The 115,343-nt window shown below is 34.0% G+C and carries 85 protein-coding genes (1 of these 85 cut by a window edge); 45 read left to right on the top strand and 40 right to left on the bottom strand.

Going from position 1 to position 115,343, the window contains the following annotated elements:
• Positions 1-20 precede the first annotated feature (20 nt).
• The 5 genes from HM992_RS07495 (at position 21) to HM992_RS07475 (ending at position 3,555) form a co-directional block, all read left to right on the top strand.
• A complete protein-coding gene (locus HM992_RS07495; RefSeq protein ID WP_178984399.1) occupies positions 21-584 on the top strand; it encodes a carboxymuconolactone decarboxylase family protein in 564 nt (187 codons plus the stop codon).
• Positions 585-668: 84 nt separating this feature from the next.
• Entirely contained in the window at positions 669-1,067 is a 399-nt protein-coding gene (locus HM992_RS07490) for a DoxX family protein (RefSeq protein WP_179319244.1), read from the top strand.
• A gap of 58 nt (positions 1,068-1,125) precedes the next feature.
• A complete protein-coding gene (locus HM992_RS07485) occupies positions 1,126-1,824 on the top strand; it encodes a peroxiredoxin-like family protein (RefSeq protein WP_179319243.1) in 699 nt (232 codons plus the stop codon).
• Positions 1,825-2,048: 224 nt separating this feature from the next.
• Positions 2,049-2,705, top strand: a complete 657-nt coding sequence (locus tag HM992_RS07480; RefSeq protein WP_179319242.1) for a DsbA family oxidoreductase — start codon at positions 2,049-2,051, stop codon at positions 2,703-2,705.
• Between the two features lie 52 nt (positions 2,706-2,757).
• Complete coding sequence (locus HM992_RS07475; protein WP_179319241.1) at positions 2,758-3,555, top strand: haloacid dehalogenase type II; 798 nt, start codon at positions 2,758-2,760, stop codon at positions 3,553-3,555.
• 146 nt (positions 3,556-3,701) lie between these two features.
• Here the strand turns inward: HM992_RS07475 and HM992_RS07470 are convergent, their stop codons facing one another.
• From HM992_RS07470 to HM992_RS07460, 3 genes are all read right to left on the bottom strand, one after another.
• Complete coding sequence (locus tag HM992_RS07470) at positions 3,702-5,054, bottom strand: TlpA family protein disulfide reductase (RefSeq protein WP_179319240.1); 1,353 nt, start codon at positions 5,052-5,054, stop codon at positions 3,702-3,704.
• Positions 5,055-5,088: 34 nt separating this feature from the next.
• Positions 5,089-6,441 (bottom strand): UDP-N-acetylmuramate--L-alanine ligase, encoded by a 1,353-nt coding sequence (locus tag HM992_RS07465; RefSeq protein ID WP_179319239.1) that lies wholly within the window; start codon positions 6,439-6,441, stop codon positions 5,089-5,091.
• 222 nt (positions 6,442-6,663) lie between these two features.
• Positions 6,664-7,608, bottom strand: a complete 945-nt coding sequence (locus HM992_RS07460; protein ID WP_179319238.1) for a tetratricopeptide repeat protein — start codon at positions 7,606-7,608, stop codon at positions 6,664-6,666.
• A 211-nt stretch (positions 7,609-7,819) separates the two neighbouring features.
• Here HM992_RS07460 and HM992_RS07455 point away from each other — a divergent pair, with 211 nt between their 5' ends.
• Positions 7,820-13,933, top strand: coding sequence for an alpha-2-macroglobulin family protein (locus HM992_RS07455; RefSeq protein ID WP_179319237.1), 6,114 nt, complete (start codon positions 7,820-7,822; stop codon positions 13,931-13,933).
• Here HM992_RS07455 and HM992_RS07450 read toward each other — a convergent pair.
• From HM992_RS07450 to HM992_RS07435, 4 genes are all read right to left on the bottom strand, one after another.
• The gene (locus HM992_RS07450; protein WP_179319236.1) at positions 13,930-14,658 is read right to left on the bottom strand and encodes a LytR/AlgR family response regulator transcription factor; all 729 of its coding nucleotides are present in this window, start codon (positions 14,656-14,658) and stop codon (positions 13,930-13,932) included. The genes HM992_RS07455 and HM992_RS07450 overlap by 4 nt on opposite strands.
• A complete protein-coding gene (locus HM992_RS07445; protein ID WP_179319235.1) occupies positions 14,655-15,713 on the bottom strand; it encodes a sensor histidine kinase in 1,059 nt (352 codons plus the stop codon). Before HM992_RS07445 ends, HM992_RS07450 begins: the two co-directional genes overlap by 4 nt.
• 56 nt (positions 15,714-15,769) lie before the next feature.
• Positions 15,770-16,279, bottom strand: a complete 510-nt coding sequence (locus HM992_RS07440; RefSeq protein WP_179319234.1) for a hypothetical protein — start codon at positions 16,277-16,279, stop codon at positions 15,770-15,772.
• A 332-nt stretch (positions 16,280-16,611) separates the two neighbouring features.
• Complete coding sequence (locus HM992_RS07435; protein ID WP_179319233.1) at positions 16,612-18,891, bottom strand: S9 family peptidase; 2,280 nt, start codon at positions 18,889-18,891, stop codon at positions 16,612-16,614.
• 333 nt (positions 18,892-19,224) lie between these two features.
• On the opposite strand from HM992_RS07435, the gene HM992_RS07430 reads away from it, so the two are divergent.
• Both HM992_RS07430 and HM992_RS07425 read left to right on the top strand, forming a co-directional pair.
• Positions 19,225-19,665, top strand: a complete 441-nt coding sequence (locus tag HM992_RS07430) for a hypothetical protein (RefSeq protein ID WP_179319232.1) — start codon at positions 19,225-19,227, stop codon at positions 19,663-19,665.
• A 2-nt stretch (positions 19,666-19,667) separates the two neighbouring features.
• Positions 19,668-21,053, top strand: coding sequence for a T9SS type A sorting domain-containing protein (locus HM992_RS07425; protein ID WP_179319231.1), 1,386 nt, complete (start codon positions 19,668-19,670; stop codon positions 21,051-21,053).
• 13 nt (positions 21,054-21,066) lie between these two features.
• On the opposite strand, the gene HM992_RS07420 is transcribed toward HM992_RS07425, so the two are convergent.
• The 5 genes from HM992_RS07420 to HM992_RS07400 all read right to left on the bottom strand — a co-directional run bounded on the left by HM992_RS07420 (position 21,067) and on the right by HM992_RS07400 (position 24,919).
• Entirely contained in the window at positions 21,067-21,588 is a 522-nt protein-coding gene (locus HM992_RS07420) for a DUF4136 domain-containing protein (protein WP_178984385.1), read from the bottom strand.
• Between the two features lie 50 nt (positions 21,589-21,638).
• Positions 21,639-22,358 (bottom strand): ion transporter, encoded by a 720-nt coding sequence (locus tag HM992_RS07415; protein WP_178984384.1) that lies wholly within the window; start codon positions 22,356-22,358, stop codon positions 21,639-21,641.
• 15 nt (positions 22,359-22,373) lie between these two features.
• The gene (obgE, locus tag HM992_RS07410) at positions 22,374-23,372 is read right to left on the bottom strand and encodes a GTPase ObgE (RefSeq protein WP_178984383.1); all 999 of its coding nucleotides are present in this window, start codon (positions 23,370-23,372) and stop codon (positions 22,374-22,376) included.
• A 165-nt stretch (positions 23,373-23,537) separates the two neighbouring features.
• A complete protein-coding gene (locus tag HM992_RS19835) occupies positions 23,538-23,759 on the bottom strand; it encodes a four helix bundle protein (protein ID WP_229720465.1) in 222 nt (73 codons plus the stop codon).
• Positions 23,760-23,809: 50 nt separating this feature from the next.
• On the bottom strand, positions 23,810-24,919 hold the full coding sequence (locus tag HM992_RS07400) for an adenylate kinase (protein ID WP_178984381.1): 1,110 nt from the start codon (positions 24,917-24,919) through the stop codon (positions 23,810-23,812).
• 167 nt (positions 24,920-25,086) lie between these two features.
• Between HM992_RS07400 and HM992_RS07395 the strand changes: the two genes are divergently transcribed.
• The 10 genes from HM992_RS07395 to HM992_RS07350 all read left to right on the top strand — a co-directional run bounded on the left by HM992_RS07395 (position 25,087) and on the right by HM992_RS07350 (position 33,034).
• Positions 25,087-26,241 carry a 5-(carboxyamino)imidazole ribonucleotide synthase gene (locus HM992_RS07395; RefSeq protein ID WP_179319230.1) on the top strand — a complete coding sequence of 385 codons (1,155 nt, stop codon included), beginning with the start codon at positions 25,087-25,089 and terminating at the stop codon, positions 26,239-26,241.
• 2 nt (positions 26,242-26,243) lie between these two features.
• Positions 26,244-26,723 (top strand): 5-(carboxyamino)imidazole ribonucleotide mutase, encoded by a 480-nt coding sequence (purE, locus tag HM992_RS07390; protein WP_178984379.1) that lies wholly within the window; start codon positions 26,244-26,246, stop codon positions 26,721-26,723.
• Positions 26,724-26,889: 166 nt separating this feature from the next.
• Entirely contained in the window at positions 26,890-28,920 is a 2,031-nt protein-coding gene (locus HM992_RS07385) for a M3 family metallopeptidase (protein WP_179319229.1), read from the top strand.
• A 27-nt stretch (positions 28,921-28,947) separates the two neighbouring features.
• Positions 28,948-29,730: a hypothetical protein gene (locus HM992_RS07380; RefSeq protein ID WP_179319228.1), complete on the top strand. Its 783-nt coding sequence runs from the start codon at positions 28,948-28,950 to the stop codon at positions 29,728-29,730.
• A gap of 47 nt (positions 29,731-29,777) precedes the next feature.
• Positions 29,778-30,281, top strand: coding sequence for a GbsR/MarR family transcriptional regulator (locus HM992_RS07375; protein ID WP_179319227.1), 504 nt, complete (start codon positions 29,778-29,780; stop codon positions 30,279-30,281).
• 150 nt (positions 30,282-30,431) lie between these two features.
• Positions 30,432-30,764, top strand: a complete 333-nt coding sequence (locus tag HM992_RS07370; protein WP_179319226.1) for a hypothetical protein — start codon at positions 30,432-30,434, stop codon at positions 30,762-30,764.
• Complete coding sequence (locus HM992_RS07365) at positions 30,761-31,195, top strand: hypothetical protein (protein WP_179319225.1); 435 nt, start codon at positions 30,761-30,763, stop codon at positions 31,193-31,195. The genes HM992_RS07370 and HM992_RS07365 overlap by 4 nt, the downstream gene beginning before the upstream one ends.
• Positions 31,196-31,203: 8 nt before the next feature.
• Positions 31,204-32,088 (top strand): methyltransferase domain-containing protein, encoded by an 885-nt coding sequence (locus HM992_RS07360; RefSeq protein ID WP_179319224.1) that lies wholly within the window; start codon positions 31,204-31,206, stop codon positions 32,086-32,088.
• A 91-nt stretch (positions 32,089-32,179) separates the two neighbouring features.
• On the top strand, positions 32,180-32,737 hold the full coding sequence (locus HM992_RS07355) for a sigma-70 family RNA polymerase sigma factor (protein ID WP_178984373.1): 558 nt from the start codon (positions 32,180-32,182) through the stop codon (positions 32,735-32,737).
• Between the two features lie 33 nt (positions 32,738-32,770).
• A complete protein-coding gene (locus tag HM992_RS07350; RefSeq protein ID WP_178984372.1) occupies positions 32,771-33,034 on the top strand; it encodes a hypothetical protein in 264 nt (87 codons plus the stop codon).
• On the opposite strand, the gene HM992_RS07345 is transcribed toward HM992_RS07350, so the two are convergent.
• Positions 33,011-33,847: a UbiA prenyltransferase family protein gene (locus HM992_RS07345; RefSeq protein WP_178984371.1), complete on the bottom strand. Its 837-nt coding sequence runs from the start codon at positions 33,845-33,847 to the stop codon at positions 33,011-33,013. The genes HM992_RS07350 and HM992_RS07345 overlap by 24 nt on opposite strands.
• Positions 33,848-33,968: 121 nt before the next feature.
• Here HM992_RS07345 and gcvP point away from each other — a divergent pair, with 121 nt between their 5' ends.
• The 4 genes from gcvP to HM992_RS07325 all read left to right on the top strand — a co-directional run bounded on the left by gcvP (position 33,969) and on the right by HM992_RS07325 (position 39,535).
• A complete protein-coding gene (gene gcvP / locus HM992_RS07340; RefSeq protein ID WP_179319223.1) occupies positions 33,969-36,818 on the top strand; it encodes an aminomethyl-transferring glycine dehydrogenase in 2,850 nt (949 codons plus the stop codon).
• Positions 36,819-36,987: 169 nt separating this feature from the next.
• Positions 36,988-38,046, top strand: a complete 1,059-nt coding sequence (locus tag HM992_RS07335; RefSeq protein WP_179319222.1) for a 3-oxoacyl-ACP synthase III family protein — start codon at positions 36,988-36,990, stop codon at positions 38,044-38,046.
• A 31-nt stretch (positions 38,047-38,077) separates the two neighbouring features.
• Positions 38,078-38,614: a class I SAM-dependent methyltransferase gene (locus HM992_RS07330; protein ID WP_179319221.1), complete on the top strand. Its 537-nt coding sequence runs from the start codon at positions 38,078-38,080 to the stop codon at positions 38,612-38,614.
• Between the two features lie 72 nt (positions 38,615-38,686).
• Complete coding sequence (locus tag HM992_RS07325) at positions 38,687-39,535, top strand: glycosyltransferase (RefSeq protein ID WP_179319220.1); 849 nt, start codon at positions 38,687-38,689, stop codon at positions 39,533-39,535.
• Here HM992_RS07325 and HM992_RS07320 read toward each other — a convergent pair.
• Together HM992_RS07320 and pafA are read right to left on the bottom strand one after the other, a co-directional pair.
• The gene (locus tag HM992_RS07320) at positions 39,532-40,338 is read right to left on the bottom strand and encodes a DNA/RNA non-specific endonuclease (RefSeq protein WP_179319219.1); all 807 of its coding nucleotides are present in this window, start codon (positions 40,336-40,338) and stop codon (positions 39,532-39,534) included. The two genes, HM992_RS07325 and HM992_RS07320, sit on opposite strands and share 4 nt — an antisense overlap.
• 9 nt (positions 40,339-40,347) lie before the next feature.
• A complete protein-coding gene (pafA, locus tag HM992_RS07315; protein ID WP_179319218.1) occupies positions 40,348-42,015 on the bottom strand; it encodes an alkaline phosphatase PafA in 1,668 nt (555 codons plus the stop codon).
• 111 nt (positions 42,016-42,126) lie between these two features.
• Here pafA and HM992_RS07310 point away from each other — a divergent pair, with 111 nt between their 5' ends.
• Positions 42,127-42,864 carry an MlaE family ABC transporter permease gene (locus HM992_RS07310; protein ID WP_178984364.1) on the top strand — a complete coding sequence of 246 codons (738 nt, stop codon included), beginning with the start codon at positions 42,127-42,129 and terminating at the stop codon, positions 42,862-42,864.
• 2 nt (positions 42,865-42,866) lie between these two features.
• Positions 42,867-43,634, top strand: a complete 768-nt coding sequence (locus HM992_RS07305; RefSeq protein WP_178984363.1) for an ABC transporter ATP-binding protein — start codon at positions 42,867-42,869, stop codon at positions 43,632-43,634.
• Positions 43,635-43,637: 3 nt separating this feature from the next.
• On the opposite strand, the gene HM992_RS07300 is transcribed toward HM992_RS07305, so the two are convergent.
• The 4 genes from HM992_RS07300 to HM992_RS07285 form a co-directional block, all read right to left on the bottom strand.
• Positions 43,638-45,131, bottom strand: a complete 1,494-nt coding sequence (locus HM992_RS07300; RefSeq protein WP_179319217.1) for a DUF389 domain-containing protein — start codon at positions 45,129-45,131, stop codon at positions 43,638-43,640.
• Positions 45,132-45,226: 95 nt separating this feature from the next.
• Positions 45,227-46,309 (bottom strand): mannose-1-phosphate guanylyltransferase, encoded by a 1,083-nt coding sequence (locus HM992_RS07295; RefSeq protein ID WP_178984361.1) that lies wholly within the window; start codon positions 46,307-46,309, stop codon positions 45,227-45,229.
• Positions 46,306-46,905 (bottom strand): SprT-like domain-containing protein, encoded by a 600-nt coding sequence (locus tag HM992_RS07290; protein ID WP_178984360.1) that lies wholly within the window; start codon positions 46,903-46,905, stop codon positions 46,306-46,308. The genes HM992_RS07295 and HM992_RS07290 overlap by 4 nt, the downstream gene beginning before the upstream one ends.
• A gap of 25 nt (positions 46,906-46,930) precedes the next feature.
• Entirely contained in the window at positions 46,931-47,770 is an 840-nt protein-coding gene (locus tag HM992_RS07285) for a DUF4349 domain-containing protein (RefSeq protein ID WP_179319216.1), read from the bottom strand.
• A gap of 127 nt (positions 47,771-47,897) precedes the next feature.
• On the opposite strand from HM992_RS07285, the gene HM992_RS07280 reads away from it, so the two are divergent.
• Positions 47,898-48,788: a hypothetical protein gene (locus HM992_RS07280; RefSeq protein WP_179319215.1), complete on the top strand. Its 891-nt coding sequence runs from the start codon at positions 47,898-47,900 to the stop codon at positions 48,786-48,788.
• Positions 48,785-49,276 (top strand): hypothetical protein, encoded by a 492-nt coding sequence (locus HM992_RS07275; protein ID WP_179319214.1) that lies wholly within the window; start codon positions 48,785-48,787, stop codon positions 49,274-49,276. Before HM992_RS07280 ends, HM992_RS07275 begins: the two co-directional genes overlap by 4 nt.
• A gap of 2 nt (positions 49,277-49,278) precedes the next feature.
• Here the strand turns inward: HM992_RS07275 and HM992_RS07270 are convergent, their stop codons facing one another.
• Complete coding sequence (locus HM992_RS07270; RefSeq protein ID WP_179319213.1) at positions 49,279-53,319, bottom strand: FG-GAP-like repeat-containing protein; 4,041 nt, start codon at positions 53,317-53,319, stop codon at positions 49,279-49,281.
• A 198-nt stretch (positions 53,320-53,517) separates the two neighbouring features.
• On the opposite strand from HM992_RS07270, the gene HM992_RS07265 reads away from it, so the two are divergent.
• Complete coding sequence (locus tag HM992_RS07265; protein WP_179319212.1) at positions 53,518-54,417, top strand: DnaJ C-terminal domain-containing protein; 900 nt, start codon at positions 53,518-53,520, stop codon at positions 54,415-54,417.
• A gap of 2 nt (positions 54,418-54,419) precedes the next feature.
• Entirely contained in the window at positions 54,420-54,716 is a 297-nt protein-coding gene (locus HM992_RS07260; protein ID WP_178984354.1) for a chaperone modulator CbpM, read from the top strand.
• A gap of 6 nt (positions 54,717-54,722) precedes the next feature.
• Here the strand turns inward: HM992_RS07260 and HM992_RS07255 are convergent, their stop codons facing one another.
• From HM992_RS07255 to porU, 7 genes are all read right to left on the bottom strand, one after another.
• On the bottom strand, positions 54,723-55,406 hold the full coding sequence (locus HM992_RS07255) for an SDR family NAD(P)-dependent oxidoreductase (RefSeq protein WP_179319211.1): 684 nt from the start codon (positions 55,404-55,406) through the stop codon (positions 54,723-54,725).
• Complete coding sequence (locus HM992_RS07250) at positions 55,399-56,385, bottom strand: M28 family metallopeptidase (protein ID WP_229720464.1); 987 nt, start codon at positions 56,383-56,385, stop codon at positions 55,399-55,401. The genes HM992_RS07255 and HM992_RS07250 overlap by 8 nt, the downstream gene beginning before the upstream one ends.
• Positions 56,386-56,488: 103 nt before the next feature.
• Positions 56,489-58,117 carry a pyruvate dehydrogenase complex dihydrolipoamide acetyltransferase gene (locus tag HM992_RS07245; protein WP_179319210.1) on the bottom strand — a complete coding sequence of 543 codons (1,629 nt, stop codon included), beginning with the start codon at positions 58,115-58,117 and terminating at the stop codon, positions 56,489-56,491.
• A 3-nt stretch (positions 58,118-58,120) separates the two neighbouring features.
• Complete coding sequence (gene pdhA / locus HM992_RS07240; protein WP_178984351.1) at positions 58,121-59,122, bottom strand: pyruvate dehydrogenase (acetyl-transferring) E1 component subunit alpha; 1,002 nt, start codon at positions 59,120-59,122, stop codon at positions 58,121-58,123.
• Positions 59,123-59,233: 111 nt separating this feature from the next.
• A complete protein-coding gene (gene cdd, locus HM992_RS07235) occupies positions 59,234-59,716 on the bottom strand; it encodes a cytidine deaminase (protein WP_178984350.1) in 483 nt (160 codons plus the stop codon).
• Between the two features lie 81 nt (positions 59,717-59,797).
• Positions 59,798-61,042: a type IX secretion system outer membrane channel protein PorV gene (gene porV / locus HM992_RS07230; protein ID WP_179319209.1), complete on the bottom strand. Its 1,245-nt coding sequence runs from the start codon at positions 61,040-61,042 to the stop codon at positions 59,798-59,800.
• A gap of 65 nt (positions 61,043-61,107) precedes the next feature.
• Positions 61,108-64,974, bottom strand: coding sequence for a type IX secretion system sortase PorU (porU, locus tag HM992_RS07225; protein ID WP_179319208.1), 3,867 nt, complete (start codon positions 64,972-64,974; stop codon positions 61,108-61,110).
• Positions 64,975-65,298: 324 nt separating this feature from the next.
• Here porU and gldJ point away from each other — a divergent pair, with 324 nt between their 5' ends.
• The 3 genes from gldJ to HM992_RS07210 all read left to right on the top strand — a co-directional run bounded on the left by gldJ (position 65,299) and on the right by HM992_RS07210 (position 69,286).
• Positions 65,299-66,978 (top strand): gliding motility lipoprotein GldJ, encoded by a 1,680-nt coding sequence (gene gldJ / locus HM992_RS07220; RefSeq protein ID WP_178984347.1) that lies wholly within the window; start codon positions 65,299-65,301, stop codon positions 66,976-66,978.
• A 147-nt stretch (positions 66,979-67,125) separates the two neighbouring features.
• The gene (locus tag HM992_RS07215) at positions 67,126-68,406 is read left to right on the top strand and encodes a UDP-N-acetylmuramoyl-tripeptide--D-alanyl-D-alanine ligase (RefSeq protein WP_179319207.1); all 1,281 of its coding nucleotides are present in this window, start codon (positions 67,126-67,128) and stop codon (positions 68,404-68,406) included.
• Positions 68,407-68,557: 151 nt separating this feature from the next.
• A complete protein-coding gene (locus HM992_RS07210) occupies positions 68,558-69,286 on the top strand; it encodes a phosphatase PAP2 family protein (RefSeq protein ID WP_179319206.1) in 729 nt (242 codons plus the stop codon).
• Positions 69,287-69,364: 78 nt separating this feature from the next.
• Here the strand turns inward: HM992_RS07210 and HM992_RS07205 are convergent, their stop codons facing one another.
• A complete protein-coding gene (locus HM992_RS07205) occupies positions 69,365-69,763 on the bottom strand; it encodes a VOC family protein (RefSeq protein WP_179319205.1) in 399 nt (132 codons plus the stop codon).
• A 287-nt stretch (positions 69,764-70,050) separates the two neighbouring features.
• On the opposite strand from HM992_RS07205, the gene HM992_RS07200 reads away from it, so the two are divergent.
• The gene (locus HM992_RS07200) at positions 70,051-72,711 is read left to right on the top strand and encodes a T9SS type A sorting domain-containing protein (RefSeq protein WP_179319204.1); all 2,661 of its coding nucleotides are present in this window, start codon (positions 70,051-70,053) and stop codon (positions 72,709-72,711) included.
• 262 nt (positions 72,712-72,973) lie between these two features.
• A complete protein-coding gene (locus tag HM992_RS07195) occupies positions 72,974-74,089 on the top strand; it encodes a formylglycine-generating enzyme family protein (RefSeq protein ID WP_179319203.1) in 1,116 nt (371 codons plus the stop codon).
• 154 nt (positions 74,090-74,243) lie between these two features.
• On the opposite strand, the gene HM992_RS07190 is transcribed toward HM992_RS07195, so the two are convergent.
• From HM992_RS07190 to HM992_RS07160, 7 genes are all read right to left on the bottom strand, one after another.
• Positions 74,244-75,431 (bottom strand): carboxypeptidase-like regulatory domain-containing protein, encoded by a 1,188-nt coding sequence (locus HM992_RS07190; RefSeq protein WP_179319202.1) that lies wholly within the window; start codon positions 75,429-75,431, stop codon positions 74,244-74,246.
• A gap of 80 nt (positions 75,432-75,511) precedes the next feature.
• The gene (locus tag HM992_RS07185) at positions 75,512-77,350 is read right to left on the bottom strand and encodes an arylsulfatase (RefSeq protein ID WP_179319201.1); all 1,839 of its coding nucleotides are present in this window, start codon (positions 77,348-77,350) and stop codon (positions 75,512-75,514) included.
• 59 nt (positions 77,351-77,409) lie between these two features.
• Positions 77,410-78,813, bottom strand: a complete 1,404-nt coding sequence (locus HM992_RS07180) for a sulfatase family protein (protein WP_179319200.1) — start codon at positions 78,811-78,813, stop codon at positions 77,410-77,412.
• Positions 78,814-78,820: 7 nt separating this feature from the next.
• Entirely contained in the window at positions 78,821-80,371 is a 1,551-nt protein-coding gene (locus tag HM992_RS07175) for a sulfatase family protein (protein ID WP_229720463.1), read from the bottom strand.
• A 4-nt stretch (positions 80,372-80,375) separates the two neighbouring features.
• Complete coding sequence (locus HM992_RS07170) at positions 80,376-81,530, bottom strand: putative glycoside hydrolase (protein ID WP_179319199.1); 1,155 nt, start codon at positions 81,528-81,530, stop codon at positions 80,376-80,378.
• 10 nt (positions 81,531-81,540) lie between these two features.
• Positions 81,541-83,277 (bottom strand): alpha-L-fucosidase, encoded by a 1,737-nt coding sequence (locus HM992_RS07165; RefSeq protein WP_229720462.1) that lies wholly within the window; start codon positions 83,275-83,277, stop codon positions 81,541-81,543.
• A gap of 176 nt (positions 83,278-83,453) precedes the next feature.
• Positions 83,454-86,585, bottom strand: a complete 3,132-nt coding sequence (locus HM992_RS07160; RefSeq protein ID WP_179319198.1) for a TonB-dependent receptor — start codon at positions 86,583-86,585, stop codon at positions 83,454-83,456.
• A gap of 216 nt (positions 86,586-86,801) precedes the next feature.
• On the opposite strand from HM992_RS07160, the gene HM992_RS07155 reads away from it, so the two are divergent.
• The 11 genes from HM992_RS07155 to HM992_RS07105 all read left to right on the top strand — a co-directional run bounded on the left by HM992_RS07155 (position 86,802) and on the right by HM992_RS07105 (position 104,045).
• The gene (locus tag HM992_RS07155; RefSeq protein ID WP_179319197.1) at positions 86,802-88,325 is read left to right on the top strand and encodes an alpha-L-fucosidase; all 1,524 of its coding nucleotides are present in this window, start codon (positions 86,802-86,804) and stop codon (positions 88,323-88,325) included.
• A gap of 33 nt (positions 88,326-88,358) precedes the next feature.
• Positions 88,359-89,543: a putative glycoside hydrolase gene (locus HM992_RS07150; RefSeq protein WP_179319196.1), complete on the top strand. Its 1,185-nt coding sequence runs from the start codon at positions 88,359-88,361 to the stop codon at positions 89,541-89,543.
• Positions 89,544-89,572: 29 nt separating this feature from the next.
• Complete coding sequence (locus HM992_RS07145) at positions 89,573-91,465, top strand: sulfatase (RefSeq protein WP_179319195.1); 1,893 nt, start codon at positions 89,573-89,575, stop codon at positions 91,463-91,465.
• Between the two features lie 22 nt (positions 91,466-91,487).
• A complete protein-coding gene (locus tag HM992_RS07140) occupies positions 91,488-93,371 on the top strand; it encodes a sulfatase (RefSeq protein ID WP_179319194.1) in 1,884 nt (627 codons plus the stop codon).
• Between the two features lie 28 nt (positions 93,372-93,399).
• Positions 93,400-94,893, top strand: a complete 1,494-nt coding sequence (locus HM992_RS07135) for an arylsulfatase (RefSeq protein ID WP_179319193.1) — start codon at positions 93,400-93,402, stop codon at positions 94,891-94,893.
• Positions 94,894-95,051: 158 nt separating this feature from the next.
• Entirely contained in the window at positions 95,052-96,269 is a 1,218-nt protein-coding gene (locus tag HM992_RS07130) for a DUF6786 family protein (RefSeq protein WP_229720461.1), read from the top strand.
• Positions 96,270-96,271: 2 nt separating this feature from the next.
• On the top strand, positions 96,272-98,140 hold the full coding sequence (locus tag HM992_RS07125; RefSeq protein WP_179319192.1) for an alpha-L-fucosidase: 1,869 nt from the start codon (positions 96,272-96,274) through the stop codon (positions 98,138-98,140).
• Between the two features lie 7 nt (positions 98,141-98,147).
• Positions 98,148-99,755, top strand: coding sequence for a sulfatase family protein (locus HM992_RS07120; protein ID WP_229720460.1), 1,608 nt, complete (start codon positions 98,148-98,150; stop codon positions 99,753-99,755).
• A 32-nt stretch (positions 99,756-99,787) separates the two neighbouring features.
• Positions 99,788-101,284, top strand: coding sequence for a sulfatase family protein (locus HM992_RS07115; RefSeq protein ID WP_179319191.1), 1,497 nt, complete (start codon positions 99,788-99,790; stop codon positions 101,282-101,284).
• Positions 101,285-101,299: 15 nt separating this feature from the next.
• The gene (locus HM992_RS07110) at positions 101,300-102,448 is read left to right on the top strand and encodes an alpha/beta hydrolase fold domain-containing protein (protein ID WP_179319190.1); all 1,149 of its coding nucleotides are present in this window, start codon (positions 101,300-101,302) and stop codon (positions 102,446-102,448) included.
• A 64-nt stretch (positions 102,449-102,512) separates the two neighbouring features.
• The gene (locus HM992_RS07105) at positions 102,513-104,045 is read left to right on the top strand and encodes a sulfatase family protein (protein ID WP_178984328.1); all 1,533 of its coding nucleotides are present in this window, start codon (positions 102,513-102,515) and stop codon (positions 104,043-104,045) included.
• A 128-nt stretch (positions 104,046-104,173) separates the two neighbouring features.
• On the opposite strand, the gene HM992_RS07100 is transcribed toward HM992_RS07105, so the two are convergent.
• From HM992_RS07100 to HM992_RS07080, 5 genes are read right to left on the bottom strand one after another with little or no spacing between them, the layout of a single operon-like run.
• Positions 104,174-106,990: a chitobiase/beta-hexosaminidase C-terminal domain-containing protein gene (locus tag HM992_RS07100; RefSeq protein ID WP_179319189.1), complete on the bottom strand. Its 2,817-nt coding sequence runs from the start codon at positions 106,988-106,990 to the stop codon at positions 104,174-104,176.
• A gap of 30 nt (positions 106,991-107,020) precedes the next feature.
• On the bottom strand, positions 107,021-108,613 hold the full coding sequence (locus HM992_RS07095; RefSeq protein ID WP_229720459.1) for a glycoside hydrolase family protein: 1,593 nt from the start codon (positions 108,611-108,613) through the stop codon (positions 107,021-107,023).
• 25 nt (positions 108,614-108,638) lie between these two features.
• On the bottom strand, positions 108,639-111,191 hold the full coding sequence (locus HM992_RS07090; RefSeq protein WP_179319188.1) for a PDZ domain-containing protein: 2,553 nt from the start codon (positions 111,189-111,191) through the stop codon (positions 108,639-108,641).
• A gap of 37 nt (positions 111,192-111,228) precedes the next feature.
• Positions 111,229-112,755 (bottom strand): sulfatase family protein, encoded by a 1,527-nt coding sequence (locus tag HM992_RS07085; protein WP_179319187.1) that lies wholly within the window; start codon positions 112,753-112,755, stop codon positions 111,229-111,231.
• Entirely contained in the window at positions 112,748-112,948 is a 201-nt protein-coding gene (locus HM992_RS07080; RefSeq protein ID WP_179319186.1) for a hypothetical protein, read from the bottom strand. The genes HM992_RS07085 and HM992_RS07080 overlap by 8 nt, the downstream gene beginning before the upstream one ends.
• A 132-nt stretch (positions 112,949-113,080) precedes the next feature.
• Between HM992_RS07080 and HM992_RS07075 the strand changes: the two genes are divergently transcribed.
• On the top strand, positions 113,081-115,343 hold the 5' portion of the coding sequence (locus HM992_RS07075; protein ID WP_179319185.1) for a glycosyl hydrolase family 95 catalytic domain-containing protein. 122 nt of this gene lie beyond the right edge of the window; the window shows 2,263 of its 2,385 coding nt (coding positions 1-2,263); its start codon is at positions 113,081-113,083; its stop codon lies beyond the right edge, outside the window.

Below are 115,343 nucleotides of genomic sequence, written 5' to 3'. Positions count from 1 at the left end.
TACACTAAAAAAGAAAAATTATGACAACTTTAAAAGTTCACAATATTGAAAGCGCACCAGAAGGTAGTAAAGCCTTATTAGAAAACTCTCAAAAATCATTTGGTATGATACCTGGATTACATGGAGTTTTAGCTGGAGCACCAAAAATATTAGAGGCGTACCAAACTTTACATCAATTATTTGTTGACTCGTCATTTAACGAAGACGAATTAACAGTGGTATGGCAAACTATCAACGTAGAACACGCGTGTCATTATTGCGTACCTGCACATACAGGCATCGCAAAAATGATGAATGTTGATGATGCAATTACAGAGGCATTACGTAATGAAACACCGTTAGAAAGCTCAAAATTGGAAGCGTTGCGTACTATGACATTAACTATTGTTAGAAATCGTGGTAATGTAACACAAGATGATCTTGATGCATTTTATGCTGCTGGCTATGGTGAAGCGCAAGTCTTAGAAATCATCTTAGGCTTATCTCAAAAAACAATAAGTAACTATGTCAACCATATTGCACATACGCCTGTTGACGCGCCATTCCAAAAGTTTGAATGGTCTAAAGAGAATGTGGTTAAATAATCCCTATAAACCAAACCACAGGTTGATTGATAGCTATAAACCTTCCGTTAATTCGGGAGGTTTATTATCATCAAAATTATTACGATGAAAAAAACTAAAATTTTACAAACAGCAAGCAATATAGTAGCTGCAGCACTTATGGTATTCTTTGCAATACCAAAATTATTAGGTGCAGAAAAAAGCGTACAAGGATTTGAACAATTTAAATCTTTAGTACCATTAGACCCAAATGTATTTAGAGTATTTACAGGTATCGTAGAACTTTTTATTGCAATATTGATCCTCTTATTTATCATAAAGAAAAATATTAACCTTGGAAAAATTGCCTACTTTTTATTATTAGCAACAATGATTGGTGGCTTAATAATGGAATTCTTTGCAAGACCAAAACCTGCTATGATGCTTGTTATAATAGCTCTACTACTTTCTATACTATCAATATTTAAACTTAAAACATTATCTACAAAGCAGCAATCTAACTAGATATTAAAACACAATAAAAAGGCTGTTTTTTTTAATGACTTAACACAAACGATAAAACATGAGCACATTACAAAAGAACAAAGGTGAATTAAAGACAATGTTAGACGCACAACGTCAAGCAGGTATCGCTAAATTCACGAAAGAAAAAAATCAAACTTATGCTGATGGTATTAAAAGCGTCGTCGATTCTGGCATATTAGATAAAGCTTTAAATGTTGGTCACAAAGCTCCAAATTTCACATTAAATAACGCTGTAAACAAGCCAGTTTCGTTATATGATGAATTAGAAAATGGACCTGTTGTCTTAACATGGTATAGAGGTGGTTGGTGTCCTTATTGTAATATCACCTTGCATTATTTGCAAGAGAAATTACCTGAATTTAAAAATTTAGGCGCAACACTCCTTGCCTTAACTCCTGAGTTGCCAGATAATGCTTTGAATACTAAAGAAAAAAATAATTTAGAATTTAGCGTCTTAAGTGATATAGGAAATAGCGTTGCAAAATCATACGGAGTTGTTTTCACCTTAACAAATGAAGTGGCTTCTATCTATAACGCTGGTTTTGGTCTGAACGAAAAAAATGGTGACACTAGCAATGAATTACCATTAGCTGCAACATATGTTATTGATAAAGATGGAATCATTCAATATGCTTTTTTAGATGCTGATTACAGAGAAAGAGCAGAACCGACAGCTATACTAAATACTTTATCTGAGCTAAAATCCAATAATAATAATAATAATAATAATAATTAACAAAAGTAGAATTCTAGGCTAAATGCGTACAATAGGTACTGATACAGAGTTAGTGTGAGGAAACATATTAGAAAACAAAAGATGACTATTTAAACCATCACCAGTACGCTTATTGACGATGCTACGTTTCAATATCCATTTGGTCCTCACACGGCAACTTTTACCGCTGTTGTAAAAAATTAAAGTAGTGAAAAGTTAGAACTTCAAATTAATACAATTTTAATATGAAAGAGAAATTAAAAATAGATATCGTATCAGATGTGGTGTGCCCTTGGTGTACCATTGGTTACAAACGTTTAGAAAAAGCGATTTCCGACTTAGGAATAGAAGATCAAATCGATATAGAATGGCAACCGTTTGAGCTCAACCCAAATATGCCAGCCGAAGGTCAGAATGTGATAGAACACATTACTGAAAAATACGGCTCTACATTAGATCAACAGAGAGCCTCGCAACAACATATGGCTGATGCTGGTAACGAACTGGGTTTTAAATTCGACTATTTTGATGAGATGCGCATGGTGAATACTTTTGATGCACACGTATTATTAGAATATGCTAAAGATTTTGGAAAGCAAACGGAACTAAAAATGGCATTAACAAAAGCCTTTTTTAGTGACCGTAAGGACGTCTCTAAAAAAGCCGTTTTAAAAGAAGCGCTTATAGAAGTGGGCTTAAATGCAGACGACGCTTTAGCTAAATTAGACAATGAAGAAGCACGTTTAGACATCAGAAATAAACAGAATTATTGGAAAGAATTGGGAGTGAATTCTGTGCCAACGATTGTGTTTAATCGCAAAAGTGCTGTCACAGGAGCACAACCTGTAGACACCTTTAAACAAGTGCTTTCTGAATTAATTACTGAACAGCCAGCACTATAATTCCGCAATCAGCAACACACCACTTATTTTATAACCACTCTAAAGCTTAATAATGAAAAACAAAAGAAGGAATTTTATTAAAAATCTAGGTTTAATGGGAACAACAGGAATGTTGATGCCAAATTTAGTATTAGGAAACACACAAGAAAACAACACTATTATGACAAACACAACACGACCTAAAGTATTATTTTTTGATGTTAACGAAACGCTTTTAGACCTCACACAAATGAAAAAGCAAGTTGGTGAGGCTCTAAATGGTAGAGAAGATTTATTATCGCTTTGGTTTACTACAATGTTACAGTATTCATTAGTAACTACAGCAAGTGGACAATACGAACACTTTGGTAATATTGGTGCAGCAGCATTACAAATGGTGGCCGCAAATAATGACATTTCAATTTCTGAAAAAGAAGCTCGAAACGTCATCGTAAATTCTTTAAGAGGATTACCAGCGCATCCAGATGTAAAAGCAGCCTTAACACAACTAAAAGCAGACGGTTATAAATTAGTGTCCTTCACAAATTCATCTAATGCAGGTGTAAAAAAGCAATTTGAAAGTGCCGGTTTAACCGACTATTTTGATGAACGTTTAAGTGTAGAAGATATAGGGAAATTTAAACCATTTACAGATGCCTACACTTGGGCAGCACGTAAAATGGGCATAAAACCTGAAGAATGTATGCTAATCGCAGCACATGGTTGGGATGTTGCCGGAGCCGTTTGGGCTGGTTGGAGAGCTGCGTTTATCAGCAGACCTGGTCAACAGTTATTTCCATTAGCACCAAAAACAGAAATTGTAGAATCGGATTTACAAAAAGTGGCTGATATTTTGGTGACTTATAAATAAAGCATGAATTGAAAAAGAAAATGTTTTACTAAATGACAAAGGAGCTTCAATAAAGCTCCTTTGTTGCTTTAAAATCTTAAGCTTTGTAATTACAAGCACTCATTCAAAACGTTCACTATTCCGTAGTAAGAATAATAACCAACAAATCATTTCAATAACTCATCTAACAGAACTTTGGTTTTATCAAAAGAAGGTCTTGGAGCTTCTAGATTTACAATCTTACCTTCAGGATTAATTAAAATAAAACGTGGAATAGAATTGACAGCATAAGCATTCATAAAATCACTATCAAATGACTTATCTGCAAAAAGCTGAACTCCGCCAAGTTCCTTGTCCACTATCATTTGTTTCCACTTTTCTTTAACATTTTCCTTATCGACAGATATACTTACAAAAACAATGTTTCTATCGTGATAACGCTCTTCTAAATGTTTAAGATAAGGCACCTGTTTAATACAAGGCCCACACCAAGTTGCCCAAATATCAATATAGACATATTTTCCTTTTAAATCACTTAGGCTAATTGTTTTGCCATCCACACTTTCATAACTAAATGTAGGAGAATCATCACCTTCATTAAGACCTTTAGAATTAGTTACTTCTTGGTATTGTTTTTCGGCAGCATCAATGAAAGGTTGATGTGTTGTCAATCGTTTAATAAGATCTAAATAATCTTTTGAGCGCTCTTTATTAGAAGATATTTTAGAATAAAAACCATTTAATAGCGTAATAGCCAAATCTTGAGAAGGTATTTTACGAAAAACTTTGAGCATACCATCTACATCTGAAGCGGCTTCAATACGTTTATTCCAAGCCGAATTTACCAAATAACGAAAATAAGGCTGCGCCTTATAATCACTTACATCAGTTTCGTCTATGACTTCTAAAGGTTTGTAAAAATCATCTGAAGGCGAAATATCATCACCTAAATAAAATTTATAACTCGTCTTAAAATTCTGTATACTCAGAAGACGCTCATACTCTAAGGACTTTGTTTCTGCGCTTGTAAAAAAGGGCTCTACATTATACTTAGATAATAAGGCTAGATGAGTCATTTTAACATCGTCAATATTTTTAAGATAAGTAGCTTCATCTACCTTATAAAAGGCTTCTAAATCCTCAGTGAGCTCAGCATCTACTATTGATTTTTTGACTAGATAATTATTTCGCTCTGAACCTTGCCCTTCAAAAACCATCGAAGTTTCAAAATTTTTAGCATCAAAAACTAAATTGAGTTTATCCTTTGGATAAAGATAAATGTAAGCTGTGTTACGACCGTACTTAAGAAAGTAAAAACCGCTCTCTAATTTAGTGTACATTTCAAATTTCCCATCAGCATCAAGTTCTGCAGAGACCAGTTCTCTATTGTTAAGATGCGTAATCATTATGGTAGTTCCTAAGTGATTTTCTATTTGTCCGATAAGAACAATTTTTCCAGATTTAGCAAAGAGAGATATGCTAATAATTAACGTGAAAAATGTAATGATACTCTTGTTCATATTTAAGTATTATAATAAACCGTATTTGTTTTATCTAAAAAAGTGCTTTCACCTCATCAAAATCCAAACCACCATAATTCCCAGAACTCATTAATAATAACGACTTGTTATCAAACTTCTGAGAGAACAAGAAGTTTTTAAAATCTTCTGGATTGGTATAGATAATTAAATCATCGCGCTCAAAAGCATTAGCAATTTGTGCTTCTGTAACTTCCTCTAACTTCTTAATTTCAACAGCATGTGGAGAATAAAACACAACAGCAACATCTGCAGCATCTAAAGCACCTTTATACTCTTTAAGGAATTCGGCATTTAAGCTACTGTAGGTATGTAATTCTAAACACGCGACTAATGTCCTATCACTATATTGTTCTTTAACCGCTTTTGTCGTCGCTTCTACTTTACTAGGTGAATGTGCAAAATCTTTATAAGCTACACTACTTTTAGATTCAGCAATTTTCTCTAAACGTTTGCTGGCTCCTTTAAAGGTTGAAATGGCTTCGTAGAAATCATCTTCATCAATGCCCATATGTTGGCAAATCCATTTGGCACCAGCTAAATTATTTAAGTTGTGCGCACCAAAGACTTCAATTGGCATTGGCCCTTCTGGAGTTTCTAATAATGTTTCACCATCTTCAACGGTGTATTCTGGAGTTTTATAGGCTATTTTTCGAATTTGATTTTCGGAAGCTTCCACTACACGCTTTACTTCCGGATCTTCTTCGTTATAATTAATACTTCCTCCTCTAACTATAGAATCTACAAAAATGCTAAACTGTTCTACATAATTTTCATAGGTAGGAAACACATTAATATGATCCCAAGCAATGCCACTTAACAAGGCGATATTAGGTTTGTACAAATGAAATTTTGGTCGCAAATCAATTGGTGAACTCAAATATTCATCACCTTCTAACACCATAAAATCATTCTCTTCGGTGAGTTTTACCATCACATCAAAACCTTCTAATTGTGCTCCAACCATATAATCAACATCACGATCGTGATAATGCATCACATGTAAAATCATTGATGTAATCGTCGTTTTACCGTGGCTTCCGCCAATAACCACACGCGTTTTGTTTTTGGCTTGTTCGTATAAGAATTCAGGATAACTGTAGATTTTTAAATCGAGTTCTTGGGCTTTTAGCAATTCTGGATTATCAGCTTTGGCATGCATTCCTAAAACGATAGCGTCTAAATCTGAAGTAATCTTTTCAGGATACCAACCAAAAGCCTCAGGCAACACCCCTTTAGCATCTAGTCTCGATTTAGAAGGTTCAAAAATGGTATCATCACTTCCTGTGACTTTATATCCTTTATTGTGAAGTGCTAAGGCTAAATTGTGCATTGCGGCACCACCAATTGCTATAAAATGTACGTTCATTGTATCCGAAAAATAAGTAACGTAAAAATACTATAAGTTTTTTAAAACGAGAATTTATAAACAAGGTTCTCGATACGATTTTTAAAAGAAAAAACCACTCAAACTGACGCAAATACTAATCAAAAACATTATTTATAAATCAAATCATCTACGTCAGTTCGAGTGTTTGTTTATTTATAGTGCAATGGAAAATGAAGAAATGTATCGAGAACAGAAATTAATCTATAGCGTCGCTTTAAATTCATGAAACACATCAATATCTGGCAATCCTGCAATCGCCTTATCAATCCAAACTAACGCTTCTTTAGAATTATTCCGATGCCTATAAATTTGCGCCAAACGATAATATGCCCATTCTTTGGGAACCCCATCTTGAGCAGAATGATTCTCTATGTAAACTTTCAACATGGCTTCGCCTTTATCTAACTGAATATTATAATCGGCACAAACTTTACCTATCTGATAATGCATCGCATTACGCTGGTGTTTATCCTTAGCTTCTTCAATATTTCCTATCGCTTTTTCGGGCTGTTCTTGTCCTTCGTAAAATTCCGTTAACTTATCGTAGCAGGTTACAGAACCTCCAATTTTTATTGCTAATCGGTAATACTTTTCAGCCAGTTCTGGTTCGTCATCATACTCGTAAACATAGCCTTTTGCTAAATAGCCATCTACTTTAGATAATTCTTCTAATTGCTCGGCATAGTTTAAAGCCTTAGAAAAACTACCACCCACAATACCTGGAAGCGACACATACAATTCTACCAAAGCCCAACGTGCATCAATATGATTGGAATCTAACTGTGCTGCTTTATGAAATGAATCTTTTACATCTCCAATAATGGTAAGTGCTCTAATTTTACTAATACTCAACGCTTTCATTCCTAAAGCACCACCATATTTGTAATGGTAATTAGCGTTTTGTGGTCGTTTTTGTTTTAAAACCTGATATTGCTCTATAGCTTCATCCCATTTTTTCTGATGTCCATAGGCATCACCTAAAAGTTCGATAGCTTTTAAATCATTGGGATTAGACCTTAAAAATGCTGTCATCTCGGATTGTGCTTTCACAAATTCCTTTTTAGCAATAAATGCTTCAGCATTATCTATTGAGGTTTGAGAAAAACAGAATGATGATAGTAACAAAATAAACAAAAATCTATTCATACAATGTGGGTGCTTTAGGCAAAAATACAATTATTAAACGCTCAGGTTCCTCAACAAATTGTTAACTTCACTCATCGAAATGAGTCGTTTACTCATTATGCCATTTTTGGAATACATTTTGAATGTAATTTGGTAAAACTAACAGAATGTGTTTATATCTAAATGAGATAGACAGATTCGTCAAACTATTATCGCTTTTGCGGCAAAAACTATGAAAAACTATATCTCTATACTCATGATTATCTGCTTCGCTTCTTTTTCTAATGCTCAAAATGATTTTGAAGACCAGTGGAAAGAAGTCACCAAACTCGAAAACGAAGGCCTTACAAAAAGTGCTTCGGATGTCGTCGAAACCATTTACAAAAATGCGACTAAAGCTAAAAACACAGAGCAACGCATCAAAGCCTTATTACATATTAGCAAGTATTTACTGATTCTTGAAGAAGAGGCACAACTCACTATTGTAAATCGATTTAAAACTGAAATTAAAACCTCTTCAGACCTAGTAACCAAACACCTTTTAGAGAATATGTTGGCAACGATGTACTGGCAATATTTTCAACAAAGTCGTTATCAATTTTATAACCGAACTAAGACTTCAGAAAAAGTAAGTGACGATTTTAGAACTTGGGATTTAGAGACTATTTTTAATGAAATTCACACCTATTATCAACGTTCTCTTGAAGATGGCTCTTTACTGCAGCAAGAATCATTGAGTAACTATACAATACTTTTAAAAGAACAAGAAAACTCAAAAGACTTTCGTCCTACATTGTATGACTTACTAAGTCATAATGCTTTAGAATTTTATAAGACAGACGAAAACAGCATCACACAACCCTCTTATAAATTTACCATTGAGAATCCTGATTTAATTGCAGATAGTGACATTTTTACCACGATAGACTTAACATCAAAAGACACGTTGTCATTGCAGCGAAATGCTTTAAAGATCTATCAAAATTTATTGAAATTTCATCACACAGACCTAGCTACAAAAGCTTTTGTAGCTATTGATATTGAACGCTTAAATTTTGTAGCACAACATGGCACATATCCAGATAAAGATAATCTTCATATTAATACATTACAGTCAAAATCAAACAAATTAAAAGCTTCTAGTTTATCTACTTTATATGATCATGAAATTGCTAAGATGTATGAAAAACAAGGTAATTCATTCAACAGCAAACTTAACGATAACGAGCTTAACACTATAAATCGCTGGAAATTAAAAGAAGCGACAACCATATGCAATGCTGCAATTTCTAGATTTCCAAATAGCATTGGAGCTCAAAAATGTGACGTTTTAATTAGGCAAATTCACAAGCCCAATTTACAGCTTCAAACTGAAGAATTTATTGGAATTAATTCTCCTTCAAAAATATTAGTCACTTATAAAAATTTAGAAAACTTAAATTTTGAATTTTATAAAGTTTCACAAAAACAATTAGAACATTTTAATGGTATTTATAGAGATGATCATAAAGCCGCATTTTTTAAAAAACTGAATCCGGTTGAAATATTTTCAAGTGAATTAAAAACCGAAGGCGATTACCAGAATCACAGCACTGAAATTGTATTACCAAATTTAGCCAATGGCTTATACATCATTAAAGCGAATACCAATTCTGAACATAACGTTTTTGCCACAGCACACATTCAGGTTACAGATATGGCATTAATTGAAAGTTTTGAAAATGATGTGCAGATGTATCAGGTCATCAACAGACATCATGGTCAACCGATCACAAACGCCAAAGTAGAATTAACCTATTCCAATAACAATAATAAACAGTTTACTAGAACTTATACAAGCGATCGTTTTGGAAAATTCGAGTTTCAAAAAGACAAAACCTATTACAATGACGTTGAAATAAAAATCAGTTCTAAAAACGACATTGGGTATTTTGGGGACTATTACATCTACCAAACTTACAACCAAAATACAGACAAAGACACCCGGTACAAAAACTTTCTATTTACAGATCGGAGCATTTACAGACCAGGACAGACTGTCTATTTTAAAGGCATTGCCACCAAATCTAAAGACGGAAAAACAACCGTTTCTGAGAATGCAGTTGCTAAACTGCGGTTAAAAAATGTTAATGGTGAAGTTATTAGTGAACTATCATTAGTAACTAATGAATTTGGTTCTGTACATGGCGAATTTATCTTACCAAACGATGGTTTAACTGGTAATTTCAACATTGATATGTTTTCTGAAACTTATGGTTATACCAATTTTTCGGTTGAAGAATACAAGCGACCAAAATTTAAATCCGATTTTCAACCCGTTACAGAAACCTATAAAGTGAACGACAGCATAACTGTAAACGGAACGGCAATCGCTTTTGCTAGCAGTAATATTACAGATGCAAAAGTGGTATATCGTGTAAAAAGACATATTAATTTTCCAAGTTGGTTTTATTGGAGACGCCCCTATTTTAATATGGAAGCCCAAGAAATCACCTTTGGAGAGACTAAAACCAATGCTAAAGGAGAATTTGAAATTACGTTTAAAGCGCTTCCAGACGACAGTGTATCAAAGGACAACCTTCCCGTTTTTAATTATGAAATTACAGCAGACGTTACCGATATTAATGGAGAAACACGGTCGACATCGACCAATGTATATATAGGCTATCATGCCCTGACACTTCATATTGATGCTCCTCAGATTATTGATAAAACACAAAAAGAGATAGAATTCAGTTTAGCTTCGTTAAACCTTAATGGGCAATTTGCACCTGCTAAAGGAGAATTAAAAATCTATAAATTAAAGGCACCAGACCGCGTTTTAAGAACCAGACCTTGGCAAGCACCAGATCACCAAATGCTTTCTAAAGATGAATTTAAAAATCTATTTCCACATGAAGCCTATGATAACGAAGGTCAACTAATCAATTGGACAAAAGGTGACGAAGTTTTTAGCACCGAATTTGATACTGAAAAAGAAAAAACAATCATCCTAAAGCGTCTTCACAAATGGGATTCTGGTCAGTACATTATTGTTGCAGAAAGCAAAGATAAGTTTGGACAAACAGTAACCGACCAGATTTTTACATCACTTTTTAGTGATAGCGATAAAACCATTGCTGATAACCAATTATATAAAGCGCAATTAGATAAAGACAGTTATGACATTAATTCCATGGCAAAATTAACTTTAGGTTCTGCTGCAGAAAACATAACGGTGACTGTTGAAATTGAAAAAGATAACAAGATTATAATGACGCAATTAGTTGCGCTTAATAATTCTAAAAAAACAATTACAATTCCCGTTTTAGCAAGTGATTTAGGTGGTTTTGCAATTCATACATCATTTGCCGCTTTCAATGCGTTTACATCTCAAAGTTTTACAGTGAATGTTCCTTATCCTAAGACGGATTTAGAAATTGAAACCACCACCTTCCGAGACAAATTACAGCCAGGACAAGATGAAACTTGGAGTTTTAAAATAAAAGGGCCTAAAGGAGATAAAGTCTCAGCGGAATTATTGGCTAGTATGTATGATGCATCTTTAGATGAGTTTAGAGCGCATAACTGGAATTTTAGTCCGATAAACACCCCGTTTTATTATGGAGATATCAATAAAAACTCTAGACAAAGTTTTGGGACGACTAGTTTTAGATTGATTAATCGTTTTGAAAATGTTTTAGGGTTTTATACTCAAAACTATGATCAATTGAATTGGTTTGGATTTTATTTTGGGCATAATTATAGAGAGAAAAAGTTTAGAAGCACAGCGATGTTTACCACTGCTCCCGAAACAGACATGATGATTTCTGATTCTGCAGAGTTAGAAGAAGTTGTCGTTGTTGGTTATGGGACAGAAACCAAAGAAGCTTATACGGGTTCTGCAATAAAAATTGAAAATGATGAAAAATGGAATACAAGAAATTCTGATTCTGTATATAACAATGCTCAAGGGCGTTTCACAAAAGCTGAAGACTTAAACACAGGTAACATCCAAATAAGAACAAACCTCAACGAAACCGCCTTCTTCTTCCCACAATTACAAACCGATGCGGAAGGCAACGTCAGTTTTAACTTTAATGCACCCGAAGCCTTAACCAAATGGAAATTGCAATTATTAGCGCACACAAAAACTTTAGAAAGTGCCATAAGCCGATTAGAAACTGTGACGCAAAAAGAATTAATGGTTCTACCAAATGCACCACGTTTTTTGAGGGAAGGCGATGACATTACCATTAGCACTAAAATTGCTAATCTTACAGAAAAAGAATTATCTGGAATGGCTCAGTTGATATTAACTGATGCTGTAACCGGTAAGTCCATTGATTCAGAACTTTCAAATTCTAGTAACACCTCTCCTTTTGTAGTTGATGCCAAAGGCAATACACAAGTCTCATGGCAATTAAAAATCCCTCAAGATTTACAAGCTGTACAATATAAAATCATTGCAAAAGCTGGTGACTTTAGCGATGGTGAACAAAACGCTTTACCTGTTTTACGCAATAGAATGCTAGTAACAGAAACGCTTCCGATGTGGATTCGTTCTAACGAAACTAAAACATTCACCTTGGATAAGTTGAAAGATAATACCTCGACAACGCTTACCAATCATAAGTTAACTTTAGAGATGACGTCTAATCCGGCTTGGTATGCGGTACAAGCTTTACCTTATTTAATGGAATATCCTTATGATTGTAACGAGCAAACATTTTCACGTTATTATGCAAATGCTTTGGCACAACATATTGTAAAATCGAATACAAGAATTGAAGCCGTTTTCAATCAATGGAAATCGACTGACGCTTTATTGTCTAACTTAGAGAAAAATCAAGAATTAAAATCCTTACTAATTCAAGAAACACCTTGGTTGCGTGATGCAGAATCTGAAACCGAGCAGAAAAAACGTATTGCCTTATTATTCGACTTGAATAAAATGACCAATGAATTGCAATCGGCTGTCCGTAAACTAAAGACTAATCAGCACGCTTCTGGTGCTTGGCCTTGGTTTAATGGTGGTCGAGATAATCGATTTATTACCCAACATATTATTGCTGGTTTTGGGCATTTAAAACAGCTATCTGTCTCTTCGAGCGCAGTAGAAGACGTAATGATAAAAAAAGCTATCGCTTATTTGGACGCTGAATTTATTCAAGAATACAAAGACATTAGAAAGTACAACAAAGATGCCGATTTAAGTAAAGATCACTTATCACACACGCAATTGCACTATTTATATACCAGAAGTTTTTATCCTGACAATACACCTTCAAAAGAGGTTCAAAACATAATGGATTATTACCAAGGTCAGATTCAGAAATATTGGTTATCGCGTTCCTTATATGCTAAAGGCTTAATGGCATTAACTATGCAGAGAACAGGTGATGCAAAAACAGCTGGTAAAATTGTAAAGTCCTTAAAAGAAAACAGCATCACATCTGAAGAATTAGGTATGTATTGGAAAACCAATACCAACTCGTGGCATTGGTACCAAGCACCAGTTGAAACTCAAGCCTTAATGGTGGAAGTATTTTCTGAAGTTGGTACGAGTATACAAAGCGAAGAAAAGAATCTTAAAGACATAGACAACCTCAAAATCTGGTTACTTAAAAACAAGCAAACCAACCGCTGGAAAACCACTAAAGCGACGACAGAAGCTGTATATGCTTTACTGCTTCAAGGCAGCGATTGGTTGAGCGTTACAGATCAGGTAGAGGTCAAAGTTGGAAACGAAACGATTTCACCTTCAACATTAGACAACGTAAAAGTAGAGGCTGGTACGGGTTATTACAAAACCTCATGGAGTGGTTCGGAAATCTCATCAGAACAAGCCGATGTAACGCTTACAAAGAAAGGAGAAGGCATTGCTTGGGGTGCGTTGTATTGGCAATACTTTGAGGATTTAGATAAAATAACCTCAGCTGAAACTCCTTTAAAACTAAGTAAAAAGCTATTCTTAAAATCGAATACAGACAAAGGGGAAGAAATCACTGAAATCACTTCAAATACAACATTAAAAGTTGGTGATTTAATACGCGTTAGAATTGAATTAAGAACCGATCGAACTATGGAATTTGTGCACCTTAAAGATATGCGTGCCGCTGGTTTGGAACCTATAAACGTTCTGTCTGAATACAAATGGCAAGATGGTTTAGGCTATTATGAAAGCACGAAAGATGCTGCCACCAATTTCTTTATGGACTATTTACCAAAAGGAGTTTATGTGTTTGAATATGATTTACGTGTTAATAATGCTGGTGATATGAGTAATGGCATTAGTACTATTCAATCGATGTATGCACCAGAATTTAGCAGTCATAGTGAAGGTGTACGAATTACAGTGGACTAAAAACTCAATTGATCTTTAAAAATATAGGATTGTCTTCTGGAGATTTCAACTTCTTCTCCAGAATTCATTTCTATTTTTAGCTTTCCGTTAAACCAAGACACCACTTTGTTCACATGATTTATATTTATAATCTGCTGTCTGTTGGCTCTAAAGAACACATCAGAAGGTAACTTTTCTTCAATTTGCGCGAGTGATTTATAGATTAAAGGTTTGTTAGCATCAAAAAAGACTCTTGTATAGTTGCCTACAATTTCAAACAATGAAATATCTTTAATTTTAACCAACCAGCATTTTTCTCCATCTTTTATAAAAATTTGCTTGTCTAAGCTTAGTCCTTCTTGTTTTTCATTTATGACGGGAACAGCATTTTCTTTTTCAAGAACTTTAGATATGGAACTAGAAAAACGTTTTTGACTTATGGGTTTCAATAAATAGTCAAAAGCATTGTATTCAAAAGACTTAATCGCAAACTCATCAAAAGCCGTTGTAAAAATAGTTATAGGTACCTCATCGAGCATTTCTAAGAGCTCAAACCCATCTTTTTCAGGCATATTGATATCTAAAAAAAGTAGGTCAGGTTGTGTTTTAGTAATGAGCTCAAAACCGTCATCTACATTTTCAGCCTCACCGATAAGTTCAATTTCCTTATGTGCTTTTAAGAGTTCTTTTAACTCATTTCGAGCTAAACGGGAATCTTCTACAATTACAGCCTTTAATGTTTTCATACGATAGGTATTTTAATAGTGGCCACCACCTCATTTTCAATTTCTATCAAAGTAAACGTTGCATTTTGACCGTAAAGTAATTCTAATCGTTTCTTAATATTCTTCACCCCTAACTGCGTCGAATTTTTACTTTGTTGTAATGTTCCTGAATTGGCAACTTTAATTTGTAATAGGTTATTAGTAACAAGTGTTGACAAACTTACTTTCCCTCCTCTTTTTAAATTTGAAATACCATGTTTTAATGAGTTTTCAATTAGCATTTGAATAATCATTGGTGGAATTTGTAAATTCAAAGATTTCTGATCAATTTCTGTTTCAAATTGAAGACGGTCCTCAAATTGAATTTTTGAAATTTCTACATAGTTTTCAACCATTTCTAATTCATCTTCTAATGAAATAGAATTCAACTCACTTTTAGTTAGTGAATAACGCAACGTTTCAGATAAATTGGTCAACATATTTCTTGCTACATCAGCATCTTCCAGCATTAAACCACGAATATTGTTTAAACTATTGAACATAAAATGTGGATTGATTTGCCCTTTCAATGTATTGAGCTGCGACTCTTTTAAGTTAGCTTCTAATTGCAATTGTTTTACTTTAATGGTATTAATGTAATACACTAATTTAAGTGTTAATACCACAAACAACCATACTATAAAATAGGCTAAAAAATGAGGCACATTAGTTAACTTTTGCAGTAAGGTTAGGTCAACACTCTTATTCAAAAAATAATTGGCAGGAATATTTAACATTGGCCAAAGTAAACTGTGATAAATTACCTGAGTTACCACCACTACAGCTATTAGTTTATAAACATCACGTTTAGAATAATCACCGATATTAAAATAATTTTCGATAAAATATAGAATAATAAAAGACAGAGTAAAACCTAATATGCCACATAGGACACCTTCAGATAAAAGATAATACATTCTATTAGGCGAGTCACCACCTCCATAGGTAATCTTGTCTATGGTTAGCATAAACAATGCGAATAGAATCCATCCAAAAAAGTTGATGATCCAATATTTATAACTCGGGATAAGCTTCATTTAATTTTTTTTAATAGATACTAATGCATTGCAATATATAGGATAAAACCTGTTTATTACAACTGTAGTTCATATTCCATTGTGCTTTCTAAAAACGCGATTTCTTTTTCTGTTTTTTTGTATGCTAAATAACCAAAAACACCCACAAAAGTTAAATAGGCTAACACTCCTAAAACACCAAAAACATTAGAATCAAAATGTATTGAAACTGTTGGAATTAAGCTTAAGATCCAAAAGGCTATGAAATACATTTCATATTTTTTACGATTAGCCATATAGATTTTAAATTTAGAAATACTAGCAACTAAAGTTGTTTGTGTGTATGACTTTTGTTTAATGTCTTTTAATGACAAAAATTTATCTATAAAGAAAACTATGGCTAATACTCCCATTAATAATAGCATTACATAAAGACTATTTTCTCTAGAGTGAATAACAAGCCCTATTGAGATACCTACTAAAATACATGAAGATAGTTTAGCCATTTTCGCACCAGTCAATAATTTGTTGAAGGTCTTTAGTTGATTTTGAAATGTGTCTTGTTTTTGTGGGTTTGAATTTTCCATAATTTGATTTATTTTAAATGATTGATTGATTGATTGATTGATTGATTGATTGATTAGCCGACATTGATGATTACAACTTCAACTATAAATTCTACTATAATTTTTACTAAACTGATCATAACACTGTTGTTTTTTGATTGATGAATACTGTTCGTTTTCTTAATTGATAGTATAAAGATAGGACAGCAAATGCGTTTTAAAATTGAAATTATGACGAGTGGTTAATAGCATATGGCGAATGGAAATTAGGTTACTTCTTACAATAAAAAAAACCTCTTAAGACACTACTCTTAAAAGGTTTTTTCACTAACAATATTGATTAATTGATTCTACTATTTTAAATGTTGTGCAAAGAAACCGAGCATGGCTTTATACAATTCTACTTTATTTTCTTCATGAGAAAAACCATGTCCTTCATCGTATTTTACCATATAAGGCACTTCTATATTTCTTGCTCTCATACTTTTTACAACTTGGTCAGACTCATCTATATTTACTCTAGGATCATTAGCACCTTGAATTACAAATAATGGTTTTGTAATCTTATCTACATGCAATGCTGGTGACACTGCAGTCATAATTTTTTGATCTGCTTCGTCTTCAGAATTATACCATTGCTCATTAAATTGAGCCATATAAGGTTTCCAGTATTCTGGAAAAGACTCAAAGAATGTAAATAAGTTACTGACACCAACATAATCAATACCACAAGTATATAAATCTGGTGTTTTAACCAAACTGCCTAAAGTGGCTAAACCTCCGTAACTAGCTCCATAAATAGCTACCTTTTCATTATCGATAAAATCTAAAGTTTTAGCATATGCTACAGCATCTTCTAAATCATTAAGCATTTTTCGGCCTATTTGCTTATTTCCTGCCAAAAAGAAATCTTTTCCGTAACCTCCTGAACCTCTATAATTAACTTGTAAAGTTGCATACCCTCTACTTGCAAACAATTGTGTTTCTGGATTAAAACCCCAATAATCTCTCACTCCATAAGGTCCTCCATGTGGATTAACTATTAACGGCACACGTTCTCCTTTTTTAATATTATTCGGGATTGTGATATAACCGTAAACTTTTAACCCATCTCTAGTTGTGAAGTTTATAGATCTCATCTCTGCCATATCCTCTTCATGTAACTGAGGCATTAAATCTAATATCTTAGTAAACTCATCTTTTTTTACATCATACGTATAATACGTTCCATAGAGCTTGTCTGTTTGTAAAATGATTAAGTATTTATCTTCATCATCTGTTTTGTCAACAATAGAATACACTTTATCTCCAAATTCCTTTTTAAACTTTTTGTCTAGCTTTTTATAGTATCTACTCACTGGAACTACGTGTGTCTTCTCACCTGTATAGTAGTAATAATCAACCTCATAATTTCGCTTTTTAGATCTGCTTAAGCCACCAACATCAAAGGTGTCGTTGCTATAAATCTTTTCTATAATTTGCTTTTTTGCTAAATCGTAAAGCACCAACTCGCTAGTATCACTCTCTAAATTAGTTAATACATAAGCATCATGTTTGTATGGTGTATTGTAATTAAATGCTACTAATGAAAATGAATCTTTCCAATTTGTAGTTACTATTTCATTAAATGGTTGCTCTAAACCTGTTCTGTAATACAATACATATTCTACACCATTCTGTTGTTTTGTGTATCCTCTAAGTTCTCCATCTTTATCAAACTCATAACCTGCTATTGGAGAAGAAGCGTCTTTGTTCTCAAACAACTTTTCCATATCTCCTGTTACAATATTTAATTTATAAGGCTCAAATATTTGTTTGTTATCCTTGTTCATCATTATAATAACGTGATCTGGTTGATCTTCTAAAAGATTAGAAAAATTAACTTTTACGTCGTCAAAAGGAGTTAATGCTTTTGGATTACTTCCGTCTATATTGGCTGCAAAAAGCTGATAGTTTTCATTACCACCATTATCTTTTATGTATATCAACCTATTATCGTTTGCCCAGCCGTAACCCCTAATTAATTCTTCACCTTCTTCTATGGCTAGGGTTACCTTTTCTGTTTTAGTATCTTTTACATAAACATGGTTTTTACCATTTTCATCCTTCTCTCTAAATGAAAAATAGTTGCCTTTAGGTGAAAACTGAAATGAACTTTTGGTGGGATCGGCAAAATAATCTTCAGCAGAATATTTATAAGACGCATTATCAAAAGCAGCTAATTTATCTAATGCTTCTTTTGATGAAGGCAACGACACATCACCTGGTTTTGTTTTAACTGTTTTAGTTAGGTTTAATGGTAATTCCATTCCGCCTTGAAAAAACGTACCATTTATGGTTTCTTTTTCTAAAACACCAACATATTGGATGCCTCCTTGGGTAAACGCAATAGTTAATTTATTGGCTTCGAAACTAGTTTTGTCCATAGGGATGCCTGTTGCGCCTTGACTTGGGCTATCCATAGTGGAAGACAAAACACCGTTGTCATTTTTAATATTAAATAGTAACGGTAATTCTTGCCCTTGAACATTTAAAACACCTTTCCAAGATCCTAAAATATCTTGGGCAAAAGTGCTTATTGAAAATACTAAAGCGATGATGCTTAGAACTAAATTTGATTTTGTTTTTTTCATGATGATTATTTAAATAATTAATTGATTTACAGTTAAAATTATATTGATAAGTAACTGATTTTATACAAACGTTACATTTCTTTCTGTAAATATATTATTGGAATAACCTTTGTAATCTAAAAATATGACGAGTGGTTATTTGATAATGTTAAGCGGAAACACCTTCAATTCGAAGTTACATAACTTTCAAGTTATCCAGAATGTCTTCATTAAAATAATCGGTCCTTGGCAAACAACCACTTTATTGATTAACTTTGACCATCAAAAAAAACCAATGTTTAGCAGATGAAAATTTCTAACATCATAAAGTGCGTTTTCTCATTATTTCTTGTCATGACATTACTGTCTTGCATTGGTAAAAAATCTATAATTGCTGAAGAAAAGCAAATAGAAACACAACCAAAACTTCTGTTCTTAAATTATAAAATTGAAAAATTAGAGGAAAAAAAAACCATCTCACTAATTAATCAAATTAAAACAGATGGTAAATTAAAAGAGACGGTCCTAAGTAGAAACAACACAACTATCGCTGATTTAGAATGTATTATTTTAGATGAAGATCTTATTGTATTAGATACATATTCTATAAAAAATCCCTTAAAGAAAACGGTAGAATTCATAAACGATTCCGGAGAATTCGAAAAAAAAATATTAGATTTAGACAACGTTCAATTTTCGTTAAAATTGCAATTACGACCTAAGTCAAAATATGTTGTTATTAATGAAATTACAGACAGCGAAATCATAAAACACATCACCACAAAAATTGAATAAGCATGAAGAAAATTCTACTATTATTATGTTTTGCTCTTAATTTTCAACTTGTTTTTTCACAGACTTTTGATGTCTTAACTATCAAAAATTCTGGTGATGATGAGAAGCGTATTAATCTCGTCATTTTAAGTGAAGGGTATCAAGCTAGTGAAATGGATCAATTTGAAACAGATGCTACTAACTTTATGAATGATATGTTTACGCAAGAGCCATTTTCAAATTACGAAAACTACTTTAATGTATATATTATAAATGTTCCATCAAATGAAAGTGGCGCAACGCACCCAGGAACAGCACCAGATGAACCAACTCCAATAGTGCCTACGATAACTGTTGATAATTATTTTGGAACAGCTTATGACAGTTATAATGTACATAGGTTGTTATACACGGAAAACACAGCTTTAATCTCTACGGTTTTAGCTAATAATTTTCCTCTATATGACCAAGCTCTTATATTAGTTAACTCACCGTACTACGGAGGTAGTGGTGGTATGTTTCCAATCACCTCTACAGGAGAAGATGCTAACGAAATCGCCATTCATGAATTGGGTCATTCTTTTGTGGATTTAAAAGACGAATACTATCCAGGAGATATTTTGGCTGCTGAAGCTATAAATATGACGCAAGAAACAGATCCTACACTAGTAAGATGGAAAAATTGGGTTGGAACAAACAATGTTGGCATTTTCCCATACGCAACTTCGGGAACAGCTTCAACTTGGAACAGACCTCATCAAACCTGTAAAATGCGTTATCTTGGATATGATTTTTGTTCGGTTTGTAAAGAAGGAATTATTGAACGCATTCACGATTTAATTTCACCAATCGATTCTTATTCTCCAACTGAAGTCACTATTACCGAACCTAGTTTCCCCTTGGATTTTCAATTGAATACTATACAAACGCTTCCTGTGAACACCTTAGAAAGCACTTGGACACTGAATAGTACTGCTATTGCCACCAATGAAGATACGGTTACAATTGAGGAAAGTGATTTAACTACAGGTACAAATACTTTAACGGTTGTAGTTAGCGATGCTACGACCTTAATTGATGTTGATAACCACGATACAATTCATGTTTCAACCGTGACTTGGACAATAGATAATACTCTAGGCATACAAGATGTTATCGAAAATAATTTCAGCTTAACGATGTTTCCCAATCCAGCTAATACGAATTTAAATATTGCTTTAGAGAATGTGTTAAATGATGTCATATCGGTAGACATTGTAAGTCTTGATGGAAAACGAGTAAAATCAGCAACGCTTAATAACAACCAAAATATAACACTAGATATTAGCAAATTAAGTAATGGATTATATATTACTAACTTCTATGCTAATGGTGTTTTAATTGCGAGTAAAAAACTGATCAAGAATTAGAATGAAAAGATAACTATTCAGATTTTGGAGGATACGTTGAAAATATCTTTTCTACGACTTTATGAAACCTTTCTTCGCGTTTTTCTGGAGTATCATTTGGATTATAATTGCTTTCGCTAATTGCTTGCCAAAACATCCCTGTTTTACTATCGTCAACGAACTCAATTACTAATTCTCTTGTGTTTTTATTACCACCAATGGGTAAGCCTACAGAAATTCCACCACCAACATTACCTCCACCTCCACCAAGGCCTACTCCAACATTGCTATTGTTTCTACTTTGGATCTCTTGACTTTGGATATCGATATAAAAATCAGGATTATCGGACCGTATCAATCCCATCGTTTCAAGCTTTGCATCCATGGATCTCATTAAGCGTTTAGTGTCTAATTCAGACAAGCCTGTTTCCATTTCATCAAAATAATTATAGCTTTGGTACGCGTTAAAATCAGTTGATTTTTCGTAATCGTAGTGGACTTTGGTTCCGCAAGACGTTAGGATTAACGCAATAAGTAAGAATTTTAAATTTTTCATCTTTTTATTTTAAAGGTATTAAAAATTTAAAACTGTGACTCCTATTTTAACTATTCCTCTTTAACTTCATCCTGAGGCTCTACTGCTTTTGTTAAAGACGAAGAAATAATCCCTGTCGGAATAGCAACCACTCCCAAACCAATTAACAACATAAAAAATGTAAAGATTCGACCACCAACTGTAATTGGATAGACATCACCATAACCAACCGTTGTTAAGGTAACTATAGACCACCAAAGACTAGAAAATATAGACGAAAAATGTTCGGGTTGTGCTTCGTTTTCAAAATAGTAAATACCGACTGCTGTAAAGTAAATGAGCATCAAAGTAATCATCATAAAAAGAATAATCTGCTCTTTTGCTAGCTTCATCGCATTGGCAAAATGACGCATCGCTTTATTGTAACGGACTAATTTGAAGAGTCTAAATAATCGAAACATACGTAATAAACGTAAGGTCCTTAAGTCGATTCCGAATGAGAGATAAAACGGCAGAATGGCTAAAAAATCTACAATTCCGAAAAAACTAAAAATGAATTTAGGTTTACTATCTGCGACGTAAATACGTGCTAAATATTCAAAGGTAAAAACGACAACGCAAAATGCTTCAATGGCTTTTAAAACAACTTTGGTTTGCGGTTTTAAATCTGGTAATGTTTCTATTGAAAACGTAATAACCGAAAAAATAATTAAGAACTGAATAAAATAAGCAAACCATCTACTCTGCTTTGATTCGTTTATTTCAACTAGGTTTTTAAGATACGTTTTCATTATAATGCTAAAACATTAAGCATTCAGCAACTTCCAAAGTTTATCTTTTAATTCTGTTAACCCTTGGTGGGCAACAGAAGAAATAAACATAAAATCAGCTTTCAAATCTTTCTTTAAAATAACAGATATTTCTGATTTTAATTCGTCATCTAGCATGTCTGATTTTGAAACAACAACTAAGCGTTCCTTATCTAACATTTCTGGATTGTAACGTCTTAATTCATCTTCAAGGATTTCGTATTGCTCAACAATATCTTTAGCATCAGCAGGAATTAAAAACAATAGAATTGAATTTCGTTCAATATGCCTTAAAAAGTAATAACCTAAACCTTTTCCTTCAGCTGCTCCTTCTATAATACCAGGAATATCCGCCATTACAAACGACTGAAAATCGCGATATTCCACAATACCTAAATTCGGTTTTAAAGTGGTAAACTCATAATCTGCAATTTTAGGTTTTGCAGAAGTTAACACAGACAATAACGTTGATTTACCAGCATTAGGGAATCCAACCAATCCCACATCAGCTAATACTTTAAGTTCTAAAGTAATATCGAGTTCTTCAAGTGGAATTCCAGGTTGTGCATAACGCGGAGTTTGATTTACTGAATTTTTAAAATGCCAATTTCCACGACCGCCCATACCTCCTTTTACGACTATAATCTCCTCACCGTCCTCAGTGATTTCAAACATAATAGTATCGGTTTCAGAATCACGAACCACAGTTCCTAAAGGCACGTCAACGTAAATATCCTCACCATCGGCACCTGTACTTCTACCAGAACTACCATGAGACCCATGACCTGCTTTAAAGTGTCTTTTAAACTTTAAGTGAATAAGTGTCCAAAGATTAGAGTTCCCACGCAAAATAACATGACCTCCACGACCACCATCTCCTCCATCTGGCCCACCTTTCATTATATATTTTTCGCGATGTAAATGCGCAGAACCTTTTCCTCCGTTACCAGAAGATACGTGCATTTTTACGTAGTCAACAAAATTTCCTTCAGTCATTTAATTGTTTAAAAGTTTAATTGTTTATGCGTTTAATTGATAATTCTTCAGAGCATTAATCTGATTGGAAACTTTCAAAATTTTAGCCCTTAAGATTAAATATTTCTCTTCATTAATAAAACCTAATCTTTGGCATAAAATTATTTGACAAAGCAATTCCATTGTTCAGCTAAATGCTATTGTTGAAAAACGTGCTTTATCTTTATTCGTAATACGTGATGTTCCCTCTGCCAAGTTTGAAGAAATTGAAACCGAACATCTTTTCATTTGACTTACAAGTCCAAACTTCTCATCTTCAGGAAATGTTCCTACTGTATTGTAAATCAATTCTACTAAATCTATAGAATCTTGCCAAACGTTTAATTTTTCAAATGAATGTTGATACATAAATATTTGATTTCAATTAAACAATTCAACAGTTAAACCCTAATACAATTTTACAGTTTATCAATCACAGTACTTAAACGCACTGTAATTTCTTCAACGCTACCAACACCATCAACACCAAAATATTTATTTTGATCTGAATAGTAATCTTTTAGAATCGCTGTTTTTGTATAGTATTGCTTAATTCGGTTTCTAATAATACTTTCGTCAGCATCATCAGTTCTACCACTAGTTTCACCTCTTTTTAGTAAACGTTGTACCAATACCTCATCGTCAACTTCTAAAGCAACCATCGCATCGATTTGCGAATCCTTACCTTCCATTAAGTCATCTAATGCTTTTGCTTGTGCATTAGTTCTTGGAAAACCATCAAAAATAAAACCGTTAGCTCCGGCATTTTTTTCAACCTCTTTATTCAACATATCAATAGTAACCTGATCTGGCACTAATTCTCCTTTGTCCATAAACGACTTTGCTAACATTCCTAAAGCCGTTTCATTTTTGATATTAAATCTAAAAACGTCACCTGTAGAGATGTGTATTAAATCATATTTTTCCTTTAGAAAATTAGCTTGTGTTCCTTTACCTGCACCAGGAGGGCCAAATAGCACTATGTTTGTCATGTGTTGTGTGGTTTTTAATTGATATACATCTGGTAAATCTCTTCCTAATCCGTCGTAATCTAAACCGTAGCCTACAATGAACTTATTAGGAATTTCCATACCTACGTAATGAAGTTTAAAGTCTTTATTATAAGCTTCAGGTTTGTAAAACAGGGTGGCAATAATCAATTGTTTTACATTCTCGTTTTCAAAAATGCGATGCACTTCTTCTAACGTGTTTCCTGAATCTATAATATCTTCTAAAATAACAACGGTTCTACCTGTTAAGTCTTGGGTTAAACCAATTAAACGTTGAATATCTTCAGTAGATTTAACCCCTTCATAAGAGGCTAATTTTATAAAAGTAACTTCACATGGTTTTGGATACTTTTTTACAAAGTCGCTCACTAACATAAACGAGCCATTTAAAATCCCAATAAAAACAGGTACTTCGTCACCTAAATCCGTAGCAATACCATCTACCATCTTTTGGACAGCAGTGTCTATTTCTTTTTCAGAGATAAAAGGTTTGAAGTATAAATCGTGAAGCTTTATCACTTTCTTATTATTTTAGAATTGCAAAGATACGTATTTGATTGCTTTTTGAGGGATTTTTGATTTACGAATTTAGAAGTATCTCTCATTTTTAGCGTATTTTTGCTATTGAAAAGCAGATATTTAATCCTAAAAAGTTTCCCATGCACTTGGGAACAAAGTAAAAATTGATGAACTATTTTTCTTCCAATTTCAAACTCGGTATTCTTGGTGGTGGCCAACTTGGCAAAATGATGTTGTACGATACGCGCAAATTTGACATTTACACTTGCGTCTTGGATCCTAGCGCTGATGCACCATCACGATTGGCTTGCGACGAATTTACAATAGGCGATTTATTAGATTATGAAACGGTTGTTGATTTCGGAAAAAACGTTGATGTATTAACTTTTGAAATCGAAAATGTTAATGTCGATGCTTTAGAGACACTCGAAAAACAAGGTGTAAAAGTTTTCCCATCGTCTAAAACATTGCGAACGATTCAAAATAAAGCGACTCAAAAATTATTTTATCGGGATCATGATATTCCGACGGCAGATTTTTCGAGATTTGCTTATACGTCTGAAATAGATGAAGCTATAGATCATGGAGGTTTAAATTATCCTTTTGTATGGAAAAGTGCACGATTTGGCTATGATGGCACAGGTGTAAAGGTGGTTAGAAATATTTCTGATTTAACGGATTTACCAAATGTGGAATGTATTACGGAACAATTAATTCCGTTTAAAAATGAATTGGCAGTTATTGTTGCTAGAAATGAACACGGAGATATAAAAACTTATCCTGTCGTGGAAATGGAATTTCATCCTGAAGCCAATCAAGTGGAATATGTGATTTGTCCGGCGAGAATCCCTGATGACATTGCAAAAAAAGCAGAATTAGTTGCTTTAAAAGTGGCATCCGAATTTAAACATGTTGGCTTGTTAGCCGTTGAAATGTTTCAGACTGAAAAAGATGATATCATCGTAAACGAAGTGGCACCAAGACCACACAATTCTGGTCACTATAGCATTGAAGCAAGTTACACGTCTCAATTTGAACAGCAGATTAGATGTATCTTAGGTTTGCCTCTTGGTAATACTGAAAGTAAAGTTGCTGGAGTGATGGTCAACCTCGTAGGTGCAGAAAACCATACCGGAAATGTGGTATATAAAAACATTGAAAACATACTTGCAATGGATGGTGTAACACCTCACATTTACGGTAAAAAACAAACCAGACCATTCCGGAAAATGGGACATGTCACTATAGTGAATAAGGATATCGCTGTAGCAAGAGAAATTGCAGAACAAGTAAAACTAACGATTGAAGTAATTAGTGAATAAAAATGAGTAAAGTAGCCATCATAATGGGAAGCAAAAGCGACATGCCAGTAATGCAAGACGCTATAGATATATTAAACGAATTTGATATTGAAATTGAAGTAGATATCGTTTCGGCACATAGAACTCCGGAAAAACTATTCGATTTTAGTAAAAATGCGCACAAAAGAGGTATTAAAGTAATTATTGCGGGCGCAGGAGGTGCAGCTCATTTACCAGGAATGGTAGCCTCAATGTCTCCGCTTCCAATTATTGGAGTGCCTGTAAAAAGCAGTAATTCTATAGATGGTTGGGATTCTGTATTATCTATTTTACAAATGCCAGGAGGTGTTCCTGTTGCCACAGTTGCACTTAATGGTGCAAAGAATGCAGGTATATTAGCAGCTCAAATTTTAGCAAGCGCAGATGAAAGCATTTTAAACAAAATTATAGATTATAAAGAGGGGTTGAAAGCGAAAGTTATAGATTCTGCCAAAGACCTATAAAAAAGCCTCAACTTTCGTTAAGGCTTTCTAGCTATTAATCAATTCTACTTTTACATTATTAATATGAAAAAACAGTAATGCAAAGGTACAAAACACTATATCAAAGATTATCATAATTAAAAGTTAAAATTAAGATAATCAAATACTTAAACCAAAGTCAAAACTAATGAGTATTCTTAATAACACCTTCAATACCAAATATAATACAGCTCCTTTTTCAAGTATAAAAACAGAAGATTTTTTACCTGCTTTTAAATTAGGAATTGAAAATGCAAAAGCAGAAATCGATGCTATAACTAAAAATAATGAATCACCAACTTTTGAAAATACGATTGAAGCCTTAGATTATTCGGGTGAAGAATTAGATCGTATATCTAGTATTTTCTTCAATTTGAATTCGGCGGAAACGAATGATGACATTCAAAAAATTGCGCAAGAAGTTTCACCTTTACTTTCGGAATTCAGTAATGATATCACATTGAATGAAGAGTTATTTAAACGTGTAAAATCGGTTTATGATTCAAAAGCTGATTTAGAATTAACTACAGAACAAGAAACGCTTCTCGATAAAAAATATAAAGGTTTTTCTAGAAATGGTGCGAATCTGGCTGAAGACAAAAAAGATAAACTCAGAGCTATTGACAAAGAATTAAGTCAGCTAAAATTAAAATTCGGCGAACATATTTTAGCAGAAACGAATGCCTATGAAATGCATCTTACTGAAGAATCTGATCTTTCAGGTTTACCAGAAGGTGCTAAAGAAGCCGCTAAGCAATTGGCCGAAAGTAAAGACAAAGACGGCTGGTTAATCACTCTAGATTATCCAAGTTACATTCCGTTTATGACCTATGCAGATAATAGAGCATTACGGGAAGAACTCTCTAAAGCGTTTGGTAGAAAAGGGTTTCAGAATAATGAATTAGACAATCAAGACATTGTGCTAAAAATTGCACAACTGCGTTTTGAGCGTGCCCAACTTTTAGGCTATCAAACACATGCACATTTTGTTTTAGAAGAACGCATGGCAGAAACGCCAGAAAAAGTAACGTCTTTCTTAAATGAACTATTAGAAAAAGCAAAACCAGCCGCTAAGGACGAATTTAAAGAACTGGAAGATTTCGCAAAAGATTTAGATGGTATTGACCAACTCCAGAAATGGGATTCTGGTTATTATTCTGAAAAATTGAAACAAAAATTATTCGATTTAGATGATGAGCAATTAAAGCCTTATTTCAAATTAGAAAATGTCATCAACGGTGCTTTCACGGTTGCTAATAAATTATTCGGTTTACAATTTGAAGAAATTAATACTATTGACAAATATCACGAAGACGTATTAACTTATAAAGTAACAGATAACGATGGTGAATTAGTATCTATCTTCTATGCCGATTTTTTCCCAAGAACAGGTAAACGAAATGGTGCTTGGATGACGTCTTACAAACCACAAATGATTAAGAACGGTGTGAATGAAAGACCTCATGTATCTATTGTGTGCAATTTTACAAAGCCAACAAAAAGCAAACCGTCATTATTAACGTTTAATGAAGTGACAACATTGTTTCATGAGTTTGGTCACGCGCTTCACGGCATGTTAGCCAACACTACGTATCCGAGTTTATCAGGCACTAGTGTATACTGGGATTTTGTTGAATTACCTAGTCAGGTGTTAGAAAATTGGTGTTATGAAAAAGAAGCACTAGAACTATTCGCTACACATTATGAAACAGCAGCTGTTATTCCAATGGCCTTGATTGATAAAATTAAAGCCTCGTCAACATTTCATGAAGGCATGCAAACCTTACGTCAGTTAAGTTTTGGATTATTAGATATGTCTTGGCATGGTGTTGATCCTTCAGAAATTAAAGATGTAAAAGCTCATGAAGTTGACGCATTTGGCGACACAAGTTTATATCCAGATGTTGCAGAAAACTGTATGAGCACATCATTTTCACATATATTTCAAGGTGGCTATTCTTCGGGTTATTACAGTTACAAATGGGCCGAAGTTTTAGATGCGGATGCTTTTGAATACTTTAAAGAAGAAGGTATTTTCAACAAAGCCGTTGCTGATAAATTTAAAACTTTTGTTCTTTCACAAGGAGGAACAGAAAACCCAATGACTTTATATAAAAAGTTTAGAGGACAAGAACCAAAACCTGAAGCGTTGTTAAGACGTGCCGGTTTGTTGAAATAAAACTAGAGTTTTATACGTTCATTGTTTATGGGTTTACTTAAACTTTTTGGACATATAGTATTCATTGCAGTTTTAACAGCAATTACTCAAGTTGGAGGCATCATTTGGTTGCTTGCTGTTATTATTTCACATCAAATAAGAAAGGGAAAACGTATGGTTTTCCCTTTGCTTTATCTACTATTCAACCTCGTTATAATTCCACCAATTGCATCTCATTTTGGCAGAGAAAAACTACCATGGTTTGATACGGAATTACAACCTCGAAATTGGTTTTATCCATTAGCATTTAGAAATTATGTGAATCCAGAATTAAAACTAGAATTAGACGATTCTGCACATGTTTTATATAAATCCGGAATTACAGTCACGTATTTAGATGCCAATTTCCCGTTCTTTAATGGCTTTCCCTTATTACCACACTTAAGTCATAATGACGGAAAAAAGATAGATTTATCATTTATGTATCTAGATGAGGATGGTCAACCTACCAACAAAAAACCATCCACTTCTGGTTATGGTGCTTATGCTAATTCTGATAAAAACTACAGTTCTAAATCTTGTTTAGACAAAGGCTATTGGCAATATGATTTTACTAAGTATCTCACTTTCGGGACTCGGAACGACTTGAAGCTCGATAAAAAAAATACAGCCCACATAATTAATCAACTACTTTCAATTCCAACAGCTCAAAAGTTATTTATTGAACCTCATCTTAAACAATCCTTAGGTTTCAGTTATCAATCAAAAGTTCGATTTACAGGTTGCCAAGCGGTTAGACATGACGATCATATTCATTTTCAAATCAAATAAACTTTCAATAGTTATTGAAAGTTTAAAAATTACTATATATTTGCTATATGGAATATCAAGAAGCAAAAGAAAAGTTTATTAGTACTTGGGGCAGTTTAGGTTCACTTTGGGGAATCAATAAAGCTATGGCTCAGATACAAGCATTGCTTTTTATTTCAACTCAACCCTTATCGATGGAAGATATTATGGAGGATCTTAAAATTTCGCGTGGTAATACGAGTATGAATTTAAGACAATTGATGGATTGGGGCATTGTAACCAAAGTTTTAATATCTGGAGAACGAAAAGAATTTTTCACCACAGAAAAAGACGTTCAAGAATTAGCACGAATTATCGCCAAAGAACGTAGTAGACGAGAAATCAGACCTGTGATTAAAGTTTTAGATGACGTTTCTTCTATTAAAGATGATGGCACCGAAAAAACAAAAGAACTTATAAAACAAACGAAAGCGTTGCAAAGTCTTACGCAAGATTTAGATACCCTAATGAGTAAAATGGTAAATCAAAAACAAAATTGGTTAACAAAGTCGGTTATGAAGCTGATGAAATAGCCGTAACTAAAATTCTCAATGAAAATCAAGATTATTAAACGGATGTTCTATATGACCATTGAAAAGTATTAAACAAAACACAGACCACAGGTCTATATTTTTTTAAATCAAACTTTCAATTTTTTCTGAAAGTTTAAAAATAAAAGAAACATGAAATATTTATACAATATCAATAAATTGTTAATCATAATTACCGCACTACTCTACTTGACTTTTTGGGGAGGCATCATGGCACAGATCGTTTTAGGAGCTGTACAAATCATCATGAGTATTTCAATACTCGTTCATTTCTCGGAACAGTCAACACTCGTAAAACACTTATTCATCGCTTATATAATTACAACGATTTCAATTATTTTACTCTTTAGGATAATAACACATAATGGAAATGGAGGGTTCGAACTTATATTTCTATGGTTATTTATTACAATGGCACTTGCTTTATTCCATTTATATATCACTTATAAAATCAAATTATCATGAAAACACAAATACCAAATTGGCTGATTATCCTTGGAGGATGTGGCCAAATATTTACAGCATTAATTTACCCATATATAAGGCATAAAGTTTTTGATTGGTATAACGATGTTAAACAATTAAAACCACTAAATCAGGAAATAGCTAAAACGTATGGTAGATATATTCAAGGATTAAATTTCTCATTCGGCTTAATTGCAATCACTATTCCAAATGATTTAAAGAATGGTACAAACCTAGCAATAGCTTTAACCGGACTTATTGCCGCATATTGGGTTGGAAAAGTAGCGACTCAAATTGCCTATTATCCAATGTATCAAATTCCACAACAACTAATATTCAAAATAGGAAGTTACTTTATGAATATTCTTTTCACACTATTTGCAGTGGTTTACACTTGGTTACTCTTAATAAATCTCAGTTCAATCCTATAATTTATAATATGAAATCACAAACACTACCATTCGACACCTATTCTGAAAACAACAGAATAGAAATGATAGATTTCTATAACGAAGCGTCAGAAGACTATGAATTTTGGAGTCAAGATTTTAATATGCACTTTGGTTATTTTGTACCATTCAAAACCAATCCATTTAAGCGAGATAGTATGCTTAACCAAATGAATGCTCAGGTTATAAAGCGACTTCAAATTAAAGACACTAAACATAGACTCATAGATTTAGGTTGTGGCATGGGAGGCACTATGCGCTACGCTTTAAAACAACATAAAAATATAATCACTTATGGAGTAACGTTATCAGATTTTCAGGTCAAACAAGGTAATGACTTACTAAAAGGTCAAAATGGTATCATTCTAAAAGAAAACTATAATAACACCTCATTTCAATCCAATTCATTCGATTCAGCTGTTGCCATAGAAAGCTTTTGTCATTCTGGCCACAGTTCAAATTCTTTAAAAGAAGCACATCGTATTTTAAAACCAGGTGGAAAATTAGTGATTGCAGATGCCTTCCTAAAAAAAGACCAATCAGATTTATGTAAAGGAGCAGATTACTCTTATAAGCGTTTATGCAACCACTGGAGTCTAGAAAAATTAGAAACTCATTCTTTTATAAAACAAAAATTGCAAGACTTAGGTTTCAACAACATTAAAATTGAAGACATCTCTTACCGCGTAGCCCCTTCTGTATTACATGTTCCATTTGCAATTACAGGTTTTATACTAAAAAAAATACTGAGCTTTAAATCCATTAAAAGAGAAAGTCTTCATAATTTAAAAGGATCATTTTTTGCTTTAATGACTGGTTTGCATCTCAAGAGTTTTGGGTATTATATTATAAGCGCAACAAAAATGAATGGCTAACATAAATCCAACGTTAATTAGGTTTAATCTTTATAAGCAAATTAAATCTCAACTTTTTAACTTATTTTTGATTCCGTAATGACATCAAAAAATGCCTAAGCATCAAATCAACCCAAATAATTGGGTAAAACTATATTCAGATTACCTCTTCAATTATACGATTACTCGTGTAAACGATAGAGAGATCTCGCAAGATTTAATATCTGAAACGTTTTTAGCAGGTCTTAAATCCATGAAGAATTTTAAGGGTGAAGCAAGCGAACGGACTTGGCTAATTTCAATTTTAAAGCGTAAAATCATAGATCATTATCGTAAAATAAACTCTAACAAAGGTAAAGCTGAAGTTAGAATGAACTATATCAACGATACAGAATCAGAAGGTGATTGGCTTGAGGAACGCGTTGCAGATTCTAATGTTAAAACGGCTGAAGAAGATCTTGTCAATTCAGAATTAGGCGATGCCATCTACGATTGCTTAGCAAAACTACCAGAAAAACAAGCTGAAGTTTTTAAGATGAAAACCATATTAGGTTACGATACCGAAACAATTTGTAAAGAATTAGAGATTACTGCGTCTAACTTATGGGTAATTATCCACAGAGCACGAACTGGATTAGCAGAATGCATGGAAGATAATTGGTATAATTAAAAGTGACACCCCGTTTAAATGGAACAGATTAAAATGAAAAAAAGTTTTTTATTTATTACTTGTGATGAAGCAAAGCACATTTGCGATAAAGCACAATATGGAGAAGCGACTTCTTGGGAGAAAGCCAAATTAATGTTACGGCTATTCTATTGCCATGTTACAAAAACATATTCTAAAAAAAACACGAAGTTATCAGAAACTATTGAAACATCTAAAGTGCAATGCCTTAAAACTGAAGAACGAAATAGGCTTCAATCTGCATTAGATAAAGAGCTAACCAAGCAGCAACAAGATTAACAGCCAAACAATAGGCAAGCTTTCCACCCAAAATGCACTATAATATTTTGATTGGTTTTTGTTTGAAAAGAGCAGAAAGAATAGTGTAATAAACGTCATTAGCAACGTCGCTATTATGGATTTTTCCATTAATTCATCTTTAAAAAATTCCAACACTAAAAAAACAAATAAAAGTACAATACCAATAAGCTTAGTCTTTCTAACTCCTATTTTCTGAGGAATCGTAGCCAATTTTAAACTATCAAAGTTTAGATCTCTAATCTCAAACGGCAACATTAACACAAGCACATAACTAAAGCGTTGCACACTTGTTATCATAACATCTGAATTAATAGCTATATCATGATTCACTATTGGTAAAATCACTGTAGTAACCATCCAAATTAGTGCAATAAGATACACTTTTAAGCCACTTACTTGCCGTAAATTTTTATGATCATCAAACAAGTAATGCTTTGGAACCATGATAGGAATAGCATAGAAGAATGTAATAATTCCAAGTACTACAATCACCATCAACGTTTCAGACTCTAGCTTCAATACATAATAGCACATCGCTAAAAACGCCATAAAAGAAAAAACCTGTATTGCTTTTAACCAGCTCGCTAAACTGCGATGGTGAAACTTTACAACACCAAAATATTTTACAAAATTATAACCCGTGATTGTTGCAAAAAATACAAAACAAAGAAGGTACAAATCGTAACCTAAGTTAAGCTCAATTAGTGTTATCCATGCCAAGGCATACGCTGCAATAGCGACATGAATACTACTATTAAGATAAAAGTTAAAGACGCGTTTTAAAACTTCCATATCGCAAAAGTAAGGATTGTGTTAATAACCTTTAATATCGGTTCAAAACTTTAGTTTTCATTAACTAAAAAATTAGGCTAAATCCTTACTTTTGCAGAACCAAATAAATTATATTTTTTTAATGGACACAACTTCTTTTGCACTCAGACATATTGGCCCAAATTCAGACGAACAACAAGCCATGTTAGACACTATAGGTGTTAAAAACATTGAACAATTAATAACGGAAACTATTCCAGATAATATTCGTTTAGAAAAAGATTTAAATCTAGATGCTGCGTTGAGTGAGCAAGAATACCTTAGTCATATCAACCAATTATCGCAACACAATAAAATTTACAAAACTTATATAGGCTTAGGGTATAATCCTACTAATTTACCAGCTGTTATTCAGCGAAATATATTAGAAAACCCAGGATGGTACACGGCGTACACCCCTTATCAAGCAGAAATTGCACAAGGTCGATTAGAAGCGCTGTTAAATTTCCAAACCATGATCATAGATTTAACAGGTATGGAAATTGCTAACGCATCGCTTTTAGATGAAAGCACTGCAGCTGCTGAGGCTATGGGATTATTATTCGCCATAAGAGATCGTGGTCAAAAGAAAGCAAATGTCAATAAATTCTTTGTTTCAGATTTAGTATTACCACAAACTATTGACTTACTCGAAACCAGAGCGAATCCTATCGGAATTGAATTAATTATAGGAAACGAATCAGAATACAATTTGTCTAATGAATACTTTGGTGCCTTACTACAGTACCCAGGGAAAAACGGACAGATTACAGACATTAAATCATTTATAGAGAAAGCAAATGCAGAGAACATTAAAGTTGCAGTTGCTGCAGATATTTTAAGTTTAGTAAAACTTGAAGCTCCTGGTAAATTTGGAGCTGATGTTGTTGTTGGTACCACACAACGTTTTGGAATACCAATGGGTTATGGTGGTCCTCATGCCGCTTATTTTGCTACAAAAGACGCTTATAAGCGTGATGTTCCTGGTCGTATTATTGGAATTACAAAAGACACCAATGGAAATAGAGCTTTGCGAATGGCATTGCAAACTAGAGAGCAACATATCAAACGCGATAAAGCAACATCAAATATATGTACAGCACAAGTTCTTTTAGCTGTAATGGCAGGAATGTATGCAGTTTATCATGGTCCAAAAGGCTTAACGTTTATTGCAGACCAAGTTAAAAACTCAACTTCAACATTAGCTAAAGCTTTAGAGCGCTTAGGATTAGAACAAGTAAACTCTCACTATTTTGATACGATTCAAATTAAAGCGGATGCGGTTAAAGTAAAATACGAAGCTGAAAAAAATGAAGTTAATTTTCATTATCCAGATACCAATACAATTAATATCGCTTTAAACGAAACTACTACTGTTTCAGACTTAAATGATATTATTTCAATTTTTGAAAAGGTCACAGGACAAACTACAAATAAAATTGAATCTATTTCAGCTAACGAAACGATTCCTTCACATCTAAAACGTCTATCAGACTTTTTAACTTTCGATGTTTTTAACAGCTATCATTCTGAAACAGAATTAATGCGTTACATCAAACGTTTAGAGCGTAAAGATTTAGCATTAAATCACTCTATGATTTCATTAGGATCTTGTACCATGAAATTAAATGCAGCTTCAGAAATGCTACCTTTAAGTTGGCCAAGCTGGGGAAATATGCACCCATTTGTACCAACAGAACAAGCTACAGGTTACAAATTAATGCTTAAAGAATTAGAAAATCAGTTATCTGAAATTACGGGTTTCGCAGCGACATCGCTTCAACCAAATTCTGGTGCTCAAGGTGAATTTGCTGGATTGATGGTTATTAAAGCGTATCATGAATCTCGTGGAGATCATCATAGAAATATTTGCTTAATCCCGTCGTCTGCACACGGTACAAATCCGGCGAGTGCTGTTATGGCTGGTATGAAAGTCGTAGTTACTAAAGCTTCTGACAATGGAAACATCGATGTTGAAGATTTAAGAGAAAAAGCCGAATTACATAAAGACAACCTTTCTGCAATTATGGTAACTTATCCATCTACTCATGGTGTTTATGAAGCTTCTATAAAAGAAATCACAAAGATTATTCACGATAACGGTGGCCAAGTCTATATGGACGGAGCCAATATGAATGCCCAAGTGGGTTTAACCAACCCAGGAAATATTGGAGCCGATGTGTGTCACTTAAATTTACACAAGACCTTTGCTATTCCTCATGGAGGTGGTGGACCAGGAGTTGGACCAATTTGTGTTGCTAAACAATTAGTTCCTTTTTTACCAGGAAATCCAATCATTAAAACAGGAGGTCATCAAGCCATTACTGCTATTTCTGGAGCTCCTTTTGGATCTGCATTAGTATGCCTTATCTCTTATGGATACATAAAAATGTTAGGATATAGAGGTTTGAAAAAAGCAACTCAAGTAGCCATATTAAATGCCAACTATATTAAAGAACGTTTAAGTGGATCATATCCAACTTTATATTCAGGTGAAATGGGAAGAGCTGCTCATGAAATGATTATTGACTGTCGTGATTTTAAAGCCAATGGTATTGAAGTAACTGACATCGCTAAGCGTTTAATGGATTATGGATTTCATGCACCAACGGTGTCTTTCCCTGTTGCAGGAACTATGATGATTGAACCTACTGAAAGTGAAAGTAAAGCTGAAATGGATCGTTTTTGCGATGCTATGATTTCAATTCGAAAAGAAATTGATTCAACCTCTAAAGACGTCCCTAATAACATGCTAAAAAATGCACCGCACACCTTAGATATGTTGACGTCTGATGAATGGATATTACCATACACTAGACAAGCTGCAGCGTATCCATTAGATTTTGTGCGAGACAATAAATTTTGGCCAAGTGTAAGACGTGTAGATGATGCTTACGGAGATCGTAATTTAGTTTGTAGTTGCGAACCAATCGAAGCCTACATGGACGCTTAATTAAAGCATATAAAACATAAAAAAGTATTCATTTTGAATACTTTTTTACGTTTTGTATAGTAACAGACTACTATTATTATGAATTTATCAAAAATTGCATCTTTAAAACTATGCAGTGATGAAAGCTCTTTTATATTGATTAAATTTGTTATTACGAAAATAAATTACGATGGGGATTAAAATCACTGGAACGGGAAGCTATATACCTAGTCATATAGAAAAAAACGAGAACTTTTATAATCATCAATTTTTAAATGCAGACGGATCTACAATTAAAAATTCTAATGAAGTCATTGTAGAAAAATTCAAAGCTATTACAGGTATAAAAGAACGACGGTATGTTACTGAAGAATTACTAAATTCAGACATCGCTTATTATGCTGCAGAAAAAGCAATAGAAGACGCTAACATAGATAGAGAAACTATAGATTATATTATTGTCGCCCATAATTATGGTGATATAAAGTATAATTCTGAGCAAAGTGATACTGTACCAAGTATTGCATCTCGTGTGAAGCATTTATTGCAAATAAAAAACCCTAAATGTGTTGGTTACGATTTATTATTCGGTTGCCCTGGCTGGATACAAGGTGTTATACAAGCCGAATCATTTATTAATTCTGGTATTGCTAAACGCTGTTTAGTTATTGGATCAGAAACGCTGTCTAGAGTTATAGACAAACACGATAGAGATTCTATGATTTATAGCGATGGTGCTGGAGCAGTAATTATTGAAAAAAGTGAAAAAGAAGGAGGTATTCTAGCTCACGAATCAGCAACTTACGCCTTAGATGAAGCTCATTTCATCTATTTTGGAGAAACTAATAATACTGAAATTACCGATAAACGTCGATACATTAAAATGTATGGTCGTAAGATTTATGAATTCGCATTGTCTAACGTTCCAAAAGCTTTGAAATCTTGTCTTGATAAAAGTGGAGTTTCAATAAAGGATGTCAAAAAAATATTGATTCATCAGGCGAATGAAAAAATGGACGAAGCCATTGTAAAACGATTTTATAAATTACACCATATGGAAATGCCACAAGGCATAATGCCTATGACCATTAATATGCTTGGTAATTCTAGTGTTGCCACTGTACCAACTTTATTCGATAGGATTTTAAAAGGTAAAGTTGAAAATCAAGAAATAAATAAAGGTGACGTCATTATGTTTGCAAGTGTTGGTGCTGGTATGAATATTAACGCCATTGTTTATCAGTATTAACTAAGAAGCTTCCGATATCTCGGAAATAAATATGTACGAAAACACATATCCAAATAAGCGCTTTAATCTTACATTGCAATTTTTAAAAAAGCACATCAATACCTCAGAATCAATCTTAGATTTAGGCGTTAAAAATCCATTTTCTGAAATCATGATTTCGGAAGGTTTTTCGGTTGAAAATACAACTGGTGAAGATTTAGACGAGAACCAATCTGCAATTAAGCAATCCTCAGCTAAAGTTATTACAGCTTTCGAAATTTTTGAACATCTGCTTTCTCCTTATGAAGTTTTAAAATCTATTAAAACGGACAAAATTGTGATTAGTGTGCCATTAAAATTATGGTTTTCTTCCGCTTATAGAAGTAAAACCGATATGTTAGACAGACATTACCATGAATTTGAAGATTGGCAACTCGATTGGCTCTTAGAAAAAACAGGATGGGTTATTAAAGACCGACAAAAATGGACCAATCCTGTAAATAAAATAGGTATTAGACCAATTCTAAGGCGTTTTACACCTCGATATTATATAGTTTATGCAGAAAAGCAAATAAATTCTAACTCATAAATTCCAAATTCCAATTCTTCACCATAGAATTTGTAGTATTAAAGTTTAACTTTGAATCTTAATTTTTAGACTTTGAACTTCTACATCATCATCCCAGCGCATAACGAAGAAGACTACATTGGTAAAACTTTAGAGTCTTTAGTTAAGCAAACCTTGTTACCAAACAAGGTCGTTGTGGTGAACGATCATTCTTCTGACAACACTCAAACTATTGTAGAAGACTATGCTTCAAAATACAATTGGATTTCTATAGTAAATTCAAAATCTTCGGATACACATATGCCAGGTTCTAAAATTATAAATGCCTTCAACAAAGGTTTAGCCTCTCTTGATGATGACTATGACATCATTTGTAAATTTGATGCCGATTTAATTTTCTCTGAAAACTATTTAGAAACATTAGCAACCCATTTCACTTACAATAAAAACTTAGGCATGGCTTCTGGCTTCTGTTATATTGAAAAGAATGGTGATTGGGTTCTTGAGAACCTCACCAACAAAGATCACATCAGAGGCGCACTAAAAGCGTATAAAAAAGATTGTTTTAAACAAATAGGAAAACTTAAGCCTTCTATGGGTTGGGATACGGTTGATGAGCTATTAGCAAAATATAAGGGTTGGGACATACTAACAGATGAGACACTTCATGTTAAGCATTTAAAACCAACAGGACAATCCTACAATAAAGCCTCTAAACATTTACAAGGGGAAGCCATGTACAAGATGCGTTATGGGTTTTGGATTACTTTGATTTCGGCTATAAAACTAGCTTCTAAAAAACGAAGTTTCAAACTTTTCAGAGATTACATGACAGGTTATTTTAAAGCGAAATCTCAGAAAGTAGGTTTTCTCGTTTCTAAAAATGAAGGAAAATTTATTAGGGATTTGAGATGGAAAGGCATTAAAAATAAATTCAGCTAGAAACTCCAGCTTTTATAACTGCTTGATGCTTCTAACTTATCTTCAAGAGCATCATCTAACTCCGGAAAAAAATCAATTCCTGTTAAAGCTTCAACCTCATCAACTGAAACGACAAATTTATACAATGGTAAATCTGAATTTTCATGATTCATTATAAAAGCCAGCACTTTTATTTTTCCATTGGTATTATCTAATATCACTTTATAAAACTGATTAGGGACAGCGACATCTTCATCACCAATCGTTTTCAATCCATTTTTAAGAATACCACCAGTGACCACAAAAACACCATCATTCTTTTTAGCCCAATAACGTACTTTCTGCTCCAATCGATTCCAAACTCCAGCATTAAATTGATGTTCTTGTGGACTAATATTACTCGTTAAGAAGGTTTCATCATGTGCTTCTTGCGTAAAACGTCGGTCTCCTGCAGGACATAAATGCCCTTTGTCATATCCAGATTTTTTATAATTACCCCAATGTGCCGCTCCTGTTTTCACAGCATTATCAATTTCAAAATAAGGCCGTTTATGATTTGTAGAACTAATATGGGATGCCTTTAATTCATAAGCCACCCATTCTGCTTGTTCGTGAGGTTCACTATAAGACAAGGAATAATTTTGATGATGTACAATTTGACCTGTAGTACTTGTTGGTAAAAAATATAAGTTAGTATCCTCTTTTACGATTTCACCATCTTTTACTAATTCTGCTTTTACTTCAGAATTTAAAAAATGCTCGTAGCTATAAATGCCAATCACAATAATGACAGCAATAATGGTGTAGATTGGTTTTCTCTTCAAAATAAGGTCTTAATCAATCACAAACCCTAAAGGTTGGCCAGTTGCTCCGTTAGGAAAACTAATACCTAATAATGCTGAAATTGTAGGAGCAATATCCGGAATTACAGTTTTATCAAATGTCTGACCATGCTTAATTCCTTTACCAAAGAATAATAATGGTACATGAGTATCGTAATTTAATCCACTACCATGCGTAGAACCTGTTTTACTATATGAAATAAAAGCTGAATCATTAACTAAAATAACATCGCCCGAACGTTTTTGATTAAAACCATTTTGCAACAACTCCTCTACTCCTTTTGAAAAACTTGTAGTACTCATAGTCGTTGCTGTATAAACTTTAGAAATATTTGTATAACTCAACTCCTCCATGGCAATGGCATCCTGAACTTCACTAAGCTTTAACCCTAAGGCTTTTACTTTAGCTCTATCTAAGAATATTTGATCATTACTAATATTTTCTACAATATCCTCAGTACCATAAGTTGTATTTAAAAAAGTGTTTAATTTAACTTTTCTATCCTTATTATCTACATAACCTGCAGGTACTTTAACCGAATGTAAATAAGAAGGCACATCTACAGCTCCATGATCTGCCGTTAAAAAAACAGTGTATTCACCTTGACCAACAGTTGAGTCTAAATAATTGAATAAGCGTTCTACATCCTTATCTAAACGGATGTAAGTATCCTGAACTTCTTTAGAATTTACACCGAAATTATGCCCTACATAATCCGTAGCTGAATAACTCACTGCAAGCACATCTGTAGTTTTATCTTGTCCTAAATTCTCAGCTTTAATAGCTGCAATTGCGAAATCGGTTGTTAAATCATTTCCATAAGGAGTGGCTTTTAAAATATCAAAACCTCTATTGTCTTTACTTAATGCTTTTAAGTCATACGGAAAGGTCGCTTTTTCTTTTCCTTTAAAACCACCTTCAAATGTATTTTCATCAACTCCACTTTCTGTATATGTTGAAATATCATAAAATGTATCCCATTCCTTTAAGTACGATTCTGCTTTATCTGACGTATTAAAATCCTTAACCCATTGTGGCAAATCATTCATGTAAAATGAGCTAGAAATCCAACGTCCTTCATCTCTTCCATGAAACCAGTACGCTGCATTTGCGGTATGCCCAGCTGGTAAGATTGCTCCTCTATCTTTTAAAGAAATTCCTATTGTTTTACCTTGCATTTGGGTAAACAACCTGTTCTCGTCACCAATAGTTGTCGTTTGCAATCTATGCGGTGACATTTTACCCGCTTTATCATCTGTACCTACTGAAGTTACATTATCATCACCAGCACAATACACAGATTCTTTAATTTCTTTATCGTACCAATTATTTCCTATGATGCCGTGAGTTTTGGGAGTTGTGCCTGTATACACAGATGCATGACCTGGGCCAGTATAAGTTGGCACATAATTGAAATGATTATTTTTACAATTAAAACCTTCATTTATCATGCGGTTAAAACCTCCATCTCCAAATTTAGATTCGAAACGTGTTAAGTAATCATAACGCATTTGATCGACTACAATACCAACAATTAATTTTGGTCTAGCAGTAGTTTCTAAAACTGAAGTTTCCTTTTTTATGTCAGTAGTTGTATTTTGTGCTCCACAAGAGCAAAAAACAAACAAAACAACAATTAGAGAGAAGATGTTTTTCATTTGAATAGGACTTTAATGTGAGCCTCAAAAATACGGTTTTTAAATTATCTTAGTTTAAATTAACATTAATAACTAATCATTTTTTATACTTTAGCATTAATAAATTTGCACATGAAATACCTACATAATATTGGCACCTATTTTATTATGATTAAGGATATTTTTCGCAGACCTACTAAATGGTCGGTGATGAAACCCTTAATCTTAAAAGACATTGATGATCTTATCATTGGCTCACTAGGTATTGTTGCCTTTATTTCGTTTTTTGTTGGAGGAGTAGTAGCGATACAAACCTCGTTGAATATGACGAGTCCTTTAATGCCTAAATATTTGGTAGGCTTTGCAACGCGTCAATCGATAATTTTAGAATTTGCACCAACATTTATCTCCATTATCATGGCAGGTAAAGTGGGTTCTTTTATTACATCGAGTATTGGAACTATGCGAGTTACCGAACAAATTGATGCTTTAGAAGTCATGGGAATTAACGCTATTAATTATTTAGTATTCCCCAAATTTATTGCTTTAACCTTATATCCGTTTGTAATTTCTATCGCCATGTTTTTAGGAATATTAGGTGGACTTATGGCATGTGTTTATGGTGGCTATGGTACTATGGAAGATTATGTAGAAGGAGTACAATTAGATTTTATTCCATTTCATTTTATATACGCTTTTATAAAAACCTTTGTATTTGCATTTTTATTAGCAACCATACCTTCTTATTATGGTTATTTTATGAAAGGTGGTGCCCTAGAAGTTGGTAAAGCAAGTACAACCTCTTTTGTTTGGACGAGTGTGTTAATAATACTTGTCAACTTTTTACTAACCAGTATATTGCTAGGCTAATTATGATAGAAGTAAAAGACTTAAAGAAATCGTTTGGAGATACTCAAATTTTAAAAGGCATAACGACATCTTTTGAAAAAGGAAAAACCAACTTAGTTATTGGCCAGAGTGGCTCTGGTAAAACGGTTTTCTTAAAATGCCTACTTGGACTGTTTGAATATGAAAGTGGTTCTATTTCGTACGAAGGTAAAAATTTTAGCAAATTATCACGAAACGAAAAAACAAACTTACGGTCAGAAATGGGAATGGTTTTTCAAGGTAGCGCCTTGTTTGATTCCATGACCATTGCAGAAAATGTAATGTTTCCTCTACGCATGTTCACAAAACAAAGTAAAAGCGAAATGGAGGATCGTGTTGACGAAGTTTTAAAACGTGTTAACTTAGATGACGCTCACAAAAAAATGCCAAGTGAAGCTTCAGGTGGTATGCAAAAGCGCGTTGCTATTGCTAGAGCTATAGTTAATAGGCCTAAATATCTCTTTTGTGATGAACCAAACTCTGGTCTAGATCCTAAAACAGCTATAGTTATTGATAACTTAATTCAAGAAATAACAGATGAATTCAATATCACTACAGTAGTCAACACACATGATATGAACTCGGTGATGGAAATTGGAGAAAAAATCGTTTTTCTAAAAAATGGGCTATTAGAATGGGAAGGTTCTAGTGAAACGATATTTAGAACCGATAACGAAGCCGTAACCAACTTTGTTTATTCTTCTGAATTATTTAGAAAAGTACGTAAAATGTATCTTGAAGAAAGCGAATAATTTTTAATTTCGCTTTATAAATACCGTATCTACTTTTAATTCATTCTTAAGCCATTTTTGTAAATCGCGTTCTTTTGATAAAACTAGACTATCAGCAAGTTTTACTTTCCACCTTACATTAGCAACGGTTATCGTATCAATATTTATAAAATCTTTTGACTCTAACATTTTAGCGTAACCAAAATACTCTAAATCACTAAATTTAATTTTAGCATCACGAGACAAGGCACTAAATGACACCGCGTTCTTATTGGTATCTTTAGATTCTATAACTTTATTTAAGTTTGAAATATTGGATTGTAAGGCCTCTATCTGACTCTGAAGACCATCAATGATATTATCTTTTCGATCTAAATCAGCATAGGCTCTATCCAACGATTCTGCTAAACGATCGGTACTTCTAGTTTTGTTTGCATTAATAACTAACTTAAACTCTTTTAAATCTACAGATTCATTTTTAGAATTCTGTAAAGCAGACACCATCTCGTCACTAATTTCTCCATTAAAATATAGGTTCATCGTTTTGGCGTCCATATCAAGATCTTCGTCATATAGCCATAAGCTGCGGTTTTCATGAATTTCAGACTTAAGAAAAGCTTGATAATCTCGATTAATTTTACTCTCATTTAGGACTGTTAAAAACGTCCATATAGCAGGAATCATTACTACAATTGCTACTCCCATTGCGACTCTAGACGTACGTTTTCTTTTTGCAGAATTCGCGTATTTAAGCATTGGGAAACGCAATATTTTTAACACCAAAAACGTGGCTAAAGCAATAAATATGGTGTTTATGGTGAATAAATACATAGCTCCACCAAAAAATTGCCAATTACCTATAGCCAAACCATAACCAGCCGTACATAATGGCGGCATTAATGCTGTAGCAATAGCCACACCAAATATAACCGAGGCAATAGTCCCCTTTTTGGTACGTGCTATGATTAAGGCTAAACCACCAAAAAAGGCAATAAGAACATCACGAATATCAGGACGCGTTCGTCCCATTAACTCATTGGTATCTTCACTAAGTGGAAATAAATAAAAGAATAAAAATGCCGTTAACAAACTTAGAACAATCATTGTTGCCAAATTGATAAGCGACTTTTTTAAAGTATCAATATCATTGATCGCAATAGACAAACCTATTCCTAATATGGGTCCCATTAATGGGGAAATTAACATGGCACCAATCACAACAGCTGTAGAATCGGCATTAAGACCCACAGAAGCCACAAAAATAGAGCAGACCAAAATCCAAGCTGTTGCTCCTTTAAAAGGTATATCAGCTTTTATTGCTGTAATGGTGGCATCTCTATCTGTATCCTCTCTAAAATCGAGTAGTTCGCTTAAAAACGTTTTAACACTTGCAAACAAGCCCTGAGCATCTTTTTTTACAGCGTCTTTCTTTTCTTCAACTGCAGCTTCCTTATTCATCTCGTTGGTAATTTGCTGCTGCTCTTCTTCAGAAAAATTAAATTTATTTTCGTCACTCATAGTTCTAGAAAAAAATCCAAATATTAAATTCCAAAATCCAGGATTAAGGAATCAACATTAATTATTTACAATTTTAAATATCTTATGCAAAATGGTTATCCATATTCTTCTCCAAAATTAGCTTTCACATTTTGAAGTACTTTTTTTATATCTTGTTCCTTTGCTTTAGGAAAGATAAGTAAAACTTCATCTTTATCAACAATTATGTAATCTTTTAGTCCGTCTACAACCACTATTTTATCGTGTTTAGACCGAATCATATTCCCATTTGCATCTTCCAATAAAGTCTTTGCATTTACAATCGCATTATTGTTGTCATCTTTATCTAATTTATCATAAAGACTTCCCCAAGTACCTAGGTCATTCCAATCGAAAGTTGCCGGAATAACAAATACATTATCGCTCTTTTCCATCAATGCGTAATCGACAGATATATTTTCAGCTTTTTGGTAATTCTCTTTTATAAATTCATCTTCAAACTCAGTGTTATAAACAGCGTAACCACTTTCAAACAACTCAAATAATTTTGGCTGATTGTTCTTAAAGGCAGAAATAACCGATTTAGCACTCCACATAAAAATCCCAGCATTCCATAAAAAATTTCCTTGACTTATAAACGATTTTGCTGTTTCATAATCTGGTTTTTCTCTAAATTGTCTGACTTGCTTTATTTCTGATGTTGCCGTTTTATCATATTCAATATAACCATAACCCGTATTTGGGAAAGTTGGTGTGATACCCAAAGTCATCAACGCATCATTAGATTCGCAATAATCAAAGGCTGTTTTTACATTATTAGAAAAAGCTTGCTCATCTTCTATCCAATGGTCACTAGGCGCCACAATCATCACAGCATCTTCATTTTCTTTCTGAATTTTTAAAGCTGCATATAATATACAAGGTGCTGTATTTCGCATTGCAGGCTCTAAAACTACTTGTCGTTTTGTGACGTTAGGTAATTGTTCAAAAACAAGATCATTGTAACGTTCATTAGTTAATATAAAAATATTTTCTTCTGGAATTAATTCTGCCAGACGGTTAAATGTTTTTTGTATCAACGTATCTCCTGTTCCTAGCATATCGTGAAACTGTTTAGGAAAATCTTGTGTACTTACTGGCCAAAATCTTGAACCTACTCCACCTGCCATAAGTATGGCGTAATAATTTTTATTTTTCATTCTTCTAATAATTCAACTTCTGCGTTAGGATTAAACAAATATAATTTACCCGAGTTAATTTCTACACATTCATAGCGTTTTCTTCTTTTACTTCCCTTTTTGAACACTCTACCATTGTATAACTTAAAGGTTGTATTCAAAGGTACTTCAAATACATAGGTCTTATCGTTACTTTCGTCAAATTGCTTTAAGGCATAGGCGAGCTGCGTATCTGTATCGCTCGACGCTTTTGGGTTTTTAAAATGTTTCGCTAATAATGGTAATAATTCATTAGGAAAGATTTCAGGACGTAAAAATGGTAACATTAAATGCTGAAAGGTTTGCTTCCACTCTTTTCCATGCGGCTTAATAAACCTTCCGTAGTTTTTATAAGTTTCAAAATGAGCAACTTCATGAATTAATGTGATTAAAAACCGATACGAATTCAGATTAGAATTTACGGTTATTTGATGCTTACCATTTGGTAATTCCCTATAATCTCCATGACGTGTTTTACGTTCATTTTTCACTTTAACCGTCAAATTATCTACAGCCAAAAGCTCTGTAATCATTGGTTGTGCCTCAGCAGGAATAAAATTTAAAAGCTGTATTTGCATTCAAACAAAAATAAGCGTTAAATTATTATTTTTTCACTCTTTTCTTAATCAAAATAAAAACTACAATCCCAATTACAATAAACGGCCAAATATATACTAAACCAACAAAAAACAATTTTAAAATATCCCAACCAGAAGTAAAACCTTCTTTTATTTCCGCAACAAACGTTTTTTTATAATGTTCTGGTTCTTCTTTGTATTCAACGGTTTCGTATAAATCGATTTGAATAGTACTAAAGGCGACTTTATTAGTTAAGTATTTTAATTGTCCTTGACTCGATTCGATTTCTTCTTGAATACGTTGTAATTTTTCTTCAACACCTAATAAATCCTCGACACTTTTGGCTTTGGTTCTAAGAATAGTTTCGTAACGTTCTTTCACTTCAAATTTAGTTTTTAATCTAGCTTCAACATCTATAAATTCTGAAGTAACGTCTTTTGTGGTTATATTTTCATATTCAATAAATTCTGCGACACTACTTATAGAGTCCATAATAATATCAAAATCTTTAGAAGGCACTTTTAAAGTGAATCGATTCTCTTTTTTATAAAGATTATTTTCAAATCGTAAATCTGATATATAAGAATTATAAGCATGTGAAATATGTTTGACGCGTTCCGTTGCAATTTTAACATCTGTAACCTTGTATCTTACATTTGCTGATTTTATGATTTTTAAATTTTTAAATTCCGGAATAGAGTTGTCGTTAGATTCAACGTCGTCAATTTCAACTGCTTCGAAATTGGCTTCAACATCAACACTTTTTAAAGCAAAATTTTCTGACGACTCTGATTGATGACATGCCACTAAAAGTATAGCTACACTCCATAAGATTAATACTGTTTTTAATGATTTACGTTTCATAATGTTTTATTTTTAAGATTTTAATCAAATCTATATGGAAACGCGAATCACCAATTGTAAAGCTGTTGTAAAACAATTGTAAAACGTGTACAATACTAAAAACAAATCCATTAAAGCACTTTAAATATTGAATTCTAACGACTTAAAAATATTTATTTCTCTTAAAGAATTGGTTATAAAAACGTTTCTTAAGAAGCATAATGCATCTAAATCTGTTAAAGATTGGAGCGGAAATGAGATTGTAATGTTTCAAGAAGACTTGTTTGATAGTGTTAAAGCAAGAGTCAGCGAAAAATGGTTTTACACCTATTTTAAAAATGATGTTGAAAAATTACCAAGAATTGACATGCTTAATTTATTGAGTACTTATGTTGGTTTTAAAAGTTGGTCAGATTTTAAAATCACGAACAGTAAACCAACTAGCCAAAAATCTAAAGCTCTAAAATTTTATGTATTACTCTTTCTACTTTTAACCCTTTTAGCAGGTGTTTGGCTTAGCAACAGAAATCATACCTATACCATTTGTTTTATAGATGATATTAAAGGGCAACCTATAAACTCCATAACTTTAGACATAAAAATATTGAATATTGATGACACACCTACATACTTAAAATCTAATACCAACGGTTGTTTTAGTTATACAACCGAGGCAGATTATATAAAATTTGTAGTACAGTCTCCCTATCATAAAACAGACACCATTGTAAAATCCATTAAAAACATAGACAATGGCAACGTAAAATTAGACACAGATGATTATGCGTTGATGCTAGATTACTATTCTAATAAAAACATAATAGATTGGAAAGCACATAGATCAAATCTCGATACTATTTTTTCTAGTGAGGCCTTAATTTATCAAGTTTTCCCAAATGATATAGGCATAGAATTATATACAAAAAATGAATTTATTAATAAACTTACCACACCAACCAAAAGTTTAAAACAGATGAAAATTTTAAGTAAAACCTATGTTGATGGTAAAATTGTGAAACTTAAATTTATTGTAGAATGAAACGCTATTTAACTCTTTTAATTTTAGTACTACTACTTAATTGCAACAATGCATCTAATGAAAAGTCTATTCAATATTCAGAAATGGATGATTCAGAAAATGGTGCTATAAATACTTTTGACCTTGAAAAACCAAATTTTAGTGAATTGAACATTATTGAAGAAAAACTGCAGAATAGTTATGATTTGGTTTACTTATCGGAAAGGAATTCAGATTTTGAAACGACTAAACTATCAAGTTCAATAATTATTCAGAATTTAATTTTGGATGACTCAGATAAGCCTAATTTTCCAACTATATCTAATATACAACAAATAGGAAACTTACAATCCGTAAATGATTCTACCTCTCAGGTAAATTTCAGCTACATCTTAAAACAAGGCAATACCGAGATAACAGACACATTAAAAGCCATCATCAAAAAGCAAAACCTAACTATTGAAGGGCAAACCAAAACAGGGATAAAAATTGATTTTACGAGTTATTAGGATTAATTATTAACCACAATCATCTTAGAATAGGTATTAACTTTCAATAAATATAAACCTGTTTCTGCACCAGTTAACTTTATAGTTGTTGTCTTTGTAGGCCCATCATAACGGCTATCTTGTATTTCAATTTTTCGTCCTCTCATATCAAATACTGTAATAACATCATTAGTATTTGTATTTGAAATATTTAGTTCATTGTTTGTTGTTGGGTTTGGATACACGCCGATATTCAAAACGTCTTCATCAAAATGTAAGGCCTCGCCTTCAAAGTATGGAACGGCAAAACTAAAGGACTCTTCAGCCACAGCTTGACCAATAAATCGACCAGGAATATCATCTGCAGGAGGATGGATTCCTCCCCAAATTCGGCTTAAACTTGTTTGATCTGATGCATCTCTATACGTCGCCCATTGTAGCACAACGTCTTGTGATGGTCCTTCTTCAAAGACTAAAAATTCATTCTTTTTTGCTACAAATTCAGCTAAACCTCCTGGGAAAAATTCATCACCAGTCATCATAGTCATTAATTCTGCAGCAGCTCTAGAATATGTAGAGTGGCCAGATACAAAACCTGCAAAAGGTGGTGTTACAAATGTTGGTCTTTGGTAGGGATACCAATCTTCAGCTAAAATCCAACCGACTCCTGCTTGGTCTGTTTCGGTGTTACTTATATAATCGTGACCCTTCCAAGAATACAGCTTTATTTTTCCAACATCCATATCAAAATACCCAGCTAATGGATCACCTTCTTCAACCACTTCAATATAACCATCAACTAATTCTATTCCTGAAACATTATAATTATCTAGGGACGGATCTGTACTTTGACCTTGTTCTGCCATATATCGAAGTGCTGAAATGGGTCTAATATAATCATACCATCCTTTTATACTCCATCCTGCAATTGCAGCATCATGCATACCACCACCTAATATAAAGTAAGACTTTACATCCCATTCTAGAGGATCTAGAACATCCCCTTCTCCTTTGAAACGTTTTTCAAATTGAGGGTGGTCGTTCACATAATTCAACAAGGTAAACCAATGGCCTGGTGGCGTTTCAGAATCTGGACCATCTGCCCAAAATTCTGCTAAGACTCTAGCATAATCACCACGAGGCACAATATTAGGCTCGTACGCATTACCAGTGACTGGATTTATAGCGTGTCCGTGACTATTAGCTCCCCCTTCAATAAAATCGTAATAATCAGGATAGTCCACATAATTTGTTGGAAATGTACTTATATCCACGTTTCCAATAGAACTTGGGGAAATATCCCACATTACATTATCGGTCGGATCTAAATGCGATTGCCAAACGGATACCATTGAAAAGCCCCATTTATAGGCCTGACTTTCAGGTGTATTCTCTGTAACACTAATATTTGGTGGATTTGAAGGATCGTGATACACATTATATATATCTCCGTCTCTTTCATATGTCGTTTTATCTTCATCTGTTAATGCAAAAGAAGATACATTTCCCCATTCTGGACTTAGAAACGGAGGAACACTACCATCTACAAGATTACCACTCTGGTCTATAAAAGTCTCTAAAGCTAATGGTTGCCAACGATTAGGGTCATTAATTGGCGCATTATAAAACAAATCTAAAGCATACGGTTGGTTAATGGGTTCATAATAAGCATTATCATAACCCGTCGCCTCCCTTGAACCATCTTGCATACCATAATCGATTAAAGTTTGCCCTACAAAATTACCTAAAGCTGCCGCATCTCCATCATCATACAACAATGATGTAAATGATGTATCGTAGCCTAATTTATCCATTAACAACTCAAATCTAGCTTGAGTAACCTCTAGATTTGGAGAGTTTTGAAAACGATGAGACAACAAACGGTACATCGCAAAACTTATGGCTATTTTTTTAGATTCTTCTATGCTTTCTGATGGTACAAAATCGTCTAATGTGCTATGAAATCCATGTACTGTATTTCCTATTAAATAAGGTGTAGCTACATCATCGTAAATTGCCCAAATATCATACATCGCAACACTGGAATGAAACAAATTTCTAGCATGAATGGTTGGCCTTGCATAATCCTTTCTAATAGCTTGCAACAAAGCCTCATTCCATAAACGAGCAATAGAGACATCTTCAGGAAGATTATCGATTCCTAAACTCACTTGAACTGATGTTTGTAAACTATTGCATTGCTCACTAACTTCTATTACAGAGACTGAACCCGATTCTTCTAAATGCCATTTCACTGTAATTGTATCTGTACCTTGACCACTTATTATTTCACCACCAGACACTATCCAATTTGCTATAGATGCACTACCAATGCTACAACTGTAAGTTTCCGTGGCTAAAAATGATGATGATAAATTACCTAAAATAGTATTGGATGCTAAATAAGTACAAGAGTCATCATTAATTGTAGCATTAGGATTGTAAGTACAAGACAAAGCATCTGTACAACCATATATTTTCTGACTTGGAATAACATCCAACACCTCATAACCTTGGCCTTCTGTTGCTTTTATAGTCGTATCTACAGTTAAATTAAGAAAGGTTTCAACAAGACCTGAAGGCCATTTTATTTCCAATGATAAAATGTTAGACGCTTCTCCCAAACCAAAATGAACCGGTTGTAAGCTCTGACTTAATACTCCAATACCAGAATAATTACGTTTTAAAGTTCCATTTGCTGTAGTTATAGTTAAAATTGTACCTATAGCATCGCGATTAGAAGCTGTTCCTTCTAATTTAATTTTAAAAAAATGTATATCTGAATCTGTAGTATCAAAATTTAATGTTTTGTTTTCGTATAAAAATGATTCGCTATTGCTATTCGTTACAAATAAATCAATATCACCATCGTTATCATAATCCCAATCAATAGCCTCGACACTCGTGGTTACTTCGTTTAATTCTAATTGAGATGACACATCCTCAAATTTATCCTCACCTTGAGCAAAACTGCTTCTGTAGTAAAAATTTGGTTCTGCATATCTGTTTCCAAAATCAAAACCATTCACTATATATAAATCTTCATCACCGTCTAAATCAAAATCTGAAAATTTCACTCCCCAGGACCATCCTGTATTGTTAATTTCAAAATCAACGGCCATTTCGGTGAATGTATTATCACCATCATTATTAAGAAAGAAATTTTGATCTATTGCAGTAATAAAAATATCAAAATAACCATCATTATTATAATCAGCCATGGCAATTCCCATATCATCTCCCATGGTATTTGCACCATAAGTAACGGCTTCATCTGTAAATGTGCTACCATTATTATTTATATATAGATAATTAGCTTTACTTAAGTCATTTGACACCAATAAATCCATGAAACCATCTTCATTAAAATCAAATGGCAATGCTGTGTAACTTGGTCTACCTTCATTAGTAAAAAGTTCGGTTAAAACAGTAACATCTGTAAACGTTTCATTTCCATTGTTTCTATAGAGTTGATTACTACCACAGCCATTCCAATCATTAATATAAATATCTAAAAGACCGTCATTATTATAATCAAACCACGTTGCACCAGTATATCTACATAGATTAGTAGGCTGAAAACCTGCATTTAAAGTAATATTTGCAAAAGTTCCGTTTCCTAAATTTTTCCATAATTGTACTTTTAAAGAATTGGTTAAGAATAAATCAGGAAAGCCATCATTATTAAAATCTCCCCAAAACGCACCACTTTTATTTCCGTCTAAACCAAAATATTCACTTCCTCCTTCTCCTTGCACCAATAAATTAATAAAACCAGCACCATCTGTAACATCCGTAAATGTGCCATCATTATTATTTTGAAATAAGCGACTTATTGTTTTTGGACTATTAGGATCGTCGTTTGCTTTAGCTACAACAAAAATATCTAGATCACCATCACCATCATAGTCCGCGACTGCCACACCATTGTTCTCTTCAAGTATTCCCAAACCGACAACCTCTTCCACACGATCAAATATCTGAGCTTCAACATCATGAACTACAAAAGCTATTAAGAAAACAATAAAAAAGGAAAGTTTTTTTTGGCGTAGTTTTATAATCATATTGTAATTTTTTATAAATATAAAAAATTAGCATTAACATCTACTTTTCTTTCACTACAATAAGACGCTAAAGCATGTATAAATAAGCTATTATGATTGATTCCAAACCTCATTTATTACATATATCTTAACAGTGATTTCTATAAATTAGGCTAAAAAATTAGTAACTTAGCTAAGCGCTATTTAATATTCCAAATTATGGCATTTATTGATTATTATAAAATACTTGGTGTAGATAAAACGGCAACCAAAACGGATATAAAAAAAGCCTATCGAAAGTTGGCAAGAAAATATCATCCAGATTTAAACGCCAATGATAAAGACGCTGAATTACAATTTAAAAAAGTAAATGAAGCCAATGAAGTATTGAGTAACGATGAAAATCGAAAAAAATACGATAAATACGGAGAAAATTGGCAACATGGTGACGCTTATGACCAAGCTCAGAAACAACAAGATCAGCAACGTCAGTCTCAACAACACTATCAACGTTCATCTGGCTCTCAAGGCTATAATGATAGTGAATATTCTGATTTTTTTGAATCTATGTTTGGCGGTGGTTTTGAAAACAGAGGTCGAACTACAAAATTTAGAGGACAAGATTTCAATGCCCAATTGCAATTAGACCTTAAAGATGCATATACTACAGAAAAACGTGTTTTAACAGTTAATGGAAAAAACATACGCTTAACCATACCTGCCGGAATTACTAATGGTCAAATCATTAGAATAAAAGGAAAAGGAGGAGAAGGTCGAAATGGTGGACCTCATGGAGATTTACTAATTGAATTCATTATTACAAATAACACTGATTTTAAACGCGATGGTGCAAACTTATATAAAACCGTAAATCTCGATTTATATAAATCCGTTCTCGGAGGGGATGTTACCATTGACACTTTTGATGGTAAGGTAAAATTGAATTTAAAACCGCTCACCCAAAATGGAACTCAAGTAAAATTGAAAGGAAAAGGCTTTCCTATTTATAAAAAAGAAGGAAAGTTTGGTGATTTATACATAACTTACAATATAGAATTACCTAAAAAACTATCGGATAAAGAAAAAGAACTTTTTGAAGAACTGGCAAAATTACAATAGTTATGCAAAACTCACATCTCATACCAATCCCTAGTTTATGTGCGCATTACAAAATAGAAATGTCTTTTATTAATGGACTTAATGACTATGGATTAATTGAATTTGTAACCGTAGAAAAGACTTACTGTATACATCAAGATAAGATTGCAGATTTAGAAAAAATGATTCGGTTACATGAAGACCTCCAACTTAATTTTGAAGGTATTGATACTGTTTTTAACCTATTAGAAAAAATTGACTATTTAAAATCTGAATTAACAACGGCTCAAAATAAACTTAAACGATTTGAAGAACCTTAAGTCTCATTAAGGTGTAGAATTAGAAACTTGCAATACTTTTCCGTTATAAAATTTGTTTCCGGTTAAAGCAAAATCTTGAATATATCTTGCCATTTCTATAGCTGTAGTTGGTGCTATGTAACCAGGAAATGCTTCTTCTAACATTTCGGTTTGTACCGCTCCTAACGCTAATACATTAAATTGTGGTCCTGTTTCTTTATATTCTTCTGCTAATAATTCGGTCATTGTAATTACAGCACCTTTACTAGAACTGTAAGCGGACAAGCCTGGGAATTTCATACTGCCTTGAATACCTCCCATGGAGCTAATGGTCACCACATGACTATCACCTTGCATAAATGGTAAAACCGTTCTCGTTAACTCTGATACACCAAACACATTGGTTTGGTAAATTTTTTGAAAATCTTTAAAAGTAGTTTCCGCAAACGGTTTATTAATAATTGCACCTGCATTATTAATTAAAACATCAACATGTTTCCATTCGTTTTTAATAAAGTCGGTTACTTTTTGATAATCCGCTTCATTACATAAATCGAATGCAAATGATGAGATATTGTCAAAATGCAGATTCGCTATTGGCTTTGCATTTCGAGATAATGCTAAAACGTTATGACCTTGATTGGCTAATAAATGAACCAATTCAAACCCTATTCCACGACTTGTTCCTGTAACTATTATATTTTTACTCATCTGTAAATTCCTCTTCTGTTAATACAACTTCTTTCATTTCTGCGTTCATCATGCCTTCTAAAGCAGGAATCATTTTATTCATAAAATTTGCCATGTGTTCATAATCCATGTTATCGGCTTCATCATCTACATGATGGTAATAATCAAAATTTGTAAAGTCGAATGTTGAAATCGCATGCGCAGGCATATTTAATTCTTTAAAAAACGGAAAGTTATCTGATCTCATAAATAAACTCATCTTTTTTGCTCCTTCAAAAAATCCAACAACCTCTTCTCCTGCATATTTATTTAAGGTCTCACCAAGACTAGAACGCTCGTAACCACTCATATAAGCCATTACCTCAGTTGAATCTCTTGGCACACCAATCATTTCAAAATTAATCATGGTATAGGCATTTATACCTTCACTTTTTAAACGTGCTGCTAAATGCGCTGAACCTTTTAATCCTTTTTCTTCTGCATCATACAAGGTAATTAAAATACTACGCTTATTTGTTTTCGTTTTAGTGAAATAGGCACCAAATTCCATAGCTGCAATCGTACCAGATGCATCGTCATTAGCACCATTAGCAATAGAATCGCCTTCTACAACTTTTCCGTTACCTATATGATCGTAATGACCACCAAGAATTACATATTCATTTTTAAGTTTTGGATCATTTCCTTCAACTACACCAATAACATTATAACCATCTAAATCTTTTAGTTTAAAAGAATCGCGATAGGTTTCAAAATAAGGTTTTATACCATTAGACTTAAAATAATTCTCGATAAATACCGCTGCTTTTTCAAGTCCTTCACTTCCAGTTTCTCGTCCTCCTAATTCGTCCGAAGCCAAATATTCCATACTGTTTTTAATGGCTTCTTGTGTAATTGTAGGCTTAACGTCATCATTAGGTTTGTCATCTGATGCTTTTACACTAAAAGAGCATGAATAAACTAATCCGATTAAGGCTATTGAAAGTATTTTTTTCATCATTAAATTTTATTTGTGTTTAAAGATAAAAAAATCCTGATTTGAAAAATTATCAAATCAGGATTATATTATTTAGGTTCTTCGCTAAGCTCAGAATAACATTTTACTAAACTACCATTGTCACAGGGTTTTCAATATACCCCTTTAATGTTTGAAGGAATTGTGCACCTGTTGCTCCATCTACAGTTCTGTGATCACAAGCTAAACATAATTGCATCGTATTACCAACTACAATTTGTCCGTTTTTAACCACTGGTTTTTCAACAATATTTCCAACAGATAAAATGGCTGAGTTAGGTTGATTGATAATAGATGTAAAACTATCGATACCAAACATTCCTAAATTAGAAACAGTAAATGTACTACCTTCCATTTCATCTAATGCTAATTTTTTATTTCTAGCTTTCCCTGCATATTCTCTAACAGCCGCACCAATTTGTGGTAAACTTTGCTCATTTGCAAATTTAACTACAGGCACTAATAAACCATCTGGTACTGCAACTGCGACACCAATATGTACATGGTTGTTTAATTGCATTCTATCATCAAACCATTGCGAATTTACTTGAGGATGTTGCTTTAATGCCAAAGCACATGCCTTTACAATCATATCATTATATGATATCTTAGTATCTGGAATAGAGTTATATTGCATTCTAAATGCAATGGCATTTTCCATATCAAACTCCACATTTAAATAATAGTGTGGTGCTGTAAATTTAGATTTCGCTAAGTTTTTAGCAATCGCTTTACGCATGTTAGAGTTTGGTACCTCATCAAAATCTTCTTGACCAGTAGCAACAAACTTACCAACTGAAGCTCCTTGAGCCGCAGGTGTGTAATTTTCGATATCCTTCTTTACGATTCTACCGTTTTCTCCTGAGCCTTTAACTTGACTTAAATTAACACCTTTTTCATCAGCCATTTTCTTAGCTAATGGTGAAGCGAAAACTCTTCCTGAAGTTGAAGTTGCATTAGAAACTGAAGTTGAAGCTTTTGGAGCTTCTGTCTTTACTTCTTCCTTTTTAGGTTCAGCTTTTGGAGCTTCTTTTTTAGGTTCTGGTTTTGCTTCTTTTTTAGCTTCACCACTATCGGATTTAAAGTTTTTTGCAATACCAGAAACATCAGTTCCTTTAGGACCAATGATTGCTAATAATGAATCTACTTTCGCCGTTTCTCCTTCTTCTAAACCAATATATAATAAGTTACCTGATTGGAATGATTCAAATTCCATGGTCGCTTTATCCGTTTCTATTTCAGCAAGAATATCTCCTTCTTCAACATCGTCACCAACTTTCTTTAACCATGTTGCTACCGTTCCTTCTTCCATGGTATCACTTAAACGTGGCATGGTAACAACAGTAACTCCTTCAGGTAATTCAGAAGACTCATTTGATTCTTCTTTTGAAGAGGCTTCTACTGCACTCTCGGTAACTTCTTCTTCTTCCTCAGATACTTCAGGTGTACTTCCATTTAGATAGCTAGAAATATCTTCACCTTCTTCACCAATAATGGCTAAAAGCGTATCTACTTTTGCAGTTTCACCTTCCTGAATTCCAATATGCAATAGAGTTCCTTCATTAAAAGATTCGAACTCCATTGTTGCTTTATCAGTTTCAATTTCAGCTAAAATATCGCCTTCTTCAACTTTGTCTCCAACTTTTTTTAACCAAGAGGCAACTGTTCCTTCTTCCATGGTGTCGCTTAAACGCGGCATATTTATTACTTCTGCCATAGCTTACTTAATTTTGTGGTCTATAAATGGGTAATCTTCTTGTTCATATACAACATCGTACATCACATTCTTTTCTGGATATGGAGATTCATCTGCGAATTTCTCACATTCCGAAACGCGCTTCTTAACATCCTTGTCAATCGCTTTTAAGTCTGCTTCGGTAGCATATTCTTTTTCAAGAATAATATCTTTCACTTGTGTAATTGGGTCAATTTTTTTGTACTCAGCAACCTCATCTTTTGTTCTGTAGTGCTGTGCATCAGACATTGAATGACCTCTATAACGGTAAGTTTTAACCTCTAAGAATGATGGTCCACCACCTTTTCTTGCACGTTGAATAGCTTCGTCAAAAGCTTCAGCAACTTTAATAGGGTTCATACCATCTACTGGTCCTGAAGGCATATCATAACCAAGACCTAATTTCCAAATATCTGTATGGTTTGCGGTACGTGCTACTGAAGTACCCATAGCATAACCATTGTTTTCACAAACGAATACTACTGGTAAATTCCAAAGCATTGCTAAATTAAACGTCTCATGTAACGAACCTTGTCTTGCCGCACCATCACCAAAACAGCAAATGGTTACAGCATCCTTATCGTGATATTTATCACCAAATGCGATACCTGCTCCTAATGGAATTTGACCTCCTACAATACCGTGACCTCCATAGAAACGAAATTCTTTAGAGAAAATATGCATAGATCCACCAAGACCCATTGAGGTTCCTGTTGCTTTCCCAAACAATTCTGCCATAACGCGTTTTGGATCTACTCCCATCCCTATAGGCTGAACGTGATTACGATATGCTGTAATCATTTTATCCTTAGTTAAATCCATAGCATGTAAAGCACCTGCTAATACAGCTTCTTGTCCATTGTATAAATGAAGGAATCCTCTAACTTTTTGTTGAATGTAAACTGCGGCAAGTTTGTCTTCAAACTTACGCCAGAACAACATGTCCTCGTACCACTTTAGGTAAACTTCTTTGGTTATTTTTTGCATTTCTTGATGAGTTCTTTAAATCGAATAACAAAAATAACACTTTAGACAATAATGAAGAAGTAGTATATCGTAAAAAAAAAGAATATTACTGATTTTTTTTCAACGAAAAGGTTATAATACTGAACTTTCAAAAAGAAGCGGCAATAAATTAGCTAACGAATTTGATTTTACCACCTTGCCTTGCGCTCCCATGAAGTAAATTTCGATAGGTTGATCTTGTTTTATTTCGTATTCTGCTATAGATTGTCTGCATGCACCACATGGAGGAATTGGTTTATCCGTAACTTGATTTTGAGATGAGGCTGTGATAGCCATTTTTAAAATCTTTGCCTTAGGATATTTTGCTCCGGCATAATAAATAGCTGTGCGTTCTGCACATAAACCTGAAGGATAACATGCATTTTCTTGATTACTTCCAATAACCACAATACTATTATCGAGTAAAATAGCAGCTCCTACATTAAATTTTGAGTAAGGAGCATAAGCATTCTCTCTTGCTTCTATAGCAGTATTCATTAAATTCTGAATCGCTTTAGGAAGCTCGTTAATATCGTCATAGACTTGTAATGTGGTTTCTATTTTGACTTCCTTCATAGTTTACTGTTTATTTTAGACAAAAAAACTATTGCTTTAAATAAACAATAGTCTTTGATATCTCAATGTAGTAATAATTTTTTAATATTCATCGTATTCTCCATCACCAAAATTAAAGGTTAAAGAAAAACGTAAGGTGTTTTCTAAAGGACTCTGAATTTTAGACGCTGAGAATAAGTAAGATAGATCTACATTTATCGTTGTGTACTTAAATCCTGCTCCAAGTGCAAAAAACTTACGTGCACCTTTATCATCTGCTTCATTAAAATAACCTGTTCTAAAAGAAAAGCTATCTTGATATGTATACTCTGCACTCAATGCCCAAGTAAACTCTCTTAGTTCTTCACTAAGACCGCCTGGCGCATCACTAAATGACTGAAAAACACCATTTAAAAAACTAACATCAGGATCTTGACCTTCCATTATAATATCAGTATCACTATTAGGGTTATCATACTCTTCCCCTTCATCATACATTCCATTTCCATTCTCATCATCGTAGTTGTACTCTTTACCATAAATAGGAGGTGTAGGCACCAAATATTTAGTAACTTCACCTGTTACTGACAGTGTATTATATTGATCAAATATAAAATCAAAACCTGCTCCTAATCTCAGATTTGTTGGTTGAAAGACATCGTTACCACCATCATCATACTTAAATTTTGGACCTAAATTTTGAATTGCAAAACCAGCTCTCCAACGGCCATTAAAATCATTATATGCTTCTTCTTCACTTTGGTAATACCCTGTGATATCAGCACCAAAAGTACTTCCAGGTTGCGCATTAGAATCTACTTGTCCAATTCTTAATGCAGATCTCATATAACGCAAGCCTACAGCCATAGAAAACTGATCTCCTAATCGCAAGGTATAAGCACCGTCAATAGCAAATTCATTAGGTTTTACAGCAGTACCAGGATCATTAGCATCTTGAGTTAAAACAATTTCACCTAAAGAAAAATACTTAAGACTTGCAGAAAAAGCACTTACTTCATTTATTCTATTAAAATACGTTATATAACTTAATGAAATGTCGTTTACCAATCGTGTTAAATAAGGAGTATATGTTAAACCAACCCCTTGCTTCGTTTCAGAAAATACATATTTTGCAGGATTGTATTGTTGTGAAAATCCATCTACAGATGTTGCAACTCCCATATCTCCTAATGAAGCCGATCTCGCATCTGGAGCAATTAACATAAAAGGCAAACCTGTGGTGATAACTCTACTATCATTAGAGTTTGGTATTATTACAGTACCATCTTGGGCAAAAGCGTTACTTAGCGTAACAAGAGCCATTAAGGCTATAATCTGTTTCTTCATGTTCTATTTTTGAAATATTAATACCACTTCAATAGTATTAATTCGTTAGCAAATATAATTTATTATTATAGTATGACAAGTTTTTGAATTTTTTCGACTTGTTTATTTAAACGGTTAGATTTCACTTTTAGTTTATAGACATACACTCCTTTTCCTATTTTATCCCCAAAATCGTCTCTTCCATCCCAAACAATATTTCTAGATAATGATGAAGAACCTTTAGAACAACACTCATCGGCACTTGTCTGGCCATTTAAAGTTCTCACCAATTTACCACTGATTGTAAAAATTTGAACAGAAATATCCAAAGGTTCCGAACTATTGTGATTAAACCAAAACTCTGTATAATTCACAAATGGATTTGGATAATTTAAAACATTATCAATAATTAATTCTTCGTCTTCATCAAAAACCATAAACTGAAATTCTGCCGTTGAAGAATTATTATAAACATCCCAGGCCTTCAATGTTAGTGTATGTAAGCCAGGCTCTAAATCTCTAAAGGGATAGGACACTGTTCCATTTGTATAAACATCAACATCAGCTTGATAATAGTTATTTAAAACTATTGGGTTAGTTTCATCACCATCTATAATGGCTGTAATATCATGACCTATACCGCTTGCGGTATTAATACCATTGTCATCTTGAAGCTTTGCTAACAAAATTGGAGACTCGTTAGTTATACCACCTGAAACAAAGTTTTCGTCATTCATATATAAATTAATGACAGGTCCAATATCATCCTCTGGAGCATTTTCATTAATACCACCAATTTGAATATCAAAATTTGATCCTGCCTGATCTGAAGTTGGATTAGCCGTTTGTGCATAAAAGCTCACTTTTCCATTACCAACCGGAATTCCGATATCTTTTGGAACAATAAAATCGAATTCAAACATCCCATTCACAACACTTGCTTGACCTTTAAATATGGTTTCTCCTAAAGTTGTAAAATCCATTATTATAAGCTCACCATCCGTTTCTGTAACTCCATCGTTGGCTAAAGTTTGACGCGCAATTTCTTTATCAAAAACGGTAGCGGTTAGTGTACCATTATAATTAGATAATATATTACCATTTGTATCAACAACTTCACCCGCTAACTTTGTATAACTTAAAGCTTTTAGAACATCGATAGGCTGGGTGATTTCTACATCGTTTACTTTAGTTAATTTAATATCTGGTTGCGCAAAAGCTAGTTTCATTGCCGGATCTCCAATAAAGAATACCAATCGCTTTTGACTAGAACCTGAAATATTACCATCTATTTTTGTTAATCGTAATGCTTCTGCCATTGACACGTAGTCGTTAGAACCAAATGCAAATAAGTAATCATCCAGTACTTTATTAAGCGACTCACCTACAGAAACGATTATTTGTCGCGTTGTAGTAACTAAGGCAACAGCGCCTCCATTTGTGTTCCAAAAGGTATATTCACCCGCTGTTTCTCTGTCTGGATCATCGAACTTAGTGTATTCACAAGTTACCGTAATAAACAAATTATACTTGCAAATATTATTAATTTCTTGAGAATCTATTTTATCAAAAATTCGTTCTTTAGCAATCCCATCTTCTCCGCCGTGACCGAAATAGTTAACTACTAAAGCTCCAACCTCAATAGCATCTTTTATAGCGTCATTAACTTTAGGATATCTATTTCCTGCTGCTGAAGATTCTTGTTCAAAGGCATCCGAATGTATTTTTATAACATTTAAAAATGGTTTTTCTTCATCTAAAGTCGTCCCTAAATCATCTGTAGTCTGCTGAAGTCTTTTTTCCCATGCCTCATCCACATCATCAGAGATAAGCAAAATATTATTCCTCCAACTACCATAGGATTCAGGCTGATAATAGGCTTCCACTTTATCTACCATTTCTTTAGCGCGTTGCACATTTTCCGCTAAAATTCTACCTACAGCAATATCCATCCGGTCCGAAGTAGCCATACCGCCTTCATTATCATCTAACATAGCGTAGAAATCATCTGAAACAAATGAACTTACTAAACTAAAACTGGTATTGGTATACCAAGAAGGCACTAAATTAGTATTACTACTTAGTCGGTTTTTATAATCGTAAGAGCCATCACCAAATAAACAAAGGTATTTTAAACGCTTACTCGGTGTGCTCGCATTGTCGTATACATATTTAATAAAATTACGCAGTGCTGCAATATCTTGACTACCGGTACTAAATTCATTGTATATAGTTTGAAGATCAACCACTTTTACATTCAAATTATATTGATCTCTATTAATTTGTGCTAATCGTTCTGCTTGTGTTAAAAATATAGATGGAGATAAAATGATGTAATCAATATCTTCAAACTGACCCTCCGTATTATTGAAAATTGTTCCTTTTAAATTTTGATTAGCAACTGTAGTTCTAGAATCTGTTTTTGGAACAAATACATTATTGTTAGAAAAAGCTAAATAGATTCTCTCTTCACCAGACTGTGCTTTAAAAGATAACACATTTGCATTGTCTGAATTTTCAACAGTACTCACGTTAAAGCGATCGGTTATATCCCAGATTTCGTTAAGATTAGTTGTATTGGTAACATTGTATTGTGCAATTCCGGGTGTTACAATGACGTCTTTATTTTTAAAAACTAACTGTTCACCTTCATATCTTAAATTTCGGGTAGCCTCAATATTTATATAATCTAGAAACGCATTTGCTGATGGATTTCCATTATTACTATAATCAAAATCAACAGTAATAACATCCGAGGTTATACTCTGCTGTTGATTATAAGTCGCAGCAGTTGCTAAAACTGAGCCTGGACTTATGGCGCTAAGCCCTAAACTAGTAACCTGATTACCATTAATTGTAACACTCATAGATGTTATTACTTCAGAAACAGAACCAACGGCTATTCTAAAATCTACAGGAATACTAGTAACTAAGTTTGGAAATTTAAATTCATAAGACCTTTGATTTTCAATATCAAAATCATCACCAAACCAACGACGTCCCAACTTTGCAAGATTATAGTCATCAACTTCATAAAACTGATAATCTTGAAACGTATCAATTTCAATATTCGCAGCAGCATCAATGGTGGGCATTTCTTGAATTCGCTTACCATTACCAGAACTTACATTTACATAGTAATAAGTCTTGTCTGTGTATAAGTTTAAATTTGTATCACTTTCTTCGCTATAGGTTTTAGGTCCTTCACCATAAAAAAGAATATAATCTGCATTATCAAAACTTCCGTCTTCCTCACCAACAAATTTTACTGCATTTTCTACAACATCGAATGGATAATTTTCATCATTTTCTAATGGTAACATGCGTCCACCATTTCCATAGATTTTAATTGTTCGTGGATCAATAGAATTGGTATTAACACCTAAACCACTAATAAAACTCTTAGATAATTTAAATACACCTGAGTCTTCAATATAAAATCGATACCATTGCCCTGAGCTCAAAACTGAATTTGTAATTTCAGTCACGCCCATTACACTATTCGTCAAACGACTAGAACCTGTAGTATAATTTACAGTAAATGATGTAATTTTCTTAAAAACTCCTCTATCCTTAATAATAGGACTTAATTCAAAATAATGACCATACAATCCTCTAGCGTTGGTATTATATAACTTATACTTAGGAGACGTTGGCACAAGCTCTAGATTTAAATCTTTTAATTCGCTTGAAGAAATTGTCTCATAAGCAACATTTGTAAGTACAACAGAATTTTCATCGATTTGGCTTCCATTGCTTTCCCATTGCGCAAAAAAGGTTAAACCGATATTCTCATCATAATTAAAATGATTTTCATCAAAAGCAGGAACTTCAATCTTATTATAACCAGTTTCTAAAACTATATTGTCATTCCAGTTAATATTGAATTGTTTCTGCTGCCCAAAACAAAGCACCGTAAATAAGAGAAAAGAGATTAAATAGCAATTTTTCATTGATTCATTTTCGTTTTTAGTCTCAAGTAGAACTACAAGATATACCTATATTATATTATCATCTTATATTTCACTATAAAATAACGACGATTATAAGGCGTTATTATGACGACACAATTTTTATTTCAAAAATACAACAATAAATCATTTCTAGGCTCGTTATTAAAGGGCAAAATACATCGGTAAATTGAAAAATATCCGTTGTTGTGCTCAAAAAAAAGGATGAAATGCATGTTTTTTTGCATTTTGACACAAAAAAAAGTTGTCAGTTAACCTTTAATTGTTATATTGCGACTCTAAAATTAAACGAGCTTACTTAAACGTATGGATATGAAACATGTCTCAAACCTAAAATTTTTAATAGCAGTAACGCTTTGCGCCTCAATTGTGAGTTGTAATCGTTCTTCTAATTCTGGCAATGTAGATAGTGCCACAGGCTGGAAAATCAATGATAAAAAAGGTGGTTTTCAGTACAACACCCAATTTAAAGAGCAGGAAACTCCTCCGGGAACTGCATTTGTAGAAGGTGGAACCTTTACAATGGGTAAAGTACAAGATGACCCAATGCACGATTGGAATAATACGCCAAATCAGCAGCATATACAATCATTCTATATGGATGAAACTGAAGTAACTAATGTAAACTATTTGTTTTATTTAGATTATTTAAAAAATGTATATCCACCAGACGATCCTAACTATGCTTTAATATATAAAGGAGCACTTCCTGATACATTAGTATGGAGAAATCGTTTAGGTTATAACGAAATGATGACAGAAAACTATTTACGTCATCCGGGTTATGCAGATTATCCTGTAGTTGGTGTTAGTTGGATTCAAGCAGTTGAATACGCTAATTGGAGAACTGACCGTGTGGCAGAATTATCATTACAAGAAGCTGGATACATAAAAAGAGATGCACAATATACAGACGTAAGTGCTGAAAGTACATTTAGTACTGATACTTATATAAATGCTCCATCACAAACTTATGGTGGTAATACAGAAGTATTAGAAGGTGGACAACGTAGACAACAAGTGGATGCAGACGGAAATCCTATTAATGTTTACGCTGATAGAGAATCTGGATTAATTCCTGTAAAATATAGACTTCCTACCGAAGCTGAATGGGAATATGCTGCATTAGGTATGAGTGAATTACGTCAATACAACGTTTATAGAGGACGTAAAAAATATCCTTGGGATGGACAATATACAAGATCTGGTAAACGTGTAAATCGTGGAGATCAATTAGCTAACTTTAAGCAAGGTAAAGGTGATTACGGTGGAATCGCAGGTTGGTCTGATGATGGAGCTGATATTACTGCAGAAGTTAGAACATACGAGCCAAATGATTATGGTTTATATGATATGGCTGGTAATGTTGCTGAATGGGTAGCTGATGTTTACAGACCTATTGTAGATGATGAATTTAACGATTTTAATTACTATAGAGGTAATGTATATTCTAAAAATGCAATTAATGAAGATGGTACAGTAAAAATTGTAACTGTTGATGAAATTGTATACGATACGCTATCTAATGGTAAAATTATTGCTAGAGATTTACCTGGTGAGATTGCAACAATTCCTGTTGATGAAGAAGAAACGTATTTAAGAACTAACTTTAGTCAAAGTGACAACAGAAACTTTAGAGATGGTGATAAGCGTTCTTCACGTTATTACAGAGAAAGTTTTGACGAATCTGAAGGAGATAAAAGTACAACTAGTAAAATGTACAACTCTCCAAAACATAAAGTAGAATTAGATTCTACAGACGGAAAAATGCTTAGAGAATATGACCAATCTAATAGCAGAACATCTTTGATTAATGATGAAGTTAGAGTTTACAAAGGTGGTTCTTGGAAAGACAGAGCGTACTGGATTGATCCAGCACAACGTCGCTATTTCCCACAAGATATGGCAACTGATTATATTGGCTTTAGATGTGCTGTTTCAAGAGTAGGATCTAAGAGTGAAGCTGGAGGAAAAAGACGTAATTAAAAAACGTTAAATAATATTTTAAAAAGTCCTGATATATTTATCAGGACTTTTTTTTATTTTAGACCTATGTAACGAGCATGCTAAAAGCATAACAAGTCTTATAAAAGAAAAGCATGTAACAGCTCAAAACACACTAAACTCACACACATGAACATAGACGATCTCTATCTAAAATTTAAAAGCTGTACAATCATCTCAACAGACACTAGAAAACTTCAGCAGGACTGCATGTATTTTGCGCTTAAAGGAGATAATTTTGATGGAAATAAATTTATACTAAACGCTTTTGAAGGAGGTGCTAAATTTTGTGTTGTAGATGATGTTGATGCATTGATAAATGATAGATGCCTATTTGTTGATGATGTACTGATTGCGTTACAAGAGTTGGCTACATTCCATAGAAATGTTATTAAAATACCTATTATATCTTTAACAGGTAGTAATGGAAAGACGACTACAAAAGAGCTTATTAATGCCGTATTAGCAACTACATATAAAGTAAAAGCAACCATTGGAAACCTAAACAACCATATTGGTGTGCCGTTAACATTATTAAGTTTTTCTGAAGATCTAGACTTTGGGATTGTTGAAATGGGCGCTAACCACCTAAGTGAAATAGATTTTTTATGTGGTATTGCACAGCCAGATTATGGTTTAATTACAAATTTTGGTAAAGCTCACTTAGAAGGTTTTGGTAGTGTCGAAGGAGTTATTAAAGCAAAGACAGAATTGTATGACTATTTAAAACTTCACGAAAAAACAGTTTTTATAAATGAAGATGACGAGAAGCAAGTTCTTCAAATTGGTAACTATACTAAAACAGTAACTTTTGGCAGTAGCTTAACGAATGATTGCACTATTGCTTTTGAAAGCGCGAATCCTTTTGTCACATTATCACATAATGATAGTAAAATTGAAAGTCAGCTTATAGGTGATTATAACTACGGAAATATAGCAGTTGCAGTGGCTATTGGAAAACATTTCAAAGTCACTACAAATAATATTAAACATGCTATTGAAGGTTATCAGCCAGATAATAACCGATCTGAGATTATTGAAAAAGGGACTACAAAAACAATTCTCGATGCTTACAACGCAAACCCTACGAGTATGCTGGCGGCGCTTAAAAACATAAAACAATTACAAGCAGACAACAAATATTTATTTCTCGGTGATATGTTTGAATTAGGATCCGAAGCAGAAAAAGAACATCAGTTCATTGTCGATTTTATTGAGTCTAATTTCGGAAAACACGTTTATGTTATTGGAAAAAACTTCTATAAAACCACTACAAACAATTCTACGCATAAGTTTTCAAGTTTCGAAGACTTAAAACCTATTTTAAAAGACCTTAATCTTACTAATTCTACGGTTTTAATCAAAGGCTCTCGTGGTATGGCTTTAGAACGAATTATGGATTATATTTAAACCTAGAATGTTTTTTTTTTGCGTTTTATGATTTAACTATTATAATCACCATAGTCTCGCAAATATGAATTGAACAGCAAATTCCCTAGTAATAAAGCCGTATTTTTTTTTTTTTAACACACAATAAATTCAAAAATGTTTTTACGAGTCTATGCAAAATGTAATTAAAATAATAATTGACACGCTTAAACAGCTCATATCTAAAGTGTTTAAAAAGCACAATGATCAATTACCTTACATAATAATTTCTGTTATTGCGATATTGATAGTTATTGGTAGCGCGAATTTATTTATTGAGTTAACAGAAAATTTACATACGACAAGCTTAGCCCAGTTCGATACAACCATTACAGAACAGATACTCGCTTACCGAAACCCAACACTTACCTCATATTTTGTTTTTATTACTGATGTTGGAGATGTTTACGGTTATCTATTAGTGTTTATCCTATGCAATGTGGCATTTCTGCTAATTTTAAAGAAATGGCAATACGGAGTACAACTTAGCGTCGTAATATTATTGGCATTAAGCTCTAATATCATTTTAAAAAAAGTAGTAAATAGATCTCGACCAGAACTAGAGCATTTAGTGTCTGTAGAAACACTGAGTTATCCTAGCGGACATGCCATGACAGCAATGGCTTTTTACGGTTTTTTAATCTATCTCTTTTACCATTTTAAAATCCATCCAATCCTGAAATTCTGTATTATACTACTTTTAATCTTTTTAATCTTTAGCATAGGCATTAGCAGAATATATCTTGGTGTACACTTTCCATCAGACATTGTTGGTGGTTTTATTGCCGGATTTATTTGGGTTATTCTGTGTGCTCTTATATTTAATTTTATTAGAGTTTACAGAAAAGATCCAACTGTTTAAAATGGATTTAAACACACTAAAACCCCTTTTGAAATAAATTTCAAAAGGGGTTTTAACAGGGCTTTTAAAAGAGAATTGTTATTGATTATGATTCACCATCCAACCTATTCCGAATTTATCAGTACAGCGGCCAAAATACCCCCATTCCCTTTCGCGATAATTGTGATGTACCTGCCCACCTTCCGATAAGGCTTCAAATAGACGTTTCCCTTCTTCAGTATTTGAGGCTTCAATACTCATTTGGCATTGATTACCGCTATTGAGAGGTGTGTCTGGTGAGACATCATAAGCCATAAAATAAACATTCTTCCCTTTCAACTCAGCATGCTGAAGTTTATCTCTATAAGAGGACGGGACATCTATTTTTTTGTCTTCATAGGTTTGACGGTTAATAATATCAGCGTCAAATAATTCACTATAAAATTTTAATGCTTCTTGACAATTTCCTTTAAACGATAAATATGCTTGTACTTTCATGATTTTAAATTTTTAAGTTTAACAAATTGTGAATTTCAATTTATTTAAATTCATCATAATCGCTTAGCTGATTTCGTAGTTTTCATTGCTCATTCACTTTCTAAAAAAAAACCACATACACCTACATTACAACATTATAGTGGCAATTATCAGCAAAATTCGTACATCATCCAAATCACTCATACAAATTTGTTTACAAGAAATGAGTATGTTTTTGGGTGTTTTAAGCAAAGCTGTAATATTATATAAACTTATTTTTGTTTAAAATTTTAACCCCTACTAACATCATGACTAAACAATTACAATTCCTAATGCTTTTTGCTTTTATTGGCTTAGGCAGTTTTCAATTAAATGCGCAAACCAATGGAACTTTTAATGGTACTATAGACGCCCTTTGGACTAACACTAATAACTGGACAGGCAACACAATAGCGGATGCAACTGGTGAGGCAACTATAGATGCTCATGTAGCCTTAGATGGTATAACGCCAATTATTGTAGGATCGGTTAATTCTAATAATGGAATTTCAAATACTGCGCGTATATTTTCTAGCGGTATTTTACAACTTAATGGTTCGTCAAGTGATTATATTATAAGACAATGGGTTGGTCAAGGAACTACATTCAACTGTGACGTAACGGTGAATATTAACAATAAGAATTTTCTAACAAGAAATTCCGCAAATTCTAAACTTATTTTCGCTGATACATATACCCTTGCCTTAGGAAGTAACAGGATTAATATAGTAAATGCTGCGCCTAATCCTGTAGAACTTAATGGAACCGTAACAGGGTCTGGTAATATTTTTATGATAAGTGATGGTAGTAATGGCGGAGTAATTTTTGGAGCCTCTTCGGACTTTGTAGGCTATTCAGGTACTTTTGTCACTACTAATAATTCAATTATTTCAAATACTACCTCTGTAGTTAGTAGTAATATAAACCTTAGAGAAGAAGCCTCATTTACGATTAATGTAGCAAATACGTTTGAAGGCAATATTATCAGAAATTTTAGAGGAGTTGATTTAATTAGTACTGTAACTTTCAATGCTAATCAAAATAATATGGGTAGCCTTACAGTAGATAGAGAAGAATTGGCATTAGACTTTGGTGTGAATGTAACAGAAGTAATTTTTTCAGGATATTCTACCTCAAGCACAGAAGGTGAAGTAGATTTAAGAAATTATACCAATGGTGTTCTTAGAATAGGAACTACAGCTACTGAAGTTTCTCAAGTCATATTAGACACATGGCTTATTGATGGTGTGGAGCCTGCGGATGGTACTATTACACAAGATTCATCAGGTTTTATTACAATTCCTGTGAATGGAATAACATCAACAACTGGTCAGGATATTAATTGGGAAGATACTACTTCTTGGGTAGGTGGAGTTGTACCGGGACCTACAGATAATGCCGTTATACTTGGGTCATTAATTATAAATTCAGATGTAACTATAAATAATTTAACCATTATTAACGACAGCCCTGTTGCAGAAAAAGTTACGGTGATGCCAGGACACTCAATTACCGTAAATGGAGATGCTATTACAAGACACAACTTATACGGAGAGTCTACATCGTCTAGTTTTAGTAGTATTATTTTAAATGGAAGTGTTTCTCAAAATGTTAGTTATAACAGATATGTGAATGCCACGCCAGGAAACGATTTAATATCAGCTCCAATTGTTGAAGTTTTTACGGATATAGCAGCCAGCTTTTTAGAAAATCCAGCGAATCCGACACAAAAAGCGTTTGGACCTTTTAATACCGTATCTGGATTATATGAAAACTGGGATAGTTCTATTAATGGAAGTGATGCTTTAGTGCTAGGAAAAGGTTATAGAGCTGCCACTACAGCAGGTAGTAATGTAGAATTTAAAGGAGAACCAGCTTCTCCAATTGCGGATATAACTATCGCTATTACGGATGGAGGTCACACTTCTTATGGAACTTGGAATCTAATTGGAAATCCATTTCCTTCATATTTAGATTTCACCACATTTTTCGATCTTAATAAAACGCAATTTGATACTGGTGTATTTCAAGCCGTATATGGTTATAATGGTGCTGCTAGTGGTAACAAATGGGAAACATACAATAACTTAAACCTTCCACCTGATGACAAGATTGCACCAGGCCAAGGATTCTTTGTTAAAACGCCAGCCTCTACTTCTGGAACAGTAACCTTTACACCTGCTATGAGAACTATAGGAAGTGATGATGATTTTGTAGTAGAAAGATCATCAGAAAATTCAAATATCGCTTTGGCAAAATTATTATTAAGCAATTCATCAGACACCTATTCTACCGACATTTATTTTGTAGACAACCAAACTCGTGGTTTAGATCCAGGTTATGATGCTGGTGCTTATGTTGGTGCTTCTAACGGAATTTACACCAATCTTGTTGAAAACAATACGGGAATTGATATGGCTATTCAAGCTTTACCATATGATGATTTTAACGATGTTGTTGTTCCTCTTAGTACTAATGGAGAAGCAGGTATACAATTAACTATTGGCATAGATATTGAGACGGTTTCTATACCCTCTAATATTAATGTGTATCTTGAAGATAACGTTACCAATACATGGACTTTATTAAATACTGGTGATTATGTATTTACACCATCGAGTGCATTAAATGGCACAGGACGTTTCTACGTGCATTTCTCAAACACCACATTAGCTCTTAATGAAAATGTGTTAAATGGATTAGATATCCATACTGAACAAAGCTCAAAAACAGTTGTAGTTAAAGGACAACTCAACACCGATACAACAGCTGTTATTTACGATGTACAAGGACGATTGGTAGTACAAAACGCATTAAATGCTTCTAACACAACAAATACTATTAATGTGAACGCTTTAAAAGCAGGAATTTATATTGTTGAATTAAAAAGTAACACACAAAATAGAACTCAAAAGATTATCATAAAATAAACGTATAATTGATGTCTTAATTTTTTTGAGTATAGACATTACCGTAAATTGATTAATAGCAGAAAAACCGTGGTATTTTTTTTAAAAATATTGCGGTTTTTTTTAATTATAAAAATTAACAGAAAAACACTTACAATAGTATGATTCAAAATTAGTTTATTTACAAATGAAATATTAATTGATTTATTGAATAACGATTCAATTATTTCGTTAATACCATAAAAACACCATTCTGAATAATTATCTTTAAAACAAAAATTATATGTATCATCAAAATATAGCAAAACAGTTCACTTATTTTTCACTTATTCTATTACTTGTCTCAACAGTTTATAACTGTAAAAACGTCGAAGACAAAAAATCATCAGACCCCAAAGCAGAAACTAAAGCTGAACCAACTTCAAAAGTCGAAACACCTGAAGGTATGATTTGGGTAGAGAAGAAAACCTTTTTACAAGGAGCAAAAGACACCGATAATTATGCCATGCCAAGAGAAAAACCGGCACATTGGGTTACTGTTGATGGCTTCTTTATAGATATTATTGAAGTGACTAATAAGCAATTTAAAGCGTTCGTAGAGGCTACAAATTATATAACCATAGCAGAACGTGAAATTGATTGGGAAGACATAAAAAAAGAATTACCACCCAACACCCCAAAACCACATGATTCTATTCTGCAACCAGGAAGCTTAATATTTAATAAAGATGTCAATGCTGTGGTGAACATGGAAAATTATGGCCAATGGTGGACTTGGAAAATAGGTGCCAATTGGAGGCATCCTGATGGCCCAGAATCAACTATTGAAGGTAAAGATGATTATCCGGTAGTGCATGTAGCATATCAAGATGCTATAGCGTATTGTGAATGGGCGAACAGACGTTTGCCAACTGAAGCGGAATGGGAATCTGCGGCTCAAGGTAAAAATACAAACACCATATTTACTTGGGGTAATGATGCGGCAAAACTAGATGCGAATGCCAATACGTGGCAAGGTGTGTTTCCTACGAATAATGCATCTCAAGATGGTTTTGAATTTATTTCTCCAGTAAAATCGTATCCTCCAAATAGTATTGGGTTATATGATATGGCAGGAAATGTTTGGGAAATGACCAGTGATTTTTTCAATGTAAAATATTACAGTGAGTTAGACACGTCTCAACCTATTGTAAATCCTAAAGGAGCTGATACACATTTCAACCCTAATAATCCCTATCAGATAGAACATGTCATGAAAGGTGGCTCTTTTTTATGCCACGCCTCGTATTGTGCAAGTTTTAGAATTTCGGCAAAAATGGGGGTTTCAGTAGATTCAGGATCCGATCATATGGGCTTTAGAACAGTGGCTACACCACAAATGTTAGCTTCTAATGAATAACTAGTTTATTTCCTATTCATAACTTAAAAAGCAGCAATATTTAATAAATATTGCTGCTTTTTTATATGGAACAATCGACAAATGCCCTTGCTTGAAATTATATTGTAAATGAAAAATTTGGCACTAGTATATGGTCAAAACTCAGGTCTTTTAATTAGTTGTTAGCCAAATTAAATTGAGTTTCCAATGGCACACCGTCAATGGATTCCAAATCTTTAACCTTTTGTTTGTAGAATTCTGTTGGCGGTGGAAAATTGAAGGTGTTCCAAAAAATCGAGTTGTATTCCACTTTAATATCTTCTATGTTTTTTTGGTAAACGTTAGAACTTTTAGTCTTAATTTTCTTTTTATCAGTTTCTATACCTAAAACGACAACTTCATTTCTCACAGATATTTTAAATTTGTCATCTGTTGTTTTTAAAATTGACTGTTGTGCTTTGTTTAGTTCGTGATACTGTCTTGTAAAGTAATTATGATAGCTTAAATACATTTTTCCGTCCTTGTTCTTTTTATATAGATACACAAGTGTAGCAGATTCGTTGGTCGTTTTATATACCTTATAAGTATCCATCCCAATGTATAAAATTGGATCTTGGTAAGGACGTCGTCTATTGCTATCCTTTTGGCCTTGAATGATAATAATATCTTCACCATCGTATGATGTGTCTCCTATTTTAGACCATTTATAATTTTTATAAGGAATACCATTTCTTAGTGGATCCATTTGGGTCATAAGATGAATAGGATACGTGCGTTTTAATTTGACATTAGGAAAATACCTGTAATCTACCGATTTTCTTCCTTCTACAATTTCTATACGATTAACATCACCACTACTTGGACCTTTATCTTTCACTTTTATGTAATGCTCAATAAGAAATTTAGCCTTTTCTTTTTCAACAGTAAAAAAACGATTTAAAACCTTTAATTCGTGCGTTGAGCTTACGGTATTATTTTTTAAGTTTTTAAAGGCCAACTGCACATAATGAGATGGGTTCATTATGTTAACTTCATCAAGCGATACAATATCTTCTTTTAAGGTTATTATTTTTTCATTTAATGCCAAAAAGTCTTCAACTAAAATTTTAGAGGTTATATAACCTATGCTTGAAACCTCTAGAGTATCTAATAAGTTTTTTTTTGAGAGTTCTAATAAAAACTCCCCATCTTCATTACTTGACGTTCCAATCCATTTAGATGGAATACCTATGGCAGCATAGGAAACGCCACGACTAGTTTCATCTAAAACAACACCTTCTATTTTCAATATGTCTTGCGAATAGAGTGTAGTTACAGATAAAGTTATAATGAACAATAAAATAGTTTTTTTTAATAAATACATATAATGTTTTTCTTAATCTATATCAATTTTCAAAAATCAAAAAAGGATAAAATCAAGTATTTTTTCAATCTCTAAGCTTATTAATCTATTAAAGAGAACTCCTTAGATATTCGAGTCACTCTAATATAAAAAGCGCCCCAATCTTCATTTTCATCAGTTGTGAACCAAGCACTCATATCCGTTTTTCCTTTGGTGAAATTACCTTTAAAGCTTATTACTTTTGCGTCCTTTTCTACAGCTTTAGTTTGTTCCCAAGCTCCAATTTTTACACCACCAGATTTAAAGTTCATCGTTCTACCTTCTGCTATTGCTTCTGTAGAAATGGTACCTTCTTTGCCTTCTACAGCCGCATTAATGGCTAAATTAGATTCAAAAGGCCATCTACTCAACTCAATAGTGTAAGTTCCAGATTGTTCAAAGGCTACGGTAAATTCACCTCCAACAGGATTCTTTTGCGCTTCCCTAATATAATTCTGGTTCCATGGAATTTTAGAATCGTGTACGTGTGTATCATGACAGGTTAATTCTATTGGATTTTGTTGATCTGATCCTAAAACAATAATAGGAAACTGATTAAACTCCGTAGAAACAGAACTCCACCATTCGTTATAATAGCCTCGCATTTGTTCTACTTTTTCAGGAAACTGTGCTGCTACGTCATGCTCTTGACCTGGATCTTTAGAAATATCGTATAATTCTTTACCATTAACTAATCGCATTTTGTCTGACATCACAGCACTTTTTCTCCATTTTATAGGACTTTGCACACGCTGAGAATCAGTAATAAGATAATCTCTACCAATGGTTTCTTCTTCACCTAAAATCAATGAAGAAATATCTGAACCATCCATTTCATTTTGTCCTTCTGGTAATTCTAAATTACATAAGGTCGCTAAAGTTGGCAAAATATCTAAATGTGCTGTTAAATCGGTAACATCTCTACCGCCTTCAATCTGCTTTCCAGGGTACGATATAAAAAATGGTACACGGTGTCCACCTTCATATTCACTATTTTTAGTACCTTTCATGCCTGCATTAAAACCGTGTTTTTTACCTCCTACTGTTTTATAGCCTGAAGCCGTTCCGTTATCCGTCATAAAAATAACAATCGTATTCTCTGCAATATTTAAGTCTTCCAGTTTCTTTTGAAGCTTTGCAAAGTTGTCATCTACATTGGTAATCATTCCGTAAAATATCTTTTGAAACTCAGGAATATCTAAATCTTTGTATTTGTTATAATAAGCTTCCGGAACGTTAAATGGAAGGTGTGGTGCGTTTGCAGAAATATAGGCGAAAAATGGTTCGTCCTTTTTATCTTCAATATATTTTATAGCTTCATCAAACCAAACATCGGTGCAATAGCCCTCAAACTTTGTAGGTACTCCATTTTTAAAATAGGTATCATCAAAATAATCATTGTCCCAATAATCTGGTGTTTGTCCTACTCCACCTCCACCATGCGCAATAGTGTATTTAAAACCTTTATCTTGTGGTCTAGAAGGATAGGTATCTCCTAAATGCCATTTACCAAACATCGCTGTTTCGTATCCATTGTCTTGAAACACGTCAGCCATAGTAACTTCATCCTCTCTTAAAATAGACACACCACCGATGGTATGCCAAACCCCAACTCTATTCGCATAGCGTCCGGTCATTAAACCCGATCTTGAAGGTGCACAAGTTGGCCCCACATGAAAATCTGTTAAACGCACCGATTCTTCATGGAATTTATCTAAGGCAGGTGTTTTAACTAAGGTGTTCCCATGGGCACCAAGATCTCCATAACCTTGATCATCGGTTATGATTACAATGACATTAGGTTGCTTTGCTTTATTAGATATTGCTGTTTTTCCAGACTGAGACGTACATGAAAATGTAAGTCCCATAAGTGCCATTAATACAATTATTTTTTTATTCATTTTAATTCTATTTTTTAAAAGTAGATGATGTCTATTTATTTATACAAAACCGTTTTTATCTATTTAGGCAATTCTTTTTTCCAATCCATCCATAAGCTTTTAAGCTCACTTACGAGTTGCTCGTTATTTTCTGCGACATTCGTTTTTTCAAACGGGTCTTTAGAAATATTGTAAAGTTCTTCTTTTTTAATTTTTTCATTAAATAAAAGTTTCCAATCTCCTTTTCTAACGGCTCCTTGTGCCCAGTGATTTGAATTCTCTTTTGTAAAACGCCATTCCCAAAATAATGGTTTTGTTCTTTTAAAGCTATTATTTTCCAAAATAGATCTTATATTTTCACCGTCTATATTATAGTCTTTTTGCAATTCGGTTTCTGCTAGACTTGCAAATGTTGGTAATAAATCTACCGTAGATAGTACACTTGTAGAATCTACTTTGTTTTCTTGGACGTGATTTTTCCATTTTACTATGAAAGGCACTACCACACCACCTTCATAAATATCTACTTTTCTTCCCTTTAAACCTGCTGTAGAACCTGCTTCTAATGACGGTCCGTATGCTGCAGGACCATTATCACTAGAAAAAATAATTAATGTGTTATCATCTAATCCCATTTTTGATATGGATTCTAGTAAACGTCCAACATGAAAATCGGCATCTTTCAAAACCGCATAATAGGTTTCTTTACTTGGTGATAATCCTTTAAAAGATTCACGTTGCGCTTCTGAAGGCCATAAAGGTGTATGCGGATCTTTTAGCCAAAGGTTAACAAACATGGGTTGTTTTCCTTTATTTTTCTTGATAAAATCAATCGTTTCATCAACTGCAATCTTACTCGAACTTTGTACCCATAAGGTATCCGTATCCATAAATCGTGTGGTTGGCCATTTTTGATCACCTTTCCATGTTGGTCCGTTTCCATTCCAGACTCTAGCCTCATCATAACCATAAGTCTTAGGTTCTGGCGCTGAAGGATCTCCATGAGGTTCACCTCCACCTCCTAAATGCCATTTTCCAAAATGTGCTGTTTTATAGCCTGCTTTTTGCATGGTTTTAGGTAAATAAACAGATAAAGAATCATTTAAATAATTAGGCATGTTACGTCTGGCATTCACTTCATTCCCTGCAAAATGACCATGAACACGATGTCTGGCTGGAAAATGTCCTGTGATAACCGAAGATCGACTTGGAGAACACACTCCGCTTGTAACATGAAACTGTGTGTAACGTGTGCCTTCAGCTGCCATTTTATCTATGTTTGGAGTCACTACTTCCGTGTTTCCATACACTCCTAAATCTCCATAACCCCAATCATCTGCAAAAATGAAAATGATGTTTGGCCTTGAATCTTCTTTTTTTGTATCATCCTTCTCCGCTACAACTTCTTTTTTAGTGTTGTTACATGAAAGCATCGTCATAACTACGACACCTAACACAATGTGTTTTAATGGGTTTATGCGCATTATAGAATTAATTTTTAAACGTTTCTGTTTCCTGTTCTTTTAGTAATACTGTTGCCAGCTCCTTGACTTTCTTTGGGAATTGACTTGCTAAATTCGTCGTTTGCCCAATATCGTCTTTAAGATTGAAGAGTTGTACGGTATCCTTAGCGGTTGCAAAACGCTGTCCTTCTTCAAACCATTCTGGTATTCTGGCGTGATAACCATTTTTGTTATTGATATACAGCCAATATCCTTTTCTAACGGCATATTTGGGTGTAAATGTATTATGAATAATATTCGCCCTTACAACCTTATTATTTTCTTTTAACCACAACTTAGAAAAATTATAACTATCATGTTGAAAGCCTTTTGGTAACTCACTATTTGTAATTGATGCTAAGGTATTTAGAATATCAATTTGACTAAATAATTGAGTGCTTTTAGTTCCTGATTTTATTTTATTTGGCCATTTTACAATAAACGGTACATGGTGGCCACCTTCGTAAACATCTCTTTTAACGCCTCTAAAGGGACGCGAACTATCGTGATTGTAATTTTTAATACGATCGTAAGCATAACGCTCCGATCCATTATCTGAAGTAAAAATGACAATGGTATTCTCCTCTGCATCAATAGATTTTAAAGCTTCTAAAACCTGACCTATAGCATCATCTGTTTGATATACAAAATCGCCATAAGGACCTGCTTTACTTTTTCCTCTAAATGCTTCGTTTGGAATTATTGGTGCATGTGGAGACGGAAAAGGCAGATATAAAAAGAACGGTTTTTCCGCTTTTTCTTGTTTTTTAATAAAGCTGACTGCAGACCTTGTAACCGTAGGTAAAACGTTATAAAAGTCCCAACCTTTAATTGCTGGTCCTGGTCTTAGCTCCCAGTTCCCTTCTAAGGCAAAATCTTCCTTTGGGTGTTCTAATGTTATTGTTGGCGCTTCTGTAACCTTATCATTTTCAATCCAAGTATAGGGTGGAAAATTGATAGTACCATCGCCAAAATAAGAATCAAAGCCTATAGATAAGGGGCCATTAGGAATAGGTTGATCCCAATCGTAAGCCTGAGCTGGCCAAATCTCGACGTCCCTCTTTCCGTGTTTCGCTTTTATTTTTTCAGTAATCTCTTTTTTTCTGATGGATTCCCAGTTCCAACCCAAATGCCATTTCCCAATGGCTGCTGTGTGATAACCGTTATTTTTAAGAATTCGAGGTAAAGTCACCTGATTTTCTTTAAACACAGATTCGCCCATGGCATGTACGATATCATTAAAATCTCTCCAATGATAACGACCAGATAATAAGGCGTACCGACTTGGCGTACAAACACCTGAAGAACTATGAGCATCTGTCATGAGTAGACCTTCTCTAGCAAGTTGGTCTAAATTAGGGGTTGGGATTTTAGATTGTGGGTTTTGAATGGCCAAATCTCCATAACCCATATCATCAGCGTAGAATATAATGATATTGGGTTTATTATCCTTAGTCGTTAGTTTTGTTTGTTGCGTTTGTTGTTGACAGGCTGTTAAGCACACCAACATTAAAAAATAAAAGTAGGTGCTAATCTTCATTGTTTTAGCTTTGTTTTTTCCAATCAATGGTCGCTTTCTTGTTTTCTAAATCGACCCAAATACTGGCATGCTCATAATTTCTAGTTAAAATCCAATCATCAACTTGCATCTCGTCTAAAGGCTTTCCTAAAGGCTTATCAAATTCTGGATACCATAAAAGTGACCCCATATTTAAGCGATATCCCCAATTATAGATAATATACGAATGTTTTTGTGCACCAGCTAAAAAAGAAGCCAAGGCAAACGTTAAGTGTTCTTTAGAAATTTCCGCTTTTTCTTTATCAGATTTAGCCATAAACCCTTTATTTACCCATGCATTTTCTGGCCAAGTCTTAAACACTACAATTTTACCACTCTTACCTGCTTTTTCCATCTCTTGAATATCTTGAAGCATACTCTCTTTCGTTTTGCTATTAAAATATCCAAAATGCTCAATCATAATGGCATCTGTAGAATCCGGAAAATCATTACCACTATTTCTAACAGGTGTGGAACGTATACCGTTATAAACGATTAATTTTTCTTCACCAATTTTAGCTCTAGTTTCTTTTATTAAATCTTTTAACCCTTGTTGTATGGCATCATATTTTTCAGTTCCCCATAAGCGTTTATTACCTGGATTTGTTACCTGAACTAAGGCATCAAAGAAAACGCCATCAATGTTTTCATTATTTAAATTGTCTAACGCAATATTAGACCACCAATCTCTAAGTTCGGGATGAGATAAATCATAGCGTTTTAATTTACCATCTTTTAAATCTAGTTCACCTGTTGTTGTTCTAAGCCACCAATCTGATTTTGTTTGATAATCTTCATGCGCTTTATACATATTATAATCTAAAAAAGCATTCCAGTAGAATACGACTTTCATGTCGGGATTTAAATCCTTTAGCACTTTTGCATCAGCTGAAATAGCTTCTTCTGAATGTTTGTATTTTGGAAAACCATGTGCCTTTTCTAATACAGTGAAGTTAGAATGAGACGCTATAAATTTCGCTTCAGATTTAGTTAAAAGGTCACCTTTTTTACCGAAGTGAAACGCTACTGGCACTTTATCCCAACTAAATTTTGGATAATGCTTATCGCTTTGTGAAAAGGCAGCTTGTAATAGAAACAAACTGACTAAAAACAAACTTTTATGTAAAAGGGCTAACTTCATGATACTATAATTACTTTATTGGTAAAATTTTAATAGATTTTAGACTAGATGTTTGCGCATCACCCTCAACCAAAGACGTTTTTATTATATGATTACCAGCCGTTTTAAATTCTAAAATTCCCATTCTGCGATAGGCATACTTATCGGTTGCTGCTTGCTGGTTTTGAACTTTTACACCTTCATCTGTTGTTGTTTTCCAAACCAATCGTCCTTCACCTTTGTATTCTAAATCTAGATAATAATACCCTGGTTCTTTAACATTAACCTCCCAACAAACCATGCCGTCTTCTTCCCAATTACTTACCTGATTGGCGTGTTTCCATTCGCCAAATTTTTCCATCCAACGCACATTTTTTTGTTCTGCGCCTTCAGCTTCACCAAATTCCGTTAATAATCTTGTCGGAATATTTGGATAGATGCCTAAGTTTGTTTCTACAATAGGTTCTGCGTCTTCAAGTTTAACTTGGATTACAGATATTAATTCATCTGGTGCTTTGAAAGGCACATCTATAACTAACCAATCATTCACCTTTTTATAGTCTAATGCACTGCTCTCATTTCCATCTAGAAGTGAAATGCTTTTTACTTTAGACTTTAATCCAGGTAAGTATAATTTACCATCCGTTGGCCATTCACTTACAGATAAATAAAGAGATTCATCGTTTGTAGTGACATCTCCCCAAGGCAATGCAAAACCCCAAGGCGAACTTCCTGCGTCATAAATAACTTGTGGATATTTTTGTATCCAACGACCAGATTCTTGTAAAAACTCAATCCCTATATTTGGAATAGCACCGTTGCTATCCGGACCAACATTAAATAAATAGGTACCTCCTCTAGCGACTGTTTCAATGACGCGACCAAGGATTTTCTTCGGACTTTTAAAATTATTATCATACCAAGCATAAGACCAAGAATCATTATTTGTATCTGCAGTTTCCCAAAGGCCTTCAACATTTCTCGTTGGTACTTCCATATCTCCGATACTGGCATAATCTCCCATACCATAACCCACTCTACTACACATCATAGCGTTTGGCTGTAATTCTCTTACCATATCGGCTAGTTCTACGACGTATTCTTTTGGCATATCTCCAGGAGTATCAAACCATACGAAATCTATATCACCATAATTGGTACAGATTTCTTTAACCTGAGGTTTACACTTGTTATAGAAGTAATCTTTAAAATCCATTTTGTTACCATGCTCATCAACCTTAGGACCTCTAGTACCACCTGGTGCTGTCCAGTCTTGATTATGAGAATAATAAAATCCGAATCCAAGTCCTAATTCCTTACATGCCGCAGATAACTCGTGCATAGGATCTCTACCAAATGGTGTGGCATCTACAATATTAAAGTCGCTCGCCTCTGAATCGAACATCGCGAAACCTTCATGGTGTTTACTGGTAATGATAATGTATTTCATACCAGCATCTTTTGCCAATTGCGCAATCAACTTAGCATCAAATTCGGTAGGATTAAACGTTTTGGCGGTTTCCATATAGTCTTCTGGAGAAATATCGGCCACACGTTTGCTCATTAGCCATTCACCAATACCGTAATAGGTTTTATCTTCCCATACTCCACCTAGATTTGAAAATAAACCCCAGTGAATAAACATGCCGTAGTTGCCTTCATCAAACAACTTTGCTTTTCCACTTTTTAAGGCATCACCAGTAACACTAGTTTCACCCCACATTTCTTCCATTCCTTTTTTATCCTTTTCTTGAGAATGTATGTCCAAAACACTAATTAAGATTAGTAAAACGGTCACTATAAAACATCTATTCTTAAACATATACGTACTATTATTGATTGTAAAACTTTTGTTAGTCTTTCTAGACTTTTAATATTTATGGCATTGATATAGTCTTGAGAGTCATTTGAAGTTATCTAGCTAATGATTCTCAAGAATTATTATTAAAACTTATATCTCATTGTAAATTTCCAAATAGGGTTTCTACTATAGTAAGCTGAAAAATTTCGAGTATCACCCGCTTGAAACCTTCGAATATCCTCACCTGTAAGGTTAGATACTCCTGCACTAAATTGTAATTTTTTATTTAATAAACTCTTTCTAAGGGTAATCCCAAGGGTTGTGCTTCCTTCAGTATAGTGTGGTTCATCTGCACGTGTATTTCCTCCGATAGCGCCTAAATTACTCAGGTAATCACCTCTATAAGCTGCCGTAAACCTTAGTGAAAAACCAGATCGCTCATAATATAAAGTTCCATTAGCATTATGCTTAGCTGTACCAGGAAAACCATCAGCTTGTTCCCCTAAATCTCCATCAAATTCACTCTCTACGTAAGAATAATTGGCTTTTATACCAAAATCTTTTGCAAAACCAGGTAAGAAAGAAAGGTGTTGATTAAGTCCCACTTCAAAACCATAAATTCGGCCATCTGTAATGTTTATTGGCTTGGTTATATCAAATAACAAACCAGTCAAATCATCAGTACCACCTGTGCCATCAGGTAATGGTATCCCTAATAATTCTTCACCTGGATATGTTTGATCTGGTGTTACTGCTTTTACTATATAATTTTTAAGATCTTTATAAAAAGCACTAAAAATAAAAGCACCTCCGTTATTAGTATAAAACTCCAAAGTAGTATCATACATCCACGCTGTATAAGGTTTTAAGTCAGGGTTACCAGAAACAATAGTTCCTCTTAATCCCGAATTAGCTAAGTCTGCTGCATCTGCAGGATCAATATTGGTTAGAAAAGTAATCTCATTGTTTGGAATTAGATCAACAAACTTTGGTCTTGAAACTCCTTTATAAGCACTTAATCTCAACTTCACATTTCTTTTTAATGATAAATTAGCATTAAAGCTAGGTAATACGTCCCATCTTGAAGTTTCTACTTCATAGTAAAAATTCTCTGTTGAAAACTCATCAAGATCATCACCAGTATCTGCATCTTCGAATGTTACTCCACTAAATCCTCTTGATTTATTTTGTGTTCTTACAGCTCTAACTCCAAAATTAAAACTTACAGGTAGCTTAAATAGTGCTGTTTTAATATCCATTTGTGTATAAAAATCAGTACTAGCTTCATTCGCACCATAAGATCTTCTAGCATCAAAACCTAAATTATTTTCTTCTGCCTCTACGTCTTTTAAATCTATATCAAAATCAAAAATACTTCCTCCATCGATATCAGCATACCCTGGTAATAAATCTAGTACAGCTTGCCCAGGGACTCTAACCCATCCGTTTTCCAAACCAGCAACATTGCCTTCATTAAAACCTACGCCTGTAATTTCTCCTAAAAGATCACTATAAGCACCACTTTCATTTAGTTCCGCTACAATACCTCCATACAGACCACTTAATTGATCACTATCTGTATGTGAGGAAGTTGTTTGTCTAGCTTCAAAATCAGTTACCGCATATCTAGTTCCAAAAGTTATTTTTGATTTTTTATCAAACTCATATTCAAAATCAAATTTTGTAGCATAATTATACCCTTTAGTTTTAATCAGTCTGCGTGAAACTCTATTAAGGTCGAAAGAAGTTGGATCAAAAGCCTCTGCGGGTAATCCATAACTAGGAATTTCCCCTCTCAAATCAATATCTAAACTTGTTTGATCATATCCTCCGTTACGTCCTTGAACTCTGTGAGTTATTTGTGTTAAATTTTGAAAAAAATCTAAATCAGAATACGAAATATCTGATATGATTTTTAATTTATTTATTGGTGTAAAAGTTGTATTTAAACCAACTATATTATTGGTTGAGTGATTATCATAAAATTGATTTGCATTCGTAATGGTAGTCCTAGCATTGTCTTCTGAAGAAGGACTTATATACGTTAATATATTTCCATTAAAATCAAGATCTCCTTCATCAAAAATATGGTTTCCTCCTAACAATTGAGTAGCTCCTGTACTACCCAAACCTATCTGAAATTGCTGTCTATCCGAATTAGCTTCTACATTTGTTCGGGTATAGTCTAATACCATATCTATTTCTTCTATTGGTCTCCATTGTATAGCTGCAGATGTTGCAAAACGCACTTCATTTTTTCTTAACAATGAATTATTAATGGTTCTTCCCACAATTACATCAGAATACTCTGTCCCATTTTCATCGGTAAGATTTATACCCTGTGTAATTCCTCTTAAAGAAGTTTCATCTTTTATATTGTCTTCATCGGCATAAATAATTGAAACAGCAATACCCAGTTTATCATTTATTTTTGTTCCATAAACACCTGAAAATCTTTGACCAAAATCAAGTTCATCAATTGGTGTATTAGATGCGCCTCTTACATTTATACTAGCAAAATAATTCTTCTTTCTATATCTTGCGTCTAACGGTCTTATAGTTTGAAAATCTACAGAACCTCCAATATTCGTTGTTACTTCTTTAGCCTGGGCTGTCTTATGAATTCTTGCTCCTGAAATAATTTCGGTAGGGATAACATTTAAATTAAACTTTCTAAAATCAGACTTACCTTCATTACCTGCAGATAAAGGTGTACGACCATTCACTGTTACACCAACAAATTGTGGCCCTATACCTCTAATAGAAACTCTGTCTCCAGACACCCCATCAACATCTCTTTCTATTTGTACTCCTGCAACTCTTTGCAAAGCATCTGCTGCGTTGGTGTCTGAAAAATCCCCAATATCTTCTGGTGTAATAGCTTCTATTACAGTAGCTGCATCTCTTTTAGCTCTTACTTCAGCTAAATGCGAAGCACGTATTCCTATATTAATAACAACTTCATCTAATGACTCGGAATCGGTTACCATCTTAACATTAATAAGATTCTTTCCTGCAGTAGAATATTCTACAGACTTAAAACCTAAATAGTAAAACTCTAATACAGCATCAACATTCTTTAACAGTATAGTATATTCACCCTCCATATTAGTCGTCGCACCATTTTTAGTGCCTTTTTCTATAATACTTGCTCCTGGTAAAGGGATATTATTTTCATCTGTAACTTTACCTGTAATAATTTGTTCTTGAGCAAAACCAATAAAGCATTGGAGCAGAATCAAAAACAATAAGCTTTTAGTTTTATTTTTTTTCATGACATGATGAGTTAGTTTGTGTGATTACAAATATGTATCAAATAAGATAAATCAGCTTGCTCAGTTCGCTTTAAAATTTTCTCATTTCAACCACACCCATTAAGAATCAAGCTATATCAGTGCGTTTGAATTTTTACAGCAAAAAAATGACGGAATAGAGAAGCCTTAATAAATTAGTAAATGGTTACTTTGTATGTATACGATAAATGAACACAGATGTCTATAGAAAAGCTTATAATCATCTTTTTTTTTACATTAAGTACTTGTTTTGTTTTCGGTCAAACTAAGTCGGCTGAAAAAGTAATTGATGCGAATTGGAAATCTATGGCTGAAAACTATCAGGTTCCAGAATGGTTTCAAGATGGTAAAATTGGTGTTTGGATGCATTGGGGAATTCCGTCTTCAATAGACGAAAACAGAGTTGAAGATGGATCACACTACGGAAGACGAATGTATGGTGATGAAGATTATGATGCTAGAAATGAACCAGACAGACTGCGAACCGTAAGATTAACCAAATGGCATACGGAACGTTATGGACCTCCTTCAGAATTTGGTTACGAAAAATTTATAGCAGATTTTAAAGCTGAAAATTTTGATGCAGATAAGATTGTTCAGTTTGTTAAAGCTTCTGGAGCACGTTTTATAATGCCAGTGGCAACACACCATGATAATTTTGACATGTATGATTCTTTCTTTCCTTGGAATTCTGTAAAAATGGGCCCAAAGAAAGATATCCTTAGAGAATGGAAAGATGCGGCATATAAACATGATTTAAAATTTGGAGTATCTACACACTTATATTGGTCACCTCGCTTTTTTAGGACGGCTCGGAAATTTCAGAAAAAAGGCACACCAGAATGGGAATTCTTTAATATGGATTATGATACTAAAGAATTTGCGAGTCAAGATAGCTGGAACGAACATTGGTACAAGCGGTCTTGGGATTTAATAGAGAAATACGATCCTGACATGTTTAATAACGATTCGCCTTATCCAACTATAAAAACCGGAAAAGGATTAGGTGTTAAACTATTTTCAGAGTATTTAAATAGGGATTTAAAAGAGAATAACGGCAAACAAACCACTGTCTTATCCTTTAAAAATGCTAAAGAGAATAAAGCTGCATTTACGTATAACTTAGAACGCGGAATGTTTGGGGAACAACAAGAGCATCCATGGATATGGGCAACCGATTTATCTGGAAGCTGGTTTTACAGAAAAGATGCTTTCACTAAAATGTCTTTAAATGTTTTAATTGGTAATGCTATTGATGCGATTAGTAAAAATGGTATTGTAATGATTAATTTGGCGCTAAAAGGGGATGGAACGATTCCTGAAAATCAAATAAAAATGTTAAGCGACTTTGGTGCCTTTGTAAAAATAAATCAAGACGGTATTTACAATACCAGACCTTGGAAAACTTTTGGGGAAGGGCCTTTAGAAATTGTGACAAAACGCGCTGGTGAGAACTTAAAGGAATTCTCAGAAAAAGACATTCGTTTTACCACAAAAGATGGAAATCTTTACGCTTTTCTATTAGCACCTCCAACAGAAGATATTTTGATTAAGGTGTTAAAGCAAGATGGGCTCTTACAAAAGAATATAAAAGAGATACAGTTGTTAGGTAGCGATGAAACCATTAGCTGGAACCGAAACAAAGATGGTTTGGCTATTACATATGATTTTAAAAATATCCCAAATCAATCGGCTATTTGTTTTAAAATAATCACAGAATAGCTAAAAATACAATTAAATTAACGAGAGGTAACAATGCATTTTAAATCGTCCTTTTTAGTAGTTTTATTAGCCGTTTCTTTATGTACGTGTTCAGTACAAAAACAAGAGACAGCTTTAGTAAAACAAAAATTACCTGAATTTTCTTGGGACAAAATGCCGTTGTATATGCATCTGCGTAAATCTGAAGCATTTACAAAAGAGGAGCTAACCTACCTTTCAAAATTCCCTTTAATAACCTTTGAAAAAACAACGGGAAGTAAAGCGTATGGATCCACGGAAACAGGGACTATTAGAGCAGCTAAAGCGGTAAAAAAAATAAATCCTGATGCTAAAATATTATACTACAAGAATGTTATTGTAAACTGGGGAGGTTATAATGAAGATGAAGAATTCTTATATAAACATCCCGAAGCTTTATTAGTTAACACTAAAGGACAAAAAGCGTTGATGCCAAACGGTAGAACAGGCTTCTTTGATATCTCTGAAGACTATGTTCGTGAATATTGGATAAACCATGTGAAAAAAGTTACCGAAAGCCCATTTATTGATGGGGTGTTTTTAGATGCCAATATTAAAGTTTTAGTGCCTATGTTTTTTAACAATCGTGTTGGAGAAGAAAAACGAGAAGCAATTAAAATTGGTTATTTATCCATGATGGCAGATTTAGACGCTCAAATAGGAAAAGACAACTTATTAATTGCAAATATTCTTCGTGTGCGACCAGAATTTGAAGATTCAGGAAGGGAATACTTAAAATTCTTTGATGGTTCTTACATAGAAGGCTTTGAACATGAAAGTTTTGGCATGACTTATGAAGATTACCTAGCAAAAGGTATTGAGGCTGTTCAAAAATCAGCAAGAGAAGGCAGTGTTATAGCTATGTCTCTTGGTATTGGTAAAGGATTAGAAAATGCTGAAGCAGGTATTGATGATGCTAGAAAAAAAGTAACCATAAATGAAAATTTTACAAAACGCTTAGATTATCTATTGGCTATTTTTCTAGTCTGTGCTGAAAAACACAGTTATGTTTACCCACATGATGGTTATGATATTCAAAAATCTGCGGTTTGGCTTAAAACGTTTCCGCAGTATGAGAAAAACCTAGGAGCACCAAAAGGCTATGCCCTACGTGAAGGCTACATTTACACACGATCTTTTGAATATTTAGACGTAACCTTAGATATACAAAACAAAACAGCCCAATTGGATTGGAAATAAACTAACCCTTAATTTTTTATAAATAAAAAATGAAATCACTTTTAACAGCACTTGCAATTTTATTATTCTTTTCTAATTATGGAATTAGTCAAGAAAAAAAGGATTTAATAAAACCGAATGTCATCATTTTTTATGTTGACGATTTAGGTTGGCAAGATACCGAATTAAACAATTTGGACGAACCAAGTCCATGGGAAACGCCTAACATATCCAAATTAGCAAAAGATGGAATAACCTTTACCAATGCATATTCTCCGGCACCTACTTGCGCACCCTCTAGAGCGGCATTGCTTTCTGGTTTACACCCAACTAAAACAGGAGTTACACATGTAAGCGGAGGCGCCATACCTACACCTGCTGGACGTTCAGATTATATGGCTCCCTTTTTTCCAAAAGGATTAATGCCTGAAAACTTTACCATTGCAGAAGCTTTAAAAATGAACGGTTATAAAACGGGGCATGTTGGAAAATGGCATGTAGGAACTCTTGATATTCAAGAATCAACAAATCAGGGATTCGATTTTGCTTACGAATCTAGAGGTGCACACCAAGGCCCTAAAAAACCAGACAACCGCCTCACTGAATTTGCAACGCATCAAAAAAATGATCCATATCAATTGAGTGATGAAAAATATCCACCTTTTACAAAAGCATCACCTAATGGCATTTCCTATCCGAAAGATATGGTAACGGAAAAAGCATTGGAGTTTATTGAATCTAATAAAGAAGAGCCGTTCTTTCTATATTTAGCACATTGGTTGGTCCATGCTCCTATTCATACCAAAAACAAAGAATTACTACAATATTACAGTGATAAATTAGGAATAGATTTTCCTAAAGTAGATATTCCTATAAAAACAGAAGGGCAAACCAACCCGTTTTATGGCTCTATGGTAACGACTTTGGATTGGAGTTTAGGACGTGTGGTCGATTTATTAAAGAAAACAGACGATCCCAGAAATCCTGGTAAAAAATTATATGAAACGACCTATATTATTTTTTCTTCTGATAACGGAGGTGTAGAAAAAGCCAATGGAGATATCGTTACAGACAACTTTCCTTTAGATGAAGGTAAAAAATATGCTCAAGAAGGTGGCATTAGAGTGCCTATGGTTATTTCTGGTCCAGATATTCCAAAAGCAAATACAAAAGATGTACTGATTAATCAATTGGACTTTTTTCCAACCATTTTAAATCTTACAGAAAGTAAAATACCTGCTAAATACAGTTCAAATTTAGATGGATTAGATATCTCAAATGTGTTGTTAAGTAATGAAAGTGTTGTAAAAAATAACAAAGGAGAAACTAGAGAAGAGTTATGGTGGCACTTCCCACATAATCAAGATCACCAAATGCAATCTGCCATAAGACGTGGAGATTATAAATTATATAAAAACCATATTGAAGGTAATTATGAATTATACCGTTTGTATAACGATGGAAAACGAGCCGATTTAGAAGAAATGCATGATATTGCAGACAAATCGCCAGAAGTCGTAAAAGATTTATCTTCAAGATTAGAAAAATATCTAAAAGATTACAATGCGCAATATCCTTACAAAAGCCCTTCAAAATTTAAAAGTGAAGGAAATAATGGTACTGCAGCATCGATTCCAGTAATTGTTAGCGATGCCTTTGATACGAATTCCCGTAAAGTATCTATAACCTTAGAAAAAGGAAAAACTAGGGTGATTGAACCTTATGCCTTGGTAAAAATAGCAACCAAGCTTAAAAAGAAAAAGAACGGAAAGACAGGCAAATATGGAAAACATGATACGACCTACATAAAAATACCTTTAGAATCAGGTAAAAACAATTTAGAATACACGTTTACTGTTCCTGAAGGCGTCATAGAATATGGGGTTATTTTAATAGATGAAAATCGATTTATGGTACAAGGTGAATTTCATAAAATCAACTAAAAACTCAAGCTTTAAATAAATAATGAAAACTAACAACACATTCATAATCCTAGTATTACTAGCTTTTTTTTCTTCGAACGATGTAACTAGTCAGGAAAAAGACAAATTAATAAAACCTAATGTTATCATATTTTATGCTGATGATTTGGGTTGGCAAGATGTACAATTAAACGATTTAGACGAACCTTGTGCTTGGGATACACCAAACATTACAGCGTTAGCAAAAGATGCCATCAACTTTACCAATGGGTATTCGCCAGCACCAACTTGTGCGCCTTCGCGATCTGCACTCTTAAGTGGATTACATCCTGCTAAAACAGGAATCACTAATGTGAGCGGAGGAGGCATTCCTAAGGCTCAGAGGAATGAAAAATATATGAGTCCTTATTTCCCAGAAGGATTAATGCCTGAAAACTTTACCATCGCAGAAGCTTTAAAAATGAATGGCTACAAAACAGGACATGTTGGAAAATGGCATGCTGGAAGTCTTCAAATTCAAAAATCCACCAATCAAGGTTTTGATTTTGCACATGAGTCTAGAGGAGCGCATCAAGGTCCAAGAAAACCGAATACGCGCTTAACAGCTTTTGCAACTCATGATAAAAATGATGCTTATCGCTTAAGTGAAGAAAAGTATTTCCCTTTCACTAAGGAATCGCCTAAAGGCATTTCATATCCAACTGATCCGGTGACTGAAAATGCCTTAGAATTCATACAAAATAACAAAGAAGAACCCTTCTTTTTATATTTAGCACATTGGATGGTACACTACCCTATTCACACAAAAAATCGTGAATTACTAGACTATTATGTTGATAAATTAGGAGTAGAACTTCCTGAAGTAGATACTGAATGGACTAAAGAAGGTCAGAATAACCCTTATTTTGGGGCTATGGTAACCACCTTAGATTGGAGTTTAGGTCGTGTGATAGATTTATTAAAGAAAACAGACGACCCTAGAAATCCAGGTAAAAAATTATACGAGACCACTTATATCATTTTTTCATCTGATAATGGTGGAGCGGAAACTCGTAAAGCAGAAGTGATGTCGGATAATGCCCCTTTAGACAAGGGAAAAAAATATTCAGAAGAAGGCGGTATTAGAGTACCGATGCTCATTTCTGGACCAAAGATTCCAAAAGGAAAAACACACGATGTTTTAATTAATCAGTTAGATTATTTCCCAACCATTTTAAACCTTACCAATAGTAAAATTCCTGCTGACTATCGTTCAGATTTAGATGGTTTGGATGTTTCAGGTGTCTTATTAAATAATGAAAGTGAGGTTAAAGATAATAATGGAAAACCTCGAGAAGATTTATGGTGGCATTACCCTTACGGCGACGAGACTAAAAATCAATCTGCTATACGATCTGGCGACTATAAATTATATAAAAACTTTATCACCGGTAATTATGTATTGCATCGTTTGTATAAAGATGGGAAGCGTTATGATTTAGAAGAACAGAATGATATTGCCAAAGAAGAGCCAGAAATCACGAAAGCCTTAGCTTCAAAATTAGAAAACTATCTGAAAGACTATGATGCCAAATTGCCTTATAAAGACCCTTCTAAATTTAAAACCGAAGATGGAGTATCAGCCATTCCGGTTATTGTGAATGATGTTTTTGATACAAAATCTCGTCAAGTTGCAATTCAATTAGAAAAAGGAAAATCGAATGTGATTGAAAGCTATGCACTTGTAAAAATCTCAGACAAGGCTAAGGCTAATAAAAAAGGTAAGAAAAGTAAAGTAAAATCTACGTATATCAAAGTACCTGTTGCAGTTGGAAGCAATAATTTAGAATACACCTTTACAGTTCCAAAGGAAGCAAAAGAATACGGTATTATTTTAATCGATGAGAATCGATTTATGGTAAAAGGCGAATTTCATAAAGTTAAGTAATTAAATGTTGAAGATAAAAATAGGAATCATGAAAAATACAGTTACCAACTTTTGTTTGTGTTTCCTATTTTTTTTTCAAATGGGCTATGCCCAAGAAAACGCAAGCACGTTAAAATACAGCAGGCCTAATATCATCTTTGTGATGACAGATGATCAAGGCATGGGCGATTTGTCTTGTATGGGAAATGAGGTTGTAAAGACGCCAAATATTGATGCGTTCTATGAAAAATCAACACGATTTACAGAATACCATGTAAGTCCTACTTGCGCTCCAACACGCGCTGCTATACTAAGTGGGCGTCATGAATTTAGAGTTGGGGTTACCCATACCATTCTAGAGCGCGAACGCATGGCTTTGGATGTGTACACGCTGCCTCAAGCCTTGCAATCTGCAGGCTACAAAACCGGACTTTTTGGGAAATGGCATTTAGGAGATGCTGAAGACTATCTACCACAAAACAGAGGGTTTAACGAAGTTTTAATGCATGGAGGTGGTGGTATTGGCCAAGTAAGTTTAGGAGATTTCCCACCGAATAAAGACAATGTTTATTTTGATAATGTTTTACTTCACAATGAAACTATTGTAAAAACCAAAGGCTTTTGTACGGATGTGTTTTTCGATGCTGCTTTAGCCTGGACAAAAGAACAGATTACAACGGAAACACCATACTTCACCTACCTATCTCTTAACGCACCTCATGCACCATTAGTTGCACCTGAAGCCTACAAAAAACGTTTTTTAGAATTAGGCTATGATGACGGGACAGCGAGTAGATATGGCATGATTGAAAACATCGATGACAACTTCGGAAGATTGATGAGCAAACTTAAAGAATGGGATGCCTTAGACAATACGTTAGTCATTTTTACCACAGATAATGGAGCTACACATTTAAGAGGCACTTTAAATGGAGAAAAGGTAAAACATTTTAATGCCAATCTTAAAGGTGGAAAAAACTCACCGAACGAAGGTGGAGATCACGTCCCACTTTTCTTGTATTGGAAAGGTGTTTTAACCGAAGGAAAAGACATTAACCAACTTACCGCACACTTAGATTTATACCCGACCTTTGCGGAATTAACTGGAGCTAAGCTACCAGAAACAATGCAGCCTTTAGAAGGCTTGTCATTAATCCCTTTATTAGAAAATACAGCGACAAATTGGGAAGACCGTTTGCTATTTGTGCATTGCGGACGCTGGAAAACTGGAATGGTCAACGAAGCCAAATACACTAAAATGGCGGTTAGAAGTCAGCAATGGCGTTTTGTTAATAATGAAGAGTTATACGATATTAGTAATGATCCTGAAGAGCGCGAAAATGTGGCTTCAAAACATCCTGATGTGATGGCCAAATTTCAAGAACCTTATAACCAATGGTGGTCTGCCTCTATTCCACTTATGATAAACGAAAATCGAAAACGCGTAAAACAACAACCATTACATACCAAATATTATGAGCAACTAGAAGCCCAAGGGATTCCTAATTGGAGTCCGAATAATGGGATTGCCGAAAAAAACTAAAAAGCTGAAATGTCATGATTTCTAGCGCATCTAAAATGATCTATTTATTTAAAAGAGATATCTTTTAGGTTGAATTAGATATGAGGTTAATCTAAAAGAAATTGCAAATTAGTAACCTTGAAAATTTTTATCTCGTAGCAAAACGATTTGAGATTCTAATGAATTTATCAGGACACAACTATTCTAAAACTATGATTGATACTATGAAAAAAGACCACGGTTTTTCTAAAGACCTCACCTTTCTAAAAAAACATACCGATATTATTGTTTTGCAAGAAAGACAGAGTGCTGTAGTTATTGCACCTCAATTTCAAGGACGTGTTATGACGAGCACTACAAATGTAGCTGAAGGCGAAGGTTTTGGATGGATTAACAAAAAAGTCATTGAAGCTGGTTTTCTTTCAGAAGAAGAACGTGAGGGACGCTTAGAAAATCAGATTTATGTATTTGGAGGTGAAGAACGTTTTTGGTTAGGTCCTGAAGGAGGTCAGTTTTCGCTCTTTTTTAAACCAGAAGACGATTTTGAATTTTCAAACTGGAAAACTCCAGCTGTTATAGATACAGAAGCTTTTACTTTGGTTTCTCATACAGATCATTCGGCGACGTTTGAACACCATTGTGAACTCATAAATAAAAGTGGAACCATTTTTAAAATGGGTATTGGACGTTCCATTTCTATTTTAAATAAAGCATCCATTGAAAATACCCTGAGAACACAGTTTTCCGAAAACATTGAGTTTGTAGGCTATCAAACCAATAATCAAATTACAAATATTGGTGATCAACCATGGCTACCAGAAACGGGATTACCCTCTATATGGATTTTAGGAATGTATAACCCCTCACCAGAAACGACTATGATTATTCCTTTTAAAGAGGGAAAAGAAACTGTGTTAGGACAAAAGGTAAATGACACCTATTTTGGTAAGGTGCCTAATGACTATTTAGAAGTAAAAGAGGATGTATTGTTTTTTAAGGGAGATGGGACCAAACGGAGTAAAATTGGTATCAACTCAAAACGCTCAAAAGGAATTGCTGGAAGCTATGATGCTTTAGGTAAAGTTTTGACTTTGGTGACTTATAATACACAAGAAGCGTCTCATGGCTATGTGAATTCAGCATGGGAGCACCAAGAAGAACCTTTTGCAGGAGATGTCATAAATGCTTATAATGATGGTTCTCCAGAACCAGGTGTTCCGCCAATGGGACCATTTTATGAGTTAGAAACCTCATCACCAGCGGCAGCCTTAAAACCAAATGAAATCATGGTTCATATCCAAACTACGATGCATTTGAAAGGCGATGAACACGAATTAAATACCATTGCAAAAGCCACTTTAGGTGTAAGCTTAGATGTTATTATAAAATCGTTATAATCATGAAGGGATTAAAAATCAACACAGTACTTATATGTTCGCTCTTTATAGCCTTAATCGTACAATATAGCTGTACAACAAAAGAAAAAGCTAATGTATCTGAAAACAAGCGTTTCAATCAAACTGATAATTGGATCGTATTAGACAAAACAGATGCAACTAAAGAAGGACATACATTTTCTTGGACTTTTGAGGTAAAAACCCCTTCAGATTATGTACTTCAAATGGTTTCAACTGAAGCATCCTTTAAAAATAATGAATCTGTAAAAATAAAAATAGGTGAACAAGAATTTGAAGCATCCTTATTGAAAAACTACGTTATTAATTCGAATGACATAGTTTCAGAATTCAAAAACATATTCTCAATAAAAAACACAGAAAAACAGACACTTTCTATAACGACTGAAGCCGATTTTAAAAGCTTAAGAATAATTCCACATTATAAAAAACCTATTGGTTCTGGTAAGTATCATCAAGAATGGTTAGCCATGCACCAATCCAAGGAAAAACAAGAAGCATTAAAACGGTTTAAAGAAGCCAAACTCGGCATGTTTATTCATTGGGGATTATATTCACAAGCTGGTGGACTATGGAAAGGCACTAAAATTAACAACGCACCGCATCCAGGACCAAAAGTTGCGGAGTGGTTGATGTATGCGTTTCAAATTCCTAGAGAAGACTACAGAGCATTAGCCAAAAACTTTAACCCAGATAAATCCTTTGCTCAAAATGTAGTAAAATTAGCTAAGGATGTTGGTATGAAATACATCGTCATCACTTCAAAACATCATGATGGCTTTGCCTTGTTTAATTCTAAACATTCTGAATTTGATATGGTTGACGCCACGCCTTACAAAGCAGACATCATAAAAGAACTTTATAACGCTTGTTTAGAAGAAGGTATAGATTTCGGAGTCTACTATTCTCATGGTAATGATTGGATGGATGGCACCGATGGGAATTACAAGAACGTCAAAAAAGTAAACGATTCTTTAGGGATTTATACACACCCAAATGGTAAAAATTTATGGGATCCAAGTGAAAACACACATGAATCATATCTGGAAAACAAAGCCTATCCACAAATAAAAGAATTACTAACCATGTTACCTGAACTGCGTTTAATTTGGTTTGATGGCACAGGTTTTACTACAGAAGCACAAGCCTTTCAGTTTTATAAACTCGTTTATGATAACAATCCGAACGTTTTAGTTAACCGAAGAGTGGGTTATGCATTTGGTGATTATTTAGATGCAGGAGATAATAAGATTCCTTCGGCTTCAGAAACCCTAGAAAAGTATTGGGAAACTTGTGGTACTACGAATAATTCTTGGGGTTATAAATCCTATGATGAAGACTGGAAAAGTCCAAAAGAACTACTCTACTACTTTGTCGATATTCTATCTAAAGGTGGAAACTACCTATTAAATATAGGTCCTGATGGAAAAGGACACGTACCAGAAACTAGTGCAGAAAACCTACGTGAGATGGGAAAATGGATTCATAAAAATGCAGATGCTGTTTACGGAACAACCCGTTGGAAAACACCAAACGAAGGCCAAGAAGAAACATTATTAGATGGCACAGGTCATAGAGCTGCCAAAGGTTTCAAAAGAGATTTTACATCTAAAGATTTTTGGTTTACTGCTAAAGGAAACAAGGTTTACGCTATTTCACTCACCAATACAGAAGGAGAGATTCTAATAAAATCATTAAAAGAAAGTGAAGGAGATATTGAACAAGTAAAACTATTAGGAAGCGAAAAAGCTCTTAGTTGGGATCAAAATGAAAACGGCTTACAAACTACAGTAACAGATATACATACAGATGCCTTAGGTTATGTTATTGAAGTAACTTTGAAAAACAATTAGAATAATTATGAAAACTAAAACAACTCAAATACTTATAATTAGTAGCTTATTATTAGCTTCACTTTTTATGCTTACCAGTTTTGATAATAACGATACTACAGAAGAACCAAAACCCCAAAAGCCAAATATCATATACATTTTGGCAGATGATTTGGGTATTGGAGATTTAAGTATTTATAACGAAAACAGTAAAATACAAACACCTCATTTAGATCAAATGGGTAAAGAAGGTATGCAGTTTACAGATGCACATACCTCTTCTTCTGTGTGTACACCAACAAGATACGGCATCTTAACTGGAAGATACAATTGGCGTACGCCTTTAAAAGAATTTGTGACTTGGGGAAATTCACCTAGTTTAATTCAGAAAAACAGATTAACAGTGGCACAGATGCTAAAAAATAAGGGCTATAAAACAGCAAGTATTGGAAAATGGCATTTGGGTTTAAATTGGACGATGAAAAACAACAGCAAAGAGTTTGATCATTTTTCAGATACATCAGATCGCTTGAATTTTAAGGCTATTGATTATAGTCAACCTTTAAAGTTTGGACCTAATGATATGGGCTTCGATTATTCATATATGATTTCAGCATCCCTAAACATGCCACCTTTTGTGTATATAGAAAATAATAAGGCGACCATGGTGCCAACTGGGATTTCGGCTCAAACCAAAAAACAATCACCATTTGCCACTTGGATTAGAGGAGATATTGCGGATGATTTTAAACATGAAGACGTACTACCAAATGTTGTAGATAAATCTATTGCTTTCATTAAGGAAAATGCCAAAAAAGACCAACCTTTTTTTATGTACATTCCTTTGCCTTCTCCACATAATCCCGTGTTACCAATTGCACCATGGAAAGGTCAAAGCGACATTAAAAGTCCTTATGCCGATTTTGTAATCATGATAGATGATTTAATGGGTCGTATTTTTGAAACATTAAAAGCACAAGGCATTGACGAAAACACATTGGTCATCTTTACTAGCGATAACGGTTTTGCTACTACTAACGATTTAAAAACTTTAAAAAAGGAAAAACACAGTCCAAGTTATATATATAGTGGTTATAAAGGAAGTTATTTAGAAGGAGGTCACAGAGTCCCATTTTTAGTAAAATGGCCAGGAAAAATAAAACCAAATTCGGTTTCAGAGGCCACCATATGTACTACAGATTTTATGGCAACATGTGCAGACATTATCGATTATGATTTTAAGGATAATGAGGCCGAAGATAGTTTTAGCATGATGCCTTTATTAACCAATGAAGGAGATTATTTAAGAGATGCCACTATTCATCATGACAAGTATGGTGTTTTTGCGATTAGAAAAGGAGATTGGAAATTAATTGTATCTCCAAACTCAGGTATTATGGCCTCTGGCGAAACAAAAATACATAAAGATGTTAATGCGGAAGAAATTCTGTACAATTTAAAAAAGGACGTCAAAGAGAGAAATAACGTTGCCGATCAATTTCCTGAAAAAGTTAAGGAATTAAAAGACATACTGATCCAACAAATAAAAGAGGGCAGAAGTACGCCTGGGAAAGTTCAAGAAAACGACCCTATTTCAGGAGAATGGCCTCAAGCAAAGTTTGCTTTAAAAAAATAATTTAAACAACAATAATTATATTAAAAGAACGAATGAACATATTACGATTCCTTTTCATCTTAGCTTTTATAACTTCTTGTAAGGCTCAAACCTCTAGCGAAAAACAAGATGTTACGACTAAAAATACAGCGCCAAATATTGTATATATTTTGGCCGATGATATGGGTTATGGAGACCTTTCGGCTTTAAATCCAGAATCCGGAATTCAAACTCCACACATGGATAAAATACTATCAGAAGGAGTTCATTTTACAGATGCACACACAAATTCTTCTGTCTGTACACCTACGCGATATGGTATCATTACAGGACGTTATGCCTGGAGAAGTTCCTTAAAAAAAGGGGTTTTAAACGGTTACAAACCTGCTTTAATAGAAGAAAGCAGGCCAACAGTAGCTTCTTATCTTAAAAATAATGGCTATACAACAGCATGTATTGGAAAATGGCACATAGGCTTAGATATGCAACCAAAAGATGGAGATAAGACTATAAAAGCAAAAGACGGAGTTAGTAATGTCGATTTTAGTAAACCCATAAAAGACCCTAGTTATTTAGGCTTTGACTATTCGTATATCATTCCTGCATCATTAGACATCCCTCCTTATTTATATATCGAAAATGGAAAAGCTGTAGAATTACCTACGGAATATACAAACGTAAAAAGAAAGGGTCGCGGTCTTAGTTGGAGGCCAGGGGAAAAAGCACCTAATTTTGTTTTTGATCAAGTCTTAGACAATTTTACAAAAAAATCGGTTTCTTTTATTGATGATCAAAAAAATACAGACCAACCTTTCTTCCTTTATTTTGCGTTAACAGCACCTCATACACCTTGGTTACCAATAGGTGATGCTGTAGGTAAATCTGAAGCAGGCGATTATGGTGATTATGTTACTATGGTAGATGATGCTGTTGGTGCAGTTGTTACTGCCTTAGAAAAAGCAGGAAAAATAGATAACACCTTAATTATCGTGACTTCTGATAACGGCTCTAATTGGACCGAAAGAGATAAAGAAAAATTTGCGCATCGCGCAAATTATATTTACAAAGGGCAAAAAGCCGATATTTATGAGGGAGGTCATAGAGTCCCTTATATTGCAAAATGGCCAGGTGTCATCCCTGAAGGATTGGAATCGAATCAACTCATGTGCACAACAGATTTGTTTGCTACCTTATCTGGTGTATTAAATCAACCTAACGTAGAAAAAGGAGCTGAAGACAGTTACAATCTTTGGCCTGCTTATACATCTAATATAGAGACACCAATTAGAGAAGCCGTGGTACATCATTCAATTTACGGCATGTTCTCCATAAGAAAAGGCAAGTGGAAATACACTCCCGAATTAGGTTCAGGTGGTTTTACAAAGCCAAAATCTATAGAACCAAAACCTAACGAAGTTCCTGGGACTTTATATGATATGATTAATGATCCTGAAGAAAAGAATAATCTCTATAATGAACATCCTGAAGTTGTAGCAGAATTAGAACAACTTTTAGAAACCTATAAAAGTCAAGGGTATAGTAATAAATAGGAATACAGCAGAGTTATGACAAGATTTAGAAAATTTAATTTTAATGTTTCATTAGTAATTCTAGGTATCACATTTCCTTTTTTACAAGTATTTGCGCAATCAGAGGATCAATCCAACGGAGCGTATCGTGATGTTTACATTAACAAAACTTGGGAAAGATTAGATGTAAACAAAGACGGTCAATTTACAGAGGAGGACAACAAACGCCTATGGAAAAATTTAAATGAATTATTGGACAGTAACGGAGATGCCCTAATTAGCTTTGAAGAATTTTCGGCTAAAAAGCAAGTTCCGTACTTAAAAACAGAAGGAAAAAGAAAGTTAAATGTACTTTTTAAAGTTACCGAAGAAGAGGATTTATACTTAGATATTTATTATCCTAAAACATTAAAGGAAGGAGAGAAATTACCCGTAGTAATATACACACACGGAGGTGGCTGGACACAAGGTAGCAGACACGGCGCAGCTAATGCTTCTTTTAAAACTGTGCACACAGCACTTTTAGAAAAAGGATTTTGTGTGGTATCCGTGAGTTACAGACTTTGGAAAAAAGACGGAAATACGACCATGAGAGACTGTGTAATAGACAGTAAAGATGCTATGCGTTATTTGTCTAAACACAGTGAAACATTAGGCATTGATGCCAATCGGTTTTTCTCTTTTGGAGACTCTGCTGGTGGTCATATTTCCCAAATGCTCTTATTAAGTGCTCCAGAAACTCTAAAAGGCGATCCTGATTTGGCTTCTTACAATTATAACATGGTCGCTGGAGTATCTTGGTACGGTCCTTGCGATTTTGAAGATATCAGTTTATTCAATCATGATGATAGCCCCAATTTTAAAGATCGATTTGGTGCTAGAATAACAAAACCAGATACCAAACCTAAAGATAAATTAGCGCTGTATAAGGAAATGAGTCCAATTAATTATTTAGAAAAAAACAGTGCTCCGTTATTAATGATTCAAGGCGATAAGGACACCACTATCCCTGTAAAACATGCTTATTATATGGCAGAAAAAGCGAATGAGGTTGGTGCACCTGTAACCACATTAATTGTAAAAAACGCAGGTCATAATTGGCGAAGAGTTGGTGCTGACATTAATCCAACACGAGAATCGATAATCAAAACAACAATAGACTATTTTAATTCATATTTAAAATAAACGGAATACAATAAAGATTCCTTTAAAAAAAATTATTTCACAATAATACTAAATTAATATAACCATGAAAAAACAAAAACGTAATAGCCTTAGATTAATTGTTTTGCTATTAAGCATCTTTACTTGGTCTTCTAACGCCCAAAAAAAGGCAAAGAAACCTAATATTGTCCTAATAGTCTGTGATGATTTAGGCTATGGTGATGTACAAAGTTTATCACCAGAAACTAGTAAAATTAAAACCCCTCATATAGATCAATTAAACCAAGAAGGGATGACATTTACGGATGCACATGCTGGAGCATCTGTTTGTACACCTACACGATATGGTATTATGACCGGACGTTATAGCTGGCGTACAAAATTACAAAGTGGCGTCGTATCTGGGTTTGCTCCAGATTTAATTAAAGAAGACCGACCAACAATTGGAAATTTTCTTAAAGACCAAGGGTATCATACAGCTATCATTGGAAAATGGCATTTGAATTTTCAATATATAGATCCTGTTTCGCAAACAACCATTCGCAAAAAAGGCAGAAACTTACCACCTGTAGGTGCAACGATACCAGATGGGCCAATTCATAGAGGATTTGATTATTATCATGGTTTTCACCACGCTGGAAGTATGAAAGCAGTTATAGAAAACGACAAAGTAATTATTCATGACGAAGTAATTAATATGTTACCGCGTTTAACAACAAAATCGGTAGAGTATATTAACCAACAAGCAAAAAACAAAGACGAAAAACCTTTTTTCTTATATGTGCCTTTAGGATCTCCACATACACCAATTGTACCTTCAAAAGAATGGCAAGGAAAAAGTGGTCTTGGTAATTATGCCGATTTTGTAATGCAAACAGACGCCACTGTGGGAGCAATAACTGATGCGCTTAAAGCTAACGGATTGTCAGAAAACACATTGGTAATTTTCACTAGTGACAATGGTGCCTCTAAAGCTGCAAATATCAAAGGGCTTGCAAATAAAGGCCATTTAGTAAGTGCAGGCTATCGTGGTTCAAAATCCGATTTATGGGATGGCGGCCATCGCATACCATTTATTGTAAAATGGCCCAATAACATAGCACCTAACACCACAAACAATGATTTAATTTGCTTAACCGATATTTTCGCTACGTTTTCCGAAATAACAGATGTTGTTATGCCAAGAAAAAGTGGTGAAGATAGTGTGAGTTTTTTACCAGCATTACACGGGGAAGCTATTAATAGTACTAGAGCTGGAGTTATTCATCATTCCATAAGTGGCCATTTTGGGTATAGATTAGGAAAATGGAAATTGTTATTATCAAAGGGATCAGGGGGTTGGAGTTTTCCAAAAGAAGATGATCCGACATTAGATACTATGCCTGTTGCGCAATTATATGATATGGAAAATGATCCCGCCGAAACCACAAACTTATATACAACACATCCTGAAATTGCAGAACAACTTTTAAAGCAATTGGAATTAGATATAAAAACAGGAAGAAGTACCAAAGGGGAGTTTTCTGAAAATGATATGGATGATATTATTTTATGGAAAAAAACAGCTGTTAATGGAAGTAAGAAAGCAAAAAATAAAAAGAAGACGTCTAAAAATTAAAACAAGAGTTTAATAAAAGCGAAACCCATAGTCGATTAAGCTATGGGTTTTTTATTTTTTATTCAATTATTAGAACTTATTCTAATACTTATTTAGTTGCATTATACATACAACAATAAAGGAATGATTTAAGGAATTCTTACTTCAAATATTTTAGTCCCATAATCTCTCACCGCAGTAATCGTTACGGTTTGGCCCGAATATGTTTTAAGGAACTTTTGTAAATGTGCAATATTTGAAATCTTATGCTTATTTAATTTTTGAATCACCCAATCCTTATCGAGTCCAGCATCTAACCACATTTGTCCTTTTTTACCATCCAAAGACTTAATATAACAGCCAAAATTATAGCCTCCAGTCGCATCTATTAAATCTGGATCGTCTGCAATATTAATCAACAAAGCTCCATGTATTTCTTTTTCAAGTGCTTTTCTAGATTTTGTAATTTTATCCAGATTGCTACTATCTGCCTTATATTCACCTGCAATTAAGGTGCTTAACCAACTTGGATATGTAACTGTTTTTACGTTATTAAAGACGGCTTCTGCAGTAAATCCTATGGCAATGCCGTTAGCATTAAAAGTTCTTGCCTTTATTACTGTAGTGTTCTTTATTTTAAATGGTGACGAATATACTGTTGAATTCCTATTGGGTTCTGAGCCATCTGTGGTAAAATAAACCTTAGAGCTCTTTTCCGCTCTAATATCTGCTTCAAAACTAACTTCAAGTTCATTTTCAAAATCTCCTCCAAAAGGCAAAATGCGTGTCATCTGATGACCAAATTCATCCATTGGAAAATTCTTAAAACCTAATTTTAAAGCTGAAGAGTTCTCTTGCACTTGATAATTACCGTTTATTGGATCCACAAAATTAGGATTGGCCACAATAGAACTTAGGTCATACCCTCTCCTATTCCATTCCTCCATATTCATATCTTGTGTCATATTAAAATCTTCAGGATTATTAACATTCCAATACAGGTTGTTATCGTAATTGGTACTCCATTTAACATCGGCTGGTAAAGCAACTTCACGTATAAAGTTATTTGTAGGCGTCGTTTTTCCAGGTAAAGTTCCAGCAATCACAAAAATATTGTTATAAATTTCATCTTCGGAATTTTTTGGCCATACATGCCAACCTAAAGGAACCGCACTTACGGTTATATTGTTAAAAACCTTGCGTCCCATGCCATCTCTTAGTTTAATGGTAGACCCCAAATTTAAATTATTATAGATCTCATAGTAACTAGAGCCATCATCTAAATCAATCGTCCAATTTCCAGCACTAATAGATTTACGGTAATTGGCAATTCGGTTATTTCGAATAACCACATTGTCAATAGCATCTAGTCGTGTCAATTCCTTAATAAAATGCTCATCGGTTCCTCTACCTCCTTTCCATTGTCGCTCACGTCCCCAAGAATTAAAAGGGCCATGCTCGCCTGTCTCTCTTACGGTTTCCCAGATATCATTAAATTCGATTAGGTGTCCGCCCCAAGTACCATCATTAATACATATGCCTGCACGCGGACAGTTATAAATGGTATTATGTGAGGCTGTTATTTTATGACTCATAGAAATATAAACACCTGCAACTTGCTTACCAACATCTCCAAAATCGTGCATGATGCTATTTTCAACCACGCAATTCTTTGGATAATCTGGGGTTTTAGGACCAGCTTCTAAGTCCATATTTTCACGCATCTCATTCCAATTCTTGCCATCCATTAATCTGTCATCCCAAGTTTGATAAAACCGAACAGCTTCCGGCGAACCAACAAAACAAACCGCACTTTCTCCGGTGTGTACAAATCGGCAACCGGTTACTTTATTATTACGATTGTAGGCACTCATAAATACACCATTTCCACCTACATATTCAAAATTACAATCTGTAATCAACAAGTTTTCTGTACCTTCCATAAAAATGGCACCACCTCTATGAATAGCCCAATCACCACGAGCAACCGGCTCATAAGACTCCATAAACGTGTAGTTGGTTTGTGTAAAATTGAATCCTTTAAACTGAATATGTTTTACAGGAGCTTCTTTAGTGCCCTTCAACTGAATCATATCTTTTATGACTGGAACTTCAATTTTAACGTCACTTAATTTTACGCCTTGCATCGGATAATAGTAAAGCGTATGGGTTTCTGTATTTAAAAACCATTCCCCAGGAACATCTAGTTCTTCAAAAATATTTTCAACAAAATAGTAAGACGCATGACTTTTTTTCCCTCCAATACCATGTGTTCTTTGAAGTTGCCAACCACCTTCGTTTAGAAAAATCTTATTTTGTTCTCTATTAATTGATTTAAGTCTGTACTGCATATTTCCCCAGTTATGACTTTGGAAACCATGCACAATTCCTGTTTCTGGATGCTCCCATGTTTTATCTGAAAAAGTTTCAGGATCGTATGAAAACCATTTGTCATATCGTTTGTCTGTACCACCTGTGACTTGAAGGTATCCTTTCCCGTCACGAAGAGGATTCTCATAATCATAATTAGGGAATCGTGCTCTAACTTGGCGTTCTCCATTAACAAATAATTGATCCATAGACAAGCCTTCAGGAACTTGCGTTTGATAAATACCATTTTTATAGGCTTTCCATTCTAGATGCTCTAATCGCTGAGAGCCTTTGATAATTACTTTTGCTCCAGGTATAACTGAAAATACAACGGGATATTTTTCCGTTCCAGAATAATCACTACCTATCTCAATGGTTTTATTAAGATAATAGTCTCCAGAAGTAAACCAGACCGTAACGGCTTCGTTACCTGCATATTTTTTTACCTCTTGTAGGGCTTTTTCAAAACTTAAATAAGGACTGTTTTTTGTTCCGGAATTAGCATCGTCTCCTTTAGATGATACATAAATATCTTTGGCAAAAGCGTTTCCAAACACTAACAGTGCGATAAGAACGGTTAATATATTTTTCATCATCTTATGAAACTTAAATTCGGTTTTAATTTTTTATTTCTTAAACGACACAACTACCTTATCTAAAATTGGTTTTGATTCATTTTCTGTAGTATCCATCATTTTAACCTCAAATTGAAAACCATATCCTTTAGGTAAGTCAGAAAAATTCAACTGTGCTGGTGTTTTTTCAACCTGCTTAGAAAAACCTTTGATATAATCATATTGTTCTTTTACAACTTGCCAATCACTCCACTCATTAACCAATCCATCATTAGTGGTATCTACACCCATTCTTACTTCTACAGTTTCCACCCAAGGACCAGTACTTACATAATCATTTCTGGTTTGCGTAAGCAAGTAATATTTACCTTCTGCAAACATGATATCTGGATCTGGATGTCCTTGACCTATATTTCCACAAAATTCAAATTGTTTATTAATATCATCAGACGTAAACCAAGCAACACTCATGTGTTTACCACCTGTCTTACCTGCTGGATCATAATCAGCAAATAAATAATATTGACCACCAATAGAAATAGAAGCCCAATCTCCAAAAGAATTTTGTTCTGGCTCATGGATTTCGTATTTACCAAAAGAAACGACGTCTCCTTTTTTGATTCTTTGTCTAGGTATATCAACAGGTGACGCTTTTCCAGGATAGTTATCAGGATCTTCCTTAAACCAATGTGGATGTGCATATTCCGCAAATTTACCAGTTGGTTTGGTGCGTTCATCTACAGGAGGATTTAAAATTTTAAAATCATTAAAACCATCTTTACTAACCGCATGCGTTGCTAAGGGCGAATCCCAAGCATGCGTAGAAGCATCAATAGGCGACCAATCTTCAGCTATAATATGAAAATTACCATCTAAATCTCTAATGACTGCACAATCAGAACCATCTGAGGGATCTTTAAAAGCCATGCCCATCTTTTTCCCAACAAGACCATCAGTTAAGTTTTCATCAATAAGTAAATGCGGATCTTGATCGTTAGGAAAATCGTAATAAAAATAAAATTTTCCATCAATATATTCTGCAGAAGTTACCCAACGTGAAGACATGTCTGATATAGGTCCATAATGTACCCAGTTTTTCATATCGATACTATGCCAAGCATGATAGCCCTTTAGCGATTTTTTTAATCCTGATGGCGCATCAAATTGATTTTTAAGATGTGTTGTTTTTAACACCACATCATAACCTTTTAAGATGGTATCCTTACTTTTAAAATCATTCGGTCGTTTATTATTCTTTCGAGTATCATATTTACCAAACATCCAGTAATTTCCATCTCCTAGCTGTAATGCTACAGGCGCATCACCTAAATTTGCTGGTGCTGCAGTAGGGATTTGTTCCCAATTTAACCATTCTGGTGATTGAGAAAACGTAATGGATTTTGCAGCTCTTTTTTTTGTGAACTTTTTCATGGCGCTTTGGAATACGGCTTCCTTTTCAGTAGGAATTACTTTTCCATTGGTGATTTCCAAATTTGATTTTGTAGCTATATTCGCTTGCCAGTCTTCTTGAGACGCAATAGTCCAAGTATTTTGTGCGTGTAGCATTCCGCTTGCTGTAAATAATAAAAATGTAAGTGACAGAAATAAGCCTTTATTTACTTGTGTTCTATGGTTTGTTTTCATGATTTTTTTAGATGAATTATATGATTTATTTTTCAAAAGAAAATGTTTTTGATTCTTGATGTCTCCACACTTTTACGGTATGTTCATGGTTCGCTAATTGCTTCATTTTTTTAATAAAATCTTGTTCATTTGCTATTTTTTCCGAATTTAATTCAAATACGACATCATCCACTTTAAATCCCATTTTAGCCAATTTACTATCCTTAGGAACAGAAACCAATAAAACGCCATAGTTGTCAAACATTCCTGTTGCTGTAAGTTCGGCTTCTGTTTCTAGCGTTTTAAACTTAGCGCCAAATAATCCTTTCATCTTTTTCTCCACATACACATTAGATGCTACCTCTTTTGGTGCATGTATTTGTGGTTTCATCGCTAAACGCTTCAATTTATCTGAAGTAACACCAAAACCAGACATTGGAAAGTTTTTAAATCCAAGTTGTAATGCTGCTGATTGATTTGAAACTGTAAAATCGCCATGTTGAGGCGCTTCAAAAAGAACATTTCCATAGAGACTTTCTGCATCATCTAATGTTTGCTGCTGTACTCCATAAGCAGGAACAACATCTTTAGCATCTGGATTGTGAATGAAATTTTTATTGCGTATGCCTCCCCAAAGCGTTGGGTTACTAGATTTATACACTGTTCCTCCCCATAAAATGTTACTTTCAAAAATATCATGCGTTGGTTTAGGGTATGGTACATTGCAGGTGTATCCTCTACCTAATATTACATTATTAGTAACATTACGATGATAGCCTTCACGTGTTTTAATACCACCTGAAAGACTGATATTATTATAGATTTCATAATTAGTGGAACCATCATCTAAATCGATATCCCAACCATGATCGCATTGCATTCTGTTATTTCTAATTGTAGTTGTTTGATACGCATCCCATAAAGGTATATTTGGATACTTTTCTATATAATTACTAATCATAGGCTTTCCATTTTCATCCATTAAATCTGGTCCCGATGGGCCAGCTCTAAACCAAAAACGATCTCTTCCCCAAGAATTAAAAGCGCCATGATCGTGCGTTTCTAGTACAGTTTCAAAACAATCATTCCATTCTATAATATGACCTCCCCAAGTTCCATCACAAATGTTAATGGCGGCTCTTGGTGTATGACTAATAGTATTGTGAGCAATTGTAATTCTTGATGACATAGAAATATTGATTCCTGAGGCTTGCTTTTCAAAACGACCACAACGCATCATCAGATTATTTTCAACTATACAATCTGCTGGATATTCTTCAGATTTTGGACCAATTGTAGTGTCTATTTCATCTATTGGTGGTGGAAGATGTTGAAAACTAAATGAAGGATCACGAACCGCAGCAAAGGAACCAACCAAGTTCACATCCGTAGAACCATTATTCTGAAAAAAGTTGCTTTTAATTTCTATATGACGATTATAACTATCAATAAATACAGCGTTTCCTCCCAATTCTTCGAAAGAACAATTTTCAACAATAATATGCTCCGTGCCACGAATATGAATAGCACCTCCACGATATACACACCAATCGCTTCTGAGTAAAGGCTCAATGGTTTCTTTTAAGGTTCTTTTTGTTCCCGTAAAGTGAATACCAGAAATCTGAATATGTTTTACCGGCTTAGTCGTTTCGTAGTTTTTAACAACGGTTTCTTTTTGTGCATTACCACTTTTGTGAATAACCATTTCTGCAACAGGTAGTTTATGCTCTCCATAAATCTCAATAAGGTGTTTAATTTGAAGAACCGCTTCAATTTTTGTGTCGTTAAGATTTACATGGGCTTCTGGCATATAATATAACCAACCGTCCTTGGTATTGTGATACCATTCTCCCGGAACATCTAATTCTTCAAAAACGTTTTCAATCATGCGATAGCCTTTGTGAGGTGGAGCAGATCGGTTGTTTTGCCAACCTCCTTCGTAAACCAATTCTCCTTTATCGTTTTTGCCCGTCACAAAATAATGCTGACTTCCCCAAAGCCCTCTGTGCATTCCATTTAAGATGGCGCCTTCTGGATTTTCCCATTCTGCCGCTTTTTTAGCATCCCAAGCGTCTGGTGTCGCTCCTGAAAAAGGAACTGTTCCTGCTTTTTTTCCACGTACAGAATCGTCACCATCCGTAGGTATAAATCCAGCGTTAAAATTTGGATACCTAGCCATATGTTGTCTGGTATGATCTACAAAAAGTTGATCGATAGCATTTAAATCACCAACGTTAGTTCTATAGATGCCATCCTTAAATAATTCCCATTTAGAGGAAATTAATTGCGCTCCAGTAATAACGACCTCTTCATTTTTAGCTGCAGCATACATAACAGGGAATTGCTCACTACCACTATCTTCTGTTGTAATCTTTAGAGGCGTGTTTAATCTATAAGTGCCTTGATGAATGATGATTTGACAGGGTTCTTTTCCTAAACGTCCACTAGCTCTTAATTTTTTCTGAGCAGCTTCAATAGTTAACAAAGGCTTAGATGCCGTTCCTTCATTAGAATCTGAACCATTTGTAGCGACATGGATATCTAGTGCATACATTGGCACAATAGATAAGATTAATAATAAGGTAATTAAGTTTTTCATTTGTTTAGATATTTTTTTATTCCTATTAATCTGTAATTTATTTTGCTTTATCTTCTGCATAAATATTGACGTCTCTATCATTTTTTTGAATTTCCCCAGGTGTACTTCTTCCTTTATCAACATAAGATTGAAGTAGTTGGGTTAATTCTTCTACTTTTTCAGGGTATTTATCCTGCAGATTTGTTGTCTCAGCAATATCGTCTGATAGGTTGAATAACTGCACACTAGGTGATCCTTCTGGAGTTTGCCCTGCTCTTGGCGTACTCCAACCACCAGACCCTGGACAAAGTGCTAGTTTCCAATCTCCTTTTCTGATAGAAAAAGAACCATTAATACTATGGCTAATAATGTCTTCTCTATTTGTTTTCTTTGGATCTTTTAACGTTGGTAAAAAAGAAATGGCATCGACACCAGATGTATCATCTAATTTTATACCTGTAATATCAGAACAAGTAGCAATAAAGTCAGTCATACATGTTAATCTATCTGTTTGTGTTCCTGCTGTTATAACTTCTGGCCAACGAACAATAAAAGGTACGCGATGTCCACCTTCGTAAATATCGGCTTTATTTCCTCTTAGATTTCCACTAGGTGAGTGTCCTTTCTTTTTTAAAGCAGGAATTTTTGCAGCAGGCGAACACCCATTGTCCGTAGAAAATATAACAATGGTGTTTTTGGATAAATTATGTTTATCCAAAGCTTTTAAAACTTCTCCTACAACCCAATCTGTTTCCATTAAAAAATCACCATAAGGTCCTAATTCAGACTTCCCTCTCCATTTTTCACTAGGAACAATAGGCGTATGTGGTGAGGTTAATGGCAAGTATAAAAAGAACGGTTCTTTTTCTTCAGCTCTCTCGTTTATATAATCCACTGATTTTTCTGCAAAAACTTGTAAACATTCACCTGATTTAAAACTTGGAGCAGAAGGCCCTTTTCTAGAACGTATCTTTGGGTCATTCATAACAGAAGGAAGTTCTGTCACTTTTTCGTTTTCAATATATACATAAGGAGGCATATCTAAAGAAGCTGCTATGCCATAAAAGTAATCAAACCCATTACTTGTTGGCGTTATAGCAGGTTTAGTATAATCGATATTCCATCCTCCACCTATTTGCCATTTTTCCTTCTTATAATTAGGTAACAGTTCCCAACCGATACCTAAATGCCATTTACCAATCATTGCGGTATGATAGTCTGCTTGCTTTAACAAGCTTGCTACAGTTGTTTCATCTTTTTTAAGCAGCGGTTTCGCAGTCGGTTTATGGATGACCCCTTTAGATAAACTTGTTCTCCAATTATAACGACCCGTTAAAAGTGAATAGCGAGACGGAGTGCAAACGGAAGATGAGGTATGTGCATCTGTAAAACGAATCCCTTCTTCTGCCAAACGATCTAAGTGTGGTGTCGCCGCTTTTCCTGTAGTATGAGAAACATCACCTATACCCATATCATCGGCAAAAATAAATATGATATTTGGACGACTGGTATCTACTTGTTCTTGTGCTCGTATATGTTGGCTAAAAAAACATAATACAAAAATTGCAATTATAGATTTATACATTTTGATCTGGATTGGATATTGGAATTAATAATGTAAAACTATGCATTAATGCTACAATGTGTTTTCTGTTATCGACCATTTTCTTACTCAATTTAAACTTGAGCAAATCATCGCGCGTCATCATGGACGTTCTTACGGTCAATTCAATTTTTTTCCTATACGGATTAGTAACCAAAAGGGTGCCATATTTCATATTTAAAATTTGGTTTACGCACTATATATTTACCGAATGCTGAAATAAAGAAAGTAATTGCAAGATTAGAGAACAACTTTCTTTAGTTAATAAAATATATTTGTTATTCATTATCTAAACAAATATTAGTCCATGTTTCGATTAAAATTAGAAATACGTATTCTTTATCTTTTTATTCTTGTTTCGAGCACCTTATTTTCTCAGAATAATCAGGTCGATTTCAAAGTGGATTACGAGTCCTTTTTATCCAAACACGACTTGCTTTGGGATCTTGTTCCAGACAAGTGGCAAACCGCGCCCTATTCAGGAAATGGTAATGTTGGCTTTTTATTGTATCAAAGTCCAGAGGAAAACGACAATGTGATTTCTCTGCATATTGGTAGACATGATTATTACGATCATAGAGAAGCTGAAACAAAGGCGGATGAAATGCTTTGGATCAAACGAAGCCGTTTACCATTAGGTCATTTTAAACTGAAATCTAAAGGAAAGATTACTGGTATTGATATGCGTTTAGATTTATGGAACGCAGAATTAACAGGTACTATCACAACGACTAAAGGAAGTTACAACATTAAAGGGTTGACGCATAGCACCACTGATATCATTTATTTTGAAACAGAGACAAAAGATGAAGACGTAGAAATCACATGGCATGCTGAAGATCCTATTCCTCCTGTATACGAAGTTTTAAAAAGTGGTGGAGGACCAAAAGGAGGTACATGGGATAAAATGAGGGCTGTAACTTTAGAAATGGCACCCAAACCGACGTTCAGTGAGAAAAACGGTTACAAATTCTGTTACCAACCGTTATACGACAATAGAGGAGAAACTACTACAGGTTATAAAATAACTGGTAATCCTTCCAGAAAACAACAATTAATAGCGAGTGTACACCATTGTTTTCCTGATCACAATTCACTAGAAATTGTTAATGAAAATTTAGAAACTGCAGAAGTACTTATCCAAAAAGACAACTTTGTATCTACCCATCAAAAATGGTGGCACGACTATTATCCATTAAGTTTTTTAACCATCAATGATGCGGAAAAAGAATCGTTCTATTGGATACAAATGTATAAACTAGGTTCTGCCTCAAGAGGAAATGGACCAATTCTAGATTTAATGGGACCTTGGTATAATAGAACCTTTTGGCCAATGGTTTGGGGCGATTTAAATGTGCAACTCATTTATTGGACACATTTAACAGCTAATAGAATGTCTATAGGAGAATCTCTACCAAATAACATTGATAAATATGCTAAAAACCTAGAAAACAATGTACCTGCAAGTTGGAAAAACAGTGCTGCCGTTGCTGCTTTAATGCCGCAAGACCTCATCGCTTTCAACGGAGCAAAAGTGCCAGATATGTTGGCATGGATGTTAAACGATTATTGGTTGCATTGTCAATTTGCAGGCGATGATATTAGAATGCGAGATAAACTATTTCCTATATTAAAAAAGACGGTGAATAGTTATTTAAATTATATAAAAGACAATCCTGTAGAAACCGAAGACGGCAAAATTCATATTAAATACAGTTGGTCGCCAGAATACAAACCTGGTCGTGGGCAAGATATTAATTTCACGTTAGCCTTAATTCGTTGGAGTACTCAAACACTAATTGATATTGATAATCAGCATCACATAAATGACCCGCTTAAAAAAGAATGGAAACATCTGTTGGATAATTTAGTGGATTTTCAAATCGATGAAAATGGTCTTATGGTTGGAAAAGATAGACCTTTTGCCAATCCGCATAGACACTATTCGCATCTATTAGCCTTTTATCCTTTAATGGTAATCACACCCGAAAACGAAGAAGATAAAAAACTACTGCGCACGTCGTTAGACCATTGGTTGGATGTTACGTTTAATAGTGGTAAAAAGATTAAAGCCATGCCAGTTACAGGATATACCGCAACAGGAGCCTCTTCTATGTATGCCAATTTAGGCGATGCTGAAAAAGCGTATTATTATTTAGATTTTCTAATTAAGCATAAAAATATTTCGTCTACTACGATGTATTCCGAAGGAAAAATTAATCCGGTTATTGAAAGTCCACTGTCTTTTGCCACAAGTTTACACGATATGATGTTGCAAAGTTGGGGCGGAAAAATACGTGTATTTCCTGCGAGTCCGAAAAAATGGAAAGATGTGGCGTTTCATGATTTAAGAACACAAGGTGCCTTTTTGGTCAGTGCTAAAAAAGTAGAAGGAGTTACCGAATTTGTATCTATAAAAAGTTTAAAAGGAAATGCATGTGTCGTTCATGTAGATTTTGAAAATCCTAAATTTTATATCGATGGGAAGTCCGTTTCTATAAATCAATCCGAAGATGGTTCTTACAAAATTGATTTAAAGCAAAATGAATCGGTTATTATTACTTCCAAAG

The sequence above is a fragment of the Winogradskyella helgolandensis genome (assembly GCF_013404085.1).
In the GTDB taxonomy this organism is placed as follows: Bacteria; Bacteroidota; Bacteroidia; order Flavobacteriales; family Flavobacteriaceae; genus Winogradskyella; species Winogradskyella helgolandensis.
This window is presented reverse-complemented; position numbering and strand designations above follow the sequence as displayed.

Bases quoted from the DNA above. Each gene is read 5' to 3' on its own strand.
- HM992_RS07495 (WP_178984399.1), top strand. From the start codon at position 21: ATGACAACTTTAAAAGTTCACAATATTGAAAGCGCACCAGAAGGTAGT.
- HM992_RS07490 (WP_179319244.1), top strand. From the start codon at position 669: ATGAAAAAAACTAAAATTTTACAAACAGCAAGCAATATAGTAGCTGCA.
- HM992_RS07485 (WP_179319243.1), top strand. From the start codon at position 1,126: ATGAGCACATTACAAAAGAACAAAGGTGAATTAAAGACAATGTTAGAC.
- HM992_RS07480 (WP_179319242.1), top strand. From the start codon at position 2,049: ATGAAAGAGAAATTAAAAATAGATATCGTATCAGATGTGGTGTGCCCT.
- HM992_RS07475 (WP_179319241.1), top strand. From the start codon at position 2,758: ATGAAAAACAAAAGAAGGAATTTTATTAAAAATCTAGGTTTAATGGGA.
- HM992_RS07470 (WP_179319240.1), bottom strand. From the start codon at position 5,054: ATGAACAAGAGTATCATTACATTTTTCACGTTAATTATTAGCATATCT.
- HM992_RS07465 (WP_179319239.1), bottom strand. From the start codon at position 6,441: ATGAACGTACATTTTATAGCAATTGGTGGTGCCGCAATGCACAATTTA.
- HM992_RS07460 (WP_179319238.1), bottom strand. From the start codon at position 7,608: ATGAATAGATTTTTGTTTATTTTGTTACTATCATCATTCTGTTTTTCT.
- HM992_RS07455 (WP_179319237.1), top strand. From the start codon at position 7,820: ATGAAAAACTATATCTCTATACTCATGATTATCTGCTTCGCTTCTTTT.
- HM992_RS07450 (WP_179319236.1), bottom strand. From the start codon at position 14,658: ATGAAAACATTAAAGGCTGTAATTGTAGAAGATTCCCGTTTAGCTCGA.
- HM992_RS07445 (WP_179319235.1), bottom strand. From the start codon at position 15,713: ATGAAGCTTATCCCGAGTTATAAATATTGGATCATCAACTTTTTTGGA.
- HM992_RS07440 (WP_179319234.1), bottom strand. From the start codon at position 16,279: ATGGAAAATTCAAACCCACAAAAACAAGACACATTTCAAAATCAACTA.
- HM992_RS07435 (WP_179319233.1), bottom strand. From the start codon at position 18,891: ATGAAAAAAACAAAATCAAATTTAGTTCTAAGCATCATCGCTTTAGTA.
- HM992_RS07430 (WP_179319232.1), top strand. From the start codon at position 19,225: ATGACATTACTGTCTTGCATTGGTAAAAAATCTATAATTGCTGAAGAA.
- HM992_RS07425 (WP_179319231.1), top strand. From the start codon at position 19,668: ATGAAGAAAATTCTACTATTATTATGTTTTGCTCTTAATTTTCAACTT.
- HM992_RS07420 (WP_178984385.1), bottom strand. From the start codon at position 21,588: ATGAAAAATTTAAAATTCTTACTTATTGCGTTAATCCTAACGTCTTGC.
- HM992_RS07415 (WP_178984384.1), bottom strand. From the start codon at position 22,358: ATGAAAACGTATCTTAAAAACCTAGTTGAAATAAACGAATCAAAGCAG.
- obgE (WP_178984383.1), bottom strand. From the start codon at position 23,372: ATGACTGAAGGAAATTTTGTTGACTACGTAAAAATGCACGTATCTTCT.
- HM992_RS19835 (WP_229720465.1), bottom strand. From the start codon at position 23,759: ATGTATCAACATTCATTTGAAAAATTAAACGTTTGGCAAGATTCTATA.
- HM992_RS07395 (WP_179319230.1), top strand. From the start codon at position 25,087: ATGAACTATTTTTCTTCCAATTTCAAACTCGGTATTCTTGGTGGTGGC.
- purE (WP_178984379.1), top strand. From the start codon at position 26,244: ATGAGTAAAGTAGCCATCATAATGGGAAGCAAAAGCGACATGCCAGTA.
- HM992_RS07385 (WP_179319229.1), top strand. From the start codon at position 26,890: ATGAGTATTCTTAATAACACCTTCAATACCAAATATAATACAGCTCCT.
- HM992_RS07380 (WP_179319228.1), top strand. From the start codon at position 28,948: ATGGGTTTACTTAAACTTTTTGGACATATAGTATTCATTGCAGTTTTA.
- HM992_RS07375 (WP_179319227.1), top strand. From the start codon at position 29,778: ATGGAATATCAAGAAGCAAAAGAAAAGTTTATTAGTACTTGGGGCAGT.
- HM992_RS07370 (WP_179319226.1), top strand. From the start codon at position 30,432: ATGAAATATTTATACAATATCAATAAATTGTTAATCATAATTACCGCA.
- HM992_RS07365 (WP_179319225.1), top strand. From the start codon at position 30,761: ATGAAAACACAAATACCAAATTGGCTGATTATCCTTGGAGGATGTGGC.
- HM992_RS07360 (WP_179319224.1), top strand. From the start codon at position 31,204: ATGAAATCACAAACACTACCATTCGACACCTATTCTGAAAACAACAGA.
- HM992_RS07355 (WP_178984373.1), top strand. From the start codon at position 32,180: ATGCCTAAGCATCAAATCAACCCAAATAATTGGGTAAAACTATATTCA.
- HM992_RS07350 (WP_178984372.1), top strand. From the start codon at position 32,771: ATGAAAAAAAGTTTTTTATTTATTACTTGTGATGAAGCAAAGCACATT.
- HM992_RS07345 (WP_178984371.1), bottom strand. From the start codon at position 33,847: ATGGAAGTTTTAAAACGCGTCTTTAACTTTTATCTTAATAGTAGTATT.
- gcvP (WP_179319223.1), top strand. From the start codon at position 33,969: ATGGACACAACTTCTTTTGCACTCAGACATATTGGCCCAAATTCAGAC.
- HM992_RS07335 (WP_179319222.1), top strand. From the start codon at position 36,988: ATGGGGATTAAAATCACTGGAACGGGAAGCTATATACCTAGTCATATA.
- HM992_RS07330 (WP_179319221.1), top strand. From the start codon at position 38,078: ATGTACGAAAACACATATCCAAATAAGCGCTTTAATCTTACATTGCAA.
- pafA (WP_179319218.1), bottom strand. From the start codon at position 42,015: ATGAAAAACATCTTCTCTCTAATTGTTGTTTTGTTTGTTTTTTGCTCT.
- HM992_RS07310 (WP_178984364.1), top strand. From the start codon at position 42,127: ATGAAATACCTACATAATATTGGCACCTATTTTATTATGATTAAGGAT.
- HM992_RS07305 (WP_178984363.1), top strand. From the start codon at position 42,867: ATGATAGAAGTAAAAGACTTAAAGAAATCGTTTGGAGATACTCAAATT.
- HM992_RS07300 (WP_179319217.1), bottom strand. From the start codon at position 45,131: ATGAGTGACGAAAATAAATTTAATTTTTCTGAAGAAGAGCAGCAGCAA.
- HM992_RS07295 (WP_178984361.1), bottom strand. From the start codon at position 46,309: ATGAAAAATAAAAATTATTACGCCATACTTATGGCAGGTGGAGTAGGT.
- HM992_RS07290 (WP_178984360.1), bottom strand. From the start codon at position 46,905: ATGCAAATACAGCTTTTAAATTTTATTCCTGCTGAGGCACAACCAATG.
- HM992_RS07285 (WP_179319216.1), bottom strand. From the start codon at position 47,770: ATGAAACGTAAATCATTAAAAACAGTATTAATCTTATGGAGTGTAGCT.
- HM992_RS07275 (WP_179319214.1), top strand. From the start codon at position 48,785: ATGAAACGCTATTTAACTCTTTTAATTTTAGTACTACTACTTAATTGC.
- HM992_RS07270 (WP_179319213.1), bottom strand. From the start codon at position 53,319: ATGATTATAAAACTACGCCAAAAAAAACTTTCCTTTTTTATTGTTTTC.
- HM992_RS07265 (WP_179319212.1), top strand. From the start codon at position 53,518: ATGGCATTTATTGATTATTATAAAATACTTGGTGTAGATAAAACGGCA.
- HM992_RS07260 (WP_178984354.1), top strand. From the start codon at position 54,420: ATGCAAAACTCACATCTCATACCAATCCCTAGTTTATGTGCGCATTAC.
- HM992_RS07255 (WP_179319211.1), bottom strand. From the start codon at position 55,406: ATGAGTAAAAATATAATAGTTACAGGAACAAGTCGTGGAATAGGGTTT.
- HM992_RS07250 (WP_229720464.1), bottom strand. From the start codon at position 56,385: ATGATGAAAAAAATACTTTCAATAGCCTTAATCGGATTAGTTTATTCA.
- HM992_RS07245 (WP_179319210.1), bottom strand. From the start codon at position 58,117: ATGGCAGAAGTAATAAATATGCCGCGTTTAAGCGACACCATGGAAGAA.
- pdhA (WP_178984351.1), bottom strand. From the start codon at position 59,122: ATGCAAAAAATAACCAAAGAAGTTTACCTAAAGTGGTACGAGGACATG.
- cdd (WP_178984350.1), bottom strand. From the start codon at position 59,716: ATGAAGGAAGTCAAAATAGAAACCACATTACAAGTCTATGACGATATT.
- porV (WP_179319209.1), bottom strand. From the start codon at position 61,042: ATGAAGAAACAGATTATAGCCTTAATGGCTCTTGTTACGCTAAGTAAC.
- porU (WP_179319208.1), bottom strand. From the start codon at position 64,974: ATGAAAAATTGCTATTTAATCTCTTTTCTCTTATTTACGGTGCTTTGT.
- gldJ (WP_178984347.1), top strand. From the start codon at position 65,299: ATGGATATGAAACATGTCTCAAACCTAAAATTTTTAATAGCAGTAACG.
- HM992_RS07215 (WP_179319207.1), top strand. From the start codon at position 67,126: ATGAACATAGACGATCTCTATCTAAAATTTAAAAGCTGTACAATCATC.
- HM992_RS07210 (WP_179319206.1), top strand. From the start codon at position 68,558: ATGCAAAATGTAATTAAAATAATAATTGACACGCTTAAACAGCTCATA.
- HM992_RS07205 (WP_179319205.1), bottom strand. From the start codon at position 69,763: ATGAAAGTACAAGCATATTTATCGTTTAAAGGAAATTGTCAAGAAGCA.
- HM992_RS07200 (WP_179319204.1), top strand. From the start codon at position 70,051: ATGACTAAACAATTACAATTCCTAATGCTTTTTGCTTTTATTGGCTTA.
- HM992_RS07195 (WP_179319203.1), top strand. From the start codon at position 72,974: ATGTATCATCAAAATATAGCAAAACAGTTCACTTATTTTTCACTTATT.
- HM992_RS07190 (WP_179319202.1), bottom strand. From the start codon at position 75,431: ATGTATTTATTAAAAAAAACTATTTTATTGTTCATTATAACTTTATCT.
- HM992_RS07185 (WP_179319201.1), bottom strand. From the start codon at position 77,350: ATGAATAAAAAAATAATTGTATTAATGGCACTTATGGGACTTACATTT.
- HM992_RS07180 (WP_179319200.1), bottom strand. From the start codon at position 78,813: ATGCGCATAAACCCATTAAAACACATTGTGTTAGGTGTCGTAGTTATG.
- HM992_RS07175 (WP_229720463.1), bottom strand. From the start codon at position 80,371: ATGAAGATTAGCACCTACTTTTATTTTTTAATGTTGGTGTGCTTAACA.
- HM992_RS07170 (WP_179319199.1), bottom strand. From the start codon at position 81,530: ATGAAGTTAGCCCTTTTACATAAAAGTTTGTTTTTAGTCAGTTTGTTT.
- HM992_RS07160 (WP_179319198.1), bottom strand. From the start codon at position 86,585: ATGAAAAAAAATAAAACTAAAAGCTTATTGTTTTTGATTCTGCTCCAA.
- HM992_RS07155 (WP_179319197.1), top strand. From the start codon at position 86,802: ATGTCTATAGAAAAGCTTATAATCATCTTTTTTTTTACATTAAGTACT.
- HM992_RS07150 (WP_179319196.1), top strand. From the start codon at position 88,359: ATGCATTTTAAATCGTCCTTTTTAGTAGTTTTATTAGCCGTTTCTTTA.
- HM992_RS07145 (WP_179319195.1), top strand. From the start codon at position 89,573: ATGAAATCACTTTTAACAGCACTTGCAATTTTATTATTCTTTTCTAAT.
- HM992_RS07140 (WP_179319194.1), top strand. From the start codon at position 91,488: ATGAAAACTAACAACACATTCATAATCCTAGTATTACTAGCTTTTTTT.
- HM992_RS07135 (WP_179319193.1), top strand. From the start codon at position 93,400: ATGAAAAATACAGTTACCAACTTTTGTTTGTGTTTCCTATTTTTTTTT.
- HM992_RS07130 (WP_229720461.1), top strand. From the start codon at position 95,052: ATGAATTTATCAGGACACAACTATTCTAAAACTATGATTGATACTATG.
- HM992_RS07125 (WP_179319192.1), top strand. From the start codon at position 96,272: ATGAAGGGATTAAAAATCAACACAGTACTTATATGTTCGCTCTTTATA.
- HM992_RS07120 (WP_229720460.1), top strand. From the start codon at position 98,148: ATGAAAACTAAAACAACTCAAATACTTATAATTAGTAGCTTATTATTA.
- HM992_RS07115 (WP_179319191.1), top strand. From the start codon at position 99,788: ATGAACATATTACGATTCCTTTTCATCTTAGCTTTTATAACTTCTTGT.
- HM992_RS07110 (WP_179319190.1), top strand. From the start codon at position 101,300: ATGACAAGATTTAGAAAATTTAATTTTAATGTTTCATTAGTAATTCTA.
- HM992_RS07105 (WP_178984328.1), top strand. From the start codon at position 102,513: ATGAAAAAACAAAAACGTAATAGCCTTAGATTAATTGTTTTGCTATTA.
- HM992_RS07100 (WP_179319189.1), bottom strand. From the start codon at position 106,990: ATGATGAAAAATATATTAACCGTTCTTATCGCACTGTTAGTGTTTGGA.
- HM992_RS07095 (WP_229720459.1), bottom strand. From the start codon at position 108,613: ATGAAAACAAACCATAGAACACAAGTAAATAAAGGCTTATTTCTGTCA.
- HM992_RS07090 (WP_179319188.1), bottom strand. From the start codon at position 111,191: ATGAAAAACTTAATTACCTTATTATTAATCTTATCTATTGTGCCAATG.
- HM992_RS07085 (WP_179319187.1), bottom strand. From the start codon at position 112,755: ATGTATAAATCTATAATTGCAATTTTTGTATTATGTTTTTTTAGCCAA.
- HM992_RS07080 (WP_179319186.1), bottom strand. From the start codon at position 112,948: ATGAAATATGGCACCCTTTTGGTTACTAATCCGTATAGGAAAAAAATT.